This is a genomic window from Arthrobacter sp. R3-55 (assembly GCF_054161505.1).
The window spans coordinates 1,940,244-2,055,586 of the sequence record NZ_CP096423.1 but is presented as its reverse complement, the minus strand read 5'-3'; the positions used below and the strand labels follow the sequence as shown (position 1 = coordinate 2,055,586).

The window sequence follows — 115,343 nt, the reverse complement described above, 5'->3', positions numbered from 1 at the left end:
CGAACGGCAGACCGAGTTGCAGCGCCAACTGCTGGCCGATGGCGGATTTGCCAACAGCCATGGGCCCCACCAGAACAACGGGACGGCCGGGAAGACCATCCAGGATGACGCGGACCACTACCGGCCGACCGAGTCCAAGGTGGCCGGGATGTTGTCGAGGTAGCTCTGCAGGTTTCGCTGGGTTTCGGCGACGGAGTCGCCACCGAATTTCTCGGCGACGGCTTCAGCCAGGACAAGTGCAACCATTGCTTCAGCGACAACACCGGCCGCGGGCACCGCACAAACGTCCGACCGCTGGTGGTGGGCCTTTGCAGGCTCACCGGTGCTGACATCAATGGTCCGCAGGGCGCGCGGCACCGTGGCAATCGGCTTCATGGCCGCTCGGACGCGGAGGACTTCGCCGATGCTCATTCCGCCTTCAATGCCACCGGCCCGGTTGGTCTGACGAACGATCTTGCCGTTCCCGTCCTTGAGGATCTCGTCATGGGCAGCTGATCCACGGCGGGCCGCGGTCAGGAAGCCGTCACCAACTTCCACGCCCTTGATGGCTTGGATGCCCATCAGCGCGGCTGCGAGACGGGAATCAAGGCGGCGGTCCCAGTGCACGTAGCTGCCCAGACCAGGCGGAAGTCCGTAGGCCAGTACCTCGACGACACCGCCGAGGGTTTCGCCTTCCTTGTGAGCTGCGTCCACCTCAGCGACCATGGCATCCGAGATCTCACGATCAAAGCAGCGCAGGGGGTCGGCGTCGAGCGCCAGGACATCCTGGGGCAAGGGCAAGGGACGGCCCTCGGGAACAGTCACGCTGGCTATGGAAACCGTGTGGCTCACCAGCTCCACGCCCAACTGCTTGAGGAACTGCGCCGCGACGGTTCCAAGGGCCACGCGCGTAGCCGTCTCCCGGGCACTGGCGCGCTCAAGAACCGGCCGTGCTTCATCGAAGCCGTACTTCTGCATGCCGGTGAAATCTGCGTGCCCCGGACGCGGCCGGGTCAAAGGTGCGTTGCGGGCTTGGTCGGCAAGGACCTCGGGGTCCACGGGGTCGGCAGACATGATCTGCTCCCACTTTGGCCACTCAGTGTTACCCACCTGGATGGCCACAGGCCCACCCTGGGTCAGGCCGTGCCGCACGCCACCCATGATGGTGACCTCGTCCTGCTCGAACTTCATGCGGGCACCACGTCCATAGCCAAGGCGACGACGCGCCAGGGCATCGCGGATCTGCGCGCTGGTGAGCTCAACACCGGCGGGCACGCCTTCAATAATTCCGATCAGGGCCGGACCATGGGATTCACCGGCAGTCAACCAACGCAACATATAACCAATCCTGCCATGTAAGGCTTCTAGAACACTCGCCGGGGAAGCCCGACTGAGTCGCACATCACATCTATGACGGCGGCGTCCACGTCACAACCGCTGAAGCGCCTGATCTGCTCGGCCGCCTGGTACATCAGCATCTCAAGCCCGGGAACCACAGCCCCTCCGTGGCCCTGCCACACCTCGGCGAGCCGACTCGGCCAAGGATCGTAGGCGACGTCCAACAGGACGCCGGCCCCTGTTCCCGGCAATCCTGCAAGCTCGTCCGCCAAGGCATCTGCTGCCCGCGGTGGAAAGGTGGAGATAACCAGGTCCGTACCTGCCACAGCGGCGGCCGCTTCGGCCAGCGGCCGGACGCTGAGGGAAATCCCGACGGCGGCAGCGGCGGCTTCCGCGTCCCCGGCGCGCCCTGCGTCCCGTACAAAGACGTCCACGTGGCGTCCACCGAGTTCTTTGACCGCTGCGACGGCAGCAGCCGAAGTACCCCCGCCACCGAGGATGGCGGCATGGGGCGTGGAGGCGACCCCTGCATACCGGACCGCTTCAACAATCCCGGCAACATCGGTGTTGTACCCCACGAGGCGGGCCGATCCGGCGTCGTGCTCGAAAACCACCGTGTTGATGACACCCAGGTGGGCACCCGCTCCGCGGACTTCGTCGACTTCCTTCACCATGGCCGATTTCAGCGGCATGGTGACCGAAAGTCCGCACCACGAGTCGTCTCCGCGGAGCGAAGCCATGAAGGGTGGAAGCCCCTCTACCGTGACGTCGATTGCCGAGTATTCAATGTCCGCGCCGAGCTTGGCGTACGCCGCAGTGTGCAAGGCCGGGGACTTCGAATGCGAGATGGGGTGCCCCAGTACTGCGGCACGACGACTCACACACACCGTCCCGGGTTGGCCTGGCACCATGCGTTGTACTGCTCAACGTAAGTGTTGTGTTCGGCCAGCGTCTTGGAGAACTTGGTTTCCTTGCTGTCCAAGTTGATGGTGACCCAGTACATGTAGTCGTTCTGCGTCGGCTTGGCCGCTGCATCGATGGCGGTCTTGCCGGGTGAGCCGATGGGGCCGGCAGGCAGCCCTACATTGGCGTACGTGTTGTACGTGTTGGACTTGTCCGCCTTCTCTTCCTCAGTGAGGTGGAAGGATTTCTTGCCAAGTCCGTACGTCACGGTGGCATCTGACTGGATCAGGCCACTGGTCTCCACATTGTTTGGCTTGAGCCTGTTGTAGATGGCACCGGCCACGTTGCCATAGTCAGCCTGCCCGCCTTCAGCCTGGACAATGCTGGCGATGGTCACAGTGTCATACTGCTTTGCCGGTTCAGTGATTCCCTGGGACTTGAGTTCGTCCAATGTGGTGGTGACCAGCTTCTGGACGATCTCCTTGGCGGGCGTGCCCAACGGAAAGCGGTACTCCCCAGGTGCCAGGAAGCCCTCGAGGTTCTTGGCCTTGGAGGGAACGCCGAACTGTGCCGGAGCCTGGTTCAACGCGTTGAGTTCCTGCAGGGAAATAGCCGAACCCTTGGAAATGGCTTCGAGCGATTCGTTGATCCGGAGGCCGGCACTCAGTGCAAAATACATGACCTTCGATGAGTCTTTGTTGACCAGCACATCCACGGCATCGGAGTTCTTCATCTCGGTCCTGAAGGTGAACTCGCCCGGGGACAATTCACCGCCGTCGTTGAGGAATTCCTTGACAAAGGCATCGGCATCGGCCACCACCTTGTTCTCGACAAGCGCGACAGCCACAGCCTTAGGCCCGGAGCCCTCGGGCACGGTGATATTGACTGACCCGGACCCCGGCCCCGGATAGTCCGTCACCTTGTCCATGCCCAACAGCGGCTTAAGGAATTGTGCCCCAATGGCGATGGCGGCCACGAACACTCCCAGCGTGATCAGCAGCGCAAGGACACGACGACGACGCCGCGCCTTCTTGGCCGCGGCCTTCGCTGAAGCTGTTTGCTCGAGCGGTGCGATGAGGTCGTGGGGGTGCTCATCATGATGAAGCTCCTCGCCATGGTGTTCATCGCCATGATGCTCCTCGATGTGGTGTTCATCGTGATGGTACCCGTCGTGGTGAAGCTCATCGGCGTGGTGAAGCTCGTCGGCATGGTGCTCATCACCGGGGTGCACCTCATGGAGACCGGCATGGCCCGCGAGTTCTCCGTGGGCCGCTGCGCCGTCCTCCTGAGTCCGGACGTTCTCAGGTTCAACAGCGTGCTCGGGTTCAGCAACGTGCTCCTGTTCACCAGCATGCTCCGGTTCAACAGCGCTCGTCTCCCCCGGTGTTTTAGCGGGCGAACCCTCACTGACCGGCTGGTCAGCCGGAATCGGCTTGGCAGAGACCGGTTGTGCGGCGGGAATGGGAGGAGTCGCCGGTTTTGCTGCAGGAACGGGTGGAGCAGCCGGAGCAGCCGAAACAGGCGGCGTAACTGGTGCGGGGGTCACTGCGGGGACAGGACGTGGCAGTTCCGGCTCGCCGTCCGTGGACTCAGCGGCCTCTCCCGGTGTCGCTTCGGGAACGGGTACGACGTTGTGGTTCTGCGTGGCGAGGAATCGTTCCCGCGCCCGCAGCTCTTTGCGGGTCAGCGGCATGCCGCCGCCGGCGGTACCGCTGGAGGGGTCGTTGTTGACCGGGCTCACAGTTGCAGTCCCCTCGTAGAAGAATCGGGTTCACTGCCGGAGGCAGCCTGCAGCGTTGGGGCACTGCCGGGCTTCTCGGATTGCGTCGGCGCCTGTACGCGGCGGCCAACGTCCGTTCCTCTAGCTTTTTGCATGTCGATTGCGTGCTGCAGTATTCCAGCAGCGGCAACCTGATCAACCACTTTACGGTGGTTCTTGCTGCTCATGCCAGCTTCGTGCAGGTTGCGGTGTGCCGTAACGGTTGAAAGCCGCTCATCGACAAGGCTCACCGGGATGTCCAAACCTGTCCGCAGCAGCTCGCTGGCGAGGAGTTCGGCGTACGCGGTGGCCATATCAGCAGACGCCCGTTCTTCACCCTTCATGGTGCGGGGAAGGCCCACAAAGATCTGCACGGCGGGCAGTTCCGCGGCGTGTTTGACCACCACGCGCACGTCCGAGTTTTTCTTGGCGTCCCGTGCAACTGTCTTGAACGGTGTAGCCAATATTCCGTCGGGATCGCAGATGGCCACGCCCACTCGGACGGTACCGACGTCTACCCCCAGCTTGATGCCCCGGGGGTAGACGCCGCCGCTAGTACTTTCAGCCACCGTCAGCGCTTGGCTATCGCATCCACCACCGCTGTGAGGGCCTCAGAGACCTTCCCAGCGTCGGCGCCGCCGCCTTGGGCGACGTCATCCTTGCCGCCTCCGCCACCGCCAAGAATGCCGGCAGCCAGGCGAACCAGCGCACCGGCCTTCACTCCGGCTTCGCGGGCGGCCTCATTAGTGGCAATAAGGATCACCGGGCGATCATTGCTGACACCGGCTACGGCCACTGTGGCTGCTTCCGAACCGAGACGGCTGCGGAGGTCCAACGCAAGGTTCCGGAGATCGTCCGCTCCGCCAACCTGACCGGCGTCGTGGGCTACAACCCGCACTCCTGCAGCGTCCTTGGCGGTCCCCACCAGGTTAGCGGCCGCAGCGGCCAACTGCTCCTTGCGGAGGCGGTCGAGTTCCTTCTCCGTGGCCTTCAACTTGCTCAGCGTGCTGGAGATGCGGTCCGCGAGTTGCCCGGAGGGGACCTTAAGCAGCTCGGTGAGCTCCGTTACCAAAGCGCGTTCAGCGGCCAAGTGGCGGAACGCGTCCAGGCCAACAAAGGCCTCCACGCGACGGTTTCCGGAGCCAACGGACTGTTCGCCCAGCAGCGAAAGGCTGCCGATGAGGGAGGTGTTGGACACGTGCGTGCCACCACACAGCTCCCGGGACCAGGCGCCGTCGATCTCCACCACTCGTACTTCGCTGCCGTAATTCTCGCCGAACAGTGCCATGGCACCCAACGCCTTGGCTTCAGCGAGGCCCATGACCTTGGTGTCCACCCGGAAATTGTTCCGGATGGCGATGTTGGAAACCTCTTCGATTTCTGACCGCGTTGCAGGGCTCAAGCCCTCTCCCCAGGCAAAGTCGAAGCGCAGGTAGCCGGCTTTATTGTAAGAACCGCGCTGGGTAGCTTCAGGGCCCAGGATCTGGTGCAGGGCGGCATGGACGATGTGCGTGCCGGTGTGGGCCTGCTCCGCTGCGTGGCGGCGTTCACGGTCGACGGCGGCGCGAACCAAGGCATCCGAGGCAATCTCGCCTTCGCGGACAATCGCTTTGTGCACGCTCAAGCCCTTGATGGGCCGCTGGACGTCCAGCACCTCCACCACGAAGCCATCGCCGGTAATGAGGCCGGTGTCAGCGGACTGTCCGCCGGCTTCGGCGTAGAACGGGGTTTCGTTGAGGACCAACTCGATCTCATCGCCGGTGGAGGCGTGCGCAACCGGCCGCCCGCCGCTGACGATTCCACGGACGGTGGATTGGCCCTCAAGTTCGTCGTAGCCAGTGAAGACGGTCTCGCCCTTGCCCAGGAGCTCCTGGTAAGCGCTGAGATCGGCATGGCCGCCCTTTTTGCCCTTGGCATCAGCCTGTGCACGCTGACGCTGCTCGAGCATAAGTGCACGGAAACCTGCCTCGTCCACCTTGAGCCCGGCCTCCTCAGCCATTTCCAGCGTCAGGTCGATCGGGAAGCCATAGGTGTCATGCAGGGCGAAGGCGTCGGCACCGGAGAGCGGAACACCGGCAGCCTTCGATTCGGTCACGGCATCCTCAAGGCGGGCGGTGCCCGAAGCGATGGTGCGCAGGAATGCCTTTTCTTCGGCGTAGGCAATCCGGCTGATCCTGGCAAAATCTGTCTCCACTACGGGGTAGACGCCCTTCATGGCGTCGCGCGAAGCAGGGAGCAAGTCAGGAAGGCAGGCCTTTTCGACGCCGAGCAGGCGCATGGCGCGAACGGCGCGGCGAATGAGGCGGCGCAGAACGTAGCCACGGCCTTCATTGGAGGGCGAAACGCCATCAGCGATCAGCATCAGGGCCGAACGGATGTGATCACCAACGACGCGCATGCGGACATCGTCGGTGTGGTGCGGGTCTTCCGGCGATTCAGCAGAGGTGTACTCGCGGCCTGACAGTTCAGCGGCTTTGTCGATGACCGGGCGGACCTGGTCGGTTTCGTACATGTTCTCGACGCCTTGGAGGATCATTGCAAGGCGTTCCATGCCCAGGCCGGTGTCGATGTTCTTCTGCGGGAGTTCGCCGACGATGTCGAAGTCAACCTTGGAGCGGACATTCTCGATCTGGTACTGCATGAACACAAGGTTCCAGATCTCGATGTAGCGGGTCTCATCGGCCAGCGGGCCGCCTTCGATGCCGTAGGCGGGGCCACGGTCATAGTAGATCTCCGAGCAGGGCCCTGCCGGTCCGGGCTGGCCCGTGGACCAGTAGTTATCGGCCTTACCCATGCGCTGGATGCGCTCAGCGGGAATGCCGGTGTTCTTGAGCCACAGCTCTTTGGCTTCGTCGTCTTCTTCGTAGACGGTCACCCACAGGCGCTCAGCAGGCAGTCCGTAGCCGCCGTCCTCGACGCTCGTGGTGAGCAGCTCGAAGGCGAACTTGATGGCGTCCTCTTTGAAGTAGTCGCCAAAGGAGAAGTTGCCGCACATCTGGAAGAACGTGCCATGGCGGGCCGTCTTTCCCACTTCCTCGATGTCCCCGGTGCGGATGCACTTTTGCACGCTCGTGGCGCGGCTGTACGGGGGCTCTTCGCGGGCAGTCAGGTATGGAATGAACGGCACCATTCCGGCCACGGTGAAGAGAAGGGACGGGTCGCTGGAAACGAGCGACGCGGAGGGAACGGCGGTGTGGCCCTTACTGACAAAAAAGTCCACCCAGCGCTTGGTGATCTCCTGCGACTTCATTAGCTGATTACTTACCCTTCTCAATTCACTGCACGTAAGGTGCGCGGTACCGGCTGGTGCCGTTCCGCAGTTTTCCATTCTGCCCTGTTGCGGGCGCGGGAGCGAACCGCTCCGCTAGCGGCGGCCCACTCCGGCCTCGTCAATGCCCAAGGCCGCCCGAAGGTCTTCTTCCCGCTGGTGCATGCCGGTCCGGACCGCATCGGCGAAATCGAACAAGCCGTCAGCCATCCGGCCGACGGCTCGGTTCAGGCCCTCGGGACCAATGTTCGCCTGGGCCTCGGTGACCTTACGGAAGGCAATGACGCCGATGGCGACGCCTATGCCCATCCACACAATTCTTTTCATGAGGTTTTGGTCTCCCTATAGTTTTGCGGCTGCCTGCTTCAGCAACACATCAGATCAGCGGCTGCGGCGGCCGGAGGAAGGGGCTCGTCGTCCGGCGAATGCCGAGCGTACGCCGTAGCTGAACGCTGCCACCTTGATCAGGGGCGAACCCACCGTGGCAGCTACAAGCGATGACAACGCGGAGATGTTGGCTGAGGCATCGGAGACGTTGGAGGCGATGCCGTCAACCTTCTTCAGCTGCTGGTTGGTGGTGGAGACCGTAGCGGTTACTTCATCCATCAAGGGTGTGGCGCCGTCGCTAATGGACCGGATGGAGGTGCGTACCTCGTCAAAAACGCCACCAAGCTTCAAGATAGGCACAGCCAACAACAACACAAGGAGCGCGAAGACTCCTGCTGCGATGAGGCCGGCGATGTCGCCACCAGACATAGAACTCTTCTCCTAGGGTTGTTGCACTGCCCTGCACCAGCCGCATCACGGCGTTGGACAAGGCCTCCCCAGTACCTTACCCACTTTGGACCGCTACCTGACATACAAAGAAGCCCGCGGCAGGTGCCACGGGCTTCTTTGTATGCGCTGTACGAATTTAGCGAGCGTAGAATTCGACGACGAGCTGCTCTTCGCAGATCACGGGGACCTCGGAGCGCTTGGGGCGACGAACCAGGCGTGCCTGCAGGGCGTCGATCTTGACGTCCAGGTACGGCGGTACGTTGTTCAGAACGTGTGCGCCTGCAGCTGCCACCTGGAACGGGGGCATGACCTCGGAGCGGCTGTGAACGTGGATGAGCTGGCCTTCGCCAACGCGGAAGGACGGGCGGTCCACGCGGATGCCGTCAACCATGATGTGGCGGTGCACAACCAGCTGGCGGGCCTGCGCGATGGTGCGGGCGAAGCCTGCACGGAGCACGAGGGCGTCCAGACGCATTTCGAGCAGCTCAACCAGGTTTTCACCGGTTAGGCCCTTGGTGCGGCGTGCTTCTTCGAAGGCACGGGTCATCTGGGCTTCGCGGATGCCGTACTGGGCGCGCAGACGCTGCTTTTCGCGCAGACGTACGGCGTAGTCGGAGTCCTGCTTCTTGCGGGCACGGCCATGCTCACCGGGGCCGTACGGGCGGCGCTCCATGTACTTGGCGGCCTTGGGGGTCAGAGCAATGCCGAGTGCACGCGAAAGGCGTGCGGTACGGCGAGCACGAGTGTTGTTAGCCACTTGTGTCCTTCCAATTACTGCGGTGTGTCAGTGTTACTGGCCTCCATCAGGGAGAGCATCGGCCAACCGCTGCCTCTTGCTACTAGCCCGGGCGCACAGCACTCATCAAGGAATCTTCAGAGGGATTGTGCGTCGGGCCATGCCAGACAAAGATCCATACTACCACGCACTATGGAGTCGACGCCCTGCGGCTCCTCTACGGCAAGGGTTCGCCGCCCTACTCACCGCGCACGATCTTGCGGAGCCGTTCCAACCTCGCCGCAATATCCCGTTCGGCACCGTTATTGGTGGGCTGGTAGTAATCCCTACCCACCAAATCATCCGGCGGATACTGCTGGGTTGCCACGCCGTGTGGTTCGTCGTGCGCGTACTTGTAGCTCTTCCCATGACCCAGTTGCTTTGCGCCCGGATAGTGCGCATCACGCAAGTGCATGGGAATACCGCCGCCGAATCCGGCGCGGACATCAGCCACCGCCTTGTTCAAGCCCATGTAGGCAGCATTGGACTTGGGCGCAGTGGCCAGGTGCACTACAGCTTCTGCCAGAACGATCCTGCCCTCCGGCATACCGATCAATTGCACTGCCTGCGCCGCAGCCACTGCCGTTTGCAAGGCTGTGGGATCGGCCATTCCGACGTCCTCGGCCGCTGAGATCACGATCCGCCGCGCTACGAACCTCGGGTCCTCCCCCGCTTCGAGCATGCGTGCCAGGTAGTGCAAGGCAGCATCGACGTCCGACCCCCTGATGGACTTGATGAAGGCACTGGCGACGTCGTAATGCTGGTCGCCGGCGCGGTCATAGCGCACCGCGGCTGCGTCCAGGGCACGCTCCGTATGGCGCAATTCCACCAGTACTGGAGCGTCCGGGGCGCCGTCGCCTGGAAGTCCGGGTTCGTCGTCGGCGACGGCGGTGTTGTCGCCGAAAGCGACCCCGGCGGCGGCTTCCAGTGCAGTCAGCGCCCTCCGGGCATCACCCCCGGAGAGGCGAACGAGGTGGTCCAACGCCTCGGGACTGAGTTCCACACGGCCGGCAAGGCCCCGGCCGTCAGCCACGGCCCGCTGCAGCAAACCGGAAATGTCGTCATCGGTGAGCGGTTTCAACGTCAACAGCAGCGAGCGGGACAGGAGCGGAGACACCACGGAGAAGGAGGGATTTTCCGTGGTGGCGGCCACCAGCACCACCCACCGGTTTTCGACACCAGGCAGCAGTGCGTCCTGCTGGGCCTTGTTGAAGCGATGGATTTCGTCCAGGAAAAGGACGGTGGTTTTCTTGTAGAGATCGCGGGCGGTCAAGGCCTCGTCCATGACACGCCGCACGTCCTTGACTCCGGCGGTGATGGCGGAAAGTTCAACGAACTTACGTCCTGGCCCACGGGCGATGACATGCGCGAGCGTAGTCTTGCCGGTTCCGGGCGGGCCCCAAAGGATCACTGAGCTGGGTCCCGCGGGCCCGGCAGCCTCGGCACCTGCTGCCAATTGCCGCAGTGGCGAACCCTGGCCCAGCAGATGCTGCTGTCCCACGACGTCGTCCAGGGTACGGGGGCGCATCCGCACTGCCAGTGGACTGCGCTGCGACGCCATCCAATGCGCATCGGACGGCCCTCCGGGGGAATGCGGCGTGGCGGGCAGATCCTCCGACTCGTCGTCGTTATCAGCACCGGCACCAAAGAGATCTTCCACATGGATAGGCTACTCATAGTTCCAGCAAAGGAGACATCGGCCATGGACCGCCAAGCATCAGCCCCGCGCCGGCAGGCCAAACGGACAGCCTTGGTGTCCGCCGCCAGGCTCCCCGGCTGGGCTGACCGGTTTGCTGCCGCCCACGGCCCCGTGGTGGAAGACTTCGACGACGCCGGCTTGCTTCTTCGCGCCGCAGACGGCGTAACTGCGCTGTTGAGGGCTCCTTGGCCCGCGGACGGTCGCCCGGGCAGGGGACAGAACGAGCTTCAACGCCTTGCCTCGCTGGCAGCCCAGGAACGCGGGCTGGGCATGGTGCTGGTCCGCCGTGGCGGATACGTTGTGGCTGCGGCCACCGGCACCACCGTCCTTGCCTCGAAGAGCGGCAACCGTTTTATTGACGCCAGGTCAACGGCGGAGCATGGCGCCAGGATCTTCGCGGCACATGTAGTGGAATACATCGTTCCCGGCGGCGACAGGGCGCTGGTGGATCAGGTGCTCGCACAACCTGCCCTTAAAGCGTTCACGGGCCGAACTCGCTTGCCATTCCTGGACATCCAGGACATCAAAGCGGCGGCCTTGCAGAAAGCGGCAGCAGACGCCTGCTCGGTTCGGATCACCGTGACGGACCCCATGGGCTAACAGCCGCCGGGAGCCCGTTTCAGGGGAGCCTGCCGGTAAAGATAGCTGCCGGAATCAGTGAATCCGGCCTGCGAATACAGCGACTGCGCCCCATGGTTCGCGGCAGTGACCAATAGCCAGAACCCCTTCAGGTTCCGCTCGGCGCCGGCACTTAACAAGGCCGCCAGCACCTCGGTCCCATATCCGCGCCTGCGGTGCGGCGCTGACGTCGCCATGCTGTAGATACCGCCCCAACCATCCACCAAGGCGAGGCGTCCGACGGCGGCGGGAACGTCGTCGTCGTTCCTCACCATGGCGTAAAGAGCCGGACAAGCGGTGAGTATCTTGTGGGCGACCGACAGTTCGGCGTCACCGCCGCGGCCATCGACCGACCACCATAAGCGAAGCCATTCGGCGGAGGGAAGATCGAGGATTTCCACTGTTGATGCTCCCAGCGGCACGTCCTCCACGCCGCGGACCATGATCCTGGTCTCGGACTGCCTGGTAAAGCGCTGCCGGTCCAGGACACCGTTGAGGGCAGCATTGCGGGGATCGTCAAAGACTTGGAAAATCAAGGGAAGCCGGCGGCGCCTGTACCACTGGGAAGCAGCACGGACCGAGCCCTCGATGCCGGCGGCAGCCTCAAGGCCAACGGCGGCAACGCTACTGCCTTCGCTATCTGCCGGGGCGGCCGGCCACACGGAATTAGCCCGCTGCGTCACCCCGTTCGAAGCGCGGAGCACCCATTTTGCCGTGTTTCCGCACACAAGGTCTTCACGCTCAAGGGCCGGCCAGGCCTTATCCATGAGCATCTCCAGGAATGCCTGCTCCACGATCCAGCACAACCTTTCGTTGACAGAACTCGTTGGCGAAAAAACCAAAGGCCCTCCACCGGAGTGGAGAGCCTTTGGCAACCGTTTATTCGGACGCGGTGTCCGGTTTGGCTGCGGGCTTGGATTCAGGCTTGAAATCGACGCCTGCTTCCTTGCGCTGCTGCGGAGTGATCGGTGCAGGAGCGGCCGTCAGGGGATCGTAACCGTTGCCCGACTTCGGGAAGGCAATGACATCGCGAATCGACTCGACGCCGGCGAGCAAAGCCACCACACGGTCCCAACCCAGGGCCATTCCGCCGTGGGGAGGTGCGCCGTACTTGAAGCCCTCCAGCAGGAAGCCGAATTTGGTTTCGGCGTCTTCCTTGTCCAGGCCCATGAGCTGGAATACGCGTTCCTGCACTTCGCGCTCATGGATACGAATGGAACCGCCACCGATTTCGTTGCCGTTGCACACGATGTCGTAGGCGTAAGACAGAGCCGACTCCGGGTCTTTGTCGAACGTGTCCAGGAACTCAGGCTTGGGCGAGGTGAAGGCGTGGTGCACGGCCGTCCACTGGCCTCCGCCAACAGCTACGTCGCCGGAAGCGACGGCCGCGGCGGCGGGCTCGAACATGGGAGCGTCCACGATCCAGACGAATGCCCAGTCTTTGGGGTCGATCAGGCCGGTGCGGTGACCGATTTCAACGCGGGCAGCCCCGAGCAGGGCACGGGCTGCGGACTTCTCTCCGGCAGCGAAGAAGATGCAGTCGCCGGGCTTGGCACCCACTGCCTCGGCCAGGCCTTCGCGCTCGGTCTCCGTAAGGTTCTTGGCCACGGGGCCGGCCAGTTCGCCATCTTCCTTGAAGAGGACATATGCCAGGCCCTTGTGGCCGCGCTGCTTGGCAAATTCCTGCCAGCCGTCCAAGGTGCGGCGCGGCTGGGAAGCGCCGCCCGGCATTACCACTGCGCCGACATACGGCGCTTTGAAGACACCGAAGTTGGTGTCCTTGAAGAACTCCGTAAGTTCGGTCAACTCCACGCCGAATCGGAGGTCCGGCTTGTCCGAGCCGTACCTGGCCATGGCGTCGAGGTACGTCATACGGCGGATCGGCGTGGGGATCTCGACGTCGATCAATTGCCAGAGTGCCTTGACGATTGCCTCGCCAAGCTCAATGACGTCGTCCTGGTCCACGAAACTCGCTTCGATGTCCAGCTGGGTAAATTCCGGCTGGCGGTCTGCGCGGAAGTCTTCGTCGCGGTAGCAACGGGCAATCTGGTAGTACTTCTCAAAGCCACCCACCTGGAGCAGCTGCTTGAAAAGCTGCGGCGACTGCGGCAGGGCGTACCAGGAACCCGGGGCGAGGCGTGCCGGAACAACGAAGTCGCGGGCGCCTTCCGGCGTCGAACGCGTCAACGTGGGCGTTTCGATCTCTACGTAGCCACGCTGGTGCAGCAGCTCACGGGCCACGCGGTTGGCCTCCGAACGAAGGCGCATGTTGCGGGCGGGACCGGGACGGCGAAGGTCCAGGTAGCGGTGCTTGAGGCGGGCTTCCTCACCAACTTCAACGTGCTCGTCGATCTGGAACGGAAGCGGCTCGGAGGTGTTGAGGATAACCACCTTGTCAGCGATGACCTCGATATCACCGGTGGCCAAAGCCGGATTTTCGTTGCCTTCCGGACGCTTGTTGACTGTGCCCGTCACCTGCAGGACGTACTCGTTCCGCAGGCCATGGAAGACCTCTTCCTCACGGACAACCACCTGGGCGACACCGGACGCGTCACGCAGGTCAACGAATGCAACGCCACCGTGATCACGGCGGCGGCCCACCCAGCCGGCCAGGGTAACGGTTTGTCCAATGTGCTCGGAGCGAAGTGATCCGAGGTCATGTGTGCGCAGCACAGCATTCCTTTCAGCATGAAATTTATAGGGACCGCAGCAATGACGGTCCCGTCCGAGTTTACCCGCCCCGGCCGCGGCTCCCGCCAAACGGCGGAACAAGCTCTGTCTGCGTCAGGCAGTGGTGACGCGCACGGACAAATCCTCTTCGGACGGCATCCATACTGCGGGATCGGCGTCCACCTGCTCACCGGTGCGAATGTCCTTGACCTGGTGTTTGCCGTCGTCGTCGGTAAACCACACGAACGGGATCCCCCGCCGGTCGGCGAACTTGATCTGCTTCCCGAATTTCTCGGCCTTGGCGGCAACTTCGGTGGCAATGCCCCTGGCCCGCAGTTGCGCGGCGATATCCTGCGCCGCAGACCAGCTGTCATCAGTATTCAAGGCAACCAAAACGGCCGTGGGCACGGAACGCGAGGCCATCGCCAATTCCTGGCTGAGGATTCGCGAAACAAGCCGCGTGACGCCGATGGACAGGCCGACGCCGGGGAACTTGCGGTTGCCTTTGCTGGCCAGGGCGTCGTACCGGCCACCGGAGCAAATGGAACCCAGCTGCTCGTGGCCAACCAACACGGTTTCGACCACCGTACCGGTGTAGTAATCCAAGCCACGGGCGATGCTCAAATCGGCAACCACCTTGCCGGGCGCACGTTGCACTGCCGCCTGAATGACCTGCTCCAGCTCGTTCAGGCCTTCCTCAAGGAGGTCATCGGTGACTCCCAATGCCCGTACCTGCTGGACAAACGACGTATCTTCCGTGCGGATGCTTGCCAGTTGGAGGGCCAGCCCCGCTTGCTCATCCGTGGCACCGAGCTCGCTCTTCAACAGTCCGGCCACCTTGGCTGCGCCGATCTTTTCCAACTTATCGATGCTGCGCAGGACTCCTGCTGTGTCCGTCAGGCCGATGCCACGGTAGAAACCTTCAGCCAGCTTCCGGTTATTGATGCGGAGCCGGAAATCCGGGATGGGCAGAGCACTCAGTGCCTCGGCGATCACCAGGGCAATCTCGACGTCATAACGGAACGGCAGTTCACCATCACCCACCACATCAATGTCCGCCTGGGTGAATTCGCGGGCCCGGCCCTCCTGCGGCCGCTCTCCACGCCACACCTTCTGAATCTGGTAGCGGCGGAAGGGGAATGCCAGGTATCCGGCGTTCTCCACCACGTAGCGGGCGAACGGAACAGTCAGGTCGAAATGCAGTGCCAGAGCATTGGGGTCCGCTTTATCTGACTTCGCAGCCTCGCCCTCGTCATCCTGCAGCCGGCTCAGCCCGTAGACCTCTTTGTCGATCTCGCCTTTGCGGAGCAGCTGTCCCACTGTTTCAACCGCGCGGGTCTCGATGGAGGAAAATCCGTGCAACTCGAACGTCTTGCGGAGCGTGTCCAGGACATGGAGCTCCACCAACCGCTCCTGGGGAAGCCACTCGGGGAATCCGGACAGGGAGGCGGTACGTGCCATGGTGGAAAAGTCTCCTCGAAGAAAGCTGACGCTGGCACGGGACCCGCAGCTTTAAAACGCCCGTTCGGCGTTTACAGGGCGGGCGTCCAGCCGGTCATGCATAAACTATGTGCGGCAGCCAGTTTATGCTTTCCGGGCGTGCACATCTAATGCAGCAAGCCCGGGTTCCTGTCGGCGGCCTCGGAAAGTGGACACAATCAGGAGGACTCTTGGCAACAAGGTCGCGGGATGACCGCGAAGCGAAACGGCGCATCAGGCAGATGGAAGCCAAGCGTGCCCTGCGGCAGGAACAGGGCAAGCGGCGCAAACGCGACAACACCATCGCCATCGGTGCGGGTACAGCGGCTGTGATCCTCGCCGTCGTGCTTCAACTGACGGTCTTCAGCTCCAACCCCACCGAGGCAGAGTTTGCTGCTGCCGAAGCGGGACTTAGCTCTCCGTCTGCATCCCCGTCTGCGCCGGCATCGAACAGTCCCGACGTTCCCAGTCCGGATACCGCTGCGGGCAAGACCTTCACCGGCGAGTTGGCCCTGAACAGCGGCGTAGTCGGTATTGAGCTCAACGGGACAGCGGCCCCCCAGGCCGCAGCGGTCTTCAAGTCCTTGAGCGATGCCAATTACTACAACGGGAAGTTCTGCCACCGCCTGACGACCTCCGAAACATTCGGGGTCCTGCAGTGCGGGGCAGCCTCTGAAGATGGCGCAGACGACGCCAATTACAAATGGGGCCCTCTCGAAAACACTCCGGCAGACAACAAGTACCCGGCCGGAACCATCGCCGTGGCCCGTACCGGCAACGACGCCTACGGCAACGGACGCCAGTTCTTCATTGTCTATAAGGACACCACTATCCCGGCCGACACGGCAGGCGGATACTCCATCGTGGGCAAGGTCACCAGCGGGTTGGATGTTGTCACGAACATCGCAGCCGCAGGCCTGAAAAGCGGCGAAAGCACAAGCGACGGCGCCCCTGTGGCACCTGTCACGATAGACTCGTTTTCTCTGAAGTAACCAGCCCCGGGCCCCGGCCCGGGGTGCATTACCTTAGCAGTCCCTCCAAGCGAAAGACTTTTAGCGGTGACAGACAGTCAGAAATCCGACGAAACAGCAGTAGTGGCCAACGAAGAAGAAGCGGTCGAGGCAAACATCCCCGAAACTGCGGAATCCTCCGTGGAGCAGTCAGCTGCGCAGGAACCAACCCCTGGTGAGGAGGCAGGCTCCGTGGAGCAATCAGCTGCACAGGATCCAGCGGTCGCCGACGAAGAGGCGCCCGCGGAAGTTGCGGTCCCCGCGGCCACGGCAGAGCCCGAAGCCGTAGCAACCGAGCCGGCAGCACCCCGCCCGGCCCCCTCCGCCGCTCCCACACCTGCAGCCTTCGCGGCCCGCCCCAAGGCACCTGCCGCCGTCGTTCCTGCCGCTCCTGCGGTATCCGCCGCGTCGCTTGCCGAGGCAGCCAAATGGGGCCGCGCTGAAGGTGATGGCCACGTGTTCCTGACCCTGGACGGCGAGGAAATCCCGGTCGGCCAGTATCCGGGTGTCAGCTCCGATGAAGCACTTGGCTACTTCGCCCGGAAGTTCGATGACATCATTGCCCAGGTTGTCCTCCTGGAGCACCGTGTGGAATCCAAGGCTCCGGCCACGGATATGCAAAAGACGGTCACCCATCTTCGCGAGCAACTTGCAGAGCGCACCATGGTGGGAGACATTCGATCTGCCGAAGCACGCCTGGACGCCCTTTCCACCCAGATCGTGGAGCTGGAAAAGTCAGAGAAGGCAGCACACGAGGCAGTACGTGCCGGCGAGCTCGCTGCACGTGAAGCAATCGTGGCTGAGGCAGAGTCCATTGCCGGACAGGATCCCGCGCAGATCCAGTGGAAGACCTCCAGCGCACGCATGAACGAGTTGTTTGAAACCTGGAAAGTGGCGCAGAAGAGCGGCGTACGTTTGGGTCGAAGCAATGAGGACGCGCTGTGGAAGCGGTTCCGTTCGGCGCGCACTGTCTTTGACCGCCACCGCCGCGCCTACTTCTCCCAGCTGGACAGCAACAACTCAGCGGCCAAGTCTGCCAAGGAAGCGCTGATCGCGGAGGCAGAAGCCCTCTCATCATCCACCGACTGGGGATTCGCGGCCGGTGAATACCGCAGGCTGATGGACCAGTGGAAGGCCACTCCGCGCGCAAGCCGCAAGGATGACGACGCTTTGTGGGGCCGCTTCCGCGCCGCACAGGATGTCTTCTTCAGCAACCGTCAGGCAGCCAACGACCAAATCGACCAGGAGTACACCGCCAACCTGGTGGTCAAGGAACAGCTCGTAGCCGAGGCACAGGCACTGCTGCCCATCAAGGATCTCAACGCAACCAAGAAGGCCCTGCAGTCCATCAGGGACCGCTGGGAAGATGCCGGGAAGGTACCGCGCGGGGACATGGGACGCATCGAAGCCGGGCTCCGCAAGGTCGAAGACGCTGTCAAGGAAGCCGAAGAAGAGAAGTGGCGCCGGAGCAACCCTGAAACCAAGGCCCGCACCAACAGTGCGCTCTCCCAACTCGAAGCCGCCATCGCGGGGCTGAAGGACGATTTGGAGAAGGCCGAGAAGGCCGGTGACCAGCGCCGGATCAAGGCTGCCCGCGAGGCACTGGAAGCCCGCCAGGCGTGGTTGGACCAGATTCAGCGCTCGGCAAGCGATCTCGCCTAGCGTTTTTTCGAATATTGCAGTACCGCAGGCTTCGTTCCGGTTATCCACATAACTGGAACGGAGCCTGTACTGCTTGTGCGGGTGCACGGAATGATCAGTGGATGGACCCCGTTGTCGCCGCTCCGCTGTTATCGGAGCCGGTTATCCCAGAGCTGTACTCCCCCAACCGGATCTTTACCTGGAACGAACTCCAGAGCATGGCCTTTGACGGTATCCTGCTACCGCTCTACGGGAAGAGTTATGCCTCGCCGGGCACCGCAGTCACCCATCGTTTACGGGCCCGTGCAGCCGCCCTTTCAGTCCCCGAACGGATCCGGACGAAAGTCGTTGCCGGCCGCCTTACCGCCGCGTGGATCTACGGTTGCGCCAAACCTCCGGAGCACTTGTCGCTCCTGGTGGATGCAAAGCACCGCATTTCCAGTTTGCGCGGAAGCACAGCCTGCAGCCTTCATGAAGTCCGGCTGGGACAGATGGACGTCGTAAGCCTCGGCGGAATGCTGGTCAGCAGTCCGCTCCGCACCGCAGCGGACATCGCTTTACACGTCGAAAGTGACCGCGCTTTGCCTGCTCTGAGGCGCCTTCTTGCCAAGGAGGACCTCGGCATCCGGCTGCGACTCCTCACACTGGCTGTGGAGGCAGCACCCCGTGTTCCCCACAAGCGTCGTGCGCTGGCCACCCTCTCCGAACTTTCGTCCGTTTAGCTGCGGCGCCTGTTACCCGTGGTGCGGTAGACATCAAAGACGCCATCGATGCGCCGGACGGCGTTCAGTACGTGGTGCAGGTACTTGGGATCACCCATCTCGAAAGCGAACTTCGAGATTGCCACCCTGTCGCTCGAAGTGTGGACAGAGGCAGCAAGGATGTTCACGTGATTCTCGGACAAAATCCGCGTCACATCTGACAACAGGGACTTGCGGTCCAATGCCTCCACCTGGATTTCCACCAGGAAGACACTCGACTGGGTAGGGGCCCATTCAACTTCCACGATTCTGTCCGGCTGGTCCCGGAGCCCTGAGACGTTGGTGCAATCGGTACGGTGAACCGAAACGCCCGAGCCACGCGTCACGAATCCAAGAATGGGGTCAGGCGGAACAGGAGTACAACAGCGGGCCAGTTTGACCCAGACGTCGCCAACACCGCGGACGATGACGCCGGAGTCCGAGAACTTGGACTTCGCAACTTGTGTGGGGATGCTGACTTCATCGAGGTCCTCATCCGGCGTCTCGTGGCCGCCCAGGTGCTCAACGAGTTTTTCCATCACCGACTGTGCAGAGGTGTGACCATCACCAACGCCTGCGTAGAGCCCGGAAATGTCAACGTAGTGGAAGTCCTCGGCCACCGCGGACAAGGCGTCGTGCGTCATCAGGCGCTGCAGGGGAAGGTTCTGCTTCCGCATAGCCCGTGTGAGCATGTCCTTGCCGCGATCGATGGCCTCTTCGCGGCGTTCCTTGGTGAACCATTGCCGGATCTTGTTGCGCGCCCGCGCAGACTTGACGAAGTGCTGCCAGTCCTGGCTGGGCCCGGCGCCTTCGGCCTTGGAGGTGAAGATCTCCACCCAGTCGCCATGGTTCAGCTCGCTGTTGAGCGGGACCAGCTTGCCGTTGACGCGGGCACCAATAGTCCTGTGACCGACTTCGGTATGCACGGCGTAGGCGAAATCGACCGGAGTCGATCCCGCGGGCAGGGCCATGACCTCACCCTTGGGGGTGAAGACAAAAACTTCACGGGCGTTGATCTCATACCGCAATGAGTCCAGGAACTCGCCGGGGTCGGACGTTTCCTGCTGCCAGTCCACCAGGGACCTCAGCCAGCCCATATCGCCGTCGCGCGGGCTGCCGGGACCTTGCGCTGTACGGTTCGGCTGGTCCTTGTACTTCCAGTGTGCTGCCACACCGTACTCAGCCCGGCGATGCATTTCATGGGTACGGATCTGGATCTCCACGGGCTTGCCGCCCGGGCCAATCACAGTGGTGTGCAGCGATTGGTACATATTGAACTTGGGCATGGCGATGTAGTCCTTGAACCTGCCCGGCAGGGGGTTCCATCGCGAATGCAAGGTACCCAGTGCGGCGTAACAGTCGCGGACCGAGTCCACCAGGACACGTACGCCCATGAGGTCGTTGATGTCGTCGAAGTCTTTATCCCGGACGATCATCTTCTGGTAAATGGAGTAGTAGTGCTTTGGACGACCGGTGATGGTCGCCTTGATCCTGGCGGTGCGGAGGTCATCGGCTATCTGGTTGCGAATGACACTGAGGCTCTTCTCGCGCTCCGGTGTACGGTCCCCCACCATGCGCACGATTTCCTCATACACCTTGGGATAGAGGGCAGCGAAGGAAAGGTCTTCGAGCTCCCACTTGATGGTATTCATGCCCAGGCGGTGAGCCAGCGGGGCGAAGATCTCCAGCGTCTCGCGAGCCTTGCGGGAGGATGACTCAGCAGAGACAAAACGCCAAGTACGTGCGTTGTGCAAGCGGTCGGCCAGCTTGATCATCAGGACCCGGATGTCCTTGGCCATGGCCACGACCATCTTGCGGACGGTCTCCGATTGGGCGGCTTCGCCGAAACTGACCTTGTCCAGCTTGGTCACGCCGTCCACCAGCATGGCAACCTCAGGACCAAAGTCCCGTGTCAGGTCAGCAAGTGTGTACGGGGTGTCCTCCACGGTGTCGTGAAGCAATGCAGCTGCCAGCGTGGTGCCTGTCATACCCAGCTCGGCAAGGATGGTGGCCACCGCCACGGGATGGGTGATGTAGGGGTCGCCACTCTTGCGTTTCTGGCCCTGATGGCTCCGCTCTGCAACGGTGAAGGCCCGCTGGATCAGGTCGAAATCTTCTTTGGGGTTATTGGCCCGTACCGTTCGCAGCAGCGGTTCCAGGATTGGAGAGTAAGGAGCCACACCCCTGCCGGTCAGGCGGGCGAGCCGGGAACGGGTCCGCTCCCGCCGTCCCGGGAACGTGGGACGCACGCCAGGGGTATCCACCGGAACAGCTCCCGCAGTCCGTCCAGCCATGCTTGTTGCCGGAACCGCCACAGTCTTGTGGCCGTCTTCCCCGCCCGCCGGTGGTGCCGACGTCGCACGTTCTTCCACAGAAGTACCCCTCACAACCGATTTAATTCTCCCAGTCTATTCCCGCAGGTGAATGCTTCTGCAAATGGGCAGCACATGACGACCGGACGGGCAAGTCAAAGAGCCGGTCTCCACACATGTGCGGAGACCGGCTCTTCGGTGTAACCAAGGCGTTGCAAGGAACTTATACGGTGACTTCAGCCCTGCGGTGGGCTACCTTCTTTGCCTGCTTCACGAGGTCCGGCTCACCCTGCCGCAGCCAAGCATAGAGGGGAGCCGCGATGAAGATGGTCGCTGCCGTGCCGATCAGGATCCCGACGAACAGGGCCAGCGAAAGGTCGCGCAGCGTGCCCGCACCGAGGAGCCCGGCACCAATGAAGAGGATAGCGGCAACCGGCAACACAGCAACCATCATGGTGTTGATGGAGCGGACCAGCGTTTGGTTGACGGCCAGGTTGACCTCTTCGCCGAAGGTGCGGCGGGTGGAAGTGGAAATGTCCGCTGTGTTCTCACGGATTTTGTCGAACACCACCACGGTGTCGTACAGCGAGTAACTCAAGACGGTCAGGAAGCCGATGATGGCCGACGGCGTCACTTCGAAGTCACTCAAGGCGTAGACACCGGCCGTGATGAACATCGTGACCAGCATGCCCACGAGGGCGGACAACGACATTTTCCAGGTCCGGAAGTACAAGGCCATCAGGACAGCCGCCAAGGCAACGAAGACCACCAGTCCGATCAGTGCCTGCCTGGTGACGTCCTGCCCCCAGGTGGGTCCGACGAAGTTTGACGTCACCTCATTTTCAGTGACCCCGTAAGCGCTGGTCAGACCCTCCTTGATGCGGTTGGTCTCGTCATCGGTCAGTTGGTCCGTTTGGATCCGCATGGTGTCGCCGGCAACGTTCGCGACGCGCGGAATGGCGCCGGGAACGACGTCGTGGACCGCTTTCTCGCCGAGGCTCGCGTCCGTGCTGCTGACATTGGAGACAGTGAACTCCGAGCCGCCACGGAATTCGATGCCCAGGTTAAAACCGCCCTTGGCCACCGGAATAAGGATTGACAGGGCCACTGCAACGGCCGCGATGATGAACCAGATCTTCTTCGAATTGACGAAGTTGTACGAGCGCTTGCCCGTGTACAGCTCATGGCCGAAGGTTGCGAAGCTCGTAGTCATTACTTCTCCTCCTTGGTTGCCTTGGACGAGCCGGTCAGCTGGCCCTTCTCGGCAAGGCGCCGTTCGGCGATGGTCATGCGGCGTTCAGCCTCGGCAACGGCTCCAGTGTTGCGCGCACGCACCGGCGATGGTTTTTCATCAGGGGTGCGGAGCCGGCCGGCGCCACGGTACAGGGGAACTGCGCCAAGACGGTCCGGGGAAAGGCCGGAGAAACGGTGCCCTTCGCCGAAGAACTTGGTGCGCGCCAGAACCTGCAGCATGGGATGCGTGAACATAAACACGACCAGGAGGTCGGCCAGTGCTGTCAGGCCCAAGGTGAAGGCGAAGCCGCGGACGTTGCCGACGGCCACGAAGTACAGGACCAAGGCGGCGAGGAGGTTGACGGCCTTGGAGGCCAGTACGGTGCGCTTGGCGCGCTTCCAGCCGTTTTCGACGGCGGATACCAGCCCACGTCCGTCGCGCAACTCATCACGGATGCGCTCGAAGTAGACGATGAAGGAGTCCGCGGTCTGTCCGATGGCCACGATCAAGCCAGCCACACCGGCAAGGGAGAGCCGATAGTTCTCGGTCCACCCAAGGATCGCAATGGCAAGATACGTCAGCACACCAGCCACCACCAGGGACGCAATGGTGACAAGGCCAAGGGCCCGGTATTGGAAGAGTGAGTAGACAACCACCAGCAGCAAGCCGATCATGCCTGCCAGCAGCCCGAGGCGAAGCTGGTCTCCACCAAGGGTGGCCGAGATCTGCTCCTGCGATTGGATCTCGAAGCTGATGGGCAGGGCACCGTAACGGAGCTGATCGGACAATGCCTTGGCAGTAGCCTGCGTGAAGTTGCCGGTGATCTGGGGGCGACCGTCAGTAATCACGGCCAGGGAACGCGGCGCGGAGATGACTTTGTCGTCCAGCACGATCGCGAACTGGGACTTGGGATCGTCCGATCCCTGGGCCTGTGCCGCTACGTAGTACTGGTTGAGCCGCTCCGTAACGGCCTTGAACTTCTCTGTGGCATCGCCGTTGAAGACGATGTTCACACCCCAGGAGTTGGTGACGGACCCTTGGGCGCCCTGCACCTGGGAGAAAGTGGAATCGCTGATGTCCTGGCCTCGGACCTCTACCGGGCCAAGGATGTACTTGATAGCCGGAGTGGTGGCCGTAGCAGCTTCGCAGGTGACAAGAGGTTTGGCCGGATCGGAGCGTTCGCGCCTTTCAGTCGAAGGATTGACGCAATCGAGTGCTTCAAATTCCTTCTGGACTTCCGGGGTAATCCAATTGGTATCACTCGCGTTGGCCGGCTCCGCCGTCGGCTTGTTCAGCTGGTCATCCGGGGTGCGTGATTCCGCGGGAACGGCAGCGGGATCGCCATAGGTAATGACTGGCCTGAAGTTCATGTCGGCCGAGGCCTGGATCAGATCGCGGGTTTCCTTGGAAGGTGTTCCCGGGAGGCTGACCACCACATTGCGGCCGGACTGGGTGCTGATCTCTGCTTCAGCAACGCCCGAGCCGTCAACACGCTGACGGATGATGGCAACTGCCTGATTGAGCTGCTCTTCGTTGATCTCGCTGGATCCTTCGACCCTGGGGGCCAGGATCATCTGGGTACCGCCTTCAAGGTCCAAGGCAAGCTTGGGAGCCCAGCTGGCGTTGCCAGTCAAGACTCCGCCACCCAGGACAGCGGTGAGTACAACGAATATTGCTCCAAGCCAGGTCAGCACCCTGCGGGCTGAATTTTTGGGGCCGGTCCGTGCCATTATCGATCTTCCTGTTATCGCCGGACAGCCGCCGGCCAACGCGGGTAAGCGTCTGCCGGCGGCTCTCAGCTGCCGTAGAAGTTGCCTTGCGCGGGGGTGCCGCGCCTGACGATCCTAGTTGTCCTTCTTGTCCTCTTTGTTGAGGCGCGCAATGGTTTCTTCGGGCGTCTCCACTACGGCAGGAGCTTCAGTATCTGCGGTAGTCAGGGAAGAAGCGTCGTCCGGGACAACCGGGGCTTCTTCAGCGGGCGCTTCGACTACCTTGGTGACGGCCTGGCGGTGAACCGTGGCCTCGTTGCCCGGGGAAAGTTCGATGACGACCTTGTTCTCGGCTTCATCGATGGAGACGATGCGGCCAAAGAGACCAAAACTGGTCATGACGTCGACGCCCGGAGCGAACTTGGACTGCATCTCAGCCTGCTGCTGCTGGGTCTTCTTGTTGCGGCGGAACATCATGAAGACAAAGAGTCCAAGCATGACGAACAGCAATATGGTCATTGGATCCACAGGGAAGTTCCGTTCTGTACTTACGTTTTGGTTCACGGCAACGTCCCTGGCACATCCGCAGTGCGGGTGCATGGATCAAGGACTCGAACGTGCCGAGCGTCATACCAGTCTAGAGGGAAAAGCTGAACACGGCGTGTTAACCGATGGTATCTACGCTTTCGGCGTGGTTTTCATCGTCGCCGAAGAGCGCCAGGGCCTCCTGGCCGAAGACCCCGGCCGGCACGGCATAGCCTAGGTGCGTCCATGCGGATGCCATGGCGATGCGGCCCCGCGGGGTACGCCCCAAAAGTCCTTCACGTACCAGGAACGGCTCGGCCACCGTTTCCACCGTTTCAGGCTCCTCCCCCACGGCGATTGCCAGCGTGGACAACCCCACAGGGCCGCCGTTGAACTTGGTAATGAGTGCTTCCAGCACTGAACGGTCCAGCCGGTCCAGACCCCGCGCATCCACTTCATACATATCCAAGGCCGCTGAGGCCGACCGCGCATCGATTTGCTCAATGCCGTGAACCAGAGCCCAGTCACGGACGCGGCGAAGGAGCCGGTTGGCAATTCGCGGAGTACCCCGGGACCGTCCGGCGATCTCGGTAAAGCCGGCTGAATTTACCTTAAGGTCCAGCAGCCCGGCAGATCGTCGAAGCACAAGCTCCAATTCAGCAACCGAGTAGAACTCGAGGTGACCGGTAAAGCCAAAGCGGTCACGCAATGGACCCGGCAGGAGGCCGGCACGGGTAGTGGCTCCTACCAACGTGAACGGAGGCAGCTCCAGGGGTATGGCCGTAGCACCAGCTCCCTTGCCCACCACAATGTCTACCCGGAAGTCCTCCATGGCCATGTAGAGCATTTCCTCTGCGGGCCGGGACATCCGGTGGATCTCGTCCAGGAACAGGACCTCCCCTTCAGACAGGGAAGAGAGAATGGCTGCGAGGTCGCCTGCGTGCTGGATGGCGGGACCACTGCTGATCCGCAAGGGTGCGTTCATTTCGGCCGCGATGATCATGGCCAAGGTTGTTTTGCCAAGGCCCGGGGGCCCGGACATCAACACGTGGTCGGCACTGCGGCCCCGCATTTTTGACGCTTCGAGGACAAGGGCCAGCTGCTTGCGGACACGGTGCTGGCCGACGAAATCATGCAGGTTTTTTGGGCGGAGTGCGGCCTCAATGACCCGCTCTTCCGGCTCCTCTCCCCCGTTGACGAGTGACTGCTCAGCCACGGCTGCCTACGCGGTTGCCGGCGCGGGCGCCGTCCTGACCCAGCCACCGCAGGGTGGCGCGGAGGATCTGAGCAACATTTCCGGCCTCCACGAGGTCCGGAGAGTCGGCCATGGCTTTGTCGATGCTCCCGGTGGCGTCCTTCTCGGACCAGCCCAGGCTTGTCATCGCGGCCACTACCTGCGGTTTCCAGTCGGCGCTGGTGGCAACCTGGGCAGCAGCAGTTGCTGAGCCGGTGCCGTGCGGAACCAGCTTGCCAGCGAGTTCGAGCACAATCCGCCCGGCCACCTTCGGCCCGATGCCGGGGACTTTGGTAAAAGCCTTGCCGTCTCCGGTGTGCGCTGCTACCCGAATGGCTTCGGGTTCATGCACGGCCAGAACCGCCAGTGCCAGTCTCGGCCCCACGCCGCTGACGCTGAGCAGGACGTCGAAAACTTCGCGTTCGTCATCATCGGCAAAACCGAACAGCGTGAGGGAATCTTCACGGACGATCATGGAAGTGAAAAGCTTGGCTTCTGTTCCGACCTTGAGGTGGCTCAGGGTCTGTGGGGTGGCGAACACGCTCATACCCGCACCGTTGAGGTCAATGACGGCGGTGGACAAACCCACGTGGGCTACGGTTCCACGGAGAAAACTGATCAAGACCCGGCTCCTGAATGATTGCGGCCCAAGCGGACTATCCGAACATATCTACGAATACCCTAACAAGAGCGGTGGGAAATCACCGTGCGCGGCGCGCTTTTGCTTCGGCATCGGCCCACGCCTTTTGGGCCGGAGTCAGCGAACCGGCCCCCGTGGAGCCACCAGCTGCGCCCATTCCGCTTCCCGCCCTCCACGCATGGGTCAGGGCAAGGGCCAAGGCGTCCGCAGCATCTGCGGGCTTCGGCGGCGCATCCAGGCGCAGTATTTTAGTCACGAGCTTTGTGACAGCGTCTTTATTCGCGGTGCCGCTACCGGTCACTGCGGCTTTGACCTCAGAGGGTGTATGCAGGGCAACCGGAATGCCGCGACGAGCCGCCGCAGCGATGACTACGCCGGACGCCTGGGCGACTCCCATCACGGTGCTGACGTTCATCTGCGAAAAAACGCGTTCGACGGCGACCACGTCGGGCTCGTGCCGGTCCAGCCACTCATCGATCGCTTCAGCGATGACCAGCAGGCGTTTGTCCAGGGTCAGTTCCGCAGAGGTACCTACTACTCCGACAGCCACCATGGTGGCCCTGCGGTTCCGCTCAATGTCCACTACGCCTATGCCGCAACGGGTGAGGCCCGGATCGACTCCTAATACGCGAAGAGTCAAGTCCGGGCCTTCCTGTTTTTTATCACTATTGTTTGCTGCCCCGCCTACTCGGCGTCGAGGGCAGCCTGCACTTCCTCGCTGAAGTCCGCGTTGCTGTACACGTTCTGGACGTCGTCCAGATCTTCCAGGGCATCGACGAGCTTCATGAACTTCTTGGCGCCATCAACATCAAGTTCCACCTGCATTGACGGAACGAACTCGGCCTCATCGGTTTCGTAATCGATGCCGGCCTCCTTGAGTGCGTCACGGATGGCCTGGAGGTCGGAGGGCTCGGAATGGATTTCCCAGTTTTCGCCACTGTCCTTCACTTCCTCGGCGCCGGCTTCCAAGACAGCCATCAGGATGTCGTCTTCGCTGAGGCCGTTCTTCGGCAGGACCACAACACCCTTGCGGGCAAAGAGGTAGCTGACCGATCCGGGGTCGGCTATGGTGCCGCCGTTGCGCGAAATGGCGAGGCGGACTTCCGAAGCCGCCCGGTTCTTGTTATCGGTCAAACATTCGATCAGCAATGCAGAGCCCTGCGGACCGCGGGCTTCGTACATGATCTCGGTGTAGTCGACTACCTCGCCCGTGAGGCCGGCTCCACGCTTGATGGCCCGATCGATGTTGTCGTTGGGTACCGAAGTCTTCTTGGCCTTGGTGACCGCGAGTTCCAATCCGGGGTTTCCGGCGAGGTCCGGGCCGCCCATCCGGGCTGCTACTTCGATGTTCTTGATCAGTTTTGCGAACGACTTTGCACGCCGGCTGTCAATGATGGCTTTTTTGTGCTTGGTGGTCGCCCATTTGGAGTGGCCTGACATGCTTTACGCTTCTCCTCTGATCATTCGAATAAAGAGTTCATGCACACGCTTCTCCCCAGTCACTTCCGGATGGAAGGAGGTGGCCAGCAGGTGGCCGGAGCGCACTGCAACAATTCTAGCCACTCCATGCAAAGCTGCCGTGTGGCTGGCGTGTTCGGGATCAACCTGCGCCAGGATTTCGACGTCGGCGCCGACGCGTTCCACCCACGGCCCGCGGATGAAAACAGCATGGACGGGATCCACGCCGGATTCTCCGGCGCTGAAGTCGAGCCCCTTGAAATCAAGGTCCGTCTCGAACGATTCGCGTTGGCGCCCAAAGGCGTTTCGCCGGACGGTGATGTCCAGGCCCCCGAAAGTCTGCTGCGGATTACCGCTGAGATCTTTGGCGGGGTCGGCGATCTCATCGGCCAGCAGGATCATTCCGGCACAGGATCCGTAGGCCGGAAGTCCGTCTGCTATTCGCTTCCGGATCGGCTCGCGGAGATCGAAAATGCGCGACAATTTGTCAATGGCGGTGGATTCGCCGCCGGGAATGATCAGGCCGTCAATATCGTCCAGCTCGGACGGCCGGCGGATGCCCACACCGGTGGCTCCAGCGGCCTCCACTGCGTGGATATGCTCGCGGAAGTCGCCCTGGAGTGCCAGTACGCCGATCCTGAGTCCTGAACCCACGCGCGATGAAGCGTCGGAAAGGGGGTTGGTCATTGATCCATCATAGTGCGCTGCGCCAGGGGCAGGGTCTTCAGCGACCTTCGGGGTCTGGCCTGAAACCAGGTTCCATGCCCTGACTGGGATATATTACAGAGCATGCTTTCCTTCAGCGTCCCCCTCGGCAAGCTGGTCCGCACACTGTCCCGGCTTCGGGGCGGAGGATCGGCTTTTCCCGGCTTGGTGGTCGAGAAAATCGACCCCGGCTTCATGCAGCGAACGCTGGCTTCACTTCCCCACGGCGTGGCCGTGGTCAGCGGCACCAACGGCAAGACCACCACCACCAAAATGGTGGTGGAACTGCTCGAAAGCCAAGGCCTGAAAGTCTTCACCAACCGCTCCGGAAGCAACTTCACCCGCGGCGTCGCTGCCTCCCTCCTGGGCGAGGTGGACTGGCGCGGACGGCTTGATGCAGACATCGCCATCCTGGAACTTGACGAAGCCCATGCAGTGCATTTCGTCAACAAGGTCCAGCCCCGCTTCAGCCTCCTTTTGAATGTTCTTCGCGACCAATTGGACCGCTTCGGCGAAATCGATAAGACGGCCCGACTTTTGGAACACATCGCGTCCAGGACAACGGACACCGTGGTACTGAACCGCGAGGACCCCCGCGTTGCCCGTATTTCGGAGGTCATCAACGTCGTTGATGCGCCATACCATCCGGAAATCCGTTACTTCGGACTCGATGAATCCCTGCGCAGCACCTTTCCGAATGACGATGAAATGCGCACCTCCGGCTCCGGCCCGTCGCCGTCCGGAACGTCCGTTGCTGCCTCGACCGGTGAGTCAGTAGACCTGCCGGCTGCCGACGTCGTACTCCGACGGGTAGGTGCGCAGGACGCAGACTTTGAGTTCGACGGCGAAACCGTAAGTACCTCCATGAAGCTTCGCGGCGTCTACAACATTTTCAACGCAGCTGCCGCACTGTCCCTGGCACGCGCCGTCCTCGGTACCGGGCCTGTCGACACCCCCAGGCTTGTCAAAGCCCTGGGCGAAGTAGCCCCCGCTTTTGGTCGCGGTGAAAGCCTCACCGTGGATGGTCAGCCACTGGAACTTGTCCTGGTGAAGAACCCCAGCGGATTCCGGCTCGGCCTGAAGTCCTTCCCTGCCGGCGGGTACGCCACGATGATTGCCATTAACGACAACTACGCGGACGGCAGGGACATGTCCTGGCTCTGGGACGTGGAGTTCGAATCATTGCGCGAGGACGGCGTGGAGGTCCTCACCGGAGTCCGCGCTTACGACATGGCGTTGCGGTTGCAGTACGACGAAGTGCCTTTCGGTGTGGTGGAACCAGACATCACCGCCGCTTTGCGCACCTTCATCAACGGTTCGCGAGGCAAGCCCAAACGAATTTTCTGCACGTACACCTCCATGCTCGCCATCCGCCGCGAACTAGCCAAAATCACCATAGTTGAGGTGGTCTCATGACCTTGGAATCACAGGCCGGCCCCGCACACCCCGAATCCCCGCAGCCCGGCAAGGGAACCCTTCGCGTCCTCCAGCTCTACCCCCGGGAGATGAACATCTACGGAGACTGGGGCAACGCGCTTGTCCTCCAAAAAAGGATCAAGTGGCACGGATACACTCCGGAATTGCTGGAGTACAACGTGGGTGACGAGTTCCCCGAGGACATCGATATTGTGGTCGGTGGAGGCGGTCAGGACAGTGGCCAGCTGGTCATCCAGGACGACCTCCAAGCCCGCGCGGACCACCTGCGGGGTATGGCCGAAGATGGGGCTCCCATGCTGGTGATTTGTGGTCTCTACCAGCTTTTCGGGAAGTTCTTCAAGACCAGCGCCGGGCCGGTCATTCCCGGGATCGGGATCCTGGACGTCGAAACCCACGGTACGGATGAGCGGCTGATCGGAAACGTCATCATGAAGTCCTCCGAGTTCGGAGACATCATGGGTTACGAGAACCACAGCGGGCAGACCACCCTTGGTCCCGGCGTCGAGCCTCTTGGAACCGTCACCAAAGGTGCGGGAAACAACAGCAAGGACGGGCACGAGGGCGCGCGCTACAACAATGTGGTGGCCAGCTACCTCCACGGATCGTTGCTGCCGAAGAATCCGGCGATTGCCGACTTCCTCATCCGGACAGCAGCTGAGCGCAAGTACGGCACCTTTGTTCCGGGAACGCCCGACGACGACTACGCCCGCCTCGCGCGCGAACACGCCGCGCGCCGGCCGCGATAGGCGCTATTTCTCCTTGGTGATCAACAGTTCGTGGGCGCCTGCAGCCGCTGCGCCCATGGACTCGACCACCGTTTTGGTTCGTTGGTGGGTAGCTGCGTCGGCTCCCGGTGATGCGCAGACTCCCTGTGGAGCATCGCTGGCCACCGAGCACCATCGGTAGGGATCCCGGACAATCACCGACGGCGCCCAGGCAAGGTCCGAGGCTGTCCATGCTCCTGCCGCGTTCTGGCTGAACTGGGCCCTCACCAGCAATCCTTCATTGTTGAGCACGTACCACGGCGACAACTCCGTGACACCGTTGCCCAATCCGTAAACAATCCACGTGCCCTTGTAATTCTCGATCGGCAGCACGGAATGCGTGTGGTGTCCATAAATCATGGTGAACTGGCCGCTGTCCACCAGGGCGTGCGCAACGTCCTGCTGCTGGACGTTGGCTTCGCTGGCGTACTCATCCCCTGCATGCATCACTCCCAGGACGATGTCCGCTCCGAGGGCCCTGGCCTGCGTTGCCTTGGCAATCATGACAGCAGGATCAAGCTCGTCCACCAGCCAGGGGTACTCAGGGATTTGACCGTTGTGGCCGTATGTCCCGATGATGAGAGCTACCTTGGCCGCATCCGATTCCAGCATGAGGATTTCCTTGGAAGCGGCCTCGGTCCGGTAGGAGCCGGTGTGCTTAAGCCCGGCCGCGTCCAGGGCATCAAGTGTCCGTAGAAGGCCCTCAGTCCCCCGGTCGATGGTGTGGTTGCTGGCCGTGGTGCACGCCTGATAGCCGACGTCCTTGGAAGCCGTAATGATCTGCGGCGGAACGTTGAAGGACGGATAGGCCGAGAAAGGCCCCTCGGGCGTCGCCACGGGTGTTTCCTGGTGGCAGATGGCGAGATCGCTGTTCCGGATATAGCGCCGCTGGCCTTCGAGGAGTGGGACGAACGTGTATCCCGGAAGGCCGGCTGCCGCGGCGTCGGCCCTTGCCTGTTGCCATAGCTGGGTGTGGACCAGCATGTCACCGGTTACGGTGATGGAGGTGCATCGAAGCTCGGGGCAGGCCGGCCCCTTGCCGGGCGTAGGGTTCGGCGCGGGGGTACGCGTCGGTGTTGGCGACTCGGAAGCCGGAGCCGAGGCCGCAGCGCTGCGGTTCTGGTCATCGGATTCGGCAATGACCCCACAGGCCCCCAACGAAAACGCAGCCGCCGCTGTCACCATGGCAAACAGTGGCCGTGAAAGACGGACGCGTCGGGCAGCGGATGTGATATTCCCCATGGCTTTCATCCTACGGCTGAAGACCCGTTCCACCCGGGCGTGCCGCCCTTGAGGACCGGATTCTTACGTGAAAGAGTCACTTCATGACCAATCCCCTGCTGAGCCCCAGCCCCCTGCCGTATGGCCTTCCGCCCTTCGCCGGCATGAACCCCGGGCACTACGCCGAAGCTATTGATGCCGGACTGACCGTGCACTTGCGGGAAATCGATGCCATCACCAACACCTCCGATCCGGTGACCTTCCAGAACACGGCCCTGGCCATGGAACAATCCGGCCGCCTTCTGCAAAGGGCGGGTGCAGCATTCTTCACTCTGGTTTCGGCGGATGCATCAGAGGAAATCAAGGCGCTCGAAACGGAATTGTCGCCCAAGTTTTCAGCGCACCAGGACGCGGTGTACATGAATCGCGCCCTGTATGAACGCTTCGCCGCGATCGACGTCTCGGATCTTGACCCGGAATCCTCGCGTCTGGTGGAGGAATACCTGAAGGAATTCCGCCAGTCCGGTATCCAACTCGATGCCGTTGGACAACAACGCTTGCGGGATGTCAATGCAGAACTCTCGCGCTTGGGCACCGAATTCGGCCAGCGTGTCAAGGAAGGCATGAAGTCGGCAGCTCTCCTCCTCGACGACGCCGCAGACCTGGCCGGTTTACCTGCTGAGGATGTTGCGGGGGCCGCCGAGGCAGCCAAAGCAGCCGGACACGACGGCAAGTACTTGCTGACCCTGATCCAACCCAGCAACCAGCCGGCCATAGCGTCGCTGGAAAACCGAGGCATCCGGCGTCGTTTGTATGAGGCATCCCTCGCACGTGGCACCAGCGGCGGGACCTTGGATGTGCGGGACCTCGTAAGAGCTACTGTCCGGTTGCGGGCGGAGAAGGCCCGGCTCCTGGGCTTTGCCAACTATGCAGAACTGGTGGTGGACCAACAGACCGCACCGGACTTCGGGGAGGTCAAGGCCATGCTTGGACGACTGGCTCCCGCCGCAGTGCGGAACGCCCAATCCGAGGCTGAGGCGTTGGCGGCATCCGCCGGACATGACCTGGAGCCGTGGGATTGGGCTTTCTACTCTGCACGGGTCCGCAAGGAGAAGTACGAGGTTGACGAGCAAGCGCTGCGTCCGTATTTCAGCTTGGACACGGTGCTCGCAGACGGCGTTTTCCATGCTGCAACCCAGTTGTACGGCGTCACCTTCCACGAGCGGTCCGACCTTGCTGGATACCACCCTGACGTGCGCGTCTGGGAGGTGCGCGACGAGGATGGCCAAGGAATCGGGTTGTTCCTGGGGGATTACTACACCCGTGCTTCAAAGCGTGGTGGGGCCTGGATGAATTCCTTGGTGGAACAGTCCGGCCTGCTGGAAACACGCCCCGTGGTGATCAACAACCTCAACATCACCAAGCCGGCTCCCGGCGAACCCACATTGCTTTCCCTGGACGAGGTCCGCACTGTTTTTCACGAGTTCGGACATGCACTGCACGGCCTGTTCTCGAACGTCACGTACCCACGCTTCTCTGGAACCTCTGTTCCGCGTGACTTTGTGGAATACCCTTCGCAGGTCAACGAGATGTGGATCATGTGGCCGGAAATCCTGGCCAACTATGCCCGCCACTACTCCACGGGCGAACCCCTGCCCCAAGCCACCGTGGACAAGCTCAATGATTCACTGCTGTGGGGCGAAGGCTTCGCCACCACCGAGTATCTTGGGGCTGCGCTCCTGGACCTTGCATGGCACGTCCTTTCGGAATCCGATGTGCCCGATCACGTTATCGACTTCGAGGCCAAAGCCCTTGCCGACGCCGGTATTGCGCACCCGCTCATTCCGCCGCGATACAGGACGGGCTACTTCCAGCACATCTTTGCCGGCGCTGGATACGCGGCAGGCTATTACTCCTACATCTGGAGCGAGGTACTTGATGCCGATACCGTGGAGTGGTTCAAGGAGAACGGCGGACTGACCCGTTCCAACGGAGAGCGATTCCGCGCCGAGCTGCTCTCACGCGGCAACAGCCGCGATCCCTTGGAATCCTTCCAAGCCTTCCGGGGCAGGGACGCCAAGCTGGAACCCCTTCTTAAGCGCCGGGGACTGAACTAACCCATACAGCTAAAAAACGGAACGGTGGGCGCTGATCCGGCAGTGTGCGTAAAAGGGCCCCCGCCCCGGCCACCTACAAACTTGCGGCAGCGAGAGCGGGGATAGCACACAGAGGATCAGCGCCCACCGGGCGCAAGTGAGACCTACCAGCCGCGCTCTGCGAGGCGGTGGGGCTGGGGAATCTCGTCAACGTTGATGCCCACCATGGCTTCGCCGAGGCCGCGGGAGACCTTGGCGATGACATCGGGATCATCATGGAACGTGGTGGCCTTCACGACGGCGGCGGCGCGCTCTGCCGGGTTGCCGGACTTGAAGATACCCGAACCAACGAACACACCATCGGCGCCGAGCTGCATCATCATCGCAGCGTCAGCCGGAGTCGCAATACCGCCGGCGGTGAACAGCACGACGGGGAGCTTGCCGGTAGCGGCAACTTCCTTGACCAGTTCGTACGGGGCCTGCAGTTCCTTGGCCGCAACGTACAGCTCGTCCTCGGGGAGGGCTGCGAGCTTGGCGATTTCCGAGCGGATCTTGCGCATGTGCCCGGTGGCGTTGGAAACATCGCCGGTGCCGGCCTCGCCCTTGGAACGGATCATCGCCGCGCCCTCGTTGATGCGGCGCAGCGCCTCACCAAGGTTCGTGGCACCGCAGACGAAGGGAACGGTGAAGTTCCACTTGTCGATGTGGTTGATGTAGTCGGCCGGGGTCAGGACCTCGGACTCGTCGATGTAGTCAACACCGAGGGACTGCAGGACCTGGGCTTCGACGAAGTGGCCGATCCGGGCCTTGGCCATCACCGGGATGGACACGGCCGCGATGATCGCATCGATCATGTCGGGATCGGACATGCGGGACACGCCGCCCTGGGCACGGATATCGGCCGGAACGCGCTCGAGCGCCATGACAGCCACAGCACCGGCATCCTCGGCGATGCGGGCCTGCTCGACGTTAACGACGTCCATAATGACGCCGCCCTTGAGCATCTCCGCCATGCCCCGCTTTACGCGGCTGCTGCCCGTGACGCTGTTCGCGGACGAACCGGCTTCGTTGCTTACATCTGGTGTAGACACAAAAACCCCTATGGGTAGATAAACGACCTTTTTGCCGGAGGCACGCGCAGCCACACGACCGCAATCAGCGCACACCGGGTTTCAGGTCAAGGTGACCAAGTACTAGTAATAGTAGTCGCACGTTCCATGGTGGCAGTACATTCATTACCCTCTTGACGGGCAACAAACGGGGCTGTGGTAGGACAGGTGCACAACAGCCAAGGGACGGGTTTGGCCGTTTGCCAGTTCCCTGCGAACGGGTGGGAGGTTAGTCGCTAGCCGGCAGCAGCTTCGTCAGTCTCGGCCAGGGCCTGCCGGTGCACTGCGGACATCCGCTGGATGATGGTCACGACGCTCGCCAATGCCAGCAGGACCAGTGTCCCGAACAGCACCACGGGCGGGAGGCCCAAACCGGTCAGGCCCGTAATGAGCAGTACGGATGCCAAACGCTCAGCCCGTTCCGCGATGCCCACACTGGCCTGATAGCCCAGTGATTCAGCTTTTGCCCTGGCGTAGGAGACAACCATGCCCAGGACAAGGCAGACGACGGCGGCAGTTCCGATCGCGGGATCCTCACCGTGGGTGAAGAACCAGATGGTAATGCCCGCAAAGATCGCTCCGTCGGCCAAACGGTCCAGGGTGGAATCCAGGAAATTGCCCCAGCCTCCGCTCCTGCCTTGAAGCCGTGCCATGATGCCATCAACAACGTCGGAGAAGGCGAAGAAAGCCACCACCACGGAACCCCACCAGAGGTGCCCCAGCGGGTACAGTACAAGGCCGCCCAGCCGGCCGTGCCCGCCATGGTCACCGCGTCAGGGGACACGCCGATCTTGAGGAGCCAACGCGCAAGTGGTGTGAAAAGTGATGTGAAGAAGCCGCGCGCATGCCTATTGAGCATTCGACTCCCCCGGCCAGGCTTCGGCCACGAGCTTGCGGACTTCGTCCAATGTCTGCGTGATGGCCTTGGTCTGGGCGATGATGGGGAAGAAGTTGCCGTCCCCACCCCAGCGCGGAACCACGTGCTGGTGGAGATGTGCTGCGATTCCCGCGCCACCGGTGACGCCTTGGTTCATCCCAAGGTTGAAGCCACTGGGGTTGGACACTTTCCGCAGTACCCGCATGGCGGTTTGGGTGAGGTCGGCGAACTCTGCCGTCTCCTCCACCGTGATGTCCGTGTAGTCGGGGACATGGCGGTAGGGGCATATCAGCAAGTGCCCCGGGTTGTACGGGAAAAGGTTCAAGACCACATAGCAGGTCCTTCCCCGGTACACGATCAGGGATTCCTCGTCCGAGCGTGTGGGCCCTACACAGAACGGGCAGTCGTCCTTGTTCTTGAACTGATCCTGCCCGCCCTTGATGTAGGCCATGCGGTGCGGAGTCCACAGGCGCTGAAACGCGTCCGGCACGCCCGCCAATCCGAAGTCATCGGTTACCTCGGCGTCGCCCGGAATCCCGGCCGCCGCGCCTGTGTTCTCCTGCACCGTCTCTGTGTCCGTTCCGTCAGCTCTCGCGGTTCTTGACGGCGTCCACAATCCTGCGGACCGCCTCTGCCACCGGCACGCCGTTGTCCTGGCTGCCGTCGCGGAAGCGGAACGAGACCGCACCGGCCTCGGCGTCCTCACCGCCTGCAATCAGGACGAAGGGAATCTTGTCCTTGCTTGCCGTGCGGATCTTCTTGGGGAACCGGTCTGAGGAGATGTCCACTTCGGCCCGGATGCCTGCCGCCTTAAGCTGCCCAACGACGTCGAACATGTAGTCGTTGAAGGTCTCGGCCACCGGGATACCCACAACCTGGACGGGAGCGAGCCATGCGGGGAACGCACCTGCGTAGTGCTCCGTGAGGACGCCCATGAAGCGTTCCACGGATCCGAAGAGTGCCCGGTGAATCATGACAGGACGTTGCCGGGTTCCATCCGCAGCCTGGTACTCGAGCTCGAAGCGCTCCGGCAAGTTGAAGTCCAGCTGGATGGTGGACATCTGCCAGGTCCTGCCGAGGGCGTCCTTGGCCTGCACCGAGATCTTAGGGCCGTAGAAGGCAGCTCCACCCGGATCCGGCACCAGTTCCAGGCCGGAGGCAGCGGCAACCTCGGACAACGTGCGGGTAGCTTCCTCCCAAGCAGCGTCGTCACCAACGAACTTTTCTTCGTTCTTGGTGGAGAGCTCCAGGTAGAAGTCGTCCAGGCCGTAGTCCTTGAGGAGGCCCAGGACAAAGTTCAACGTGGTGGTGAGCTCGTCCTTCATCTGCTCGCGGGTGCAGTAGATGTGGGCGTCATCCTGTGTCATGCCACGGACGCGGGTCAGGCCGTGGACAACGCCGGACTTTTCGTAGCGGTACACCGATCCGAATTCGAACAGGCGCAGCGGAAGCTCGCGGTAGGACCGGCCGCGTGAGCGGAAGATCAGGTTGTGCATGGGGCAGTTCATCGGCTTCAGGTAGTAGTCCTGGGCCGGCTTGCGCACGCTGCCGTCTTCGTTGAATTCGGCGTCCACCTGCATCGCGGGGAACATGCCGTCCTTGTACCAGTCAAGGTGTCCGGAAACCTCGTAGAGGTGGCCCTTGGTGATGTGCGGGGTGTAGACGAACTCGTAGCCTGCATCCACGTGGCGCTGACGGGAGTAGTCCTCCATGGCCTTGCGGATGATGCCGCCCTTGGGGTGGAAGACCGGAAGGCCCGAGCCGAGCTCGTCAGGGAAGGAGAAGAGGTCAAGCTCCACGCCAAGCTTGCGGTGGTCGCGGCGCTCAGCTTCGGCAATCCGCTCCTGGTAGGCCTTGAGTGCTTCCTTGGTGGGCCAGGCGGTTCCGTAGATGCGCTGGAGCTGCTGGTTGTTCTGGTTGCCCAGCCAGTAGGCAGCGGAAGAACGCGTCAATGCGAAGGCGTTGGAGATGATTTTGGTGTTCTGCAGGTGGGGACCGCGGCAAAGGTCGCACCAGATGCTTTCGCCGCTCTTGCGATCCACATTGTCGTAGATAGTGATGTCGCCGGCACCGACCTCAACGTTGACGCCTTCAGCGGCGTCGGTTGAGTCGTTCTTCTTGCCCAACAGCTCCAGTTTGTAGGGCTCGTTGGACATTGCTTCGCGGGCTTCTTCTTCAGTAACCACACGGCGGACGAACTTCTGGTTCTGGTTGATGATTTTCTGCATCATCTTTTCCAGGGTGCGGAGGTCTTCCGGGGTGAAGGGCTCAGCGACGTCGAAGTCGAAGTAGAAGCCGTCCGTGATGTAAGGGCCAATGCCAAGCTTGGCGTCGGGGCGCAGCTGCTGCACAGCCTGGGCCATGACGTGGGCGGTGGAGTGGCGAAGGACATTGAGGCCGTCGGGCGATTCAATGGTGACGCCTTCGATGTTGGCGCCCTCGGCGAGGACCTGGTCAAGGTCCGTCAGCACTCCGTTGACTCGGGCTACAACGACGTCGCGGCGCTCGAAGAAGAGTTCCGCGCCGGTAGTCCCTTCCGTCACCTTGGTCTCTTCGCCATCGACGATGAGGGTGATCTGTTGGGCATCTGACACGGGTGTCTCCTATTCATGGTTAAGGCTTCATAGCTTGTGGCGTACGGGGACCACAGCCAGCCACCGTCAATCGTATCTGCTTCCACGGGGGCGGCCAAAGCAGCGCGCCGAAGCCCTCAGCAGCTCACTGTTCAGCTGCCCAGACCAGTGATGGCGAGGTTCCTGGAGATGCCGTGCAGTGCACCTCTGTGGGTGTATTCATCCGGCGGAGCACCGCCGGAAGGAAGGAGTTCGGCAAAGGGCAACGTTTCCGGCCGGCTCAAGTCCCAGGCTTTGGTGGCGCTGAGGCTGATGCCCTTGGGACCTGTCCGTCTGGTGGTTCCCCGGATCAGCAACAAACGGGTGCCAAACAGCAGGGGTCCGGATTCTTCCTGGGCTTCATGGAAAAAGACGGAGTCCACGCAACCAGTACCGTCATCGATGCTGATGAAGACCACCCGCCTGCCACCGCGCATGGGCGGGGTTTGGGTTGCAACCCTCACTCCCGCTACCAGCACCTCTGTCCCGTTGCGAAGTCCAAGGAGCTTATCTGCCGTGGTAACGCCGAGCTTGTCCAGCAGAGGGCGATGGCTGTCCATGAGGTGCCCGCTGACATCTACCGCCATCAAGTCAAGCTCTGCCCGGACGTTATCCACCATGGAGGGCTCCGGAAGTTCCGGCGCCAGGTTCCGCAGCTCAATATCACCCAATGCAAAGGACAGTTGTCCTTCAATGACGTCGGACGTTTTCTTGGTGGGACTGCTTTGTAGGGCCTGGAGGTGGTGCACCAGGTCAGCCCGGTTGGCCTTGCCACCGGAATCCTTATGGAGGACATCAAAAGCCCCAAGCTGGGCGAGCCTTTTGATGTTGGGCTTGCTCACCCTTGCCCGGGCACGTAAGTCCGCCAGGGAATCATAGGGTTGGCCTGCCACGATCCTCTTCAGTTCAGCCCCCGAAAGCCCATAGATTCCCGTGAGACTCAGGCGGATGCCAAGTTTGCCCTGCTGCGGACCGTCCTGGATTTTTTCCACCCGGTATTCCGCTTGGCTGCGGTTGATGTCCAACGGCAGGATGGGGATGCCGAGTCGGCGCGCTTCGGCCACCAGGAGGCGCTTGGGGTACATCCCGGGGTCGTGTTCCCATAGTCCCGCCAGGAAGGCTTCCGGATGGTGGGCTTTCAGCCATGCAGATTGATAGGTGGGTACGGCAAAGGCTGCTCCATGGGCCTTGCAGAAGCCAAAACTGCCAAAGGCTTTCAACGTTCCCCACACTGCGTCCACCACCTCGGGTGAGTAATTCTTGATGGCTTCCCGTCGAAAGTAACTCTCCACTCCTGGCTCAAGGACTTCATTGCCCAATGCGCGGCGGAACTCGTCAGCCCTGTCCAAGCCGCATCCGGTCATGACATGGAAGGTCTTGAGGATTTGTTCATGGAAGACGGTCACTCCATGCGTTTCCTGCAAAGCAGGTTTGAGGTCAGGGTGGGGATACTTTTCAGGAGCGAACCCATGCCTGTGTTCAAGGAAGGGCCGAACCATGTCAGATTTCATGGGCCCGGGCCTGAAGAGTGAAATATCGATAATGAGGTCATTGAATTCCCGGGGCGCCATCTTTCCAATGAGCTCCCGCTGCCCCGGGGACTCAATCTGGAAACAACCCAGTGTGTGGGTGCTGCGTATCAGCTCGAAAGTGGGTTCGTCGTCAAAGGGGACTGCATTGAGATCGATCCTGCCGTCCTCGGCGATAAAGTCCGGACCTTTCCCTCCCGGTTTCACAGGATGCCGTCCGGCAGCTACTACTTCAGCTTTGGAAGGATGGAGGCGAATGACTTCCCGGACAGCAAAAGCCATGGCACTTTGCATGCGAACGCCCAGGACATCGAGCTTGAGCATTCCCATGGGATCCATGTCGTGCTTGTCGAACTGGCTCATGGGCAGACCCAACCCGCTGGGCTGGACAGGGGTGCGGTCCAAGAGGGTCGCATCTCCCAAAATCACACCACATGGATGCATGGAGATATGCCGGGGAAGTCGGTCCAACCTTTCGGTAAGGTCCACCAGGAGATCGAGTTGCTGGTTTTCGCCCAGGCCTCCTTGCTCCACCCGTTCTGCAAAGGAGCGCAGTTCTGGTTTCTCAACCAGCGCCTCACGGAATTTGCGCGCTGAGAACCTCCACAGCTGCTTGGCAATTTCGCCGACTTCGCCGTCATCCATTCCCAGTGCGAGGCCTGCGTCCCTAACAGCTCCCCTGGCCCTGTACCCGTTTTGCATGCTCATCAGGGTGACCCGCTCAGCACCAAAGCGATCGAAGATCTTTCGGTAGACGTTGTGCCTTTCGGCGCTTTCGACGTCGATATCGATGTCTGGGAGGGTTGACCGGCGGCCGGACAGGAAGCGTTCAAAAATGAGGTCGTGGCGGATCGGGTCCACTTGGCTGATATCAATCAGGTAGTTCACCAAGCTGGATGCACCGGATCCCCTTGCGGCAACCCTGACGCCCATTTCAAGGATCATTCTTGATACCTCGGCAACGGTGAGGAAGTAGGAAGCAAAGCCAAGCCGTGCGATGATGCCAAGCTCATGCTCCAACCGCGAGCGCACCTGCTTTTCTGCTTCTCCCGTGATGCCCGGGAATCGTTTGGTGATCCCGGCATGGCACCGCTGTGTCAGTTCCACCATGGGGTCGTTCTCGATGCCGATAATGGATGCTTCTGGAACCACAGGTTTTTTCCATCCCATGTCCAGGACGGGGTCGATGCGGCATTTGTCGGCGAGCGCTTCGGTGTTGGCGAGGAGTTTGTGGAGGTCTGCTTTTCCTTGCCCTGCCGCGGTCATGATTTCTTTGCCGAGTTGGATCATGTGATGGGCATTTTTGAGCCAACCTTGTCCTGTTGGTTGGAGCATGGGGGCTGCTGAAAGTTCCGGGAGTGATTTGAGGGTGCGTGCGGAGTCCAGGACGTCTGCGGTGGCGGCGCCGTCCTGGGCGCAATAGCGCACGGCGTTGGTGAGGACTGCTGGGATGTTGTATTCGAGGGCCAGTTTGAGCATCCGCACGGCATGGGCGGTGCTGAGTGGAACTCCGGGGGCGCTGAGGTGCGTGACGACTTCTGCGACCACCGTGCCGGGAGGCATGGCGTCGATCCATTGTTTGAAGAGTGTTCTTGGCCGGAGGTACTTCCGGCCTCCCATGGCTTGTCCTACATCTGAGTCGGGTCCGATCAGGACTGTCAGCACGGGTTTGAGGGTTTGGGGATCCAATGTCCTTGATGCCAGTTCACCGCGGGTGACTGCTACCGGTATCACTCCCCCTGCCTTGCCTGAGGTGCGTACGTGGGCGTCGGAGATGAGCCGGCAGAGTGCACGGTATCCGGCACCGTTGTTGTTGCCATGGGCGAGTACGACGACGCGGCCCGCGACTTGGGTGCGGTGGTCGCCGTCGTCGTCGAAGACTGCCAGGTCCACCCCGACGATGGGATCGATGCCGGCGTCCATGCAGGCTTTGAGGTGTTTGATGGTGCCGTACAGGCCGTCGCGGTCCGTGCAGGCCAGTGCGGTGGCGCCGTCTGCTGCGGCTGTTTGGGCGAGTTCATCGGGCCAGGAGACACCGTAGTGTGCGCTGAAGGCAGTAGAGACGTGCAGGTGGGTAAAGCTCAAGGGTTCACGCTGCTTCGTCTGGCTCTACTGCGCGTGCCGGCGCAGCGGAATGGATCCGAAGGAGCCGCCATCTGCCGCTGTTGACATGGCGCACCAGGTCAAGGGTGATGGGGCCGGCAGCGGGGGCTGGGGCATCTGTTTGCGAGGGTTGGAGTTGGACGCGCCATATTTCGTGGTCCACCAGTCCTGCTCCGGTTCCCAAGGGTGCACGGCTTTCTTCCAGCCACCATTGGCGTCGCTCGTACCACCGGTCGGGTTCACTGGAGACTGTGTACTGCGTCCCTTTCCACTGGACGGTGTGTGGCTGGCCGGTTTCCGTGCAGCCGACTTCCACGGATTCGCTGAACAGCCCCATTTTCCTCACCTCATTTGCACTGGTTCCCGACGATAAGTTCATTCGAAGATATGTTCGAATAGATCCAGTTTACGCCGGGGCCAGGACAAAACCTACTTCGAAGTTTCAGCCTTCCTCCTGGACCTCGCCACCTGCTTTCCCGCTTGCTTCAGGAGGGCATCGCGCCAGGGTTGCATTCCCTGGGCGAGGGCGATGCTTCCCATGAGGGATGAGGCCAGGCGAAGTTGCTGGGTGCGCAACAGCCGCTTCCTGCCGTAGGCGGCGAGCGCCGCCTCAAGGGACATTTCGTTGAGGAGCTTCCCCAAGGTCACGGCATCTATCAATGCTTCGCAAGCGCCCCTGCCCAGGTTGGGCGTCATGGCATGCGCCGCGTCCCCGAGCAATACAACGTTTCCCCGTACATAGCGCCCCATGGGCGGGGTGGTCCATATCTGTTGGGCCAGTGAGTTCTCCGGCGATGCAAGGGACAAGACCTTAAGCACTGCTGGTGAGTAGTGGGCATACCGGCGTCGTGTCATTTCAAGGGCCGTTGCGACGTCCACTTTGTCCATGCCGGCGCCTGAGCGGAAGGAGGCGTACCAGTTGGTTCCTGTTCCGGCAGGTGCAAGTCCAAAGATTTCACCGCGGCCCCAGTACTCCCCTATGTCCGACGTGGAGGGAGTCCCTGGAATGACTCCGCGGACTGCGAGGAACGGCGTGGGCCGGGCCGCACTTCGCTTTCCCCAGTAGTCACGCCGCACAACGCTGTTGACTCCGTCGGCCCCCACGGTCAGTCCTGCCCCAGCGGGGAGTTTGTCTACTCGGCCGATTATCCTGCGGACAGTTTCCGGCACGGCGGAATCGAGCAGTGCCAGCAGTTCAGGGCGGGAAATCCCCATGAGCCCTTCCCCCTCCATGGAGAGCATGGGTTCTCCCGTGGGGCTGCGGAGCGCCCCGGTTTTGATGGTGGCTCCCCGGCTCCGCGCGGCCCCCAGTATTCCCAGCTCAGACAATGCTTGCTGGGCTTCCCCCCACATGGCCAAGGTTGTTCCCACCGTTGGCAGTTCGGGGCGCTGCTCGTAGACCGTGACGGCGAATCGGCCGGGATCGAGCCGTCCTGCGAGCGCCAGGCCGGCAATACCGCCACCAATGATGTCCACTTTTTCCATGGCCACACTGTACTACTACATTTGTAGTAGCGATAGGAGTTGAAGCTAGACTTTCGCCATGCCGGACCGACGAACAGAACTTGCCGACGCCGCCCTCGCGGTCGTGGCGGACAAGGGCCTCAAGGGCCTCACCCATCGGGCTGTCGACGCCCAAGCCGGCGTGGCCGTCGGAACTACCTCAAACTATTTCCGCAGCCGCGCCGCCCTGGTCAGTGCCGCCGTCGACCGCGTTGAAGAACTGGACACCCTCCTTCTCCAACAAGGTGGGCGGGAAACGCCGACGTCGGTAGCAGCTTTAGCTGAACAACTCACCGGCGCGCTCATGGGACTGGCGCTGGAAAACGCGGAACTGACCCGGGCCAGGTTCACCTTTGCCCTGGACCAGCCCGGTGTGGTCGCCGCCGGCCACGAACGAATGATTTCCGGGCTGGTCCGGATTCTGGGGCACCTCAACGTACCCGATGCCAGGGCCCGGGCAGAGTCGGTAGCCGACTATGGTGATGGCCTTGCCTTGCATCTGCTGACCGCCCGCCAAGGCCAGGTCATTGACAGGGCTTCCATAGAGGAGAACATCCGCCGCCTGTTGGAAGGATGAAGTCAAGGGGTGGACGGCAGCGGGTCCACAGAGCAGGATTGTGCCATGAGTACCAATGACGCACTCCTGAAGCAGGTCAACATCACCGCATCGGACGAGAACCTGGTGGCACGGTTCGAAATCGATGGGAACATACCAGGCTCCGGCGCTTACGTCGTGGGCCTCGTTGCTGCCAGTGAGGATTACTCCTCCCAACGAAGGCTGGGCATCGAATTCATGAACGGCGAGGCAATCTCGTTCTACTCCTTCAACCACTCCCTAAGCGCCGAGGAAAACTACGACATCAAGGGCGTGGAGCACTCCGGAAACGTCATCACCGGGAACTTCCCCATGTCGGCCATCCACGGGCTGAGCAAAGGCCACGTCATGACGGGCTTCAGCGAAGCCGACGGCCGGGAATTCCAATCCGGCGTACCGGTGAACGAAGCTCTCTAAGCTCAGAAGAGTCCTTCGACCGGCTCAATAAGTTCCGGTGAGTTGTTGCGGACGTTTCCTACGGCACTGCCCACAGGATCCAGCGTCCACCCGGCGGCAGCGTCGTGCGCCCGTGACCGGACCATCTCCACCAGCCCCGCAGCGTCCTTCTCCCGCGGATTAAGCCAAGCCTCCATGGTCTCTTTGTCCATGGGCAGCGGAACGCGGTCGTGGAGGGCAGTGAGCTCGTCAAACACCGACGCACTGCGCCTGGTCCGGGCAGACTCAGCAGTTGGAGTGTCCGCCGTCAGGATGGACATGGACAGCAACCAGCGCCCTGGATCGTCATCCGCCGCCGACTGGTCCCGCCACCATTCATACAACCCGGCGAAAACCAGGCCCTGGCCATCACCCGGATGGACGTAGTAGGGCTGCTTGTTCTTACCCTCGCCCTTTTTCCACTCGTAATAGCCATCGGCCGGAACAGCGCACCGCCGGGCAACAGCGGCTTTCTTGAAGGAAGGCTTCTCCAGGAGCGTTTCACTGCGGGCATTGATCAGCCGCGCACCGGCTTTGGGGTCCTTGGCCCACGATGGCACCAGCCCCCATTTGGCAACATGGAGCTGCCTCTTCAGGTCTTCGTCCACCAACCGCTCCAGGACAATCGGAACAGCATCGGTGGGTGCCACATTCCAGGACTTCTCAAGGGCAATCTCGTTTTCAAGTTCGGCGTCGAAATCGGCAAGCAGGTCCCCCACCGCACGGGCCATCACATAACGTCCACACATGTGCAACAGTCTGCCTTCTCCCGGCAGAACGCACCAGCGCAGGATGTGACGTAACCCGGCTTCGCCCCAAAAGGGAATTATTCGGCCACGCGTTACCGTTGATAACAACGAACCATCCCGTGCAAACGACCAAATACTCAGGAGAGCTCTGTGGACTTCACCCCCAACTCCGGCACCATCACCATGTTCTCAACCACCTGGTGCGGCTACTGCAACCGACTGAAGAAGCAGCTGGACGCAAAGGGCATCGGCTACACCGAGATCAACATCGAAGAAGTAGATGGCACGGCCGAACTCGTCGAGCAGCTCAACGGCGGCAACCGCACCGTCCCCACCGTCCTCTTCCCCGACGGAACCGCTGCCACCAACCCTTCAGCCGCGGAAGTTGAAAAGCGCCTGGTCACTGTCTAACCCACCGGCTCCAAGCGTCACCGCACCAGGGCCCGCACGGAACAATCCACACACTGTCTGCCACCTGTGATAGACAGATTGGGAATCCGCAGCGGGCCCTGCTGCTTTAAACGGGGCCTGCTTTCCGCGAGCCCCGAAGGGAACAACTCCATGGTCCACGCAGTCAAAGGTGTCGTCGTCCGCTCCAAAGGCGCACCCGCAACCCTCGAAACCATCCTGGTTCCCGAGCCCGGTCCCGGCGAAGCCTTGGTGGACATCCTCACCAGCGGCGTCTGCCACACCGACCTCCACTACAAACTCGGTGGCATCAGCGACGACTTCCCGTTCCTGCTCGGCCACGAAGCCACCGGAGTCGTCAGTGCAGTAGGCCCTGACGTCACCGACGTAGCCCCCGGGGACCGCGTGGTCCTGAACTGGCGTGCAGTATGCGGCAATTGCCGGGCCTGCAACCGCGGCCAAGCCCAGTACTGCTTCAACACCCACAACGCCACCCAGAAAATGACCCTCGAAGACGGCACGGAACTCTCCCCCGCCCTCGGCATCGGCGCATTCATCGAAAAGACCCTCGTTGCCGCCGGGCAATGCACCAAAGTAGACCCCGACGCCGATGCCGCCGCCGTCGGGCTGCTCGGCTGCGGCGTCATGGCAGGTTTGGGCGCAGCGCTCAACACCGGTGGCGTCAAGCGGGGCGACTCGGTTGCCGTTATTGGCTGCGGCGGCGTAGGCGTAGCAGCCATCGCAGGCGCCGCGCTCGCAGGCGCCACCACCATCATCGCCGTGGACATCGACGCCAAAAAGCTCGAGCGCGCCAAGGACCTCGGCGCAACCCACACCGTGGATTCCTCCAAGGGCGACCCCATCGAGGAAATCCGGGCCCTCACGGGAGGTTTCGGCGCTGACGTGGTGATTGACGCCGTCGGACGTCCGGAAACCTACAAGCAGGCCTTCTACGCCCGCGACCTCGCAGGGACAGTAGTCCTGGTAGGCGTCCCCACCCCGGAAATGACCCTGGAACTGCCGCTGCTGGACGTCTTTGGCCGCGGCGGATCGCTCAAGTCATCCTGGTACGGCGACTGCCTCCCCTCCAGGGACTTCCCCATGCTGGTGGACCTCTACAAGCAGGGCAAGCTGGACCTGGACGCGTTCGTGACCGAGCGCATCACCATCGACCAAGTGGAAGAGGCCTTCGACAAGATGCACCACGGCGCCGTCCTGCGATCGGTGGTTGAGCTGTGAGCGCGCTGACCATCGATCATGTCGTTACCTCAGGAACGTTCTCGCTCGACGGCGGAACCTGGGATGTGGACAACAACGTCTGGATCATCGGGGACAACTCCGAATGCATCGTCATCGACCCCGCCCACAACCCCGAGGCAATTCACCAGGCCGTGGGCGGCCGGACGGTCAAAGGCATTTTGTTGACGCACGGCCATGACGACCATATCCGCTCGGCCGGTCAATACGCGGAGCTCGCCAAAGCTCCCACTCATCTCCACCAGGATGACTGGATGCTCTGGAGTGCGGTGTTCCCCGAAACTGATCCGGACGCCACGATCAAGGACGGCGACGAGTTCCTCGTGGCCGGCGCATCCCTGAAGGCGATCCACACTCCCGGGCACTCTCCGGGATCAGTGTCCTTCCACCTGCCCGGCGAAGGGACGCTCTTCAGCGGAGATACCCTTTTCCAGGGCGGCCCGGGCGCTACGGGACGCTCGTACAGCGACTTCCCCACCATCATCGAATCCATCCGGACCAAGCTCCTGACCTTGCCGGAAGAGACAGTGGTCCACACCGGCCACGGGGACTCCACCACCATCGGGGCAGAAAAGCCGCATCTGAATGAATGGATCGCCCGGGGTCACTGAGCCAGGCGAGGCAACTTCCGGGGCTTGGAGGGCAAGGGTTCCCGCCCTTACCCCACCAGGCTCCGGAAGTCGCCGTCGACGACTTCCGCGTACCCGCGGTAAGCCTCGATCACGGCATCTTCAACGGTATGGACATCCAGGTGCGGCAGAAGGTCATTGGCGGCGCCGGCGGTGGCCGGGTCCCATTCAAGGCCCAAGGCGGCGTAACTGGCCTTGAGGACCTCGCGGATGGGCTTGGAATCTTCCACCACAATGACCGAGCTGAAAAGCCAACCGCCGGACACAACGCGCTGGGCAGTACCAATAAGTTTGATGCGGTGGGAGGGAAAATCAGGGTCTTCACCGTGAACACTGAACTCCCCCGGACAGTACTCCCCGGGAATTTCCCCGACGGCGGCGTGAACGCCAACGCTGCGAAGCGCACCGGCCAGTAATTCACCGAACTCCGAAAAACGGGCTTTGGCGCGAACGATCGCATCGGGGTGCGGCTCAAGGTGGTCTATCACCAGCGTCCCCTGGTGGTAAGCCGCCGCGCGGCCACCGGCCTTTCGTATCAATGGCTCGAAACCCAGTTCCCGGCACGCCTCCTCCGCGGCCTGAAAGCCAGGCAGGTTTGCGTCCCGCTGCCCGAAAGCAACGGTCGGCAGCGGACGGTACAGGCGAAGCGAAGGGCCAAGCTTGCCGCTGCGGGCACGCTGAAGAAGTTCCAAGGCGAAGTCGAGGTCTTCCGCTGCGCCCATCGACTCGGCCTGCCGATAAACCGTGAGCTTGCGGCCCCCTGTTTCCGAGCCGGCCATCAGCTCTTCCTCAACGTCAGGATCTGCTCGGCCCGGCCGAAGGGTCCGTCAACATCGTGGAGCACGGTGGACGTCAGGCCAATCCCGTCGGAGCCGAAAGAAACCTTGTTATCAAGCCCCAGCCATTCACCCGACGGAGCCCGGTACATGTGGATCTGAAGATCGACGTTGGGAAAAATGTAGCTGTTTTCGCCCGGTGGAACCCGGGCCGCTATGCCATTCGCGGTATCCACCAGGCCCATGAGGCGGGCAAGGTCGGTACTGTCGTTGTGGTCTGTCAGCGGATGGGACGTACGGATCCACACTTTGCCTGATCCGGGCCGGTGTCCCTCGGCAATGCGCATCTCAAGGGACCGGATGTACCCTCCGGGCCATACGCTGGCGCCATCCCACGGCTTGCATTCATCCGGGGCCGGCATCGGCTGGTCTTCCACTGCGGCTACAGCGCTGGTGTCGCTGGTGACCATGCGCCAGGCGGTGGCCCGAATGGCCACACGGCCTCCCGCGGAGAGCTCGGCCTGGATCAGTTCGATGGTCCGGCCCGGCCTCAACGTCGAGGTGGTGACCTTGAACTCGCCGCCGGGAATCAGCCCGAGGATTTCATAGCTGATCCGTGCCAGGCGGACATCGTCCCGTGGCTCGTGACGGACCAGGGCATCGGCGATGATGCCCGAGGCCGGAGCCATGTGTTGTTCATGGGGATTCCAGGCACCTTGGGCGTGAATGGTGGACCGGTAGCGGCCCTCGCCCAGTGTTTCGTAGTAAAAATCGCCGTCCGCCAGTTCCGGTAATGCAGTAGTCAACCCAGGCCTTTCGCCGATCCAGCTGTAGAACTCAGACCACTGTATCCGCTGATTTGGCCCTCGCCCGACGTCGACGGACCACCACAACCCAGACGACGACCACCGCCAGGGCAACGATCCCCACCGCCGCACCAACAGGTGACGCTGCTGCAACAGCCAACCACGCCTCCAAAGCAGCAAGACCAATGGTGGCGTAGAGGAACGCCCAGATGACAGAACCCGCTACGGCGGCCGGCACATACCGTCGCAGTGGCATGCGGGCAGCGCCGGCTGCGAGGTTGATGGCCGTTTGGAGGCCGATGGTCAGGAAGGAAAGTACGACGGCGTACGGGCCCCAACGCTGGATCAGGGCCTGGGCGCGGGCTGCTTTGGGCCGCTCCAAAGAAGCGCCGAAACGAGTGTGGGCGAGTCCGGCAACAGCTCCCCGCCCTATCCAGTAGGTAACGTTGACGCGGATCATGACAATCGCAAAGAGCGCCGCGAGGGCGACGCCGAATGGCAAACTCAAGATCTGATCCACTTGACTTAGGCTACCCTAAGCATCGAGTGGTTGAAGATTCGACCCCAGGCCATGCGGCTCAATCGACGGCACGAGCACATGCACCCGAATCATTGCTGAACCGGGATGAGCCATTGCTGACCCTAGGATGAGTGCATGGACCTCCGCGATGCCGCCCAGGAGCTTTATGCCGTGACACCTCGGAATTTCACGGCTGAGAGAACGGCGCTGGCCCGTCAGGCGAAGGATGCCGGCAACAAGGATCTGGCCAAGGCGATCAGCAGCCTTCCCAAACCAGCTGCAGGCGCCTGGGCCATCAACATGCTGGCCATTCACCAGCCCGAGGTGATTGACGGCGTCGTACGCTTTGGCGTTTCGCTGAGAACCGCCCAAGAGGAGGGCGATGCCGAAGCGTTCCGCGAACTCGGACAGCAACGGCAAAGCCAGCTGACAACAGCTGTCCATTCGGCCAAGGATCTCGCTGCCGAATTGGGCGCTCCACTCAGCGCTGCCGCAGCGGCCGATGTTGAACAGACCTTCAGGGCGGCAATGGCCGACGCCGGGGCCGGCGCCGCGGTGACGACGGGCCGGCTGGTCCGGGGCCTTAGTGGCAGTGGCTTCGAGGCTGTGGACCTGACAGGTGCCATCGCTGCAGCAGGGCCGGACGACGAGGATGTGAAGGTCTCAGCTGAAAGAAGCCCGGCGAAGCGCGCAGCCGGGAAGGAAACAGCAGCACGTTCCAAGAGCGCTCCGCCTTCCCACGACGTGCCGTCCAAGGAGAAGGAACCCAGCCGCAAATCCGCCAAGGACGAAGCGACATCCCTGGCCGAGCGGCGTGCCGCCAAGCAACAGGCAGCGCTTGATGAGGCCCGCAAAGAGTTCGAGGCCGCCGACCAAGCAGCCAAGGAGGCAGAATCGGCAGCTTCCGACGCATGGGAAACCGTCAACGAACTGGCCGGGCGCCGAACGGACCTCAAGTCCGGGATTGAAGACGCCAAGAAGCGTCTGGCCGCCCTTGAAGCTGAACTCATTGGAATCACCCGTGATGCGGAATCCGCGGAATCGGAGAAGAAACGAGCCGTCAGGACCGCAACACAGCAACGACGCGCCGCGGACCAAGCCCGGCGGCGCGTCGATCGGCTGAGCTAGTCCTTCTTCTTTCCCGTCGACTTGATCGGAGACTCTTGCAAATTGCGAGTTGCCGGGCCTTCGAGGTACTTGCCCTCCGGGGTGAATCGCGAACCGTGGAGGGGGCAGTCCCATGATTTCTCGGCGTCGTTCCAGCTCACGATGCCGCCCAGGTGCGAACAGCTGGCCGAAACCATGCAGACGTTGCCATCCACAGTGGACACAGCCGCAGGCTCGCCCTTGTACAAGCCCACCACACCTGTTCCTTCGGCGGGACGGGTCTGATCGGTGATCTCAGGATTGGCCTTGATTTTTGCCCTGTCCTCCACCATCCGTTTGGTGGTGCCCGCATTGAGCCGGACGGCCTGGAGAGCGCCTTGGGGCGAGGTTACCCTGTGATGGATGACGCTCGCCCAATCGGACTGGCCACCGAGGATGTCCGACGTAATGGACAGTGCGGCTGCCACCCCGTTGCTCATCCCCCATTTGTTGTAACCCGTTCCGAAGAAGATCCGTCCATGGCCGCGGGGAAGCTTGCCGAAAAACGGCATCAAGTTGGTGGCTTGGTAGTCCTGCGCTGACCACGTGTGGGTGACCTCTGCTCCCGGGTAATGTTGCGTTGCCCACCCGAGCAAGTCGTCCAGGTGTGCTTTAGGCGACTTCGCCCTGCCCCCGGTGTGGCCATAACCGCCTACCAGGAGCAGCTCCCCCTCGGGAGTAGGTTGCGTGCGCTGGGAGCGCGTGGGCGAATCGATGGACAGGTACATTCCCTTCGGAATGTCCCCGGGCACCTTCAGGGCGGCCGCATAGGACCGGTTGGGCTCGAGCTTGGCGAAGTACAGGCCGCGGTCCAGGATGGGGATGCCCGTAGCCAGGACCACTGTGTCCGCGGTGAACGTTCCCTTGTGCGTGGAGACCTCCATGGGCTGCTCCGATCCCACGTTGTGCACCTGCATATCCTCAATAATGAGGCCGCCGTGTTCGCGGATGTCCCTGGCGAGGGTTTCCAACACCTCCATGGGATGAATCTGGGCCTGGTCCTCCAGTTCCAGCGCCTCCACCACCGGGAACGGCAGCCCGGGGTCCCTGCTGAAGTGGACGTCCAGACCTGCGTCCCGCGAAACCGCAGCCTCCTTCCGGAGCCGTTGGCCGCCGTCGTCCGTGGTTGCGAACGTAACCGCCGTCCGGCGCTGAAACGGGATACCCTGCTGCTCCATGTACTGCCTCAGCCAGGCCTGCCCGGTCTTGTTGGCTTCCACGTAAGCCTGCACTACCTTCAGGGAGTACTGGCTGCGCAAGGCCGACAGCGCTCCGCCTTGGAGGAGACTCAGCTTGGCTGTGGTGTTGCCGGTGGTCACCGCACCTAGTGTTCGGGCTTCGAAAACGGCCACGCGTTGCCCTGATCTGGACAACAGCAGGGCGGTCACCATTCCTGTGAGCCCGGCGCCCACCACTATGGTGTCAAAGTGCTTTTCCTCGGGGATTGAGTCGGACATGAAGCGGGATTCCCGGTCCAACCACAGCGATTTCATCGATTAGCCTGCCTCTCAATTCACTGGCATGTGGTGAGTGAAACGCTAGGCGGGTAACTGGTCCATATCAAGGGCTGCCGTGGTCTGTTGCCAAAGCCGCTGCCCGCCGTAGTTCGGGATCCGGGTCTGCGGCCCACCGTTCCAGTACGCGTTCGGCGCGTTCCTTCGCGAGTCCCTCCAACCGCGCCACCAACGGGTTGACGACGTCTACGGCCAGGGGATCCACCAGTTCGCGCGTCCCTGCCCTCCTGATGAAACCTTCAATGCGCGTGAGGTCGGTGTTGACCAGGAGACTGACCCTGGTCTGCAGCAGAACCACTGCTGCGAGGCGCCGTTCAAACACAGGTTCGGCCCAGAGTTCCGAACTCAAGGCAGTGATGTCGTCATGGTCCAGGTTCTTGTACCGCTTGAGCGTGTCCCTCACGGTTCCCCGCACGGCACCCACGGATGCGCCATACACCTTCAGCGCACCACCCAGACGTTCACTGACCTCATCAGCTTTCTCCCACGTGGACTCCATTTGCAGGGTGTAGTCCACGAATTCACCGGCTTCACTCACCCGCCTATTTTGTCAGTGCCTCGGCCTAGCGTGATCACAACAGCAATCGACAGGAGCACCATGACGTCCCAAGAGCTCGCCACCGAGGCATCATTTCCGGGTGTCCCGGCTGCTTCGTCCATGCCCGACTGGTACCCCACGCTGCTGAAAACTGTTGCCCAGGAGGTCCGGGCCGGCAGGACCCGGGCGATGGCAGCGGCCAACAGTGAGTTATTGAATTCGTACTGGAGCATTGGCCGGCAGCTCGCCGAACGCGAATCCGAGCAAGGCTGGGGCGCCAAGGTGGTCACCCGTTTGTCTGCCGACATCCGTACCCGGTTCCCGGAAGCCAAAGGCTTCTCCCCCAGGAACTTGAGGTACATGAAGAGCTTCGCGCAGGCCTGGCCGGACTTCCCAAAGTTGCAAGCGCCGCTTGCAACATTGCCCTGGTACCACCAGATCGCACTGATGGAAAAGCTCGACGACGCCGCCACGCGCCTTTGGTACGCCGCGGCAGCTGCCCAACACGGGTGGTCCCGCAACGTGCTGACGCACCAGATTTCAACCCGCTTGCACGAGCGTTCTGGGCAAGCCATCACCAACTTTGCCTCCACCATGGTTCCTGCCGATTCAGACCTCGCGCAGCAGGCAACCAAGGACCCCTACGTCTTTGACTTTCTGTCCATGAGTGATCGGCATACCGAACGGGACCTGGAGCTGCAGTTGGTGAAACACGTGGAGAAATTCCTGTTGGAGCTGGGCCAGGGGTTTGCCTTCGTGGGCGAGCAGGTCCGGTTGGAGATTGCCGGCGAAGAGTTCTTCGCTGACCTGCTCTTCTACCACCTGAAATTGCGTTGCTACATGGTGATCGAGCTGAAGGCCGTGAAGTTCGAGCCCGGATTCCTGGGCCAGCTTGGGATGTACATGGCGGCGGTGGATGACCTCATGGCGCATCCAGACGACAAGCCGACCATCGGCCTGCTGTTGTGCAAGGAGAAGAACAGCGTGGTGGCCGAGTACGCACTGCGCGGGTTCAACGCTCCCGTGGGCATTGCGGAGTGGAAAACTTCCCTTGCTGACTCCTTGCCGGATGAGCTGGTGGCGAGCCTGCCGAGCATCGAGACGTTGGAGGCCGAGTTGGCCACTGAGGCTGCGAGGTTGCAGGGCTGAGTTCTCGGGTAGGGCGGCTTAGACGTTGTCCTTGAACCACGCCAGGGTGTCATTCCAGGCTGCCGTCGCTTGCGCCTCCACGTAGCGCTCACTGGTGTCGTTGTGGAAGGCGTGGTCCACTCCGGGGTACATCTTGAGCTGGTGCTTCACGCTGGTCTTGTCCAACGCTTCCTGGAATTGCGGCATGGCCCCGGTGATTCGTGCGTCGTTCTCCGCGTAGACGCCGAAGACCGCCGGCTTAATGGTGGGCACCTTGGCCAGGTCCGGAGCTGGACCGTAGAAGGCGGATGTTGCTTTGAGTCCTTGGATCTCGGTGCTTGCCTGCCAGGTGATGCCACCGCCGAAGCAGAACCCGATCATGGCGATTCGGCCATCCTCCACAAAGTCCTGGCCGTTGAGGTACTCGAAGGCGGCTTTGAAGTCGCCCACGTGCCTTTGCGCACCAGCCTGCGTCAGTGCACCCGGGACGGCATCCGGGTCCATAGTCGCTGTGCCGCCCTCCCTGCTGAGGAGGTCCAGCGCCAACGCTGCGTAGCCTTCCTTGGCGAAGCGCCGGGCGACGTCCTGGATGTGCGGGGTGAGCCCACGGTTTTCGTGGCAGATCAACACACCGCGGCCTTTCTTCCCGCCCTCGGGCCTGGCAAGGTACGCGCTGATTTCCGTTCCGCCGGAGTCGAACTTCACTGTCGCCGTCGTCAGGCCTGCAGCACCTTCTGGGACGGACAACGGGCTCTTTGCGTTGGGAACGGCCCTAGTAGCGGTCTCTGCAGATCCTGGCGACGATGCCGACGACGTTGCGGGCGAAGGCGTTGGCATCGGATCGGTGGTTCTGGGAACCTCGTCCTGCGTACAGCCCATCAGGGTCATGGCCGCCGCAGCAGCGGTCATGCTCCCCATGATGAACGCGACCCGTCTGGTGAATGTCTTATGCGACATCTCGCCCGAGCGGTAGTCATCGTAGAACTCTTCGATCAAGTACTTTTCGAACTTCTCCAGTTGCACCATGGCGAACCTCCCGACGATGTGGATTATCCTCCCCTGATGAGAAGACGCGGGCAAGGGTGAGACGGTTCCATGGCCAGCGTCTTGGGGAGCAGGTGGTTATGGGTCGGTATCCAACGCTGGATCGCTATTGGCCTTAATCGCCCTATAACGGTCGAATACTGCTTGCGCCTTTTCGTTGTCAAGCAGACCATCTATCATGCTCAAGGCAACCGGATCGAGTTCCACGAAAAGGTCGGCATTTTGCTCTGCTGACAGATCGTTCGTGAACCTTGGATCCGACAAGAAAGACAAATCAACTAGCTGGTTCGACCCGCCCACTTCCTCCTGGAATCTATTAATCTCCAAACGAACACCCGACGTCGTCACCACAATAGATACACCTTTGATATGGCGATTGAAGATTTCGGAACCATGTCTAGTTAGCAGCCTTAAGAATATGTCGACGCGCCCCTCACTAACGCACGGGTCAGGCAGCCGAAAAGGTGCGGCCTCATCAATTAGCGCGACGATGGCATCCTGCGGCGAAATACTAAAGAATTCTCTGGAATTGGAGATTCGCGCGGCGGCAAAACGATCGTGCATCCGCAGTTCCAACTCCTGCGGGTTATCCACGAATACACTCCATAGTTGCACCAAAGGCCTTGAACGCCCGGTCGTGAAGAGTTCTGTCACTCGTCTTTGAACTGGGCCGCAAGTATAACCAATTTTAACTTCCACAGCATTCGCAGGTTCTAAAAGGACATACACATATCCAGGCTGGCTAGGCACTACACTTTCGCCAATCTCTTCAGGAGTTTAGAATATTCTAAGATGAAATAGTCAGGTTCGCGTCCATCTGAGTAAAACTGCTCGGAATCCACCCCGTGTTCTTGGTCCAGCTCGAGTTCCTGACGAATACGCTTTACTATTGTTCGAGGCACTTCGCGACCGTCCCCCGTATTAGTAAAATAGGCATTTAGTTTATGCGTTTTCAAAAAGCCCAGAATGCGGCTTCGACGAGTTACCGTTCTGGTGATCTCCAATTTCTCACCCCGATGCTGAGAGATTTCACAACCTTTGGACTTGAGTAACCTTGATAGGTTTCGCCAAGTGATTGATCGCTCCTCTTTGCTTACAGGCCTAGACCGTTTGATTATCCAATCAGCAATTTCAGATGTTTCACGATCAGCCCGCTGATCGTATGTGAAGCCCGTCGGCAACAGTTGGTGGGAAGCTACAAGAATCATCCACTTAAACAACTCATCCTCGTTGGATTCGAGGACGAAATTATTACGGTCAAGAAAAACAAGTAGTGCCACCAGAGCCGTACGCTTGTTTCCGTTGTGAAAGGCATGGTTCTGAACCAAAGAGTGCAGTAGAGCCGCTCCCGCTGATTCAACTGTGCAGTACTTGTATTGGCCTCCAAGGCTCGTCGCCGGTCGTGAGACCGCACTTTCTAGTAGCGCTATGCTACGAACCCCGGACGGACTAATCGGGTCCTCGGCTTCGGCGAAGTCGCGCTCAAGTTCTTCGTGAATGCCTTTGACTTCCTCGGTTGTCAGAAGCTGGCTGCCGCGAAGCACTCCTTTCGGGACCCATTCAAAAGGCGCGGCAGGAACTTTAGCTTCGACTTTAAGATCTTCACGACGCTGTTCCAACGTGCGGGCCTTGGTCTCAGTCGTTGACTTCAAATATGTGTTGATGCGCCGGACTGAGCCTTTCGGCATGCTGATGGCTTCAGGCCTTAGATGGAATCCCAGTTCAGCTAGGAGTTCCCCAAACTCGGTCCTCGAAACACCATATTCCGTCAGCCAGTATGACACCTTGCGCTGCTGCGCTCCAGGAATACCAATAACACGCTCAGCTGTCCGAATATCTTTCGCCTCAATTACCGAACCAGGACTTTTGACGTACTCAATCCCTCCGCCCCAGAGCGCAACTAATGTCTGTTCGTGGTCTAAATTGGCACGAGCGGCCAACGCGCCAACAGTTGTCTTTGTCAAAAATCCCCAATCAAAGGTCGTGCTGTCAGAGTAGTTCCCGCAAGTTCATCTACGCTCCGAGAAAGCTCCCCGACATTACAGAAGCGGCCTCTGGACCGGCCTATGAGTCACCACATGGTGCCGATTCGTAGTTAGAACTCCCAGTCCTCATCCTCCGTGTTGACAGCCTTGCCAATCACGTAGGAGGAGCCCGAGCCCGAGAAGAAGTCGTGGTTCTCGTCGGCGTTCGGGGACAGCGCCGACAGGATGGCCGGGTTCACGTCGGTGACGGAAGCCGGGAACATGGCCTCATAGCCGAGGTTCATGAGGGCCTTGTTGGCGTTGTAGTGCAGGAACTTCTTGACGTCCTCGGCCAGGCCGACACCGTCGTAGAGGTCGTGCGTGTACTGGACTTCGTTTTCGTACAGCTCGAAGAGGAGCTCGAACGTGTAGTCCTTGATTTCCTGCTTGCGGGCTTCGGAAACCTTCTCCAGGCCCTTCTGGAACTTGTAGCCGATGTAGTAACCGTGCACGGCCTCGTCGCGGATGATGAGGCGGATGAGGTCGGCCGTGTTCGTGAGCTTGGCGCGCGAGGACCAGTACATGGGCAGGTAGAAGCCCGAGTAGAACAGGAAGCTCTCCAGCAGAGTGGAGGCAACCTTGCGCTTCAGGGGATCGTCGCCCTGGTAGTAGTCCATGACGATCTGGGCCTTCTTCTGCAGGTTCTCGTTTTCGAGCGACCAGCGGAAGGCGTCGTCAATCTCCTTGGTGGAGCACAGGGTGGAGAAGATGGACGAGTAGGACTTGGCGTGCACCGACTCCATGAAGGCGATGTTGGTGTACACGGCTTCTTCGTGCGGGGTGATCGCGTCAGGAATCAACGAAACAGCACCGACCGTGCCCTGGATCGTGTCCAGTAGCGTCAGGCCGGTGAAAACGCGCATGGTGAGCTGCTGCTCATCCGGCGTCAGGGTATGCCACGACTGGACGTCGTTGGACAGCGGCACCTTCTCCGGGAGCCAGAAGTTGTTGACCAGCCGGTTCCAGACTTCCACGTCCTTGTCGTCCTGGATCTTGTTCCAGTTGATGGCCTCGACGTGCGTCAGCAGCTTGACCTTTTCGGTCATTTCATCCCCTTTAAGCGATGGTTTTTCTTGAGATAAGCCTACGACGGCGGGTGGTGGCCCGCCGTCGTAATCTTTAGTTTTGGGTGCAGCCGAGGCCGCTGATAGTCAGCCGATAACGGTTGACTAGAGCATGCACGAAACGCAGCCCTCCACCTCAGTCCCTTCCAGCGCGAGCTGGCGGAGACGGATGTAGTAGAGGGTCTTGATGCCCTTGCGCCATGCGTAGATCTGCGCCTTGTTGATGTCGCGCGTGGTGGCGGTGTCCTTGAAGAACAGCGTCAGGGACAGGCCCTGGTCCACGTGCTGCGTGGCAGCGGCGTAGGTGTCGATGATCTTCTCGTAGCCGATTTCGTAGGCATCCTGGTAGTACTCCAGGTTGTCGTTGGTCAGGTACGGAGCCGGATAGTAGACGCGCCCGATCTTGCCTTCCTTGCGGATTTCGATCTTGGCGGCCACCGGGTGGATGGAGGACGTGGAGTTGTTGATGTAGCTGATGGAACCGGTAGGCGGCACGGCCTGGAGGTTCTGGTTGTAGATGCCGTGCTCCATGACCGAAGCCTTCAGTTCGCGCCAGTCGTCCTGGGTGGGGATGTGGTGGCCGGCAAAGAGTTCCTTGACGCGGTCCGTTTCCGGAGCCCATTCCTGCTCGGTGTACTTGTCGAAGAACTCACCGGATGCATAGGTGGACTTCTCGAAGCCGCCGAACTTCTGGCCGGTCTCGATGGCCAGGCGGTTGGAAGCGCGCAGGGCGTGGAACAGCACTGTGTAGAAGTAGATGTTGGTGAAGTCCAGGCCCTCTTCGGAACCGTAGTGGACGTGCTCGCGGGCAAGGTAGCCGTGGAGGTTCATCTGGCCGAGGCCGATCGCATGGCTCTGGGCGTTGCCCTGGGCGATGGAAGGAACGGAGTTGATGTAGGACATGTCGGACACAGCGCTGAGGGCGCGGATGGAAGTCTCAATGGAGAGTCCGAAGTCCGGCGAGTCCATGGTCTTGGCGATGTTCATGGAACCGAGGTTGCAGGAAATGTCCTTGCCGACGGTCTCGTAGCTGAGGTCCTCGGCGTAGATGGACGGCGAGGAAACCTGCAGGATCTCCGAGCACAGGTTGCTCATGGTGATCTTGCCGTCGATCGGGTTGGCCCGGTTCACGGTGTCCTCGAACATGATGTACGGGTAGCCGGACTCGAACTGGATCTCCGCGAGGGTCTGGAAGAACTCGCGGGCGCTGATCTTGGTCTTCTTGATCCGGGAATCGTCAACCATCTCGTAGTACTTCTCGGTCACCGAAATATCGGAGAACGGAACACCGTAGACCTTCTCCACGTCGTACGGGGAGAAGAGGTACATGTCCTCGTTCTTCTTGGCGAGCTCGAACGTGATGTCCGGAACCACAACACCCAAGGAGAGGGTCTTGATGCGGATCTTCTCATCAGCGTTCTCGCGCTTGGTGTCCAGGAAGCGGTGGATGTCCGGGTGGTGGGCGTGCAGGTACACGGCACCTGCACCCTGGCGGGCACCGAGCTGGTTGGCGTAGGAGAAGCTGTCTTCGAGGAGCTTCATCACGGGGATGACGCCGGAGGACTGGTTTTCGATCTGCTTGATCGGGGCGCCGTGCTCGCGGATGTTGGTGAGCGAGAGCGCTACACCGCCGCCACGCTTGGAGAGCTGGAGCGCGGAGTTGATGGCACGGGCGATCGACTCCATGTTGTCTTCGATGCGGAGCAGGAAGCAGGAGACGAGCTCGCCGCGCTGTGCCTTGCCGGCGTTGAGGAACGTGGGGGTTGCCGGCTGGAAACGGCCGTCAATGATTTCATCGACGAGGCGGTTGGCCAGCTCTTCGTCGCCGCGTGCCAGGTGCAGGGCAACCATGCAGACGCGGTCTTCGTAGCGCTCCAGGAAACGCTTGCCGTCAAAGGTCTTCAGTGTGTAGGACGTGTAGAACTTGAAGGCGCCCAGGAAGGTCTCAAAGCGGAACTTCTTCTTGTACGCGCGGTTGAAGAGGTCGCGGATGAAGTTCATCGTGTACTGGTCGAGGGTTTCGCGCTCGTAGTACTGGTTCTTCACCAAGTAGTCGAGCTTCTCTTCCAGGTCGTGGAAGAACACCGTGTTGTTGTTTACGTGCTGCAGGAAGTACTGGTGCGCAGCTTCACGGTCGGCTTCGAACTGGATCTCGCCGTTGGGGCCATACAGGTTCAGCATGGCGTTGAGCTCGTGATAGCCCAAGCCCTTGAAAGCCTCAGGCAGCGGCTTCTTGACCGTGTCCACAGCGCCCCCGGTTACTTCTGTTTCTGCGACAGTTGTGTCCAAAACTTTTCCAGCCCTTCGTTGACCCGCTGAACGTCTTCCGGCGTTCCCATGAGTTCAAATTTGTAAAGATGCGGCACCTTGCACTTGACGGAGATGATGTCCCCCGCCGCGCAGTAATTGTCCGCGAAATTGGTGTTCCCTGCTCCAATAACACCGCGGATCAGTTCCCTGTTCCTGGGATCGTTAAGAAATCTGATGACCTGCTTCGGCACGGAACCTTCGCCGTTCGTTCCGCCGTAGGTGGGCAGAACAAGGACGAAGGGTTCAAGGGCTCTCAGCGGAGCATCCTGGGCATATAGCGGGATGCGCGCAGCATCCGTGCCCAATTTTTGGACGAATCGTTTGGTGTTCTCGGAGGTCGAGGAAAAGTAGATGAGGTGACTCCTCGTGGTCACAGCTTCCGCAGCATCGCGTACGGGTGCCGCTGCCAGCGGTGCCATGGGAGTCACCTCGACTACATAGGAATTCTGAGTGTGCTGTGGTGGCGAAGTTTGAATGAAACTTAGGCCACGGAGGAAACGGCCTGTGCCAGTTCCTCAATCTTGTCCGGGCGGAAACCAGACCAGTGGTCCTGCTCGGTTACGACAACCGGCGCCTGCATGTAACCCAGTGCCTTGAGGCGCTCAAGGGCCTCGGCATCCTGGGAGATATCCACGCTCTGGTAGGCAATGCCCTTTTTGTCCAGTGCCCGGTAGGTTGCGTTGCACTGAACACAGGCCGGCTTCGTGTAAACCGTTACGGTCATGATCCCTGTCCCCTTAATTGAAGTCTGTCGCTCTTCGTATCTGGCGGGCTCAACCGGAACTAACTACTGAATCCGATACCGGCCCGCGGGCTGCCGTGACAGCCAACACGCTCTGATTTTGTCTTGCGCTGGTTTCCCGCTCAATCCGTAAATCGATACTACATGTAGTGCAAGCGTCGAACTGGAACCCCAAGATGATGTATTACAAGTATGTCATTCAATCCACCGGTCGTCCACAGGCAAGGGCCCTCAAAATGTCCGTGATTCCGCCAAATTGAGAGATGTCATCCACACCCTGTGGACTACTTAGCCACATTTAATCTCCAGCGTGTCGCCGGGATACGGCGTGTCGTGACACTTTGAAAATGTGGCGTGGCGAACAGCTAAAATCTGCTGATGGTCAATCTCCTCCACCTCCGGACGCTGATGGAAGTAACCCGTTTGGGTTCCTTTGCCGCTGCCGCCGCCCAGCTTGGCTACACAGCCTCGGCAGTCTCCCAGCAGATGGCCGCGCTGGAACGCGATACCGGCGTCGAGCTTTTCCAGCGGTCAGCGCGCAGCGTTGTCCCCACGGAAGCGGCCATGACCATGACCCGGCACGCCTCGAAAGTACTGACCGACGTCGAGGCCCTCATGGCGGCGGCCTCAAGGACCAACGACTCCCCCGCCCAGGAACTGAGGCTGGGCATCTTCCCAAGCCTTGCCACCTATGTGCTGCCTGAGATCCTTCGGAACGAACGCTGGAATGGGTTGGGCATTGAGCTCCGGGTCTCCGTGGCCGAACCCGCCCAAACCATCCAGGGCCTGCGCAGCGGCGGCGAATTGGATGTGGCCTTGGTCTACCAGGTGGGGCAGTCCGGCCTGGCTTGGCCGCACTCGCTGGAGCGGCAGTGGATCGGGGACGATGATTTCCGGGTGGTGCTGCCTGCGTCCTGGAAGATTCGCGAGGACGCCGAGATCGAAGCAGCGCATCTGTCCGACATGCCGTGGATCATCCACCACCCCGGCACCAGTGACGCCCTGGTGATTGAGCGGCTCTTCGCCAGCTGCAACCTTCACCCCCGCGTGGTGGCCTACAGCGACGACTTCCACGCCAGCCTGGAAATGACCGCCGCCGGACTGGGCGCATCACTGGTACCGGAACTGGCGCTGCGGAACCGGCCATCCGGCGTCGTGGTCCTTGACGTACCGGACATCCGATTGGCACGAAACGTCTTCGCCCTGCTCATCAACGAAAAGCGGACCGCCCAAGTGCAGTTGTTCACACAGCTGCTGGCCGATACCCTCCGGGACACCTCCGGCAAGAGCGGACTTCACCCCCTGAAAACCGCGCCTGTCAAGGGTCCGCAACGGCGTAGGTGAAATATTGCCAAGTGCTGGAACCCGCAGGTTGATGGGGTTAGATTGATCACATGGGCAAGGTAGCGAGCAAACATTTTGGGGAGATCGAGCTCAACCACGGGCGTGAACATTGTTTCGTCGCCAGACACGAGCTCGCCGGCAACCAGCTGGAACTGGACCTCAATGTCACCGCGCACGATCACTTTGACGAGGCGGCCATGCGCAAGGTGGATTACCGACTGCGCTTCCTCCCCGAACTGGTGGACCAAGTCAGGGAAATGATCGCCGACGAACTCGACCAGGACGGCACCAATCCCCAACAGTTCCTGCATTTCCATAGCTCACAGCTCAAGGATGAGCAGTTGGAATCGGTCTTCGGCGTCCGGGACAAGGGCCAGCTGACCAACGATGTGTTCCTCAAGGCCCTCAAGCTCGGCCACGTCGCCATCTACCCGGGACAGCCGGAACGGTACTTCGTCCTGGACTTCACGCTCGGATCACACTTCACGGACGAGCTCCTGGTGGTCGCGGCCGATGAAGACGGCGTGGTGGACGACGAAATCCTCTGGGAGTAGCAAACAACTCCAACAACGTACGACGACGGCCGGTCACCTTCTTGGTGACCGGCCGCCGTCGTTGTTGTCCGATGTGGGTCCAAGAATTGGTGAACTTTGTTGGATAAAAGGTTCACCAGGGCCTGTCGACGCGCGGACCATCGTCAGGGCTTCTCAGATACTCCCCGCGCTCCTGCCCTTCCGAACGCTCCCGCTGGGCTTGTTTCGCACTTTCCTCCAGCTGTTTAAGTTGTTCCTGTGCAGGGGCGGTCGGCGATTCCTTGGAAGGCTGCTGGGGTCCACCATTTTGCGGCTGGCCCTCAGCGATTTTTGAGCTGAGCCGCTCTTCTGCTTCATCAAGGGCGGCACCCTCACCGGCGGCATTGGCGGGACCAACAGCATGGCACTGTGGCGGTGACGCCTCCGCGGCAGCAAGCCCTTCGGCAAACAGGCGGGCCGCAGCATCGCCCTCGCCGGCGGCGTCTCCCAATTTCTCGATGCTGAGCACCAGGTTGACCCGGACCTTGCATTCGTCATCGCCCGGCCCCGCGCGCAACGCAGCCTCAAAATCAGCCCTGGCAGCGGCAAAGTCACCGGCCAACACCTGGGCGCCCCCTGAAGCGAACAAGGCCTTATGCGGCTCCACAATGTTTGCAAGGCCAAGCCACGTTGCCGCTCTTTCTACATCACTCCCCTGGCCGGCGGCATACGACTCCGCCGCTGCACCGCCAAGGAAGCCGACGCTCAACAGCTTCGCGGACACTGCGAGCGCCAAAAGGGCCGGTGGTGCGGACCATAGCGCAAGCCGGCGCCGTCGTCGTAGGTTCTGGTTCACGGGCTGCGTTCCTTCGATGTAGGCCGGAGGTTCAGGAGCGCGGCGAGGTGGCGCAGGGGCTCGTGCAGTGCCAGCAGGAAGGCGGCCAGGGCGAGCAGCCAGTAGAGCTCAATGCGTCCGGGCGTGTCTGCATCGCTAATGGTGAGGGCACCTGGCTTGGCTTTGCTGAACATCGCTGTTGGAGGCTCTGTGCCTGTTCGGTGTACGTACGGGACGTTGAGCTGGCCGGCGATGGCGCGGAGCCGCTCTTCGTCGATGCGCGAAACGGCGTCTTGTGCGGTGTCGTGGCTTCGGTCCTTGAGGTAGCCGGCGTCAGGTTCCGGGCTTTCCTTCATCCGCCCGCCTTGGCTGGTGCCGTAGCCGAGGACTGCTCCCCCGGCGACGTTATCGGCGTTCATGGTTGCCGGGCGTTCGGCGCTGGTGTTTTCGCCGTCGCCGGCGTAGAAGACCAGCGCGGGTCGCCCCGGATGTTGCTCCTTGGCTGCAGCGAGCCTGTCTTCGAGCAGCTGTGCTGCACCGGTGACGCTGCTGCCTTTGGCGTAGCGGAAGATTTGGGGTTGGAGCGTGGTCATGGCCGTCTGCAGGGCTGTGGTGTCGCGGGTGAGGGGCATGCGGACGGTGGCTTTGTTGTCGAAAGTGATGAGTGAGAATTTGGCACCGGCGAGCTCCTTGGCTATCGCCATGACGTCGCTTTGGGCGCCCGTCAGACGGGTGGCGGAACCGTTGTAGTCTTCGGCTGCCATGCTGGTGCTGGTGTCCACCACAAAGAACACGTCCATCTCCGCGGCGGCGGTGTTGGCCTGCCCACCGGGCCAGCCCGGCCGGAGCATGGCAAGGAGCAGAAGCACGACGGCGGCGGACCGCATCACTGCGGGCCGCAGGTTCGGCCGTGGTTGGTTGCGCGCCGGAGGCCCTGGTGTCCACAGTTTCCAAGGTTCCCACTGCAGCGCGGTGAGTATCACCACGACTGCGAGCGCCAGCACCAGCAGGGGCCACGGAAGGATGGGGGCGAAGGTCATGGTTCCAGCCGCCAACCGAGCACCAGCATGCCCGTTCCGGCAACCAGGGCGATCCCAAGCGGCCAGGCGGGAGCATCTGTCACCACCGCCCGGGGTGCTGCCCGGTAGCTTGTTGCCTCTGATTCCTGCACTTTCCCCACAATGCCTTGCACAGCCTCAGAGCTGTCCACAGTGAAGTACGCACCCCCTGTACGCTCAGCGGCAGCCCTGAGTTGGGAGCCCGGCTCGCCGGGTTGGTTGCCGTAGTCCATGTCGCTGGGGTTCAGTGCGTAGACCTTCACGTTTTTTGCGGCGGCCAATGTTGCTGCTTCTTCCAGGCTGAAGATCGGTTCCCCGGAGAGGAAGTTGTCAGTGGCCAGCACCACTGAGCGTGAGCGCTGGGGCCCTGAAGCTGCCGTGTCATCGGGGAAGCTCTGCACGCAGGATGCCAGGCCGTCCCCGATCAGCGAGGAACCCGCGCCGTTCCACGTGCCGTCGAAGAAGGATCCTGCCCCGCTGTCCAGGGCTTCCCTGGCTTCGGCCAACTGTTCGGCGGCGTAGTAGTAATCATCCGTGAGCGGAAAGAGCTGCACGCTGCTGCTGTCGAAGATGACCATGCCGATTCTTTCGCCGTCGAATTCCTTGGCGAGGTCTTCGAATACCGCGGCGATGGCTGCGTCGGTGCTGGTCATGGATCCAGAGACGTCCAGGCAAAGCACAATGTCCCTGTTCCGGATTTCCGGCTCCTCCGTGGTGCGCATGACGGGCCTTGCGGCGGCGGTGGCGGTGGCGGCGAGGAATACGGCGCCTAGGACCACAGCACAGGCCAGCCGCAGCTTGTGCCTGCGGAGTGCGTGCTGATATTCCGGAAGGTCTGTCAGGCGGGCACCGTGTGCAATGGGCCGGGTGCTGGGAGAACGACGACGACGGTACAGCCAGGCGCTGAGAGCCACCGCTGCGGCGGCAAGGGGAAGCATCCACCAGTAGCTCAGTTCCATCCGATCACCACCTGCCTTGCAGCCTCCGCCGAGTGCTGCACGGGGTGGACGGGCACTCTGGCGAATTCGTTGGGGTATATACCTGCGATTCCTTCCGCGAGACCAGCAAGTCCTTGTTCGCGGAGCTCCTCCAGCGTCATGGACGTGACCGGCAGCCCGGTGGCTGACCCGGCAAACTCCCGCACGAGGAAGCTGAGTCTTTGGTGGGCATCGCGCACTGGGATGCGTCCGGCGTCGGCGTCCTCTGCTGTTGCATTGATCGCCGTGAGGCACGCCGAGCGCAATGCATCCAGGTCCGGCAGCGTCCTCCCCGGGGTTGGGGTATGTTTCCGGCGCGCGGGCCGGAAGATCCAGGCATACCAGGCACACACCAGCAGCAGCGCCAGCAGCCCGACCCAGAACCACAACTGCTGGTACAAGAGCGGTGCGTAGAATCCCGCGTCATCGCGCACGGTTGCCACCCCCGGCGGCAGCCTTGGCCGGGACGGCACCGGATCGGTGCTTTTCCAGGAGGGCAAAAACAGCAGAAAGGACATCATCGCTGCCGGAGGTTTGTTCCTCGGCTATGCCCACGCGGCGGAAGATCGAGCTGCGGCGCTCTTCGCGTTCGGCCATGGCACTTTCATACGCCGCCCGGATCTTGCGGTCCCCGGCCAGGATCGACGGGATACCCTGTCCCGTCCGCACATCCGTACTCTGCGGGGAGTTGCGGCCAGCCAGGGGTGTCAGGTCCGCGTCCCGCACGGTAAGCCACAGGACTTCATGCCGGGCTCGAAGCCTGCGCATCAAGCCCTCAGTACGGGAATCGGGCATGAACTCGTCCGCTATGGCGACAATGAGCAGACGTCCCTTCAGATACCTCAGGACGTAATCCAACTGCTCCGCGAGCGAACTGGCCGGGCCGTCCACGGCGACGCTCGCATCAACCTCCTGCAGCAACCGTTCCAAGTGCTCCTCGCCGTTGCGGGGCGGGAGGTACCGGGTTGCGGCCTCGTTCCCATGGAGAAGGCCGACGTCGTCCCCGTGGCGGCACGCCACATATCCCAGGACTCCCGCGGCATGCACAGCGAGGTCTTTCTTCGACTCACCGGACAACGCCTGGGCAGCCATGGTCCGTCCGGTGTCCACCAACAACAGCACTGAGTGCCGCCGGACTGCCACATACCGCTTGACCAGGGGCGATCCGTGCCGGGCGGTGGCTTTCCAATCGATATCCCTGACTTCATCGCCGGGGACGTAGGCCCGTAGCTCATCAAAGTCCAGGCTGCGGCCTTTGAAGACCGAGCCGTATTCGCCATCGAGCAGGGTAAGTGTCCTCCGGTGGGCGAAGATGAACATCTTCGACTTAACCCGGCGAAGCAAGCTGGGCACTCGTTGTCCCCGCTACGGCGTCTGGACAGACGCCACGACAGCATCAATAACGGCTTCCACCGGGACACCTTCAACCACGGCATCGAAGCCAAGGATGATGCGATGCCGCAGGATGCGGTGGGCAAGGCTCTTAACGTCCTCGGGAATGACGTGGTCCCGGCCGTTCAGCAAGGCCAATGCCCGGGCTGCCTGGCTGAAGGCAATGCTGGCCCTGGGGCTGGCCCCGAACTCCACCAGGTTCGCCAGGCGGGGTTCCAGGTACTGGGAAGCATTTCGGGTGACGTAGGCGAGGCCGACGATATACCTGACGATGGCGGGGTCGATGTAGACCCTCTTCACCAGTTCCTGGACCTGGACCACAGCGTCCAGGGAAGCAGCAGCCGGCGGCGTCCTGTCGGCGTCGAAAACCCCGGCGTCGATCCTGCGGATGACCTCGGCTTCCTCAGCGGGGCTCGGATAGTCCAGGACGTCCTTGAGCATGAAGCGATCCATCTGGGCTTCGGGGAGCCTGTAGGTGCCCTCCTGCTCGATCGGGTTCTGCGTAGCCAGCACCAGGAATGGCTGCGGCAAAGGATAGGACTCGCCACCGATGGACGTCTGGCGTTCCTGCATGGCCTCCAACATGGCGCTCTGGGTCTTGGCGCTGGATCTGTTGATCTCATCCAGCAGCACGATGTTGGCATGGACCGGACCCAGCTGAGTGACGAACGTACCCTTGGCGGCATCGAAAATCTGGGTGCCCGCAATATCGCTCGGCAGCAAGTCCGGGGTGCACTGGATCCGGCGGAACTCTGCGCTGACGGACTCCGCTATGGCCTGGGCGGCAGTGGTCTTGGCAAGGCCAGGGACACTTTCCAGCAAAACGTGACCCCCGGTCAACAAGCCGATAACCAGGGTCTCGCGAAGCCGCGACTGGCCCACCACCTTGTTTTCAAAACTCCGGATAATGCTGCCCACGAGTTGTTGGGCCCGGGCCATGTCCGGTGCGTCGATTCCGGCCGTGGCTGTGGTCTGTTGCACTCGTGGTCCCCTCGCTGGCGTCCGGCATCTCCTTGCAGGTGCCGGCGCCCGATTCCGGGCACTGGATAGTTCCACCTGCATGGCCACTCTATCCAAGCCCTCCCCGTTCAGGGCCGCAATGGGGACCCCTCCCCATGCAGCCTTTCGAGGTCTATCCTTTTGCCATGCATCAGCTACCAGCCGCCTACCAGAACTACCTTGCCGCCCAGGACCAGCACGTCATCGACGCCGTCCGGCCCGTCCTCCTTCAATCAGCCGCTGACCAACGCCACGGGGTCCGGATCACCTACAACACGGGCTCCACCGGGCATCAAGCCCACCTGGATGAGTCCATACCGTACGGCCAGATCATCGAGGACATCGACTGAGCCACCCCCTGCACGGCGCCAGCTATCCCTTCACGGCGCCAGACAGGGCAAAGGAGTTCCCCATGCCCCGTGACACCAGCGTGTACAGCAGAAGCACCGGGACCGAATACAGGATCGAGAACGCAGCCAACTGGCCATAGGCGATCGCCCCATGCTGGCCAAAGAAACTGAAGATCGACACAGCCGCCGGTTGCTTATCCGGCGACAACAACAGGATGAAAGGAACAAAGAAGTTCCCCCAGGCCTGAATAAACACGAAGATGAACACCACTCCAAGCCCCTGCCTCATCAACGGCAGGACAATGGTCCGCAACGCAGCCATGGCCGAGGCTCCGTCCATCCAGGCCGCCTCCTCCAGCTCCACAGGAACAGAATCCATGAAGTTCTTGGTCATCCAGATCGCCATGGGAAGGGTAGTGGTAGCCATGAAGAAAATGGTCGCCGCCATGGAATCCAACAGTTGCAGTTGGACGAACAACCCATACACGGGAACCATGATGGCTGTTACCGGCAACGAGGTACCGAACAGCACCGTGTACATGAACGGCTTGTTGAACCGGGACTGGTACCGGGATAAGGGATACGCGGCCAGCACGGCAGCAAGAAGATTCACCACAGCCGTCCCGGCAGACAACCAAAAACTGTTGGCCAACGGCCGGAACAACAACTCAGGGTTCAGCACGGCGGCGAAATTGGCAATGGACGGCGACGACGGCACCTGGGTCTGGTAACCCGCTTGGGGATCTACCGCGGCCAGGAGCAACCACAGCAACGGCGCCACAAAGCACACCCCAACCACCGCCAAGGCGATGTTCGCCCACAGTCGCGCCCGGGAGCGGGAGCTGCCGCCCGACGTCGTACTTGTCTTCCGTAGCTGCGCTCGCAGCGCCCTGGTGGTCACGGGCGCCGCTCCCTCAGAAGCCGTACATAGATGGCCCCAAAGATCATGCCCAACAGGATCAGCACCGATGCCACCGCTGTGCCGTATCCGATGTCACCGAACTTGAAGGCCTCCTGGTAAGCCAGGACAGGCAAGGTGGTGCTGGCGTTGGCCGGACCGCCCGCCGTCATGACCCAGATGAGGGTGAAAACCGCCAGAGTCTGGAGGGTGATCAGCATCAGGTTGGTGGTGATGCTGCCCCGGATCAACGGCAACGTGATGAAGGTGAGTCTTTGCCATCCCCGGGCACCGTCCATGAGCGCGGCCTCGGAAATGTCCCGCGGCACGTCCGCCAACGCCGCCCGGTACACCAGCATGGAGAACGCCGTGCCCCGCCACGTGTTAGCCAGGATGATCGCCACCAAGGGGAAGGAGTACAGCCAGTCCGGCCCCTCGATACCGACCATGCCCACCATTTGGTTCAGGGTTCCGTCCCGGTTGAAGTAGGCATAAGCAGCAAACGCAGCAACGATTTCCGGGAGCACCCAGGCTGCAACCACTGCCGTGCCCACCAAGGAAGAAACCACCGTTCCGGATCGTGTCATCAGCAGGGCAATCAGCAACCCCAGGATGTTCTGGCCCAGCACTGCTGACGCGGCGACGAACACCAAGGTCAGCCAGGCAGAAAGCGGAAACGAGTCATCGCTGAACATTCGGAGGTAGTTCTCAGCGCCCACCCATTGCGGGTCCTTCGCCGCTTTTCCCGTCAACGCCGCGTCGGTGAAAGACGCGTAAAAAGACCACGCCACCGGTGCCAGCAGGAACAGCAGGAGCAGCAAAATAGACGGAATTACCGGCAGGAGCCGCATGGCGCGGCGGATGGTCATTTCTCCAGGACCTTGTCCTCACCCACCAGCTTCCGGACGGTGGCATCGTATTCCGCTGCGGCGTCCTCGGGACTTTGCTTCCCCGTAATCACTGACTCCGTGGCTACCTGGACGGCAGTGGAAATCCTCGGATAGTCAGCTGTGGCGGGCCGGTAATGAGTCACTGCCACCAGGTCGGAGACGTCTTTGACGAACGGGTTGGCTGCCAAGTAGTCAGCGTCCGCGGCAACATCGGTACGGACTGCAATCTGTGAATTGTTGATGTCGTAAGCTAGCGCGTTCTTTTTGTTCAGTGCGGTGGTGAGGAACTGGAAGGCAAGGTCCGGGTTTTTGCTCTTCGCGCCCACCGCAAGCGTCCAGCCCCCGGACATGCTGACTCCCCCGGGCTCCTGGCCGTTCCGGGTGGGGAACATCGCGACGCCCATGTCCTGTTCATATCCGGGCCACTCATAGGTGCCGCCTTTTTGCCAGAACGACGGCGTGTAGGAACCCTCCACGGTGGCCGCCAGTTTGCCTTGCGGGAACCACTCGCCAAAGACCTTCTTCCAGACGTTGGCATCCAATGCCTCGGCGGGGCTCACTGCAAGTTTTTCATCGTAGAGGGTTTTCAGGAACGCCAGCGAATCAGTGAATCCCTGTGATCCGACCACCCACTTCTTGGAGTCCTCGTCATACAAGGTGCTGTCAGTCCCGTAGAGAAGCTCGTAAAAGCCCTGCATGACTGTGCCCTCGCCGGTTCCCTTGCCCGCGTACATATTGAAGGCGATCACGTTGGGATCCGATGCCTTCACAGCACGGGCAGTGGTCAGGATCTCTTCCCAGGACTTCGGCTGCCAGGGCAGGGAAATGCCCGCCTTTTGGAGGACTTTTTTGTTGTACCAGATAGCCCTGGTGTCAGTGCCCAGCGGCACCGCATAAATGCTGCCGTCATCTGCCCGGCCGGCTGCCTTGGCCGCTTCGTTGAACTGAGACCAGTCAGCCCATTTTTCCAGGTGGTCATCCAGCTTAAGGAGATAGCCGGCGTCGACGTCCGAACGGACTTTAAACGTGTCCTCGTAGAAAACATCCGGCGCTGTGTCTCCGGATCGCTGCGCCAACGCCAGCTTGGTCCCGTAATCGTCATCGTTGGCCTGAATGGGCTGAAGTTCAACGGCCACACCGGAGTTGGCTGCCTCGAATTCCTTCTTGGCATCCTGCATGACGGCATCCAGAGCGGTGAAGGCATCCGTTTTTTGATAGACAACCTTCAACGTCTTGTTGCCGGCATCAGGGGTGGGCGAACAGGAACTGGCTGCCACAACCACAGCTGCAAGTGAAGCGATTGCGGCAAACTTCGCCGCCACCCGATTCAATCCGGCTAACTTCATTGGGCGGCCCATGGTGCTCCAATCCGTCAAACGTGGTGCTGATTCAGCCTTCCAAGAGGAGCCGCTGGGCACGCGGTGCCAGCATATGCTCCAGAACGAGGCAAGCGGCACCGATCGCACCAACGTCCTCGCCCACTCCGGTTCCTACAACTTCGAGGTCATGGATCATGCGGGCAGCATTGTTCTTATCCAGCAACTCCGGAACCCGCTCCAGGAAGTAGGGTGACATCCGGCCCCAGAAGGGACCGCCGAAGACCACACGCTCCACATCCAAGGTATTGGTCACCACCGATACCGCACGTGCCACGAGCGTGGCCGACTTGTCCAGAATGGCAATGGCTTTTTGGTTCCCGGCATCTGCTTTGTCGCACAGCTCGGCAAAGCGTTCCTGGACCTCGGGGCCGTCCGCACCTTCACGGTGACCGTCCAGGATACCGGCTGCCTCGGCCTCGGCCACCAAGACCTGCGGGATGCAGGAGGACTTGACGCATCCGTGGAGCCCGCAATCACACAAGGGACCGGCAGGATCGACCATGATGTGCCCGATTTCGCCGGCGTTGCCGGAGGTTCCACGGACAACTTCGTCGTTGAGCACGATGCCACAACCGATGCCCGTTCCCATATACATGAAGACAAAGCTGCCGGCCCCGCTTGCACCACCTGCCCATGTCTCGGCAACGGCCGCGCTGGTGACGTCCTTGTCAACGAGGGTCTCCAGCCCCGTGGCTTCGCTCAGGGCCTCACGGATGCGTACCCTGTTCCACCTCGTCAACAGAGGCGGCTCCACCACTGAGCCTTCATTGAGGTCTATGGGTCCGGGGACAGCAACGCCAAGACCAGCGATCTTGGACGCGTCCACTCCCGACTCTTCGACCAGCACTTTGATTTGCTCCGCGATGCTGGTGATCACACCGGCGGGGTCACCGCCCGGGGTGGACATCCGGGAATGCCGGACCACGTCACCCAAGAGGTCAAGGACAACAAAGGTGATAACGGCGGGGTCCAAATGGACACCAATGGCGTACATCCCGGCGGGATTCAAGCGCAGGATGGTTCGCGGTTTGCCCGGCCCCGATCCTTCCTTGCCGGCTTCAACAATCAGCTGCTGGTCCAGCAAGCGCCGGGAGATATTTGAAATGGTTTGGGGGGAAAGCCCAACAATCTGTGCCAGCTCCACGCGGCTGAGTCCCTGCGCTGACCGCCGGATCGCCTCCAGAATGACGGTCAGATTGAAGTCCCCCATACGGGGTAGATTCGTTCCGCGCCTCGGTGTCGGCTGCCGGATCTCAGTCACTGATGCCCCTCGTCATTCGGAAAAACTTCGTCGAATTTAGTCTGTGTCTGCATCGTACGGTACCCACGGCTCCACAGATACGAGCACACGCTGGCGCCGGAGTCAGGGCTTGATAACAATGCCACTGAATTGTATGCGACAGCCTCCCTGACCGTGCCTTGATGACGGCGGCTCACGATTTGAGGCTGCGCGTCACCGTGAACTTCGGATTGCGCCCTTCTTCCGACGTTGGCCCAATGAGCCGTTCCAATGCCCCCCGGTACTGCAAATGACTGTTGTAGACGGTCCACAGCTCTCCGCCCGGCGTCAGTACCCGCGCGGCAGCCTCGAACATTTTGAGCGCCGCGCCGGCATGTACGCTCGCTCCAACGTGGAAGGGCGGGTTCAGCAGGATCAGGTCAGCGCTACCGGCCTCAAGCGTGGACATCGCATCATCGTGTAGGACCAGCACCCGCTCCCCCACCCCATTGGCCTCAGCGGTACCCCGGGCCGAGTCAACAGCAGCCGCGGATTGGTCCGTTGCAACCACAAGGGCTTCCTTGTGGCGCTGCGCATACATGGTGGCAAGGATTCCAGTGCCGCATCCCAGATCCACAACGCGACGGGCGGCCGTCATTCTGTCCAGGAAAGTCAGCAGGTAACGCGTCCCGATGTCCAGGCGGGCGCCGGAGAAGACGGCACCATGGGCACACACCGTGATTCCCAGTTCCGGCACCGGTTCCACCACGGGAAAGGGGGGTTCGTCCGGAGCAGCCTTAGGGGTCCGGGCAATGATCACCCTGGACTTCTGCCGGCCAAGCTGGGGTTGTACCGAGGAGAAGTACTTCTCCAGAACCAAGTTCATGCCGGTAGACATATGCTTGACCCGGCCACCGGCCAACACCACTGCCTCCGGGGCGGCGAAGCGCGCTACGGCGTCCGCGATTTCCTCCAGTTCGGCCAACGACTTGGGCAATTGAATGAGGATCAGCCCGGCATTGTCCAGCAGTTCCGCGTCCAAGCCATGCTGTGTGAAACGGTTTTCCAGGCCTGTTGTGGCTGCGTTGCGCTCCAACGCCAGCCTTCCAGTGAACAGGTCCTGGTGGACGCGGACATGCCCGACGCCGAGTCCCGTCAAGGCACCCAGGGTCAGGGCGCCGTAGCGGTCGCCAATGACCACTACGTTGGTACCCGCGCCAACAATTCCGGCAGCTGATTCCAGGAGAAGCCGATCCGTGGCGTCGTATGCCTGCAGGTTGTCCGCTACGACGTCCGGGAACCTGCTCAACGAACCGAAAAGAGTATCCAGTTCCAATGCCGTCACGATGAAGGTTCTCACTTTCGTTGCGTTTTTGTCTCGACTTTGTCAGTGCTTGGGAGGAACCTGAGAGTGCAGCACGCAAACACCTGGTTGTCCCGTCAGCTGGTGAATCATCAGAGCGGCGGCAGGCACGCGTCGCGGTGGCCATGGAGCCAGGCACCGGGACCATCCGTTATCCGGCTCCCCCTCCCCTGCGAGAAGCCATGAGTGTCAATGTTGTCACGAATCTCGAAGTAAAGTCCCACAACTCCCCCGACGAAGCACGCCGTCCGGACAAGACCGTCCTGGATCTCGTTACGGTGGGAGATTACACAATCGGCCGTATGACCTTTGAACCAGGTTGGACCTGGGCCGACTGCATCAAACCCGTAGTAGGTACCGATACCTGCCAGTTGAGCCACGTTGGATTCTGCGTTTCGGGCAAGCTGGACGTCGAAACCGACGACGGCGGCCGGATCAGTATTTCCGCCGGTGACTCCTACACGATCCCGCCAGGGCACAACGCCCGAGTGGTTGGCGATCAGCCATTCCAGGGCGTCGAGTTCGTCAGCGGCGCCGAATTCGCCAAACCACCTGAATAGGGTCGCGGCATCAAGGAAAAGCAAAAGACCCCGCTCCCATGAGCGGGGTCTTTTTCCGAAGTGGAGCTGAGGGGACTCGAACCCCTGACCCCCTGCATGCCATGCAGGTGCGCTACCAGCTGCGCCACAGCCCCGGATTTGTTGAATCCCAGGAGAAGATTTTCTCTTCCCGTCGAAGCAACTCGTCAATACTAACCACATTCCTTCGAGAAGCGAAATCGCCCGGACGTGAACTATGTCACTCGAAAGAAACGGCCTTCAGATGGTGTCAGGCAGCCAAGGCGCGCTGGATCATATCCACCGCGCCTCCCCCCAAACGGGCTGCCGTCGGGCGTGCCGTAGACCAGCCCGCCCCCAAGAAGTCTAAGTTCGAAGCTTCTAGAAACCAAACCGTACAGTCGGTTTAATTAGTTCAGTGGTACAAGGCCGGTGATAGCGTTATGGAGGTTCCCGCAGGGTCTTGCGCGCGAATCCCCGGGGATCCTCGTGTCCCACGCCATCACTGGAAAGGTCAGTCACCGCCGATGCAGCAACGTGCGCAGGACACCCGGCTGGCAGTCATCCAAGGCGCAGCCCTTGTCTTTGCAGAGATCGGCTATGGAAACGCGAGCCTTGCCGACATCACCAAGAGAGCGGGCGTGACCAAAGGCGCGCTCTACTTTCACTTCACGTCCAAGCGGGAACTTGCCTTGGCAGTCATCGACGAGCAACACGCCTTGGTACAGGCAGCCGGCGCTGACATCGCATCCTCCCAGAGCCCCGCTCTGGAAAAAATCATCGGACTATGCAGGATGTTCGGGCAGCAACTATTGGAGGAGCCGATCGTCCAAGGGGGTATCCGGCTCACATTCGAGGCCTCCGCCTTCCAAGCTGACGTTTCCGGGCCCTACCAAGACTGGATCACCACCGTTGAGCAGTTGCTGGCCCAAGCCCGGAATGAGGGTGATGTCCGCGCCGACCTGGATTCCGCTGCGTTTGCCCGCTACTTGATCGCATCCTTCACCGGGGTTCAAATGGTCTCCGAAGTCCTCACCAAGCGGGAGGATGTCATGGCCAGGATTGAAGAGATGTGGGAATTCATGCTGCCGGCCCTGACTACGGCTGCGGCCAAATAGTCACCGGGGACAGCAAAGGGTCCTGCCTTCCATAAGGAAAGCAGGACCCTTGGTGGTGGAGCTGAGGGGACTCGAACCCCTGACCCCCTGCATGCCATGCAGGTGCGCTACCAGCTGCGCCACAGCCCCATATCCTTGCTGCTTCACGTCCGGCCTTTCAGCCATCTGCGCCGAAGCAACTCAAATATCTTAGAACAGCGTTTCCGAAAATTCCAAATCGGGCATATTCGGAAAACGCAGCTTCCTAGTGCTCTGAGTCCTCCGCGGGAACAGCCTTGGCGGAGGCATCGTCACCGAGCTCCAGATCCACCACCGGGCAGTCCTTCCACAGGCGTTCCAGTGCATAGAACACGCGATCTTCGGCGTGCTGGACGTGGATTACGATGTCGGCATAATCCAGCAAAACCCAGCGGCCTTCGGAGCGGCCTTCACGGCGTACCGGACGCAGATCCTGCTTGAGCAGTTCTTCCTCAATGCCATCGACGATCGCGTTGACCTGGCGCTCTGTGGGAGCAGAAGCGATCAGGAAGATGTCAGTGAGCGCCAGCCGCTCGCTGACGTCAAGGGCAACGATGTCTTCGGCGAGCTTATCGGCCGCTGCACGAGCGGCGTGACGAGCGAGGGTGATGGATTGTTCATGTGCAGACACGGGGACTCCTTGTTGTGGCCTGTGGCCTTGGTTTGGCGTATGCCGAGATGAAGCGGAACTAGCCGCTGGTGATCATGATGATGCCGACGATGAGCGCAACCAAGCCCAAAGCCAAAACACCGTACTGCAGCAGCCTGTTGCGCTGCGCCCTGGCCAGACCTGCAGTATTGACGTCCAACGGATCAAGTCCGTAAGCCGTGCTGGCAGAAATTGGTGGTCGCTGCGTCTCTTCGGCCGACTCTGCTGCTGCGACAGGCTTTTTCCTGGCTGACCTGGCAACAGCTTCCGCACGGGCAAGAACGCCCGCGCGGCCCCGGGAAACCGGCTTCTTGACCTGCGAGGCGTCCAATGCGGGACCTGCCGAGGTGATCAACGGAACAAACGTGGTGCTGGGACGCTTCATGACAGGACGCTCAACACCAGGAACCTTCACGAACTCCAATGGAGTCACCATGGCGAGGTTGTTGGCCGTGGAAGGACCCGACGTGGCGGCCGGAGATTTGGCCTGCTCCGCCTTGTTCTGCTCAGCCTTGTTCTGTTCAGCGAGCTTCTGCTTGGCTGCAGCGCGTTTGTTCAATACTGCTGCACGCTCGGCCAAGGCGATCTGCTCCGCCAACACTGCCGGATCCACGGCCAACGGATCCTGCTCGGCAATATGCTCCAGTTTGGACGTCTGATTCTGGACCTGCGCCGCAATCAACTCACGGACAGCCAGCGCCTGCTCAACGGACATTCCGGTTTCCGCAGCAGCATCAGGAACGATGTTGTTGGACGGGTTGTCCTCAGGGGCGGTCTTGCCGGCCGCGGTCTTGCCGCCGTCCGGCTTACCGCCCGCGGGCTTGTACAAGCCAGGCTTGGAAGCCTCGGGCGTTGCCGGGCCGGGCTTGGAGATCCCGGACTTTGCGCTACCGGGCTTTGCTGCATCAGGTTCAACGGCGACGGTCTTGGCGTCGACGGGGGCCGAAGCTTCGGGGGTTTCGACGCCATCCGTTGCAGAACCAGGCTTTGCCGTCACCTGCGTTGAGCCCGCCGCCGGAACGATCGGATTCATGGAGGTGGCTACTTCGGCCTGGAGTTGCTGAAGTCGAAGCTGGCGCCGCGTGGGGGGCCCACCTCCGGAAAGCTGCTCTTCCTTATCCGCAAGTTCCTTGATAGTCCGTAGAGCCGCGCGGTCACGCGCCCGGACCTGCGAGGATCGCTCCTGCGCAGCCGTTCCCACAGCATCCACCGGCCCATCGGCGGCACGGCGATTACGCGCAAGGGGACGATCCGCACCGCCACCAGCATCAGCTTTAGCGCCAACCGTGACACCCGCATCGGCTTTCGCCGGGACCTTCGGCTGCGCAGTGTCATTAGGCTTCGCAGTGTCATTAGGCTGCGCAGTATCAACGGGCTGCGCGCCGGCGTTCGGCATAGCAGTGCCCTCTGGCTGCGCTGCGGGGTTTGCCTGCGACGTCGTCTCCGACTGCTCTTCCCGGGCGCGGCGAAGCTCACGCCTGCTACGGATGGGTCGCTGTTCCTGGCTGCTCATTCAAAACTCATTCAGTACGTGCTTGGTCGTCTGATCCGGACAGTACGGGCGTCAGCTCCCCTGCCACGGGCTGGGGCGCGTACAGTCCATATTTTGCGATGTACTGCACCACGCCGTCCGGCACCAAGTACCAGACGGGGTTGCCTGCACCTACCCGGATCCGGCAATCCGTGGAGGAGATCGCCATAGCGGGAACTTCGAGCAAGCTGACATCGTCAGTCCGTCCGAGGTCGTTCAGTTCATGTCCGGGACGGGTCACCCCGACGAAATGCGCCAGAGACCACAACTCATCCACATCTTTCCAGGACAGGATCTGGGCCAAGGCATCCGCGCCGGTAATGAAGAACAGGTCTGCGTCAGGACGCTGGGCCCTCAGATCACGCAGGGTATCTATGGTGAACGTGGGTCCGGGACGGTCAACATCCACCCGGCTCACCGTGAACCGGGGGTTGGATGCTGTCGCAATCACTGTCATCAGGTACCGGTGTTCCGGCTCGCTGACAAGTTTGTGCGACTTCTGCCACGGTTGTCCCGTGGGCACGAAAACCACTTCGTCGAGTCCAAACTTGGCTGCTACTTCGCTGGCAGCCACAAGGTGGCCGTGATGGATCGGATCAAATGTTCCACCCATCACGCCCAGCCGAAGCCTGCGCCCCGACTCCCCACGTGGTGTTGCGGCAATAATGTTAGTGGCCCTGCCCGTGGGTGTGCTTGTTCGGGTGCTGGCGGTGCGGGTCGGAGTGCTCTTCAACAGCCTCGTGGCGGTTGCCCAGGTTGGTGTAGGACAGCGTTACGAACAGGAGGACCAGCATGAGGGCGAACATCACGATGCCGAAGACCCACGGCTCTGCCCACAAGGGTGCGAGTTCCTCGTGGCCGCCGCCTTCTGTTTGGGCGGCAATGGACGTGGCGATCTGCTGAAACAGCATCTTCTCCCCTAGTTGGTTCTCAAATGTTTGCACGGCGGGGCTTCCCGACGTTCCGGACTTCTGTTCTATGTTACAGCGTTGCTAGCTGCGGACTTGGCCTTCACCCTGGACGATCCACTTGGTGGTGGTCAGCTCCGTGAGACCCATGGGACCCCGGGCGTGCAGCTTCTGTGTTGAAATACCCACCTCCGCGCCGAGGCCCAGTTCGCCGCCGTCGGTAAAGCGCGTGGAGGCGTTGACGATCACGGCAGCGGAGTCGATCTCTGCAATGAACTTCTCGGCATTGGCCAGGTTGTTGGTGAGGATCGCTTCCGTGTGTCCGGTAGTCCACTTGCGGATGTGGTTGACCGCTTCATCCAGGTTGTCCACCATGGCCACGGCGAGGTCAAGGTCCATGTATTCGGTGGCCCAATCGTCGTCGTCAGCGGGAACGGTTTCAACGTCCCCGCCCAGGGCAGCGGCAATCCTCTCATCCACATGCAGCGTCACCCCTTGTGACCGCAGCGCCTTGGCAACGGCAGGGAGCACTGTTGCCCCGGAGTGCACCAGCAGGGTTTCCACCGTGTTGCAGACGCTGGGACGCTGGGTTTTGGCGTTGAGGAGGATCTCCACTGCCATTTCCTCATTGGCGGACTCGTCGATGAAGATGTGGACGTTGCCTTCGCCGGTCTCAATGACGGGTACGGCGGAGTTGGTCACCACTGTCTGGATGAGGTCCCGTCCACCTCGCGGAATGAGGACGTCCACGCGTCCGCGGGCGCGCATCAGCACGTTGGCACCTTCGCGACCGTACTGATCCACAGTCTGGACAGCATCGGCAGGCAGGCCCACTGAGTCCAGGGCTTCGCGAAGGATCCGCACCAAGGCCTCGTTGGTGTTTGCGGCGGCGGACCCGCCACGCAGGATCACGGCGTTGCCGCTCTTCAGTGCCAATCCTGCGATATCCACGGTGACGTTCGGACGTGCCTCATAAATCGCTGCCACAACACCCATGGGGACGTTGACTTGGCGAAGCCGCAACCCGTTGGGGAGCGTCTGTCCGCGGACAACGTTGCCCACGGGATCGGGCAAGCCTGCCAGGTTCTCCAAGGCGGAAACAAGCCCGTCAATCCGGGCAGGGGTGAGGGTCAACCGGTCCAGGAGTGCTGCAGAAGTGCCACTGGCGCGGCCTGCTGCGATGTCCTTGGCGTTGGCTTCCAAAACATGCTTCCGGTTCTCCACCAGGGCTGTACCGATGGCGCGGAGCGCACGGTCCTTCCAGGCACGGTTCGCCTGGCCTATGCGGCGGGCGGCCTTGCGGGAACGGTCGGCTATGGCATGGACAGCAGCCTGGACATCCTCCGGAGAGAGCGGAGCGCCGCCTGCCACGGGGCTCTCCGGCGTTTGTCCGGCAGTACCGGCAACGTCGGAAATCACGGGGGCATCAGGGGTCAGCGCTTCAGTCATGCTCCAAGTTTAGATGAGCGGGAGGTCCGCAGGAGCACCAGATCGTCAACATGAACAACTTCGCGGTCGTAACCGCGCCCCATCGCCTGGCCGAGCTCCTGGGTAGTGCGGCCGAGCATGCGCGGGAGTTCATCCGAGGAGTAGTTCACCAAACCACGCGCCACGACGGTTCCGTCATGGGAAACCATCTCCACAGGATCGCCGGCTTCGAAATCCCCGCTGACCTCTGAGATCCCCGCCGGCAGGAGCGACCTGTGCCGTTCACGCACGGCTTTCACCGCGCCGTCGTCGAGCATTAAGCGACCGTGAACTGTCGCCAGATGCGCCAACCACAACAGACGTACCGGCTTGCGGTTGCCGTTGACGGCGAACCAGGTCCCCACGTCCTCCCCCGCCAAGGCGGCAGCAGCGTTGGCGGTGGACGTGACCAGGGCATGGATCCCGGAGCCGGCCGCGATCGAGGCCGCCTCAACTTTGGTGGTCATTCCGCCGGTTCCCACGCCTGCCTTGCCGGCCTTGCCGATGGTGACATCCTCCAGGTCCCGAGGACCCCGAACCAACGGAATACGCTTGGCGCCCTGGGACGGCGGACCGTCGTAGAGGGCGTCGACGTCGGACAACAACACCAGCGCATCGGCGCGGACCAAGTGGGCCACCAAAGCGGCCAGCCGGTCGTTGTCCCCGAAGCGGATCTCGTGCGTTGCCACGGTGTCGTTCTCGTTGACCACAGGCACCACGCCGAGGTTGAGCAAACGGTCCAACGCCCTGAAAGCATTGGTGTGCTGGGTGCGACGCATCAGGTCATCGGCAGTCAGCAGTACCTGGCTGACTGTCACGCCATGGGCACTAAAAGCCTGGGTGTAACGGGCCATCAGCAGCCCTTGGCCCACACTCGCTGCAGCCTGCTGAGTTGCCAGGTCCTTGGGCCTTTTGGCCAGGCCCAAGGGAGCCAGTCCCGCAGCGATGGCACCGGACGAGACGAGGATGATCTCGGTGCCGGCATTGCGCTTCTCTGCCAGCGCATCCACCAACCCGGCAAGGGACTTCTCGGAAATGCCGCCCTTGATGCTCGTCAGGGAAGAGGAACCGACCTTGACTACAATGCGCTTGGCGGTGGCGAGGGCCTGGCGCTCAAGGCCCTCGGCCGTGCCAGGAGCGTCGAACGTCCTAGTCGTCATCACCGGAGTCCAGGGTACTCTCCCTCACGGTCTGTGCCCGGCGGCCGCTGACGGACTCAGTCCAGATGCCGGCCTTGCGTTCGGCTTCAAGTTCGGCGCGGGCGGCAGCCTTGGCTTCGCGGCGCTCAATCTGCTCATCACGCTTCTGCGAACGCGTAGGACGATCACCAATGTCCGCAACGCGGATATCAGTGCCACGGGGGGTTGCCAGGAGTTCAGCACCGGCCATCATGGTGGGCTCCCAATCGAACACCACTCCATCGTCCTCACCGATAACCACGGTATCGCCGGGCTTGGCACCGACCTTGAAGAGTTCCGTCTCGACTCCCAGCTTGGCCAGGCGGTCGGCGAGGTAGCCGATTGCTTCCTCATTGGTGAAGTCGGTCTGCTTGACCCACCGCACGGGCTTTTCGCCCAGGACGCGGAACAGCGGCTCAAGGTTCTTTTCTTCGCGGCGGATCTTGAAGCCGGATTCGTTGACTGCACGCGGACGGAGCACGGGCGGGGCCACCTTGGGCGGTGCCACAGCCACAGCATCACGAGCGGCCTTGACGATCTCCGCCATGGCAAATCCGAGCTGGCGCAGCCCCTCATGGCTGGTCGCCGATACTTCGAAGACACGGTAGCCCCGTGCTTCCAGGTCCGGACGAACAAACTCAGCCATATCCTTGCCATCCGGAAGGTCAACCTTGTTCAAGACAACAAGCTTGGGGCGCTCGTTCAGGGGAACTACTTCGCCGTCAACACCGGCATAGCTCATATCAACCGCGTACTTCTCCAGCTCCGCCTCAATGATGGCGAGGTCGGACAAGGGATCGCGATCCGATTCAAGGGTTCCGCAGTCGAGAACGTGCACCAGTGCGGCGCAGCGCTCAACGTGGCGCAGGAAGTTATGCCCAAGCCCCTTGCCCTCACTGGCGCCCTCGATCAGACCGGGGACATCGGCAATGGTGAAGCGGACCTCGCCGGCCTGCACCACGCCAAGGTTGGGGATAAGGGTAGTGAAGGGGTAATCGGCGATCTTCGGCCGGGCCGCAGACATGGCAGCGATCAGGCTGGACTTGCCGGCAGACGGGAAGCCAACCAACGCGATGTCCGCGATGGACTTCAGCTCCAGGACAATGTCACTGGATTCACCTTCGATGCCGAGCAGCGCGAAACCGGGAGCCCGGCGCTTTTGCGAGGACAGGGAGGCATTGCCCAGGCCGCCTTGGCCACCTGCAGCAGCAATATATTCAGTACCTTCGCCCACGAGGTCAGCCAGGACTTCGCCGTCCTTGGTCTTGACCACGGTGCCATCAGGGACCGGAAGAATCAGGGTCTCGCCGTTCTTGCCGCCTCGCCAGTCACCCATGCCCGGGCCACCATTGGTGGCGTGGCGGTGGGGTGCGTGGTGGTAGTCAAGCAGGGTGGTGGTCTGGGCGGACACGCGAAGGATGACATCGCCACCGTTACCGCCGTTGCCGCCGTCAGGGCCACCGAGCGGCTTGAACTTCTCCCGCTTGACAGAGACACAGCCGTGGCCGCCGGTTCCGCCGGATACGTGCAGTACTACCCGGTCTACAAAGCTCGCCACGTGAATCTCCTCATTTGCTGCCTTACAGCGTTTGTTGCTGTTGCCAGCGTTGTTGCAAAAACCAGTGCGCCCAAAGCGCCCTAGTCGATTGTAATGCGGTTAAAAGAACGGTGGAGCGGGCCATTTTTGGCCCGCTCCACCGGTTCAGAACTTGTTGTTACTCTGCAGCTGCAGCAGCAACGATGTTCACTACGCGACGGCCGCGGCGAGTACCAAACTCAACCGCACCTGCCTGCAGGGCGAACAGGGTGTCGTCGCCACCGCGACCGACGCCTGCACCGGGGTGGAAGTGCGTGCCACGCTGGCGAACGATGATCTCGCCTGCGGAGACTACCTGACCACCGAAGCGCTTGACGCCCAGGTACTGTGCGTTGGAGTCACGACCGTTGCGAGTGGAACTCGCGCCTTTTTTGTGTGCCATGTGAAATGCCTGCCTCTAAATTTCTGGGGAAACTGAAAAACCTGAACAGCGGGTAACGAGAGTTACGCGATGCTGGTGATCTTGATCTTGGTCAGTTCCTGACGGTGACCCTGACGCTTCCGGTAGCCGGTCTTGTTCTTGAACTTCTGGATGACGATCTTCGGACCACGGAGGTCCTCAAGGATCTCAGCCGTCACCTTGACGTTGGCCAGTTCCGCAGCTGCGGAGGTGACCTTCTCGCCGTCAACCAGGAGCAAGGCGGGCAGCTCAAGCGTGCTGCCGGCTCCACCGGGGACGCGGTTAAGCGTTACGTAGTCTCCAACGGAAACTTTTTCTTGGCGGCCGCCTGCGCGGACAATCGCGTACACCACTTGGGTACTCACTTCTCTCGACGTTTATAACTAAATTTGCGTGCGGAACCTGAACCGGAATCGGGCTTGGTTCGCGCTGTGCCTCAACGCCGTGGACTTCTGATCGAAGTCCGCGAGTCATCCCATGAACAATTCCAAGGGGCATAACCCAAGTGTTGGCGTAAGCACCGAAGATCAAGATTACGCTAGTTTGACCTTCAGCTGCAAATGAGGCCGGGTCCGGAGGCTACCACGTGACTTGCATCACCCGTTGTAACGGACTCTCCCGGCACCGTGCCCATACAGCCTACAGGGTTTGGGCCCAATTAACGCGATTTTGCCCGCGACGCGCTGTGACAGCGCTGATATCCGGCAATCAGTGCCCCTCGTCAGGACAGTCCGGCGAAGAGCCTTGGAGCATCGAAGAACGCAGTTTCGTACCGGCAGGACCACGTAAAAGCCTCCACCATGGCTGCCCGCTCTGCCTCCGAAGCTGCCGCGGCAGCGCCATCCGTGAAATTGATCGCATTCCTTGTGGCAGCGGCAAAGTCTTCGTCAGCGTAGGTCCTGAGCCAGTCGGCGTAGGGGTGCCCTGCCGGGGCCCCTGCCTCCAGGAACGCCCCATGAAGCTGTTGGCCGACCTCCGCGTACAGCCAGTAGCACGGCAGGATGGCCGCGAGCAGCACGGCGTAACTGCCGGTGGCAGAGGACGCCAGCAAATGGTCCACATAGGACTTCGTGACCGGTCCGGTCACCGATGACGCCTCCCGGGTGCTGAGCCAGTTCCTGTGCAGTTCGGACTCTACTTCGAGGCACTGCTGCGACGCTTTGGCCCAGAACAGCTGCTCCTTCTCGGTAGGAGCAAGGGCTCCAGCACGCGCCAGGACCCTGGAGTATCCATTGAGGTAGATGGCGTCCTGGGCTAAGTAGTAATTAAATGCTTCTTCGGGGAGGTCTCCCGTTTTCAGGCCGTCGATGAAGCTGAGCTTGTAGATTGCCTCGAGCTCCGGCGTGGCCTCTTTCCAGAGCGCAGCAGCGAAATCCCCCGGCCTGAGCACCTTTTGGTGGTGGAAGTGGTGAACCGGCCCGCTTCCGCGGCCGACGTCCAGACTGTCCGAATGCAGCAAGGCCCTGAGCAGCCACGGCTTGACCTCACGCAAGGAAGACTCCCAATCGCCGGTGCGCGCCTGGACAGTAGCCAGGGCCGAGGACAACGAACACCCTGTTCCGTGGCTGTTCTTCGTCTCCACGCGGGGTCCAAAGACCTCAATAACGTCCTGACGCAGGAGTCCACTGGTGTTGACCAATGCATCCGGGCATTCTGCCCCCGCCAAGTGCCCGCCCTTGACCAGGACCGTATTGCCGCACTCAGCAGCGAGGCGTTTGCCCTGGTTCAGGGCCGAAGCCCAGTCAACTGCCTCGGGCTCCCCCAACAGCATGGCGAGTTCGGGCAGGTTGGGGGTGATCAGGTCGGCCAAGGGAAGGAGGGCACGCAGTGCCGTCTCGGCGGAGGCGCGCAGGAGTCGGTCGCCACTGGTGGCCACCATCACCGGGTCCAGGACCACGACGGCGGGACGAACCTCCTCGAGCCAGCTGCGGACCTCGTCAATAACCGCTGCATCGCCGAGCATCCCGATCTTGACGGCATCGATGGCGATGTCCGTACTGATGGCTTCCAATTGCCTGCGCAGGAAATCCACCGGGGGAACATGGACAGCACTGACGCCCAGGGTGTTCTGGGCGGTCAGTGCGGTGATGGCCGCCATGCCGTAGCCGCCGTGGGCAGCGATACTTTTCAGGTCAGCCTGGATACCGGCACCACCGGAGGGGTCGGAGCCCGCGATGCTCAGTACACGGGGCGTCTCCGGTCCGGAAACAGCCAGCGGATACACAGGAGGATACGACGATACCGTCATGGGGACATCCCTTCGCCGGTGCTAACCGGACAGGTTCAACGGGTCTGGATCTCAGCCTGGCCCAATGCCCGGCACCCCGTGTCAGTCCACCAGCGTAGCCGGGCAGCAGCCTGGCCCGGCAACTGCGCCACGCTGAAGACCGGATATGACCGTTGAGAGCGCACAGCAAAGGGCCCCGCAATACCCGCCTGTGACGGTTACTGCAGGGCCCTTGCGGATCAGGTGCTAGAGCTCCGAAGCTGGTACGCCGACGCCCAGGATGATGGGCTCCGCGGACGGAGCCTTCTTGGCCGGCTCGGAAGGTGCTTTGGCCTCGTGTGCCGTTCCACTCGCTGCCGAAGCAGTGACCTCGTGGTGTTCAACGCTGGTTTCATTGGCCGCACCCTGGGCCCGGCTCGCACTGCGGTTACGACGTCCTCGGCGGGACTTTGAGGCCGCAGCAGCTTCCGGATCCACTTCGGCAGGCTTCGACGCGCCGGTTTGCGGAGCTTCGGCCGCCTTGGGAGCGAGGACCTCTTCGGGGTTCCCGGCAGGAGCCGCACCGAGGTGGGAAAAGGCTTCGGCCAGAAGGTCCAGGCTCATCACCGGTTTGGCTGCCGGTGGTTCCTCATGGTGTTCCCCGAACGGCAACGCAACCTCTTCGCCACCAAAACGCAGGACCGGCGTCGACCGTGAATCCCGGCCGGCGTCCTGGTCTGCTTCGCGGGCGCCCTGCCCGCCGGACTCGCTCCGGGCTGCAGAATCACCCGGTGCCTGGTGCTGACCGGCCTCCCGTGCCTGCTCTTCGGCGCGGTGAACTTCGTCGTCATGCAGGTGGGCGGCATGGGCGGCAGCGGCAATCGTAGCCAGTGCAGCCCGGGTTGCCTCAGCCTTGGCCTGCCGGGCCGGATCCTGCGGTTCGGTGGAGGCAGGAGGCGCGGCCGGTGCGGTGTGGACCGGAGCCGGGGCTTCCGCGATGGCCTGTCCCCCGCCCTTTCCACGGCGGCGCTTGCGCTCAGTCCGGGCTGTGGGCTGCTGCGTTTCAGTATGGGGACGGTGGTGCTCAGCGGCCACGACGTTGGCCCGGCGGTGCTCCACGGGTTCGTCGTGGGTCACCACGCCGCGGCCGGCGCAGTGCTCGCACTGCTCCCCGAAGACCTCCAGGAGGCCGGTACCCATGCGCTTACGGGTCATCTGAACCAGGCCCAAGGAGGTCACTTCGGCCACCTGGTGCTTGGTACGGTCACGACCCAGGCACTCAACCATGCGGCGGAGGACGAGGTCGCGGTTGGATTCAAGGACCATGTCAATGAAGTCGATGACAATGATGCCGCCGATGTCACGCAGGCGGAGCTGGCGAACAACTTCCTCGGCAGCTTCAAGGTTGTTCTTGGTGACGGTTTCCTCGAGGTTTCCGCCGCTGCCGGTGAATTTGCCGGTGTTGACGTCCACCACGGTCATGGCTTCTGTGCGGTCAATGACCAGCGAACCGCCGGACGGGAGGAACACCTTGCGTTCCAGCGCCTTGTGGATCTGCTCGTCAATGCGCCAGGCAGCGAAGATGTCCTGGTCCTTGGTCCACTTCTCGAGCCGGCCCACCAGGTCAGGGGCAACGTACGTTACGTAGGCCTCGATGGTGTCCCAGGCGTCATCGCCGGAAACGATCAGTTTGGAGAAGTCCTCATTGAAGACGTCACGGACCACCTTGATGGTCAGGTCCGGTTCGCCGTAGAGAAGTTCAGGAGCCAGGACCTTGGTGGAAGACGCTTGCCCTTCGATGCCTTCCCACTGTGCACGCAGACGGTTGATGTCATGGGTCAGTTCTTCTTCGGATGCACCCTCGGCAGCAGTGCGGACAATGACACCGGCGTTTTCGGGCAAGCGGTCCTTCAGGATGCGCTTGAGACGGTTGCGTTCGACGTCGGGAAGCTTGCGGGAGATGCCGGTCATGGAACCACCGGGAACGTACACCAGGTACCGGCCGGGGAGGGAGATCTGGCTGGTGAGGCGGGCACCCTTGTGGCCCACGGGATCCTTGGTGACCTGGACCAGCACAGAGTCGCCGGACTTCAAGGCGTTCTCGATCCGGCGCGGCTGGCCTTCGAGGTTGACGGCATCCCAGTTGACTTCACCGGCGTACAAGACGGCGTTGCGGCCGCGTCCGATGTCCACAAAGGCAGCTTCCATGGACGGCAGGACATTCTGGACCTTGCCCAGGTATACGTTGCCGATCAGGGAATCCTGCTGGGTCTTGGAAACGAAGTGCTCAGCAAGCACACCGTCTTCCAGGACACCGATCTGAATTCTGTCGTCGCGCTGGCGGACAATCATCTGGCGGTCCACCGACTCGCGGCGGGCCAGGAACTCGGCCTCGGTGATGACCTGGCGGCGGCGTCCGGTCTCGCGGGATTCGCGGCGGCGCTGCTTCTTGGCTTCAAGCCTGGTGGAGCCTTTGACGCTGGTAACGCGGTTGGAAGGCGCAGTTTCCGTGATCGGGCGGGGCGCACGGACACGGGTCACCGTGTTGGGCGGATCGTCGTCCGATCCGCCGGTCAGTTCGAGATCCTGGTCGCCACGGCGGCGGCGACGGCGGCGGCGCGAGGTCACACCTTCTTCGGAAGATTCAGCAGCGGGGGCTTCCTCGTCCTCAGGCTCGGCGTTGTCCCCGGCTTCATTCTCTTCGCGTTCGGTTCCCCGGCGGCCGCGGCGGCCACGGCTGCGACGGCGACGACGACTCCCGGCATCTTCCAGCTCATCCTCGGCGCCGGACTCGGCCTCTTCCCCGGGCTCCTCTTCCTTCTCCTCTACCGCGGCAACGCGGGGAACAGTGGTGAGGTCCGGAGCCTGGAAGATCATGGACGTGATGGAGACAGGCTCCATGAACAGGGAGGTGGACGCAGCCGGAGCAGCTTCTTCGGCAGGCTCTTCCGTGGCGGCTTCAGCTGCAGGTTCTTCAGCTGCTACCTCGGCGGCCGGCGCCTCCGGCTGGGAGTTGTGCTCCGGCGTCGTGTTTTCGCCGACGACTTCCTCAACAGCCGGCTCCTCAACGGCCTCAACCTTGGGCTTGGCAGTACGACGACGACGGACCGGCTTTTCGGGGGCGGGTTCCGCAACGGCTTCGGGCTGGGTCTCTACTGCAGCTTCCGCGCTGGCAGCGGCGTCGTCACCCAAGCCGGGCAGGGGCTCGGCGGGCTCTGCCTTCTTGCGTGTGCGGGTGCGGCGTACCGGTGCAGCGGGCGCTTCGACTGCTTCCGGCGCTTCCGCCGCTTCAACGACAGCCGCTTCGGCCGCCTGTGCCTCTACCTCGGCAGTAACTTTGGGCGCAGCCTTGCGCCGGGTCCGGGTGGTTTTCTTTGGCGCTTCCGCAGTTTCCGCGGGAGCTGCCTCGTCATTAACGGCTACAACCTGGTCATTATCCATATGTGGCAACACTCCTGCCCCAGCGACACCGCCACATCCGGCGCCCAGTGGGGCAAATATTGTCAAAACCCGCAGGCGTTGACAGAAGTCGGCAGTATGCCTTCCGGTTCGCACCATCATTGGGGTGCGGCAGCCCTGGAAGGCCGGCGCCAATGTTCTGAAACCCGTTGTTCTGCTGCCACAACCAGGTGCCGTCCATTGTCATGGCGGGCCTACCATGGATCACGTGATCCAGGCATGCCCAGCTCATACTGGCGGTCTTGGGAACAAAGTCACCGGACCGGATTCCGAATGTGGATCGGGCTCCGGCCATGTTTATTCTCTCACACCCATTCACTTTCCCACCGCAGGCTGTTGTGTCGTCAGCTCCAAGGAACGGGTGCCAGCCGGAAGCTGGGGGCACTGTCCAGCCTCCGGAGTTACAATCCTCCCAAGAGCCCATACCGGCGAGGCCGGACCGTACGTTGAAAAGGACCAGATCCGCGATGCCGAGCACAGCCAGGGGAAACCTGGCCAACCAGTCCAGTCCTACCGTTGAGGATTTATCCGCGCAGGCAGACCCGCAGCAGGATGCGCTTCCCCGATCTGTCCGTGACAAGCCCTTTGCCTGGCTGCTGCTGATCACCGGAGTGATCGGATGGGTAGCCTCGGGGGCCTTGGTCCTGGAGAAGCTGGAAGTGCTCAAGGACCCCAACCACGTGACCGTTTGCGATGTGAATCCCTGGGTTTCCTGTGGCGCCGTCATGCAGACACCGCAGAGCTCGGTGTTCGGGTTCCCCAATATGTTCATTGGCATCGTTGCCTTTGCCGTCATCATCACCACTGCCATGGGCATGCTCGCCGGAGCCAGGTTCTCACGCGGCTACTGGCTGGGCCTTCAGGCGGGGGTAACCCTTGGCTTTGCCTTCGTTGTCTGGCTGTGGTCCCAGGCCCTTTACGCCATCCACGTGCTCTGCCCGTTCTGCATGGTGGTGTGGGCGGCCATGATTCCGTTGTTCGTGTGGGTGACCATCCGCAATGTCAGCCACGGTGTCATCAAAGCGCCACCTGCCATGGCAAAGCTGCTGGGCGAGTCCGGCTGGATCATCGTCGCGCTGCTCTACGTTGCCGTCGCCGCCACCATCTTCTTCTCCTTCATCCACATCTTCGTGGGGTCCTCCGCTTAGGTAACACCCTTGCGAAGTGACAGATAAGGCCAATGTTCACGAAGAACATTGGCCTTATCTGTAGTCTCGGTGCGGCGTTATCAGCCTTGGAACCAGATCTTGATCTCGCGTTCTGCAGAATCGACCGAGTCCGAGCCGTGAACGAGGTTCTGCTGGACTGCCAGTCCCCAGTCGCGGCCGAAGTCACCACGGATGGTGCCCGGGGCTGCGGTGGTGGGATCCGTGGTTCCAGCCAGGGAGCGGAAGCCCTCGATCACGCGGTGGCCCTCGAAGACCGCCGCGATAACCGGTCCACTCAGCATGAACTCAACCAGTGGCTCGTAGAACGGCTTGCCCACGTGCTCCTCGTAGTGCTGCTCCAGCAGCTCGCGGGTGGCGTTGACCTTCTTCAGCTCCGCAAGGGTGTAACCCTTGGCTTCGATCCGGGCGAGGATGGTCCCGCCCAGATTGCGGGCGACGCCGTCGGGCTTGACCAGGACAAGGGTCCGTTCAATGCTCACAGTTGCTCCAATGTGATTGTTCAGTGGCTTATGTTCGGTGGTTTTCCCAGCCAGTTTACGGGGTTTGCGGGTCTGCTTTGTCACCGTGGGCGGCATCCCATTCCGCCTGCTCACGGTCCCGCTGGGCTACCTCACGGTCTATCCTCATGCCGGCCCTGATCCCGTACCACCAGCAAATGGCAAACAAGATGCCCACAATGAACATCATGGGTTCGGCAATGCCCGTCAGGATGAGCACCACTTGCAGTGCCCAACCCACGGCGATTCCCCAAGGCTTGGACAGCACTGCACAGGCGAGCACCAGGATCACGCTCAAGGCGATTCCCACACCCAGGATGATGCCGGGAGCCACTTCCCCCCGCCTCAACCCAAAGACCGCCAGCGTACCGAAGAACGCGACGAAGGCTTCGAGAAGCAGCACGGTGGATGCGAACATCACCTTGGTGGAGCGGCGCTTCTTGGGCATGCCGGGCCGCCATTCACGCTGCGCCTTGGTCATTTTTGCCATGCTCAGGCACCGGCCTTTCCGAGCAGGATCCGGGCTTCGGCCACCACCGTGATGGAGCCGGTCACCAGGACGCCGCCTGCGAGGTCATCGTTGGATTCCGCGCGCTCCACGGCCCATTCGAGGGCGTCGTCGAGCTTCTCGGCGATGTGGACGTTGTCCTCGCCAAAACCGAGGTCGACGGCGAGTTCGGCCAGTTCCGCCGCCGGAACGGCACGCGCAGAGTTGGACTGGGTGAAGCAAAATTCGCCGGCCAGGCCGCCCAGGGATTCCTTGAGTGTCTTCAGGATTTCCTCGGCGTCTTTCTCCCGGAGAACGCCAACCACCACCACCAGCTTGCTGAAGCTGAAGGCCTCCTGGATGGCTTCGGCGGAAACACGGATCCCGTCCGGGTTGTGCGCAGCATCCACCACCACAGTGGGGGCAGTCCGGACAACTTCGAGCCGGCCCGGTGAGGTTACTGTGCCAAAGGCTTCCTTGAGGACGTCGGCGTCGAGTTCCTTCTCTCCCCCACCGAAGAACGCTTCCAAGGCAGCCACTGCGACGGCCGCATTTTCGGCTTGGTGGGCGCCGTGCAACGGCAGCAACAGGTCCTCGTAACGTCCGGCGAGCCCTTGAATGGTCAGGACTTGCCCGCCCACAGCAACGCTGCGGGACTCCACACCGAACTCCACGCCTTCGAAGCGGAACGGCACGTCCACTTCACGGGCCTTCTCCAACAGGACCTGGGCTGCATCCACTGGTTGAGCGGCGCTGACCAGGAAACCGCCCGGCTTGATGATGCCGGACTTTTCGTAGGCGATGTCCTCGGTGGTGTCACCCAGGAGGTCCGTGTGGTCCAGCGAAATCGGTGTGATGACTGAAACCTGGCCGTCGCCGACGTTGGTGGCATCGGTGATGCCCCCCAGGCCAACTTCCATGACTGCTACATCAACAGGCTGATCGGCGAACACCGCGAACCCAAGAATGGTGAGGCATTCGAAGTAGGTCAGCCGCGGCTGGTTGTCGGCCACGAGCTCGCTGTCCACGATTTCCAGGTACGGGCGGATCTCATCCCAGATACGCACGAACGTTGCGTCCGGAACCGGCTCGCCGTCAATGCTGATGCGCTCAGTGACCTTGGACAGATGCGGGCTGGTGTAGCGGCCTGTGCTCAGGCCGTGGGCACGCAGCCCGGCCTCGATCATGCGGGCAGTGGACGTCTTGCCGTTGGTACCGGTGATGTGGATGATCGGGTAGGCCTTGTTCGGCTCCCCCAGCACGTCCATGGCACGGAACAAAGGGGCAAGGCGCGGCTCCATCTTGTTTTCCGGTGCACGGCCCAGAAGTTCGGCGTAGACGCTTTCAACCGAGAATTCGTCAGTCATGGATCAGGCCCCTGCCTTCACGACGGTGACCTGCGGCTCGTCGACACTGGCCAACAGAACCTCCAGTTCCAACGTCAGCGTTTCGGTCTTGACCAGCTCAGCGTTGGCTTCCAGGGCAGCCACCACCTCCTGGGACGCCTCCACGGACGTGCGGATGCGGTCGCTCACGTTGAGTCCGGCGTCCTTGCGTGCCTGCTGGATGGCACGGACCATGTCGCGCGCCAATCCTTCTGCCGCAAGCTCCGGGGTGACCTCGGTATTCAAGACCACGAAGCCGCCGCCCGGCAGCACAGCGACAGCAGCGCTGCCGCCGTCGGCCGCTTCTGCCACGACAGTCTCAAGCGTGTATTCCTGCGGCTCGAGCTCAAGGCCACCGGCCACCACCACACCTGCCTCATTGACAGACCAATCGCCGGACTTGGATCCCTTGATGGCCTGCTGGACGTTCTTGCCCAGGCGCGGACCAGCTGCCCGAGCGTTCACCACGAGTTTCTGCTCGATGCCGAATTCCTCGGCCGAGGCAGTCGCAGCGTCCAGCAGGCGGACCGAACGCAGGTTCAATTCATCAGCGACGACGGCGGCAAAGCCTTCCAGCGCATCTGCACCGGGTGCCACCACAGTCAGCTCCTGCAAGGGCAAGCGGACGCGCAGGTTCGCGGCCTTACGCAGGCTGGAGCCGGTGGAGCAGATCTGCTGGACACGGTCCATCGCTTCAACCAAAGCCGGGTTGGACGGGAACAGCGAAGCGTCGGGCCAGTCAGCGAGGTGCACTGAACGGCCGCCGGTCAGGCCCCGCCAGATCTCCTCGGATACCAACGGCAGCAAGGAGGCCGAGACCCGGCAGACTGCCTCCAAGGCGGTGTAGAGCGCGTCAAAGGCATCGACGTTTTCGTCGAAGAAGCGCTGGCGGCTGCGGCGGACGTACCAGTTGGTGAGCATGTCCAGGTAGTTGCGCAGTTCATCGCAGGCTCCGGAGATGTCATAGCTGTCCAAGCTGGCCGTGATGTTCCGGACCAGGTCCCCGGTGTTGGCCAGGAGGTACTGGTCCAGTGTGTCGGCGTAGCCGTCGTAGCGCAGCTTCGCTTCGTAACCGGACGCTTTCCCATCCACTACGTTCGAAGCATTCGTGTACAGAGTGAAGAAGCTATAGACATTCCACAATGGCAGGATGACCTGGCGCACGCCGTCGCGGATGCCCTGCTCGGTGACAACAAGGTTGCCACCACGGAGGATGGGGCTGGACATGAGGAACCAGCGCATGGCGTCGGAGCCGTCGCGGTCCAGGACCTCTGAGACATCAGGGTAGTTGCGCAGGCTCTTGGACATCTTCTGGCCATCTGAGCCCAGCACGATGCCGTGGCTGATCACGTTGCGGAACGCCGGCCGGTCAAACAAAGCCGTGGACAGGATGTGCAGCATATAGAACCAGCCGCGGGTCTGTCCGATGTACTCCACGATGAAGTCGGCAGGGTTGTGGGTGTCGAACCATTCCTCGTTCTGGAACGGGTAGTGCACCTGGCCATACGGCATGGAACCGGAGTCGAACCAGACGTCCAGGACATCTTCCACCCGGCGCATGGTGGACTTGCCCGTGGGATCGTCCGGATTTGGACGGGTCAGCTCATCGATGAACGGCCTGTGCAGGTCAACCTGGCCCTCATTATTCATGGGGAGGCGGCCGAAGTCGGCTTCAAGATCGGCCAAGGATCCGTAGACGTCCGTGCGCGGGTACTCGGGGTCATCGGACTGCCAAACGGGGATGGGCGAGCCCCAGTAGCGGTTGCGGCTGATGGACCAATCGCGGGCGTTGTCCAGCCACTTGCCGAACTGTCCGTCCTTGACGTTGCCCGGGATCCAGTTGATTTCCTGGTTCAACTCGGACATGCGGTCCTTGAACTTGGTGACCTCCACGTACCAGGAGGATACGGCACGGTAGATCAAGGGATTCCGGCAACGCCAGCAGTGCGGGTAGCTGTGCTCGTAGCTGGCCTGGCGGACCAGGCGTCCGTCGGCGCGGAGCACCTGGGTGATGGGCTTGTTGGCGTCGAAGACCTGGAGGCCGACGATCGAGGCAAGCTCACCATGCGCAAACAGGGGCAGGAACTTGGCGCCCTCGTCAACTGACAGGACCACGGGGATACCTGCTTCTTCACAGACCTTCTGGTCATCCTCACCGTAGGCCGGGGCCTGGTGGACGATGCCCGTACCGTCCGTGGTGGTGACGTACTCTGCCACCAGGAAGCGCCAGGCGTTCTGCGTGCCGTACTTTTCGGTGTCGGCAAAGTCGTTCCACAGGGGCTCATATTCAAGGCCTGCCAACTCGGTGCCCGTGTGGGTGGAGACGACGGCGGCAGTCGCGGCAGCAGCGTCGTCGTACCCCAGGTCCTTGGCATAGGAGCCCAGCAGGTCAGAGGCGAGCAGGAAGCTGCCGGTGACTGGAGCCTCGGCCGATGCCGCCTTCACACCGTTGGGCCCTGCGGGCAGGACCGCATAGGAGATACCAGGCCCGACGGCGAGCGCCAGGTTGGTGGGCAACGTCCAGGGCGTGGTGGTCCAGGCGAGCGCCTGAACACCTTCAAGTGCCTTGGAGATTTCGGAGTCCCCGGCTTTGATGGGGAACGTGACCGTGACGGTCTGGTCCTGGCGGTTCTTGTAGACGTCATCGTCCATGCGGAGTTCGTGGTTGGACAGCGGCGTCTCGTCCTTCCAGCAGTACGGCAGGACGCGGTAGCCGTTGTACGTCAGGCCCTTCTCATGCAGCTGCTTGAAGGCCCAGAGCACAGATTCCATGTACTCGACGCTGAGGGTCTTGTAGTCGTTCTCGAAGTCCACCCAGCGGGCCTGGCGGGTAACGTAGGCCTTCCACTCGTTGGCGTACTTCATCACCGAGGCGCGGCAGGCGTCGTTGAATTTGTCGATGCCCATGGCTTCGATCTGGGTTTTGTCGGTCATGCCCAGTTGCTTCATGGCCTCGAGCTCTGCGGGCAGGCCGTGGGTGTCCCAGCCAAAGCGGCGCTCCACCCGCTTGCCGCGCTGGGTCTGGTAGCGGCCTACCAGGTCCTTGGCGTAACCGGTCAGGAGGTGGCCGTAGTGAGGGAGGCCGTTGGCGAAGGGAGGGCCGTCGTAGAAGACGAATTCGTTGCTGCCGTCTTTGCCGGCGTCGCGCTGGTCGATGCTGGCTTGGAAGGTGCCATCTTCTTCCCAGTATTTGAGGATGCGTTCTTCGATCTCCGGGAACTTCACGGAAGCGGACACGCCGTGCGTGCCGGACGAAGACGCTGAGGCCTTGGGGTAGTGGGTCATCTCATATCCTGTGCTAGCTGGTTGACTGTCAGGATGCGAGGACGGCTTCTGTGCTGCCTGTCGGCTGCGCAGGTACCGCGGTACCACCTCACTTACCGAAATACTGGATTCCGGCCTCTCATTACTGCTGTGACGGGCTTACCCGTCCGGCTCTACTGGGCGCTGTCCACGGGTAAAGGCGATCAGTGCTGTTCTTCCGGAAGCTCACCGGTGATGGCCGGGTCAAAGCTGGTCTTCCAAGTCTAGCGTCAGCGCACCGTCTTGCTCTACCCGGGAGTTCATCCCGTGGGCGGAGTCCGGCACTACGGCGGTTACATAGACTCGACCCCATGACCCTTCCCGCTCCTGCCCTTCCGGCAAGCCGGCCACCCCGGCGGCCGGCATCCACTGCCTGGTCAGTCCTGGCCATCGTGGTCTCGCTGCCCGTGGCCGCCGTGTCGATATTCCGGGCAGTGCCGATTGAGTGGCCTCTCCTGGTGGTCCAACTGCTGTCCTTTACCCCGTGGGTGGTACTGCCTGCGGCGCTTGCCTTGGTGCTTGCCGTGGTGGGACGTCGCCTGTGGGTGATCATCACGACGACGGCCTTGCTGGCCCTGCAATTGCTGTGGCTGTTTCCACTGGACGCGGGTAAAGCGGAAACGTTGCAGGAGGGAACAGCTACGGTTTCGCTGAAAGTCATGAGCCTCAATTCCGAGTACGGGGAAGCGGACGCGGGAACCATAGTGCAATTGGTCCGCGATCACGGCATCCAATTGCTGACACTTCAGGAGCATACGCAGCGGCTCGAAGACGCACTCAGTGCCGAAGGCATGGATGATGTGCTGCCGAACCGCCTCAGCCACCCCAACGATGACGCGTCCGGTGGTGCGGTGTATTCGGTGTTCCCCCTTGAGGCCGTGGGCCTTCTGCCCGACACTCCATTCCGAATGGACGTAACCCGGGTCCTGGTGTCCGGTTCCGGCGCAGCAGCTACGTTGAACCTGACCAATGTCCATGCCCTTCCACCTGTTGATGACAGGATCGGGCAGTGGCGCAGTGATCTGGAAAAGGTGGCCCGGCAGGCATCCAGGCCGGGCCACCACCTGCTGGTGGGCGATTACAACGCCACCTTCGATCACCATGAGTTCAGGGCAGTGCTCGATACCGCACCGGCGGGCCAGGACGGCAAAAAACTCGTCGACGTCGGCATAGCCTCAGGTGGGCGGCTCTCCCCCACGTGGCCAATGGAGGGGCTGCCTCTCCCGGGCATTGTCATCGACCACATGGTCACGACGCCCCGGATCAACAGCAGCGGTTACGCAGTCCATAAGGTTCCTGGCACCGACCATGCCGCCATCATGGCCACACTGGTCATCCCGGCAGGCTAGCTTTCCTTGCGGATCAACTTGTGGTTTGCGGCCTGCGCCACGGGCCGGATCACTATCTGATCGAGGTTGATGTGGTGGGGCAACGACACTGAATACGCCACCACGCCCGCCACGTCCTCGGCAGTCAGCGGCTTCTCCACTCCTGCATAAACCTTGGCAGCGGCGTCTTTGTCGCCCAGCCGGTTCAGTGCGAATTCCTCCGTGTGCACCAGCCCTGGAGCGATCTCGATGACCCGGACGTTGTTGCCCACCTCTTCCAACCGGAGGGCGTTGGTCATGGCGTGCTGGGCGAACTTGGCGGCGTTGTACCCGGCCCCGCCCTCATAGGCAGAGAGCCCGGCCGTCGACGTCAGGTTCAGGACCGTCCCCTCACCGTTCTCCCGCAGCATGGGCAGGAAGGCCCTGGTGATCTTCATGGTGCCCAGGACGTTGACCCGGTACATCCAGTCCCAATCCCCGGTGTCGGCGTTGGCGATGGTGTCCGCGCCCCGAGCCCCGCCGGCGATGTTGATGAGCGTGCCGGCACCCCCGGCGTCGGTGACGGCCGCGAGCAAGGCGGCGACGTCGTCGTCCTCGGTGATGTCAGCCGGGAAGGGCACGGCACCGGTCCCGGCAGCCAGGGCTTGGAGCCTGTCGGCCCGGCGGGCCACGGCAAAAACCGTCCAGCCTGCGGCAACAAGCGCCTTCACCGTGGCCTCACCGATGCCAGTGCTGGCACCAGTGACGACCGCCGTCTTGTTGTTTTCGGGATTCTGTCCTGAAGGAGTGCTCTGCGCTGCCAAAGTCATGGCACCACCTTATCCGGGGCGCCCCGCCCATCCGCGGCGGGCGGTAACGCCAGGCCATGAAACAATTGATCCATGGCTGAATCAACGCAGGGTACAGACACGCCCGCCACCGCCCCCATCAACGTTCCCGACAAGCCGGCCCTTGAAGGCCTCGAGGCTGCCCTCACGCAGCGCTGGCTTAGCGAAGGAACCTATAAGTTCAACCCGGACACCACCCGGGAGCAGGTCTACTCGATCGACACTCCCCCGCCCACGGCATCCGGCTCGCTGCACGTGGGCCACATGTTCTCCTTCACCCAGACTGACGTCCAGGCCCGCTACATGCGCATGACCGGCAAGAACGTCTTCTACCCCATGGGTTGGGATGACAACGGCCTGCCCACCGAGCGCCGGGTCCAGAACTACTACGGTGTGCGCTGCGATCCCGCCATCCCTTACCAGGCCGACTACACACCCCCGGCACAGCCTGCCAAGAACCAGCGCGATTTCGACGTCGTTTCGCGCCAGAACTTCATCGAACTGTGTGAAGAACTCGCCGTTGAGGACGAGAAAGTCTTCGAGAACCTGTTCCAGACCCTTGGCTTGTCCGTGGACTGGGACCTGACCTACCGCACCATCGATGACACCTCCCGGGCCGTGTCCCAGCGCGCCTTCCTGGCGAACCTCTCCGCCGGTGACGCCTACATGGCCGAAGCTCCGACGCTCTGGGACGTGACGTTCCGCACGGCTGTTGCGCAGGCTGAACTTGAAGACCGCGAGGTTGCCGGCGCTTACTACCGCTACCCCTTCTTCACTGAAAACGGCGAGAAGATCTACATCGAGACCACCCGCCCGGAACTGCTGGCTGCCTGCGCGGCCTTGGTGGCCAACCCCGACGACGAACGGTACCAGCCGCTGTTCGGCAAAACCGTGAAGTCCCCGCTGTTCGACGTGGAGCTCGAAGTCAAGGCACATCCCCTCGCCAAAGCGGATAAGGGCTCCGGCATTGCCATGGTGTGTACCTTCGGTGACCTGACCGACGTCACTTGGTGGCGCGAATTGCAGCTGCCAACCCGGGCCATCATGGGCCGCGACGGCCGCATCATTGCTGAGACGCCTGAGTGGATCACCACCGATGCCGGCAAGGAAGCCTACGCCGCGATCGCCGGCAAGACCGCGTTCTCCGCCAAGGAAGCCGTTGTTGAGTTGCTCAAGGCAGCAGACTTGCTGGACGGCGAACCGAAGAAGATCACCCACCCGGTGAACTTCTTCGAGAAGGGTGACAAGCCCCTTGAGGTTGTTACCTCCCGTCAGTGGTACATCCGTAACGGTGGCCGCGACGAGGAACGCCGCGAACGACTCATCGGCCGTGGACAGGAGATCACCTTCCACCCGGCCTTCATGCGCTCGCGTTACGAGAACTGGATTGCCGGCCTGAACGGTGACTGGCTCGTATCCCGCCAGCGCTTCTTCGGCGTGCCCATCCCCGTCTGGTACCCGCTGGATTCCCAGGGCAACCCTGACTACGACCACCCCATCCTGCCGTCGGACGGGATGCTGCCCGTGGACCCCGCCGCGGACGCTGCTCCCGGGTTCGAAGAAGCGCAGCGTGACCAGCCCAACGGCTTCACCGGTGACGCCGACGTCCTGGACACTTGGGCCACGTCCTCGCTCACGCCGCAGATTGTGGGTGGCTGGAGCCGCGACGAGGACCTGTTCGCCAAGGTCTACCCCTTCGACCTCCGTCCGCAGGGTCACGACATCATCCGCACCTGGCTGTTCTCCTCTGCCGTCCGGGCTGACGCCCTGCAGAAGAACGCCCCGTGGAAGCACGCGGCCATCTCCGGCTGGATCCTGGACCCGGACCGGAAAAAGATGTCCAAGTCCAAGGGCAACGTTGTGGTGCCCACGGATGTGCTGAAGGAGTTCGGTTCAGACGCCGTCCGCTACTGGGCAGCGTCAGCCAAGCTTGGTGCGGACACTGCCTACGAAATCGCGCAGATGAAGATCGGCCGCCGCTTGGCAATTAAGCTGCTGAACGCCTCAAAGTTTGTGCTGAACCTCGGTGCCACGGAGAATTCCGTGGTGTCCGGTGACCTCTCCGTGCTCACCAACCCGCTGGACCGTGCACTGCTGGCGCAGCTCTCGGACGTCGTTGCCCAGTCCACCAAGGCGTTCGAAAACTACGATTACGCCCGGGCACTCCAGATCACGGAGTCCTTCTTCTGGCAGTTCACGGACGATTACGTCGAGCTCATCAAGGACCGCGCCTACGGTGCCGCCGGTGAGACCGAGCAGGCTTCTGTGCTGGCAGCACTGGCGACAACCCTGGACTCGCTCCTGCGCCTCTTTGCTCCCTTCCTGCCTTTCGCCACCGAAGAAGTCTGGGGCTGGTGGCGCACAGGATCGGTCCACCGTGCCGAGTGGCCCGCCGCCCTTGAAATCACCGACGGCGACACCACCATGCTGGGTACTGTGGGCATCGCGCTCAGCGGCATCCGGAAGGCGAAGTCCGAGGCCAAGGTCAAGCAACGCACCGAGGTCCTCTCGGCATCCATCACCGCTTCCGAAGTCCTGGTAGCGCAGTTGAAGGCCGGCCTCGGTGACCTGAAGGCGGCAGCCAACGCACAGGAGATCACACTGCAGTCCGGCGAGGGCGATCTAACCGTCACCGACGTCGTCCTGGCGCAGGCCGAAGAGACATCCGCGTCATAACGATCAGCAGCCGCCCGTTTTTGGGCAAAGGGGAAGCCCCATCAGCGTTTTGCCGTTGGTGGGGCTTCGACTTTTCGGCTGTCTGGTGATGTCTTGACAGTCTGGCGGAATCCTTGGAATTTCAGGTCTTCCTACCTCATCACTGGTAGCCTGCTTCCAACTTTGCCAAAGGCTGCGTTGGTTGCAATCACTGAATCTTTGGTTTCCGTGTCCCTCTTCTTTCGAAGTGGGTAAGAACTATTGTTGTCCCGCTGAGAGCAATGCACAAGAGCCCTGGAAGAACTACAAACCTGTAGTTTTCCTGCACGTTAAGGGCTACCTGTGGCAGAGTATTGACCATGCCGGAACTCCCCGAAGTGCACGGCCTGTGCATGTATCTGGATACCCAACTCCGCGGTGCCGTGCTCGACGAGGTCCGCATCAATTCCTTCTCCGCACTGAAGACCGCTGATCCGCCATACAGCACCCTCGAAGGCCGGACCGTGCAAGGTGTGCAGCGTCTTGGGAAGTTTGTCTGCGTGGATGTTGATGGACTGTTCTTCGTCTTCCATCTGGCCAAGGCAGGCTGGGTCCGGTACACCGAACACCCCTCCTCCGCCGGGCTGCGCATGGGCAAAAGCAATATCTCTGCACGACTGTTGCTGCACCGCCCGGCAGACGAGGCCCATATAGGCGTTGATCTGACGGAAGCGGGTACCAAGAAGAGCCTGGCCATCTACGTGGTGAGGGATCCCCGCGACGTACCGGGAATAGCTTCCTTGGGGCCGGAACCGCTCAGCCCCGACTTCGACCTGGACGCCCTGGCCGAAATCCTTGGTTCCAGTTCCCAGCAGGTCAAGGGACTGCTTCGAAGCCAAAGCGTCATTGCCGGTATAGGCAACGCCTACAGCGACGAAATCCTTCACGCGGCGAAGATATCTCCGTTCGCTATTGCCAAGTCATTGGACCAAGCGACGGTGGAGCGGCTCTACCAGGCCATGCAGGAGATCCTGGTAGGAGCTGTTAATGCGGCGGCCGGGAAGCCCTCCAGCGAACTCAAGGACACCAAACGCAGCAACTTCAGGGTGCACGCACGCACCGGCCTTCCTTGCCCGGTGTGTGGGGATACAGTTCGGGAGGTGTCCTTTGCGGACACCTCCCTGCAGTACTGTGCTACCTGTCAGACCGGCGGAAAAATACTGGCTGACCGGCGTACTTCCCGTTTTCTGAAGTAACGCCTGTTCTTGAAGCAGCGCTTGGCCGGTTGATTCCAGCTAGTTGAATTCAGGGCTTTCCGTGCGGCTGCGCTTGAGCTCAAAGAAATGGGGGTATGCGGCCAAAGTAACGGTGGCGTCCCAGAGCTTTCCCGCGTCCTCGCCACGAGGGATCCGGGTAAGGACCGGACCGAAAAACGCCGTGCCGTTGACAGCTACGACGGGAGTTCCGACGTCTTGGCCCACCAGGGAAATGCCGGCCTCGTGGCTTGAACGCAGCTGGGCATCGTATTCATCTGAGGTGGCGAAGCGCGCCAGATCGGCCGGCAGTCCTACCTCGGCGAGGGCCTTCTGGATGACCGAAGCGCGGTCCTTATTGCCCTCGTGGTGGATTTGCTCCCCCATGGCGTCATACAACGGTTTGACGTAGCTGCTGCCGTGGAGTTCCTGGGCGGCGATGATCACCCGGACCGGGCCCCAGCTATCGTCCATCATGGCCCGGTAGTCCTCGGGAAGGTCCCGGCCCTCATTCAGTACTGAGAGGCTCATGACGTGCCATTCTGTCTCGATGCCACGAACCTCCTCCACCTCGCCGATCCAGCGCGATGTGATCCACGCGAACGGGCAGACAGGGTCAAACCAGAAGTCGGCCTTGTTGACGGTCTTTTCGGGCGCAGTCTTTTCAGACACGGGAAACTCCTCTGAAAGGTGTAAAAGTGGCATGACGACGGTCCCCTTGGAACCACGTCTTGTCTAGGCCAACAGGAGGCTAAGCCGACTTATTCCGGCGCTTGGCGACGACGTCGTGGGCAATCATGGTGGGCTGTGCTTTCTTTGCCACGACGTCGGCAGTGATTACTACGGTAGCGATGTCGTCCCGGCTGGGGAGATCGAACATCACAGGAAGCAGTACCTCTTCCATGATGGCCCGGAGACCACGGGCACCCGTGCCACGTTCCAGTGCCTGATCCGCAATGGAATCCAAGGCGTCGTCGTCGAACTGAAGTTCAACGCCATCCAACTGGAACATCTTCTGGTACTGCTTCACCAGTGCGTTCTTCGGTGTGGAGAGGATTTGGATCAGCGCCGGGCGATCCAGGTTCGAGACCGTGGTGATTACCGGGAGGCGTCCGATGAATTCCGGGATCAGACCGAACTTCAGCAGGTCCTCCGGCATGACCTCCCCATAGGTATCAACATTGTCCCGGGCCTCGTTCAGCGGAGCACCGAAACCAATACCCTTACGGCCCGACCGTGAACCAATGATGTCTTCAAGGCCCGCAAAGGCGCCTGCCACAATGAAGAGCACGTTGGTGGTATCGATCTGGATGAATTCCTGGTGGGGGTGCTTGCGGCCGCCCTGCGGGGGTACCGATGCCACCGTCCCCTCAAGAATCTTCAGGAGTGCCTGCTGCACGCCTTCACCGGAGACGTCGCGGGTGATGGACGGGTTCTCGCTCTTGCGGGAAATCTTGTCAATCTCATCAATGTAGATGATTCCCTGCTCGGCCTTCTTGACGTCATAATCCGCGGCCTGGATGAGCTTGAGGAGGATATTCTCCACGTCCTCACCCACGTAGCCGGCTTCCGTCAGCGCGGTGGCATCTGCTACGGCAAAGGGAACATTCAGCCGGCGGGCCAAGGTTTGGGCCAGGTACGTCTTGCCACAACCGGTGGGGCCGATGAGCAGGATGTTGGACTTGGCTATCTCCACATCCTCGTGATGCGATCCCTCACCAAGGCTGCCGGTCTTGGGTGCGTGGCCCGCCTGGATGCGCTTGTAGTGGTTGTACACAGCCACGGCCAACGACCGCTTGGCCGGTTCCTGACCGATGACGTATTCCTGCAGGAAGTCGAAGATCTCACGGGGCTTGGGCAGCTCAAAACTGCCGAGATCGGAAACTTCAGCCAGTTCCTCTTCAATGATCTCGTTGCACAGCTCGATGCATTCATCGCAGATGTAGACACCGGGCCCGGCAATCAGCTTCCGCACCTGCTTCTGGCTCTTTCCGCAGAAAGAACACTTCAGCAGATCCGTGCTCTCGCCAATCCGAGCCATGTGGGAATCCCTTCGTTGCAAGCGGGTGATGCGGCTCCGCGCCGTACTCAAGTGTGCGGCCAAGCCGCGGCCGGCACCACCGTGACAACATCCACTCTAGGTCACAATGGGCAGCTTGGGTGGAAACAGAACGCCGGTGCGGTCCATATTTCGCGAACCGCACCGGCGTCGAATTCCGTGTGCTACCGGGTGATTGCCTGCGGCTTGATCTTCCGGGAGTCAAGAACCTGATCGATCAGGCCGTAGCTCAAGGCATCAGCAGCCGTCAGGATCTTGTCACGCTCGATGTCATTGTTGACTTGCTCGGACGTTCGGCCGGAGTGGTGTGCCAGCGTGTCCTCAAGCCAGGTACGCATGCGCATGACTTCCGCAGCCTGGATTTCAAGGTCCGAAGCCTGTCCGCCCTGGCCACCGGAGAGAGCCGGCTGGTGGATCAGGACACGGGCATTGGGAAGTGCCAGTCGCTTGCCCGGGGTACCTGCAGCAAGCAGGACTGCAGCTGCACTGGCAGCCTGGCCCAGGCATACCGTCTGGATTTCCGGACGGATGTACTGCATGGTGTCGTAGATGGCCGTCATGGCCGTGAACGAACCACCCGGCGAGTTGATGTACAGGGTGATGTCGCGGTCCGGGTCCGTCGACTCGAGGACCAGCAGCTGGGCCATGATGTCGTCGGCGGAAGCGTCATCAACCTGGACGCCGAGGAAGATGATGCGGTCCTCGAACAGCTTGGTGTACGGGTCCTGGCGCTTGAAGCCGTAGGGCGTGCGCTCTTCGAACTGGGGCAGGACGTAACGGCTGGACGGGAGATTACCGGCAGACCATCCGAAGTTGTAGTTCATGTTCTTTACTCCTGGGGTTTTCAGTGGTTCTTTGTGCCGGTTAGTTTTCGGAGTTCGACTCGGCGCCCGACTGGTTGGCCGTTCCGCCGCCGCCGGCAACAGAACCGGCGTGAGCCGAGATCTTGTCGAAGAAGCCGTATTCCAGCGCCTCGGTGGCCGTGAACCACTTGTCGCGGTCGTTGTCCTTGAGGATGGTCTCCACGGACTGACCGGTCTGCTCCGCCGTGAGTTCCGCCATGACCTTCTTCATGTGCAGGATCAGTTCTGCCTGGATCTTGATGTCCGAGGCAGTGCCACCGATGCCGCCGGAAGGCTGGTGCATCAGGATGCGGGCATTGGGGGTTGCATAGCGCTTGCCCTTGGTGCCGGACGAAAGGAGGAACTGACCCATGGAGGCAGCCAGGCCCGTTGCGACGGTGACGACGTCGTTCGGGATGAACTGCATGGTGTCGTAGATGGCCATGCCGGCCGTCACCGAACCACCCGGGGAGTTGATGTAAAGGTAGATGTCCTTCTCCGGGTCTTCAGCCGAGAGGAGGAGGAGCTGGGAGCAGATGGCGTTGGCGTTCTCGTCACGGACTTCAGAGCCGAGCCAGATAATGCGCTCTTTCAGCAGGCGGTTGTAGATGTAGTTGTCCTGGGCTGCGGGATCGACAGTTGCCATCCGGGGAGCCTCTGATTGCTGTGACATAAGTACTTACCTCTCGCTGGTGCCAGTGACCTCACTGAACTTCACTACTTGGACACTAACCGTTTTCCGGGGCGATTTGTTCGCCGGAATCGCGCTGTTCGCTGACGGCGCACGTCTGCGAAGAGCGCCCATGTTCGGCCTTAAAGCAAACCGGCCCCGGATCAAGAGATCCGGGGCCGGTTGAAGCAGCTGCTAGAACTTCACTGCTGCTATTAGAACTTCACTGCTGCGGGGTCATCGCTTGCTGCAGCATCTGTTTCCTCAGGTGCCTCGACAGCGGCGGCCTCTTCGGCTGCTGCTTCACCGGCAGGACGAACGAAGTCGGTGAGGTCAACCTTGTTGCCCTCGGAGTCGACAACCTCTGCCTGGCCGAGCACAACTGCCAGCGCCTTGCGGCGGCGGACCTCGGAAACCATCATGGGAACCTGGCCGCTCTGATCAATGATCTGGGCGAACTGGTTGGGGTCCATGCCGTACTGGCTTGCGGTGGTGACGATGTAGTCGATCAGCTCGTTCTGGCTGACATCCACTTCTTCCTTGTCCGCGATGGCGTCAAGGATGATCTCGTTCTGGAACGCACGCTCGGTGTTGGCCTTGACCTCGGCGCGGTGCTCCTCGGTGTCATGGTCACCTTCGCCGTGGGCGTTCTCCGGGTTGAAGTGAGCTTCGATCTGCTCTTCGACCACGGAATCCGGAACGGGAACCTCTACGAGCTCAACGAGCTTGTCCAGGACCTTGTCGCGGGCTTCAACACCCTGCTCAACGACCTTGGAGTCGGCAGCCTGCTTGGCGAGGTCCTCACGGAGCTCAGCAAGGGTGTCGAACTCGGAGGCCAGCTGCGCAAAGTCATCGTTGGCCTCGGGGAGCTCGCGCTCCTTGACGGCCTTGACAACAACCTTCACCTGAGCGGACTCACCGGCGTGGTCACCGCCCACCAGGGTGGTGTCGAAGATTGCTTCCTCGTCCGCGGAGAGGCCTGTCACGGCTTCGTCGAGGCCTTCAAGCATGGTGCCGGCGCCAACCTGGTAGGAAAGGCCTGCTGCTGAGTCGATTTCTTCGCCGTCGATGGTGGCGGTGATGTCGATGGTAAGGAAGTCATCGTTCTTGGCGGGACGCTCAACGGACTTCAGCGTGCCGAAGCGGCCACGCAGTTCGTCGAGGGACTTCTCAACGTCAGCGTCGGAGGACTCTGCTGCAGCGACCTCGACCTTGATGCCGGCGTAGTCCGGGAGCTCGATCTCGGGGCGGACATCGATCTCCACCTGGAACTTGAGCTCACCATCGGTTGACGTGGGGTCCGGGACCTCGGTGATTTCAACCTCGGGACGGCTCAGGGGGCGAACGCCCGTTTCCTGAACTGCAGCCTGGTACCAGCCGTTGAGGCCATCGTTGATGGCCGTCTCCAGGACGTAGCCGCGGCCAACGCGCTGGTCGATCAGCTTGGTGGGAACCTTGCCCTTGCGGAATCCGGGGACCTGGATCTGCGAAGCAACGGTCTTGTACGCGGCATCGATGCTCGGCTTCAGTTCCTCAAAGGGAACCTCAACGTTGAGCTTGACCCGCGTTGCGGTGAGGTTCTCGACAGCGCTCTTCACAGTCTAAGTACTCCTGATTTTGTGGGTATGGGGTTCTGTCGCGTCCCTGAGGCGGACACAAAACACAGAGTCGGGGTGACAGGATTTGAACCTGCGACTTCCTGCTCCCAAAGCAGGCGCTCTAGCCAAGCTGAGCTACACCCCGAATGCACAGGACAGTCTACGGGCAAGCGGGCCAGGAATGCACATTTGACACCGCCGCCGGAATTAGGTTTAGTTGTACCCGGCTTGAACAGCCACCGGGAAGATGTCCTGAACATGGATATCCGTCCTGGGGACGTAGCTTAATGGTAAAGCCTCAGTCTTCCAAACTGATTACGCGGGTTCGATTCCCGTCGTCCCCTCCAAGGGAAAACGCCCCGATCCTCGGATCGGGGCGTTTTTTGTTGCTGCTACACCTGGCAGCCAGGACACCAATAGAGCTTGCGCGCTCCAATTTCCGTGGTGCCCACAAGAGTCCCGCAGGCCCGGCAGGGCAGCCCGTCCCGCTTGTAGACAAAGTGGGCATCGGCGTCGGGCGCTACGGGGCCGCCTCCTGTCCACAGCGTGGAGGGCGTCGTAACAATCCGTCCGTCGCGGACGCCGTCGGACATGGTACTGACGGTGTCATCCCAGAGACGACCCGCGGTTTCGGCATCAATACCGGTACCCGGCGTCCAGGGATCCACTGCCTGCCGGAACAGCACCTCCGCGCGATATATGTTGCCCACCCCTGCCAGGACCGACTGATCCATCAACAAAAGCGCCACCGCCGTTTTCCGGCGGCGCAGACGTCGAATGAACTCTTCGCGGTCACCCGGCCGGTTGTGCAGCGGGTCCGGCCCCAGGCGATCCATGACCACTGCTGCTTCTGCCGGCGTGATGGCAGCACAGGTCGTAGCGCCGCGGAGATCCGCCCAGCCGTGCTCCGAGACCAAACGGACACGGACTGCACCCACAGGAGCCGGCGGACCGGTGTAGGTGTCCTCGTCTGAAGATGGGCCCGTCTCCCGTTCGCCGATACGGCGCGGCGCGCCAATGCTGGAGGCGCCCGTAAAGGAACCGTCACCGCCAAAGCTCCAGGCACCGTAAAGACCCAGGTGCACGTGAAGGAAGAGCTCATGGTCGAACTTGAGGAAAAGCTGCTTGCCGTGAGCGTTTGCCTCAACCATGGTGTGCCCGTCCAGGAGCTCAGCGCCTGCGGCGAACCGGCCCTGCGGGCTGGATACGCCCAGGCGCCTGCCCCCAAAAACATCCTGGAATTGGCGGGCAAGCCTATGGACCGAATGCCCTTCCGGCACTACTCGACGATTTCGCCGGTGTTTTCGTACACCGCGATTTTTCCGATGCGACGCACATGGCGCTCGTCATTGCTGAACGGTTCCTGCAAGAAGGCCTCAATCAGTTCGGTGGCTTCTTCGACCGAGTGCTGACGACCGCCCACTGCCACGACGTTGGCGTCGTTGTGTTCGCGGGCCAGCTTGGCCGTGGACAGGTTCCAGGCAAGCGCAGCGCGCACGCCGTTAACCTTGTTCGCGGCGATTTGCTCCCCGTTACCCGAGCCGCCCAGCACTATCCCCAGTGCATGGACCCCGGCCTTCTGGTCCGCCACAACGGCCAGGCCTGCATTGATGCAGAACGAGGGATAGTCATCCAGGGCGTCGTACTCCTTGGGTCCGTGATCCACCACTTCATAACCCTTGGCCGTGAGGTGGCTGACCAGGTGGGCACTCAGTTCCATGCCGGCATGGTCAGTAGCGATGTGGACGCGGGGTGTAGTCACAGGAAGTCCGTTCTTTCTGGAGCGCGGGACGGCGACGGGCCGGGCGCGGCGATGAGGGATGCGCTACCTAGGGTACCGCTACCGGGACTGGTTGGGCTGTCCGTCATCACGGGCACGGCGGGCGGCCCGGTTGAGGATGCCCGCGAGTTTGTCCGCGGAAGCCTGGGAGCCGGCGCTGAGCGCCACCTTGCCCCCATTCAGTTTCCTCACGACGACGGCGGGGCCGCTGCTGACCAGCATTGCGGTGGCGTCATCGTGGTGACGCCAGCCCCACCCGCCATAATCAGCGGCTTTGACGTCCATCGGGGCTGCTGCAGCGATCTCCACGGCGGGGACGGTCAGGACGCGCACGACGCCACCGGCGAACACCTGCAGGCCTCCCCTGTCAGCGCGCACGCGGGCAAACAGGAATCCCGCGCCCACCAGGGCAGCGACTGCCACCAGGGCTCCGAGCCAGGGAACGGCCACCGCTATCAAGGCTGCCGGGAACACAGCAGAAACAATGATCATGATGAAGACCGAACTCCGGGCATGCACCCACAGGCGGAGCGTATCGCGGGCCAAATCAGGGTCAGCGAGAAGGGTGAGCTCTTCCTGGAGCGCAACATCGTCCTCACGGGTCCAGCGCGGATCGGGTTTAAAGGCGAACATCATGACAACGCCCAGGGCCACGGCCGCGCCGCTGCCCATGGCCAGCACGATCGGGTCCACATGGGATTCCCGCGCATCCGCCAGCCCCGATTGGCCCACCAGCCCGGCAGCCACCACGGTGGTGATGAAGAGGCTCACTGTCAGGCCAAGGCCCATCATGACGCGCCGCATGACAACGGGCCTGGTAATCGACACCGCTTGGAGGAAGACCGCCCACCCGCAGAGGGCGATGAGGGCTGCGCCGCCGGCCACATAGGCGCCGAAGGGCGCGAACGAACTGCCGCCGTCGGCGTTCCACATGACGGCCACCGGGTTGGGGAGGTCGTTGCGGAGCATTTGGGCGCACACCACAAAACCCACCGAGAGGAGCAGCGGAAAGGCAATCGCAAACCTCAAAGCGCGGAAATCGAGAGTGTCCCGGAACGATCCCATAATCCAACGCTACTCCGTGGGACGACACTGTGGTGTACCGTCCTTGCCTTCCAGCAATGGAGTGAAAGAATAACTTCACACCATCGTCCGGCCGCGATTGGCCGGTCACCCCAAATACTTCCGGAGGCACCACTTGCCAGGCCTGAACCTCACGCGCGACGAAGCCGCGATCCGCGCCCGACTGCTCAACGTCGAGTCGTATAACGTCACCCTGGACCTGACCAGGGGGCCGGAAACCTTCGGTTCAACCACCGAAGTCAAGTTTTCTGCGACACCGGGATCGTCCACCTTCATCGACGCGGTTACCTCGGCGGTCCACAGCGTGACCTTGAACGGCATTGAACTGGATCCTGCGGACGTCTCGGATGGCGTCCGCATCCAGCTTCCGGACCTGGCCGCCCGGAACGAACTCGTGGTTGTCGCCGACGCTCCGTACATGAACACGGGCGAGGGACTTCACCGCTTTGTTGACCCCGTGGACGGCGAGGTGTATCTCTACACGCAGTTCGAAGTTCCGGACTCGCGGCGCATGTTCGCAGTTTTCGAGCAGCCCGACCTCAAAGCAAGCTTCTCGTTTACGGTCACGGCGCCCTCGCACTGGGATGTCATCTCCAACTCCCCTACGCCGGTTCCTGTTCAGGCACCCGCCGGGGAAGACGGCGACGCCCGCTCTGTGTGGGAATTCGCGCCCACTCCCCGCCTGTCCTCCTATGTCACCGCATTGATCGCCGGACCGTACCAGTCCGTCCGCTCCGAGGTCACAAGTTCCGACGGACGCGTCATCCCGCTGGGAGTCTTTGCCCGCAAGTCCCTCATGCAATACCTCGATGCGGACAACATCTTCGACCTGACCCGTCAAGGATTTGAGTTCTTCGAAGCCCAGTTCGACTGCCCGTACCCGTTCGAAAAGTACGATCAACTGTTTGTCCCGGAGTTCAACGCCGGGGCAATGGAAAACGCCGGAGCCGTAACCATCCTGGAAGGCTACGTCTTCCGTGGGAAGGTCACCGGCGCCCAGATAGAACGGCGTGCCATCACAGTCCTGCACGAGCTGGCGCACATGTGGTTCGGGGACTTGGTGACCATGCGCTGGTGGAACGACCTCTGGCTTAACGAATCCTTTGCCGAATACATGTCCCACCTGGCAGCCGTGGAGAATACGGAATTTGACCGGGCCTGGACCACTTTCGCGTCCGTGGAAAAGTCCTGGGCCTACAAGCAGGACCAGCTGCCCACCACGCACCCGATCTTTGCCGAGATCAACAACCTCGAAGACGTGGAAGTTAACTTCGACGGCATCACCTACGCCAAGGGCGCTTCGGTGCTCCGGCAGTTGGTGGCCTGGGTTGGTCCTGAGCAGTTCATGGCCGGGGTCCGCACCTACTTCGCCAAGCACTCCTGGAAAAACACGGAGCTCGCGGACCTCATGGTGGAGCTCGAGGCCGCCAGCGGCCGCGACCTGGACGTGTGGGGCAAGCTCTGGCTCGAGACTGCCGGGGTCAACACCCTCGCCCCGGAACTGAGGGTTGATAATGACGGAACAATTACCGGATTCGCCATCCTGCAGACCGCGATCGAGGAACAGCCCACCCTCCGTCCGCACCGCCTGGCCGTTGGCTTCTACTCACTCGCCGGTGACGGGAAGCTCGAACGCACCCACCGTGAAGAGCTCGACGTCGATGGTCCGCGGACCGAAGTCCCTGCCCTGGTTGGCAAGGCACGGCCGGACCTGATTTTGCTCAATGACGACGACCTCGCTTACGCAAAGGTCCGCCTGGACGATCACTCGTTGGCCACAGCGAAGGCGCACCTGAAGGACTTCGCAGCCAGCCTGCCGCGGACCCTGGTGTGGGGTTCAGCCTGGGATGCGGCGCGGGACGGCGAAACCCCGGCACGCGGCTACGTGGACTTGGTCCTTGCCAACATTGCCCACGAAACAGACTCCTCGGTCATCCTGGTCCAGCTTCGCCAGCTCGCCACCACCTTGACCTATTACGTGGCCGCTGAACACAAGGCCGAGGCCACCATCGCAGCAGCTGACACGCTCTGGGATCTCGCCTCCTCGGTGGAGGCAGGCTCAGACGCCCAGCTCCAATTTGCCAAATCCTTCACCCAGCTCGCGCGCAGCGCCGGCCAGTTGGACCGCATCCAAGCCCTTTTGGACGGAACCGAAACACTGGAAGGCCTCACGGTGGACCAGGATATGCGCTGGGAACTGCTGACCGCACTGGTGGCCGGCGGACGCCAGGGCCAGGAACGCATCGACGCCGAACTCGACCGGGACAACACCTCCAACGGCCAGAATGCCGCCGCCCAGGCGAAGGCAGCCATCCCCACCCCTGAAGCCAAGGCGGCAGCGTGGGAAGCGATCGTGGAAACCGGTGAACTCTCCAACGCGCTCCAGGCTTCGGCGGTGGCCGGGTTCATGCGCGTCCCGGACACTGCCCTGCTGGAGCCTTTCGCTGAAAAATACTTTGACGCCGTGCCCGGGATCGTCAAGGAACGCACCCATGCTTTGGCACAGCAGATCGTGGTGGGACTTTACCCCGCACAACTGACCACCGAGGCCACGGTGGCCCGCACGGATACGTTCCTGGCGGAGCTTCCAGAGGATAGCGCGGCCCTGCGCAGGATGATGCTGGAAAACCGTGACGGTGTGGCGCGCGCATTGCGTGCCCGGGCAGCCGACGTCTAGGCCAGTCACCTCATGATGCCCCTGCGGACAGTTGATGCCCCTTGGCTAGACTGTCCGCATGGGCCTGAATGAACACCGCTATGCGCTGACCGTCCGCTGGACCGGAAACCTGGGCGAGGGCACGGCAAGCTATCGCGGTTATTCACGGGACCATGACATAGAAATTCCGGGCCTGCCCACCCTTCAGGGGTCCGCGGATCCCACTTTCCATGGCGACCGCACACGTTACAACCCCGAGCAATTGCTGCTTGCCGCGCTCTCGCAGTGCCACATGCTTTCTTTCCTGCACGTCGCCGTGAAGCACGGTGTGGTGGTTACCGCTTATGAGGACAGCGCGGAGGGCCTGATGAAACTCAACCGCGATGGCAGTGGACAATTTCAAAGCGTGACGCTCAAACCACACGTCACCATTGCTGATCCCGGGCACGCCGATGTGATGGACCAGTTACATCACGAGGCCAACCAGGTCTGCTTCATCGCCCGCAGCGTCAACTTCCCCGTGCTGCACGAGCCAAGCACGACGACGGCCGCCGCCTAGCGCTGCCGGGCCCGCCATAGTGCCACGAGCCGTTGTTCGGTATCGCGGCTAAGGCCGGCTTTGCGGTCCCTGTCCAGACCCTTGTGCCGCTCATCCTCAAGCGTGGCCGCAAGGGTCTCCTGCCAGGGCCTCAGGACCATGCCACGCTCTTGTGCAGCGCTGTTGGTCCGCGATTGAAAGCCATCGTGGCCCGGCGGTAGCCACAAGGGCAGCGAGTCCGGGCCGGCCCAGTATTCGATGCCCTGCCCCACGAGCCACTCTGGGTCAGCGAACACAACATCCCGGGTTGCGCCATCATCTCCTGCGCTGCCAGCCGCCCGCTGTGACTCGGCGATGTATTCGCCAAACCGGACCACGTCGCCCAACGCGTTGTACGTTCCGGTCAATCCTTCCCCGGCGGATTGCAGGATCCACGCTGCAAGGTCGCGGACGTCAATGATCTGAGTTGCGGCATCCGGGATGTCAGGAACCAGAACCGGGCCAGGGCCAGCAGCGAATCGGGCAGGCCAATATCCGTATCTGTCAGTGCCATCTCCAGGGCCACTGATGAGCCCCGACCGCACGATGTGCGCCTTCTCCCCCACCGCACCCAGAGTCATCTGCTCAATAGCGGATTTGGATTGGCCGTAAGTCTCCGGGGTACCGGACTGTCCGGCGGGCAACGGCTCCAGCAACTCCGCGCCTTCATCGGCGCCGGGCACCGAATGGTCCGCGTAAACAGAGCAACTCGAAACAAAGGTCCAGTGACCGGCAGCCCGGCCCAGCATGTCCAACGCCTGGCCTGCCTGCACAGGATCCCGGGACACCTCCACCACAGCGTCCCACCGGCCATCGATCCCCGCGTAGGCCGCCGCACCCAAGGCGCGGTCGCCCCTGACCCAGGTGGCGTCGTCGGGCGGGTTCGTTGACGTGCCACGGGCAAAACAGGTGACATCATGTCCGGCAGCAATCGCTTGACGGGCGATTTCTGCAGACAGGAAGGCGGTACCGCCGAGGACCAGGATGCGCATACCGTCACGCTACGGCGCTAGGGTTGTAGGTGGACAGAGTGTTCCGCGCCCGGCGAACACGGGCCGACCACAAGGAGAAATTCACCCTTGACCTCCATCCCCTTGGCAGAAATTGTCACTTTGGAACCTGAAAAAATCGACCTCGTTTCCATCCTCATCACACTGGGCGTCGGCCTGGGCGTATGGATCGTTGCGCGGTTCGTTATTCTGCGCATCACACGGCGGGTATCGGCTGGAAGCTCCTTCTTCAAGAAAGCGCACTTCAAGTGGGTGCAACCAGCCATCCGCGCATTGGACCACGAGCGCCGCTCCCAACGCGCAGAGACCATCGGCACGCTGCTGACCAGCCTGGTGAGCGTCGTGGTAGTAGTGATCGTCATTATCTACGTCCTCAAATACATGAACGTGGACGTGGCGCCGCTGCTGACCAGTGTGGGCATCCTGGGTGTCGCCATCGGCTTTGGCGCCCAGCAATTGATCCGCGATTTCC

Annotated in this window: 104 protein-coding genes, 4 tRNA genes, 1 pseudogene and 1 riboswitch (2 of these 110 cut by a window edge); of the genes and pseudogenes, 27 read left to right on the top strand and 82 right to left on the bottom strand. The window is 61.8% G+C overall.

All coding sequences use genetic code 11. The features are described from left to right. The 10 genes from M1D51_RS09635 to M1D51_RS09590 all read right to left on the bottom strand — a co-directional run. Positions 1-61, bottom strand: the start of a protein-coding gene (locus tag M1D51_RS09635; RefSeq protein ID WP_458109322.1) for a shikimate kinase. Its footprint begins 449 nt before the window's first position; 61 of the gene's 510 nt are visible here — the first part of the coding sequence; it begins with the start codon at positions 59-61; the stop codon falls past the left edge of the window. A gap of 56 nt (positions 62-117) precedes the next feature. Continuing rightward, positions 118-1,317: a chorismate synthase gene (gene aroC, locus M1D51_RS09630; protein WP_458109321.1), complete on the bottom strand. Its 1,200-nt coding sequence runs from the start codon at positions 1,315-1,317 to the stop codon at positions 118-120. Between the two features lie 26 nt (positions 1,318-1,343). Continuing rightward, complete coding sequence (locus M1D51_RS09625; RefSeq protein ID WP_172324002.1) at positions 1,344-2,198, bottom strand: shikimate dehydrogenase family protein; 855 nt, start codon at positions 2,196-2,198, stop codon at positions 1,344-1,346. Further along, complete coding sequence (gene mltG / locus M1D51_RS09620) at positions 2,195-3,961, bottom strand: endolytic transglycosylase MltG (protein WP_458109320.1); 1,767 nt, start codon at positions 3,959-3,961, stop codon at positions 2,195-2,197. Before mltG ends, M1D51_RS09625 begins: the two co-directional genes overlap by 4 nt. Next, positions 3,958-4,548: a Holliday junction resolvase RuvX gene (gene ruvX / locus M1D51_RS09615; protein WP_172324000.1), complete on the bottom strand. Its 591-nt coding sequence runs from the start codon at positions 4,546-4,548 to the stop codon at positions 3,958-3,960. Before ruvX ends, mltG begins: the two co-directional genes overlap by 4 nt. Positions 4,549-4,550: 2 nt before the next feature. Then, positions 4,551-7,229 (bottom strand): alanine--tRNA ligase, encoded by a 2,679-nt coding sequence (alaS, locus tag M1D51_RS09610; RefSeq protein ID WP_458109319.1) that lies wholly within the window; start codon positions 7,227-7,229, stop codon positions 4,551-4,553. 114 nt (positions 7,230-7,343) lie between these two features. After that, positions 7,344-7,574: a hypothetical protein gene (locus M1D51_RS09605; protein ID WP_458109318.1), complete on the bottom strand. Its 231-nt coding sequence runs from the start codon at positions 7,572-7,574 to the stop codon at positions 7,344-7,346. Positions 7,575-7,628: 54 nt separating this feature from the next. Continuing rightward, a complete protein-coding gene (locus M1D51_RS09600; RefSeq protein ID WP_026540818.1) occupies positions 7,629-8,003 on the bottom strand; it encodes a DUF948 domain-containing protein in 375 nt (124 codons plus the stop codon). A gap of 157 nt (positions 8,004-8,160) precedes the next feature. Beyond that, the gene (gene rpsD, locus M1D51_RS09595; protein ID WP_026540819.1) at positions 8,161-8,781 is read right to left on the bottom strand and encodes a 30S ribosomal protein S4; all 621 of its coding nucleotides are present in this window, start codon (positions 8,779-8,781) and stop codon (positions 8,161-8,163) included. Between the two features lie 217 nt (positions 8,782-8,998). Continuing rightward, the gene (locus M1D51_RS09590) at positions 8,999-10,459 is read right to left on the bottom strand and encodes a replication-associated recombination protein A (RefSeq protein WP_172324886.1); all 1,461 of its coding nucleotides are present in this window, start codon (positions 10,457-10,459) and stop codon (positions 8,999-9,001) included. A 42-nt stretch (positions 10,460-10,501) separates the two neighbouring features. On the opposite strand from M1D51_RS09590, the gene M1D51_RS09585 reads away from it, so the two are divergent. Further along, complete coding sequence (locus M1D51_RS09585; RefSeq protein WP_458109317.1) at positions 10,502-11,098, top strand: Vms1/Ankzf1 family peptidyl-tRNA hydrolase; 597 nt, start codon at positions 10,502-10,504, stop codon at positions 11,096-11,098. On the opposite strand, the gene M1D51_RS09580 is transcribed toward M1D51_RS09585, so the two are convergent. From M1D51_RS09580 to hisS, 3 genes are all read right to left on the bottom strand, one after another. After that, positions 11,095-11,913, bottom strand: a complete 819-nt coding sequence (locus tag M1D51_RS09580) for a GNAT family N-acetyltransferase (protein ID WP_172324887.1) — start codon at positions 11,911-11,913, stop codon at positions 11,095-11,097. The genes M1D51_RS09585 and M1D51_RS09580 overlap by 4 nt on opposite strands. A gap of 82 nt (positions 11,914-11,995) precedes the next feature. Beyond that, positions 11,996-13,789 carry an aspartate--tRNA ligase gene (gene aspS / locus M1D51_RS09575; protein WP_172324882.1) on the bottom strand — a complete coding sequence of 598 codons (1,794 nt, stop codon included), beginning with the start codon at positions 13,787-13,789 and terminating at the stop codon, positions 11,996-11,998. A gap of 111 nt (positions 13,790-13,900) precedes the next feature. Beyond that, positions 13,901-15,247, bottom strand: coding sequence for a histidine--tRNA ligase (gene hisS, locus M1D51_RS09570; protein ID WP_172324880.1), 1,347 nt, complete (start codon positions 15,245-15,247; stop codon positions 13,901-13,903). A 209-nt stretch (positions 15,248-15,456) separates the two neighbouring features. Here hisS and M1D51_RS09565 point away from each other — a divergent pair, with 209 nt between their 5' ends. The 3 genes from M1D51_RS09565 (at position 15,457) to M1D51_RS09555 (ending at position 18,638) form a co-directional block, all read left to right on the top strand. Further along, positions 15,457-16,257, top strand: coding sequence for a peptidylprolyl isomerase (locus tag M1D51_RS09565; RefSeq protein ID WP_172324878.1), 801 nt, complete (start codon positions 15,457-15,459; stop codon positions 16,255-16,257). Between the two features lie 66 nt (positions 16,258-16,323). Continuing rightward, positions 16,324-17,937, top strand: coding sequence for a DUF349 domain-containing protein (locus tag M1D51_RS09560; RefSeq protein ID WP_458109316.1), 1,614 nt, complete (start codon positions 16,324-16,326; stop codon positions 17,935-17,937). 101 nt (positions 17,938-18,038) lie between these two features. Continuing rightward, positions 18,039-18,638, top strand: a complete 600-nt coding sequence (locus M1D51_RS09555; protein ID WP_172324875.1) for a hypothetical protein — start codon at positions 18,039-18,041, stop codon at positions 18,636-18,638. Here the strand turns inward: M1D51_RS09555 and M1D51_RS09550 are convergent. The 9 genes from M1D51_RS09550 to pdxT form a co-directional block, all read right to left on the bottom strand. After that, the gene (locus M1D51_RS09550) at positions 18,635-21,028 is read right to left on the bottom strand and encodes a RelA/SpoT family protein (RefSeq protein WP_458109315.1); all 2,394 of its coding nucleotides are present in this window, start codon (positions 21,026-21,028) and stop codon (positions 18,635-18,637) included. The two genes, M1D51_RS09555 and M1D51_RS09550, sit on opposite strands and share 4 nt — an antisense overlap. Before the next feature lie 163 nt (positions 21,029-21,191). Further along, positions 21,192-22,181 (bottom strand): protein translocase subunit SecF, encoded by a 990-nt coding sequence (gene secF / locus M1D51_RS09545; RefSeq protein ID WP_458109314.1) that lies wholly within the window; start codon positions 22,179-22,181, stop codon positions 21,192-21,194. Beyond that, positions 22,181-23,932, bottom strand: a complete 1,752-nt coding sequence (secD, locus tag M1D51_RS09540; protein ID WP_458109313.1) for a protein translocase subunit SecD — start codon at positions 23,930-23,932, stop codon at positions 22,181-22,183. Before secD ends, secF begins: the two co-directional genes overlap by 1 nt. A gap of 114 nt (positions 23,933-24,046) precedes the next feature. After that, complete coding sequence (gene yajC, locus M1D51_RS09535) at positions 24,047-24,430, bottom strand: preprotein translocase subunit YajC (protein ID WP_458109575.1); 384 nt, start codon at positions 24,428-24,430, stop codon at positions 24,047-24,049. Positions 24,431-24,575: 145 nt separating this feature from the next. Then, positions 24,576-25,652, bottom strand: coding sequence for a Holliday junction branch migration DNA helicase RuvB (ruvB, locus tag M1D51_RS09530; protein WP_172324673.1), 1,077 nt, complete (start codon positions 25,650-25,652; stop codon positions 24,576-24,578). Next, positions 25,645-26,292 (bottom strand): Holliday junction branch migration protein RuvA, encoded by a 648-nt coding sequence (ruvA, locus tag M1D51_RS09525; RefSeq protein ID WP_172324675.1) that lies wholly within the window; start codon positions 26,290-26,292, stop codon positions 25,645-25,647. The genes ruvB and ruvA overlap by 8 nt, the downstream gene beginning before the upstream one ends. A 79-nt stretch (positions 26,293-26,371) precedes the next feature. Next, positions 26,372-26,950 carry a crossover junction endodeoxyribonuclease RuvC gene (ruvC, locus tag M1D51_RS09520; protein WP_458109312.1) on the bottom strand — a complete coding sequence of 193 codons (579 nt, stop codon included), beginning with the start codon at positions 26,948-26,950 and terminating at the stop codon, positions 26,372-26,374. A gap of 44 nt (positions 26,951-26,994) precedes the next feature. After that, a complete protein-coding gene (locus M1D51_RS09515) occupies positions 26,995-27,750 on the bottom strand; it encodes a YebC/PmpR family DNA-binding transcriptional regulator (RefSeq protein ID WP_172324679.1) in 756 nt (251 codons plus the stop codon). Positions 27,751-27,753: 3 nt separating this feature from the next. Then, positions 27,754-28,455: a pyridoxal 5'-phosphate synthase glutaminase subunit PdxT gene (gene pdxT, locus M1D51_RS09510; RefSeq protein ID WP_458109311.1), complete on the bottom strand. Its 702-nt coding sequence runs from the start codon at positions 28,453-28,455 to the stop codon at positions 27,754-27,756. Positions 28,456-28,557: 102 nt separating this feature from the next. On the opposite strand from pdxT, the gene M1D51_RS09505 reads away from it, so the two are divergent. After that, the gene (locus tag M1D51_RS09505) at positions 28,558-29,889 is read left to right on the top strand and encodes a MurT ligase domain-containing protein (RefSeq protein ID WP_458109310.1); all 1,332 of its coding nucleotides are present in this window, start codon (positions 28,558-28,560) and stop codon (positions 29,887-29,889) included. Further along, positions 29,886-30,656, top strand: coding sequence for a type 1 glutamine amidotransferase (locus M1D51_RS09500; RefSeq protein ID WP_458109309.1), 771 nt, complete (start codon positions 29,886-29,888; stop codon positions 30,654-30,656). The genes M1D51_RS09505 and M1D51_RS09500 overlap by 4 nt, the downstream gene beginning before the upstream one ends. Positions 30,657-30,659: 3 nt before the next feature. Here M1D51_RS09500 and M1D51_RS09495 read toward each other — a convergent pair whose 3' ends face one another. Next, positions 30,660-31,925 (bottom strand): CapA family protein, encoded by a 1,266-nt coding sequence (locus M1D51_RS09495; protein ID WP_458109308.1) that lies wholly within the window; start codon positions 31,923-31,925, stop codon positions 30,660-30,662. A 74-nt stretch (positions 31,926-31,999) separates the two neighbouring features. Here M1D51_RS09495 and M1D51_RS09490 point away from each other — a divergent pair, with 74 nt between their 5' ends. Further along, positions 32,000-34,012 (top strand): M3 family metallopeptidase, encoded by a 2,013-nt coding sequence (locus M1D51_RS09490; RefSeq protein ID WP_458109307.1) that lies wholly within the window; start codon positions 32,000-32,002, stop codon positions 34,010-34,012. A gap of 143 nt (positions 34,013-34,155) precedes the next feature. Here M1D51_RS09490 and pdxS read toward each other — a convergent pair whose 3' ends face one another. The 7 genes and pseudogenes from pdxS to M1D51_RS09455 all read right to left on the bottom strand — a co-directional run bounded on the left by pdxS (position 34,156) and on the right by M1D51_RS09455 (position 43,712). After that, complete coding sequence (gene pdxS, locus M1D51_RS09485) at positions 34,156-35,082, bottom strand: pyridoxal 5'-phosphate synthase lyase subunit PdxS (protein ID WP_105693961.1); 927 nt, start codon at positions 35,080-35,082, stop codon at positions 34,156-34,158. Between the two features lie 254 nt (positions 35,083-35,336). Next, positions 35,337-35,959 (bottom strand): annotated as a pseudogene (gene pgsA, locus M1D51_RS09480) (phosphatidylinositol phosphate synthase). Continuing rightward, complete coding sequence (locus M1D51_RS09475) at positions 35,949-36,542, bottom strand: HIT family protein (RefSeq protein ID WP_172322996.1); 594 nt, start codon at positions 36,540-36,542, stop codon at positions 35,949-35,951. Before M1D51_RS09475 ends, pgsA begins: the two are co-directional and overlap by 11 nt. A 19-nt stretch (positions 36,543-36,561) precedes the next feature. Further along, a complete protein-coding gene (gene thrS / locus M1D51_RS09470; protein ID WP_172322995.1) occupies positions 36,562-38,571 on the bottom strand; it encodes a threonine--tRNA ligase in 2,010 nt (669 codons plus the stop codon). 131 nt (positions 38,572-38,702) lie between these two features. Next, on the bottom strand, positions 38,703-42,203 hold the full coding sequence (locus M1D51_RS09465) for a DNA polymerase III subunit alpha (protein ID WP_458109306.1): 3,501 nt from the start codon (positions 42,201-42,203) through the stop codon (positions 38,703-38,705). 4 nt (positions 42,204-42,207) lie between these two features. Next, positions 42,208-42,558: a DUF6504 family protein gene (locus tag M1D51_RS09460; protein WP_458109305.1), complete on the bottom strand. Its 351-nt coding sequence runs from the start codon at positions 42,556-42,558 to the stop codon at positions 42,208-42,210. A 92-nt stretch (positions 42,559-42,650) separates the two neighbouring features. Then, a complete protein-coding gene (locus M1D51_RS09455) occupies positions 42,651-43,712 on the bottom strand; it encodes an FAD-dependent monooxygenase (RefSeq protein ID WP_458109304.1) in 1,062 nt (353 codons plus the stop codon). A gap of 52 nt (positions 43,713-43,764) precedes the next feature. Between M1D51_RS09455 and M1D51_RS09450 the strand changes: the two genes are divergently transcribed. Further along, entirely contained in the window at positions 43,765-44,301 is a 537-nt protein-coding gene (locus M1D51_RS09450; RefSeq protein WP_458109303.1) for a TetR/AcrR family transcriptional regulator, read from the top strand. A 45-nt stretch (positions 44,302-44,346) separates the two neighbouring features. Then, the gene (locus M1D51_RS09445) at positions 44,347-44,736 is read left to right on the top strand and encodes a hypothetical protein (RefSeq protein WP_172322990.1); all 390 of its coding nucleotides are present in this window, start codon (positions 44,347-44,349) and stop codon (positions 44,734-44,736) included. Between the two features lie 2 nt (positions 44,737-44,738). On the opposite strand, the gene M1D51_RS09440 is transcribed toward M1D51_RS09445, so the two are convergent. Then, positions 44,739-45,485: an SOS response-associated peptidase gene (locus tag M1D51_RS09440; protein ID WP_253951431.1), complete on the bottom strand. Its 747-nt coding sequence runs from the start codon at positions 45,483-45,485 to the stop codon at positions 44,739-44,741. A 168-nt stretch (positions 45,486-45,653) separates the two neighbouring features. Between M1D51_RS09440 and M1D51_RS09435 the strand changes: the two genes are divergently transcribed. From M1D51_RS09435 to M1D51_RS09425, 3 genes are all read left to right on the top strand, one after another. Further along, positions 45,654-45,914 (top strand): mycoredoxin, encoded by a 261-nt coding sequence (locus M1D51_RS09435; RefSeq protein WP_458109302.1) that lies wholly within the window; start codon positions 45,654-45,656, stop codon positions 45,912-45,914. A 150-nt stretch (positions 45,915-46,064) separates the two neighbouring features. After that, positions 46,065-47,150: an S-(hydroxymethyl)mycothiol dehydrogenase gene (locus M1D51_RS09430; RefSeq protein ID WP_026542440.1), complete on the top strand. Its 1,086-nt coding sequence runs from the start codon at positions 46,065-46,067 to the stop codon at positions 47,148-47,150. Then, positions 47,147-47,779 carry an MBL fold metallo-hydrolase gene (locus M1D51_RS09425; protein WP_458109301.1) on the top strand — a complete coding sequence of 211 codons (633 nt, stop codon included), beginning with the start codon at positions 47,147-47,149 and terminating at the stop codon, positions 47,777-47,779. Before M1D51_RS09430 ends, M1D51_RS09425 begins: the two co-directional genes overlap by 4 nt. A 47-nt stretch (positions 47,780-47,826) precedes the next feature. On the opposite strand, the gene M1D51_RS09420 is transcribed toward M1D51_RS09425, so the two are convergent. Genes M1D51_RS09420 through M1D51_RS09410 form a run of 3 tightly spaced genes read right to left on the bottom strand, consistent with a single transcriptional unit; the run spans position 47,827 to position 49,899 of the window. Beyond that, positions 47,827-48,576, bottom strand: coding sequence for a lipoate--protein ligase family protein (locus M1D51_RS09420; protein WP_458109300.1), 750 nt, complete (start codon positions 48,574-48,576; stop codon positions 47,827-47,829). Then, the gene (locus M1D51_RS09415; protein WP_458109299.1) at positions 48,576-49,379 is read right to left on the bottom strand and encodes a thioesterase family protein; all 804 of its coding nucleotides are present in this window, start codon (positions 49,377-49,379) and stop codon (positions 48,576-48,578) included. Before M1D51_RS09415 ends, M1D51_RS09420 begins: the two co-directional genes overlap by 1 nt. Positions 49,380-49,410: 31 nt before the next feature. Beyond that, a complete protein-coding gene (locus M1D51_RS09410; protein WP_458109298.1) occupies positions 49,411-49,899 on the bottom strand; it encodes a DedA family protein in 489 nt (162 codons plus the stop codon). Between the two features lie 135 nt (positions 49,900-50,034). Here M1D51_RS09410 and M1D51_RS09405 point away from each other — a divergent pair, with 135 nt between their 5' ends. Then, positions 50,035-51,027 carry a hypothetical protein gene (locus M1D51_RS09405; RefSeq protein ID WP_458109297.1) on the top strand — a complete coding sequence of 331 codons (993 nt, stop codon included), beginning with the start codon at positions 50,035-50,037 and terminating at the stop codon, positions 51,025-51,027. Here M1D51_RS09405 and M1D51_RS09400 read toward each other — a convergent pair. Both M1D51_RS09400 and M1D51_RS09395 read right to left on the bottom strand, forming a co-directional pair. Beyond that, on the bottom strand, positions 51,024-52,538 hold the full coding sequence (locus M1D51_RS09400; protein ID WP_458109296.1) for an FAD-dependent oxidoreductase: 1,515 nt from the start codon (positions 52,536-52,538) through the stop codon (positions 51,024-51,026). The two genes, M1D51_RS09405 and M1D51_RS09400, sit on opposite strands and share 4 nt — an antisense overlap. Before the next feature lie 67 nt (positions 52,539-52,605). Continuing rightward, entirely contained in the window at positions 52,606-53,097 is a 492-nt protein-coding gene (locus M1D51_RS09395; RefSeq protein ID WP_458109295.1) for a DNA alkylation repair protein, read from the bottom strand. Between the two features lie 60 nt (positions 53,098-53,157). Here M1D51_RS09395 and M1D51_RS09390 point away from each other — a divergent pair, with 60 nt between their 5' ends. Next, complete coding sequence (locus tag M1D51_RS09390) at positions 53,158-54,246, top strand: PDDEXK nuclease domain-containing protein (protein WP_458109294.1); 1,089 nt, start codon at positions 53,158-53,160, stop codon at positions 54,244-54,246. 18 nt (positions 54,247-54,264) lie between these two features. Here M1D51_RS09390 and M1D51_RS09385 read toward each other — a convergent pair whose 3' ends face one another. From M1D51_RS09385 to nrdH, 7 genes are all read right to left on the bottom strand, one after another. After that, entirely contained in the window at positions 54,265-55,251 is a 987-nt protein-coding gene (locus M1D51_RS09385; RefSeq protein WP_458109293.1) for a dienelactone hydrolase family protein, read from the bottom strand. A gap of 96 nt (positions 55,252-55,347) precedes the next feature. After that, a complete protein-coding gene (locus M1D51_RS09380; protein ID WP_458109292.1) occupies positions 55,348-55,968 on the bottom strand; it encodes a GIY-YIG nuclease family protein in 621 nt (206 codons plus the stop codon). A 50-nt stretch (positions 55,969-56,018) separates the two neighbouring features. Continuing rightward, complete coding sequence (locus M1D51_RS09375) at positions 56,019-57,233, bottom strand: type II toxin-antitoxin system death-on-curing family toxin (RefSeq protein WP_458109291.1); 1,215 nt, start codon at positions 57,231-57,233, stop codon at positions 56,019-56,021. 131 nt (positions 57,234-57,364) lie between these two features. Beyond that, positions 57,365-58,339 carry a class 1b ribonucleoside-diphosphate reductase subunit beta gene (gene nrdF, locus M1D51_RS09370; RefSeq protein WP_011775019.1) on the bottom strand — a complete coding sequence of 325 codons (975 nt, stop codon included), beginning with the start codon at positions 58,337-58,339 and terminating at the stop codon, positions 57,365-57,367. A gap of 123 nt (positions 58,340-58,462) precedes the next feature. Then, entirely contained in the window at positions 58,463-60,583 is a 2,121-nt protein-coding gene (gene nrdE, locus M1D51_RS09365) for a class 1b ribonucleoside-diphosphate reductase subunit alpha (protein WP_172325528.1), read from the bottom strand. Between the two features lie 32 nt (positions 60,584-60,615). Next, on the bottom strand, positions 60,616-61,086 hold the full coding sequence (gene nrdI, locus M1D51_RS09360; protein ID WP_159734007.1) for a class Ib ribonucleoside-diphosphate reductase assembly flavoprotein NrdI: 471 nt from the start codon (positions 61,084-61,086) through the stop codon (positions 60,616-60,618). A 62-nt stretch (positions 61,087-61,148) separates the two neighbouring features. After that, positions 61,149-61,391 carry a glutaredoxin-like protein NrdH gene (gene nrdH, locus M1D51_RS09355; RefSeq protein WP_011775022.1) on the bottom strand — a complete coding sequence of 81 codons (243 nt, stop codon included), beginning with the start codon at positions 61,389-61,391 and terminating at the stop codon, positions 61,149-61,151. 396 nt (positions 61,392-61,787) lie between these two features. Here nrdH and M1D51_RS09350 point away from each other — a divergent pair, with 396 nt between their 5' ends. Further along, positions 61,788-62,753, top strand: coding sequence for a LysR family transcriptional regulator (locus M1D51_RS09350; protein WP_172325526.1), 966 nt, complete (start codon positions 61,788-61,790; stop codon positions 62,751-62,753). Between the two features lie 50 nt (positions 62,754-62,803). Further along, on the top strand, positions 62,804-63,307 hold the full coding sequence (locus M1D51_RS09345; RefSeq protein ID WP_172325525.1) for a DUF2004 domain-containing protein: 504 nt from the start codon (positions 62,804-62,806) through the stop codon (positions 63,305-63,307). A 112-nt stretch (positions 63,308-63,419) separates the two neighbouring features. On the opposite strand, the gene M1D51_RS09340 is transcribed toward M1D51_RS09345, so the two are convergent. Genes M1D51_RS09340 through M1D51_RS09315 form a run of 6 tightly spaced genes read right to left on the bottom strand, consistent with a single transcriptional unit; the run spans position 63,420 to position 68,508 of the window. Beyond that, positions 63,420-64,121 carry a hypothetical protein gene (locus tag M1D51_RS09340; RefSeq protein WP_458109290.1) on the bottom strand — a complete coding sequence of 234 codons (702 nt, stop codon included), beginning with the start codon at positions 64,119-64,121 and terminating at the stop codon, positions 63,420-63,422. Beyond that, entirely contained in the window at positions 64,118-65,140 is a 1,023-nt protein-coding gene (locus M1D51_RS09335; protein ID WP_458109289.1) for a vWA domain-containing protein, read from the bottom strand. The genes M1D51_RS09340 and M1D51_RS09335 overlap by 4 nt, the downstream gene beginning before the upstream one ends. After that, positions 65,137-66,117: a vWA domain-containing protein gene (locus M1D51_RS09330; protein WP_458109288.1), complete on the bottom strand. Its 981-nt coding sequence runs from the start codon at positions 66,115-66,117 to the stop codon at positions 65,137-65,139. Before M1D51_RS09330 ends, M1D51_RS09335 begins: the two co-directional genes overlap by 4 nt. Then, positions 66,108-66,578, bottom strand: a complete 471-nt coding sequence (locus tag M1D51_RS09325; RefSeq protein ID WP_458109287.1) for a hypothetical protein — start codon at positions 66,576-66,578, stop codon at positions 66,108-66,110. The genes M1D51_RS09330 and M1D51_RS09325 overlap by 10 nt, the downstream gene beginning before the upstream one ends. Further along, positions 66,559-67,488: a DUF58 domain-containing protein gene (locus tag M1D51_RS09320; protein ID WP_458109286.1), complete on the bottom strand. Its 930-nt coding sequence runs from the start codon at positions 67,486-67,488 to the stop codon at positions 66,559-66,561. Before M1D51_RS09320 ends, M1D51_RS09325 begins: the two co-directional genes overlap by 20 nt. Positions 67,489-67,500: 12 nt before the next feature. Next, positions 67,501-68,508, bottom strand: a complete 1,008-nt coding sequence (locus M1D51_RS09315) for an AAA family ATPase (RefSeq protein ID WP_309138424.1) — start codon at positions 68,506-68,508, stop codon at positions 67,501-67,503. A gap of 164 nt (positions 68,509-68,672) precedes the next feature. Between M1D51_RS09315 and M1D51_RS09310 the strand changes: the two genes are divergently transcribed. After that, complete coding sequence (locus M1D51_RS09310; RefSeq protein WP_253951685.1) at positions 68,673-68,876, top strand: hypothetical protein; 204 nt, start codon at positions 68,673-68,675, stop codon at positions 68,874-68,876. Positions 68,877-68,898: 22 nt separating this feature from the next. Here M1D51_RS09310 and M1D51_RS09305 read toward each other — a convergent pair whose 3' ends face one another. The 5 genes from M1D51_RS09305 to M1D51_RS09285 form a co-directional block, all read right to left on the bottom strand. Beyond that, on the bottom strand, positions 68,899-69,777 hold the full coding sequence (locus tag M1D51_RS09305; RefSeq protein WP_458109285.1) for a carbohydrate ABC transporter permease: 879 nt from the start codon (positions 69,775-69,777) through the stop codon (positions 68,899-68,901). After that, a complete protein-coding gene (locus M1D51_RS09300) occupies positions 69,774-70,643 on the bottom strand; it encodes a carbohydrate ABC transporter permease (protein WP_458109284.1) in 870 nt (289 codons plus the stop codon). The genes M1D51_RS09305 and M1D51_RS09300 overlap by 4 nt, the downstream gene beginning before the upstream one ends. Continuing rightward, positions 70,640-72,010: an extracellular solute-binding protein gene (locus tag M1D51_RS09295; RefSeq protein WP_458109283.1), complete on the bottom strand. Its 1,371-nt coding sequence runs from the start codon at positions 72,008-72,010 to the stop codon at positions 70,640-70,642. Before M1D51_RS09295 ends, M1D51_RS09300 begins: the two co-directional genes overlap by 4 nt. A gap of 43 nt (positions 72,011-72,053) precedes the next feature. Beyond that, positions 72,054-73,253, bottom strand: coding sequence for an ROK family protein (locus M1D51_RS09290; protein WP_458109282.1), 1,200 nt, complete (start codon positions 73,251-73,253; stop codon positions 72,054-72,056). A gap of 223 nt (positions 73,254-73,476) precedes the next feature. Continuing rightward, a complete protein-coding gene (locus M1D51_RS09285; protein WP_458109574.1) occupies positions 73,477-74,607 on the bottom strand; it encodes a class I SAM-dependent methyltransferase in 1,131 nt (376 codons plus the stop codon). 200 nt (positions 74,608-74,807) lie between these two features. Here M1D51_RS09285 and M1D51_RS09280 point away from each other — a divergent pair, with 200 nt between their 5' ends. Next, positions 74,808-75,185 carry a cupin domain-containing protein gene (locus tag M1D51_RS09280; RefSeq protein WP_172326255.1) on the top strand — a complete coding sequence of 126 codons (378 nt, stop codon included), beginning with the start codon at positions 74,808-74,810 and terminating at the stop codon, positions 75,183-75,185. 61 nt (positions 75,186-75,246) lie between these two features. Here the strand turns inward: M1D51_RS09280 and M1D51_RS09275 are convergent. Next, a tRNA-Ala gene (locus M1D51_RS09275) sits at positions 75,247-75,319 on the bottom strand. Positions 75,320-75,709: 390 nt separating this feature from the next. On the opposite strand from M1D51_RS09275, the gene M1D51_RS09270 reads away from it, so the two are divergent. Next, a complete protein-coding gene (locus M1D51_RS09270; protein ID WP_458109281.1) occupies positions 75,710-76,300 on the top strand; it encodes a ScbR family autoregulator-binding transcription factor in 591 nt (196 codons plus the stop codon). 53 nt (positions 76,301-76,353) lie between these two features. Here M1D51_RS09270 and M1D51_RS09265 read toward each other — a convergent pair. The 12 genes from M1D51_RS09265 to M1D51_RS09210 form a co-directional block, all read right to left on the bottom strand. Next, positions 76,354-76,429 (bottom strand) — tRNA-Ala (locus M1D51_RS09265). A 115-nt stretch (positions 76,430-76,544) separates the two neighbouring features. Continuing rightward, on the bottom strand, positions 76,545-76,949 hold the full coding sequence (rsfS, locus tag M1D51_RS09260) for a ribosome silencing factor (protein WP_172322648.1): 405 nt from the start codon (positions 76,947-76,949) through the stop codon (positions 76,545-76,547). A gap of 58 nt (positions 76,950-77,007) precedes the next feature. Further along, entirely contained in the window at positions 77,008-78,480 is a 1,473-nt protein-coding gene (locus M1D51_RS09255) for a hypothetical protein (RefSeq protein ID WP_458109280.1), read from the bottom strand. Between the two features lie 7 nt (positions 78,481-78,487). Next, positions 78,488-79,111: a nicotinate-nucleotide adenylyltransferase gene (gene nadD, locus M1D51_RS09250; RefSeq protein ID WP_216659717.1), complete on the bottom strand. Its 624-nt coding sequence runs from the start codon at positions 79,109-79,111 to the stop codon at positions 78,488-78,490. Positions 79,112-79,166: 55 nt separating this feature from the next. Continuing rightward, positions 79,167-79,409: a hypothetical protein gene (locus M1D51_RS09245; protein WP_172322645.1), complete on the bottom strand. Its 243-nt coding sequence runs from the start codon at positions 79,407-79,409 to the stop codon at positions 79,167-79,169. Positions 79,410-79,490: 81 nt separating this feature from the next. Continuing rightward, positions 79,491-80,855, bottom strand: coding sequence for a glutamate-5-semialdehyde dehydrogenase (locus M1D51_RS09240; RefSeq protein WP_458109279.1), 1,365 nt, complete (start codon positions 80,853-80,855; stop codon positions 79,491-79,493). After that, the gene (gene proB / locus M1D51_RS09235; protein ID WP_458109278.1) at positions 80,852-82,033 is read right to left on the bottom strand and encodes a glutamate 5-kinase; all 1,182 of its coding nucleotides are present in this window, start codon (positions 82,031-82,033) and stop codon (positions 80,852-80,854) included. The genes M1D51_RS09240 and proB overlap by 4 nt, the downstream gene beginning before the upstream one ends. Continuing rightward, positions 82,023-83,609: a GTPase ObgE gene (obgE, locus tag M1D51_RS09230; protein ID WP_172322642.1), complete on the bottom strand. Its 1,587-nt coding sequence runs from the start codon at positions 83,607-83,609 to the stop codon at positions 82,023-82,025. Before obgE ends, proB begins: the two co-directional genes overlap by 11 nt. A gap of 157 nt (positions 83,610-83,766) precedes the next feature. Then, a complete protein-coding gene (gene rpmA / locus M1D51_RS09225) occupies positions 83,767-84,030 on the bottom strand; it encodes a 50S ribosomal protein L27 (RefSeq protein WP_003803426.1) in 264 nt (87 codons plus the stop codon). 62 nt (positions 84,031-84,092) lie between these two features. Beyond that, on the bottom strand, positions 84,093-84,401 hold the full coding sequence (gene rplU / locus M1D51_RS09220) for a 50S ribosomal protein L21 (protein WP_024816904.1): 309 nt from the start codon (positions 84,399-84,401) through the stop codon (positions 84,093-84,095). Between the two features lie 368 nt (positions 84,402-84,769). After that, positions 84,770-86,296 (bottom strand): bifunctional hydroxymethylpyrimidine kinase/phosphomethylpyrimidine kinase, encoded by a 1,527-nt coding sequence (locus M1D51_RS09215; protein WP_458109277.1) that lies wholly within the window; start codon positions 86,294-86,296, stop codon positions 84,770-84,772. Beyond that, positions 86,287-86,385, bottom strand: a riboswitch (TPP riboswitch). Its footprint overlaps the gene before it by 10 nt. Before the next feature lie 136 nt (positions 86,386-86,521). Further along, positions 86,522-89,695: an Rne/Rng family ribonuclease gene (locus M1D51_RS09210; RefSeq protein WP_458109276.1), complete on the bottom strand. Its 3,174-nt coding sequence runs from the start codon at positions 89,693-89,695 to the stop codon at positions 86,522-86,524. Positions 89,696-90,180: 485 nt separating this feature from the next. On the opposite strand from M1D51_RS09210, the gene M1D51_RS09205 reads away from it, so the two are divergent. Further along, on the top strand, positions 90,181-90,861 hold the full coding sequence (locus M1D51_RS09205) for a vitamin K epoxide reductase family protein (RefSeq protein WP_458109275.1): 681 nt from the start codon (positions 90,181-90,183) through the stop codon (positions 90,859-90,861). Between the two features lie 80 nt (positions 90,862-90,941). Here the strand turns inward: M1D51_RS09205 and ndk are convergent, their stop codons facing one another. From ndk to ileS, 4 genes are read right to left on the bottom strand one after another with little or no spacing between them, the layout of a single operon-like run. Next, on the bottom strand, positions 90,942-91,361 hold the full coding sequence (gene ndk, locus M1D51_RS09200; RefSeq protein ID WP_024816908.1) for a nucleoside-diphosphate kinase: 420 nt from the start codon (positions 91,359-91,361) through the stop codon (positions 90,942-90,944). Between the two features lie 55 nt (positions 91,362-91,416). Next, on the bottom strand, positions 91,417-91,869 hold the full coding sequence (locus M1D51_RS09195; RefSeq protein ID WP_172322638.1) for a DUF4233 domain-containing protein: 453 nt from the start codon (positions 91,867-91,869) through the stop codon (positions 91,417-91,419). A 2-nt stretch (positions 91,870-91,871) separates the two neighbouring features. Next, positions 91,872-93,233, bottom strand: coding sequence for a bifunctional folylpolyglutamate synthase/dihydrofolate synthase (locus tag M1D51_RS09190; protein WP_458109274.1), 1,362 nt, complete (start codon positions 93,231-93,233; stop codon positions 91,872-91,874). 3 nt (positions 93,234-93,236) lie between these two features. After that, entirely contained in the window at positions 93,237-96,536 is a 3,300-nt protein-coding gene (gene ileS / locus M1D51_RS09185; protein ID WP_458109273.1) for an isoleucine--tRNA ligase, read from the bottom strand. Between the two features lie 329 nt (positions 96,537-96,865). Here ileS and M1D51_RS09180 point away from each other — a divergent pair, with 329 nt between their 5' ends. Next, entirely contained in the window at positions 96,866-97,903 is a 1,038-nt protein-coding gene (locus M1D51_RS09180; RefSeq protein ID WP_458109272.1) for an endonuclease/exonuclease/phosphatase family protein, read from the top strand. Here the strand turns inward: M1D51_RS09180 and M1D51_RS09175 are convergent. Then, positions 97,900-98,691: an SDR family oxidoreductase gene (locus M1D51_RS09175; RefSeq protein ID WP_172322634.1), complete on the bottom strand. Its 792-nt coding sequence runs from the start codon at positions 98,689-98,691 to the stop codon at positions 97,900-97,902. The two genes, M1D51_RS09180 and M1D51_RS09175, sit on opposite strands and share 4 nt — an antisense overlap. Before the next feature lie 72 nt (positions 98,692-98,763). On the opposite strand from M1D51_RS09175, the gene valS reads away from it, so the two are divergent. Next, positions 98,764-101,385, top strand: coding sequence for a valine--tRNA ligase (gene valS / locus M1D51_RS09170; protein WP_458109271.1), 2,622 nt, complete (start codon positions 98,764-98,766; stop codon positions 101,383-101,385). A gap of 338 nt (positions 101,386-101,723) precedes the next feature. Then, the gene (locus tag M1D51_RS09165) at positions 101,724-102,599 is read left to right on the top strand and encodes an Fpg/Nei family DNA glycosylase (protein ID WP_458109270.1); all 876 of its coding nucleotides are present in this window, start codon (positions 101,724-101,726) and stop codon (positions 102,597-102,599) included. A gap of 39 nt (positions 102,600-102,638) precedes the next feature. On the opposite strand, the gene M1D51_RS09160 is transcribed toward M1D51_RS09165, so the two are convergent. From M1D51_RS09160 to M1D51_RS09135, 6 genes are all read right to left on the bottom strand, one after another. Further along, complete coding sequence (locus M1D51_RS09160; protein WP_458109269.1) at positions 102,639-103,268, bottom strand: mycothiol-dependent nitroreductase Rv2466c family protein; 630 nt, start codon at positions 103,266-103,268, stop codon at positions 102,639-102,641. A gap of 79 nt (positions 103,269-103,347) precedes the next feature. Continuing rightward, entirely contained in the window at positions 103,348-104,637 is a 1,290-nt protein-coding gene (gene clpX, locus M1D51_RS09155) for an ATP-dependent Clp protease ATP-binding subunit ClpX (protein WP_172326167.1), read from the bottom strand. A 182-nt stretch (positions 104,638-104,819) separates the two neighbouring features. After that, a complete protein-coding gene (locus M1D51_RS09150) occupies positions 104,820-105,479 on the bottom strand; it encodes an ATP-dependent Clp protease proteolytic subunit (RefSeq protein WP_024816918.1) in 660 nt (219 codons plus the stop codon). Positions 105,480-105,519: 40 nt separating this feature from the next. Further along, positions 105,520-106,143: an ATP-dependent Clp protease proteolytic subunit gene (locus tag M1D51_RS09145; protein WP_458109573.1), complete on the bottom strand. Its 624-nt coding sequence runs from the start codon at positions 106,141-106,143 to the stop codon at positions 105,520-105,522. 239 nt (positions 106,144-106,382) lie between these two features. Then, positions 106,383-107,765: a trigger factor gene (tig, locus tag M1D51_RS09140; protein WP_458109268.1), complete on the bottom strand. Its 1,383-nt coding sequence runs from the start codon at positions 107,763-107,765 to the stop codon at positions 106,383-106,385. A 70-nt stretch (positions 107,766-107,835) separates the two neighbouring features. Then, a tRNA-Pro gene (locus tag M1D51_RS09135) sits at positions 107,836-107,910 on the bottom strand. A gap of 128 nt (positions 107,911-108,038) precedes the next feature. Between M1D51_RS09135 and M1D51_RS09130 the strand changes: the two genes are divergently transcribed. Beyond that, positions 108,039-108,112 (top strand) — tRNA-Gly (locus M1D51_RS09130). 45 nt (positions 108,113-108,157) lie between these two features. Here M1D51_RS09130 and M1D51_RS09125 read toward each other — a convergent pair. The 3 genes from M1D51_RS09125 to M1D51_RS09115 form a co-directional block, all read right to left on the bottom strand. Beyond that, complete coding sequence (locus M1D51_RS09125) at positions 108,158-109,045, bottom strand: Fpg/Nei family DNA glycosylase (RefSeq protein WP_458109267.1); 888 nt, start codon at positions 109,043-109,045, stop codon at positions 108,158-108,160. Then, positions 109,045-109,485: a ribose-5-phosphate isomerase gene (locus M1D51_RS09120; protein ID WP_216660184.1), complete on the bottom strand. Its 441-nt coding sequence runs from the start codon at positions 109,483-109,485 to the stop codon at positions 109,045-109,047. The genes M1D51_RS09125 and M1D51_RS09120 overlap by 1 nt, the downstream gene beginning before the upstream one ends. A 120-nt stretch (positions 109,486-109,605) precedes the next feature. Then, complete coding sequence (locus tag M1D51_RS09115; RefSeq protein WP_172325845.1) at positions 109,606-110,610, bottom strand: hypothetical protein; 1,005 nt, start codon at positions 110,608-110,610, stop codon at positions 109,606-109,608. 133 nt (positions 110,611-110,743) lie between these two features. Between M1D51_RS09115 and pepN the strand changes: the two genes are divergently transcribed. Further along, complete coding sequence (gene pepN, locus M1D51_RS09110) at positions 110,744-113,305, top strand: aminopeptidase N (protein WP_458109266.1); 2,562 nt, start codon at positions 110,744-110,746, stop codon at positions 113,303-113,305. Positions 113,306-113,363: 58 nt separating this feature from the next. Then, complete coding sequence (locus tag M1D51_RS09105; RefSeq protein WP_172325820.1) at positions 113,364-113,843, top strand: OsmC family protein; 480 nt, start codon at positions 113,364-113,366, stop codon at positions 113,841-113,843. Here M1D51_RS09105 and M1D51_RS09100 read toward each other — a convergent pair. After that, on the bottom strand, positions 113,840-114,853 hold the full coding sequence (locus tag M1D51_RS09100) for an NAD-dependent epimerase/dehydratase family protein (RefSeq protein ID WP_458109265.1): 1,014 nt from the start codon (positions 114,851-114,853) through the stop codon (positions 113,840-113,842). The two genes, M1D51_RS09105 and M1D51_RS09100, sit on opposite strands and share 4 nt — an antisense overlap. Positions 114,854-114,940: 87 nt before the next feature. On the opposite strand from M1D51_RS09100, the gene M1D51_RS09095 reads away from it, so the two are divergent. Continuing rightward, a protein-coding gene (locus M1D51_RS09095; RefSeq protein WP_172325822.1) for a mechanosensitive ion channel family protein crosses the window boundary here: on the top strand, positions 114,941-115,343 show its 5' portion. Its footprint extends 296 nt past the window's final position; the window shows 403 of its 699 coding nt (coding positions 1-403); the start codon lies at positions 114,941-114,943; its stop codon lies off the right edge, out of view.

What these genes read in the sequence shown, in the direction of transcription:
- aroC (WP_458109321.1), bottom strand. Translation starts at nt 1,317, where the DNA reads ATGTTGCGTTGGTTGACTGCCGGTGAATCCCATGGTCCGGCCCTGATC.
- alaS (WP_458109319.1), bottom strand. Translation starts at nt 7,229, where the DNA reads ATGAAGTCGCAGGAGATCACCAAGCGCTGGGTGGACTTTTTTGTCAGT.
- M1D51_RS09605 (WP_458109318.1), bottom strand. Translation starts at nt 7,574, where the DNA reads ATGAAAAGAATTGTGTGGATGGGCATAGGCGTCGCCATCGGCGTCATT.
- M1D51_RS09600 (WP_026540818.1), bottom strand. Translation starts at nt 8,003, where the DNA reads ATGTCTGGTGGCGACATCGCCGGCCTCATCGCAGCAGGAGTCTTCGCG.
- M1D51_RS09585 (WP_458109317.1), top strand. Translation starts at nt 10,502, where the DNA reads ATGGACCGCCAAGCATCAGCCCCGCGCCGGCAGGCCAAACGGACAGCC.
- hisS (WP_172324880.1), bottom strand. Translation starts at nt 15,247, where the DNA reads ATGGCACGTACCGCCTCCCTGTCCGGATTCCCCGAGTGGCTTCCCCAG.
- M1D51_RS09555 (WP_172324875.1), top strand. Translation starts at nt 18,039, where the DNA reads ATGGACCCCGTTGTCGCCGCTCCGCTGTTATCGGAGCCGGTTATCCCA.
- secF (WP_458109314.1), bottom strand. Translation starts at nt 22,181, where the DNA reads ATGACTACGAGCTTCGCAACCTTCGGCCATGAGCTGTACACGGGCAAG.
- secD (WP_458109313.1), bottom strand. Translation starts at nt 23,932, where the DNA reads ATGGCACGGACCGGCCCCAAAAATTCAGCCCGCAGGGTGCTGACCTGG.
- yajC (WP_458109575.1), bottom strand. Translation starts at nt 24,430, where the DNA reads ATGACCATATTGCTGTTCGTCATGCTTGGACTCTTTGTCTTCATGATG.
- M1D51_RS09515 (WP_172324679.1), bottom strand. Translation starts at nt 27,750, where the DNA reads ATGTCAGGCCACTCCAAATGGGCGACCACCAAGCACAAAAAAGCCATC.
- pdxT (WP_458109311.1), bottom strand. Translation starts at nt 28,455, where the DNA reads ATGACCAACCCCCTTTCCGACGCTTCATCGCGCGTGGGTTCAGGACTC.
- M1D51_RS09505 (WP_458109310.1), top strand. Translation starts at nt 28,558, where the DNA reads ATGCTTTCCTTCAGCGTCCCCCTCGGCAAGCTGGTCCGCACACTGTCC.
- M1D51_RS09500 (WP_458109309.1), top strand. Translation starts at nt 29,886, where the DNA reads ATGACCTTGGAATCACAGGCCGGCCCCGCACACCCCGAATCCCCGCAG.
- M1D51_RS09495 (WP_458109308.1), bottom strand. Translation starts at nt 31,925, where the DNA reads ATGAAAGCCATGGGGAATATCACATCCGCTGCCCGACGCGTCCGTCTT.
- M1D51_RS09490 (WP_458109307.1), top strand. Translation starts at nt 32,000, where the DNA reads ATGACCAATCCCCTGCTGAGCCCCAGCCCCCTGCCGTATGGCCTTCCG.
- M1D51_RS09460 (WP_458109305.1), bottom strand. Translation starts at nt 42,558, where the DNA reads ATGGGGCTGTTCAGCGAATCCGTGGAAGTCGGCTGCACGGAAACCGGC.
- M1D51_RS09450 (WP_458109303.1), top strand. Translation starts at nt 43,765, where the DNA reads ATGCCGGACCGACGAACAGAACTTGCCGACGCCGCCCTCGCGGTCGTG.
- M1D51_RS09445 (WP_172322990.1), top strand. Translation starts at nt 44,347, where the DNA reads ATGAGTACCAATGACGCACTCCTGAAGCAGGTCAACATCACCGCATCG.
- M1D51_RS09440 (WP_253951431.1), bottom strand. Translation starts at nt 45,485, where the DNA reads ATGGCCCGTGCGGTGGGGGACCTGCTTGCCGATTTCGACGCCGAACTT.
- M1D51_RS09430 (WP_026542440.1), top strand. Translation starts at nt 46,065, where the DNA reads ATGGTCCACGCAGTCAAAGGTGTCGTCGTCCGCTCCAAAGGCGCACCC.
- M1D51_RS09420 (WP_458109300.1), bottom strand. Translation starts at nt 48,576, where the DNA reads ATGGCCGGCTCGGAAACAGGGGGCCGCAAGCTCACGGTTTATCGGCAG.
- M1D51_RS09405 (WP_458109297.1), top strand. Translation starts at nt 50,035, where the DNA reads ATGGACCTCCGCGATGCCGCCCAGGAGCTTTATGCCGTGACACCTCGG.
- M1D51_RS09400 (WP_458109296.1), bottom strand. Translation starts at nt 52,538, where the DNA reads ATGAAATCGCTGTGGTTGGACCGGGAATCCCGCTTCATGTCCGACTCA.
- M1D51_RS09390 (WP_458109294.1), top strand. Translation starts at nt 53,158, where the DNA reads ATGACGTCCCAAGAGCTCGCCACCGAGGCATCATTTCCGGGTGTCCCG.
- M1D51_RS09385 (WP_458109293.1), bottom strand. Translation starts at nt 55,251, where the DNA reads ATGGTGCAACTGGAGAAGTTCGAAAAGTACTTGATCGAAGAGTTCTAC.
- nrdF (WP_011775019.1), bottom strand. Translation starts at nt 58,339, where the DNA reads ATGACCGAAAAGGTCAAGCTGCTGACGCACGTCGAGGCCATCAACTGG.
- nrdI (WP_159734007.1), bottom strand. Translation starts at nt 61,086, where the DNA reads ATGGCACCGCTGGCAGCGGCACCCGTACGCGATGCTGCGGAAGCTGTG.
- nrdH (WP_011775022.1), bottom strand. Translation starts at nt 61,391, where the DNA reads ATGACCGTAACGGTTTACACGAAGCCGGCCTGTGTTCAGTGCAACGCA.
- M1D51_RS09350 (WP_172325526.1), top strand. Translation starts at nt 61,788, where the DNA reads ATGGTCAATCTCCTCCACCTCCGGACGCTGATGGAAGTAACCCGTTTG.
- M1D51_RS09345 (WP_172325525.1), top strand. Translation starts at nt 62,804, where the DNA reads ATGGGCAAGGTAGCGAGCAAACATTTTGGGGAGATCGAGCTCAACCAC.
- M1D51_RS09335 (WP_458109289.1), bottom strand. Translation starts at nt 65,140, where the DNA reads ATGACCTTCGCCCCCATCCTTCCGTGGCCCCTGCTGGTGCTGGCGCTC.
- M1D51_RS09330 (WP_458109288.1), bottom strand. Translation starts at nt 66,117, where the DNA reads ATGGAACTGAGCTACTGGTGGATGCTTCCCCTTGCCGCCGCAGCGGTG.
- M1D51_RS09310 (WP_253951685.1), top strand. Translation starts at nt 68,673, where the DNA reads ATGCATCAGCTACCAGCCGCCTACCAGAACTACCTTGCCGCCCAGGAC.
- M1D51_RS09300 (WP_458109284.1), bottom strand. Translation starts at nt 70,643, where the DNA reads ATGACCATCCGCCGCGCCATGCGGCTCCTGCCGGTAATTCCGTCTATT.
- M1D51_RS09295 (WP_458109283.1), bottom strand. Translation starts at nt 72,010, where the DNA reads ATGAAGTTAGCCGGATTGAATCGGGTGGCGGCGAAGTTTGCCGCAATC.
- M1D51_RS09290 (WP_458109282.1), bottom strand. Translation starts at nt 73,253, where the DNA reads ATGGGGGACTTCAATCTGACCGTCATTCTGGAGGCGATCCGGCGGTCA.
- M1D51_RS09280 (WP_172326255.1), top strand. Translation starts at nt 74,808, where the DNA reads ATGAGTGTCAATGTTGTCACGAATCTCGAAGTAAAGTCCCACAACTCC.
- M1D51_RS09270 (WP_458109281.1), top strand. Translation starts at nt 75,710, where the DNA reads ATGCAGCAACGTGCGCAGGACACCCGGCTGGCAGTCATCCAAGGCGCA.
- M1D51_RS09255 (WP_458109280.1), bottom strand. Translation starts at nt 78,480, where the DNA reads ATGAGCAGCCAGGAACAGCGACCCATCCGTAGCAGGCGTGAGCTTCGC.
- nadD (WP_216659717.1), bottom strand. Translation starts at nt 79,111, where the DNA reads ATGGGTGGAACATTTGATCCGATCCATCACGGCCACCTTGTGGCTGCC.
- M1D51_RS09245 (WP_172322645.1), bottom strand. Translation starts at nt 79,409, where the DNA reads ATGCTGTTTCAGCAGATCGCCACGTCCATTGCCGCCCAAACAGAAGGC.
- M1D51_RS09240 (WP_458109279.1), bottom strand. Translation starts at nt 80,855, where the DNA reads ATGACTGAAGCGCTGACCCCTGATGCCCCCGTGATTTCCGACGTTGCC.
- proB (WP_458109278.1), bottom strand. Translation starts at nt 82,033, where the DNA reads ATGACGACTAGGACGTTCGACGCTCCTGGCACGGCCGAGGGCCTTGAG.
- rpmA (WP_003803426.1), bottom strand. Translation starts at nt 84,030, where the DNA reads ATGGCACACAAAAAAGGCGCGAGTTCCACTCGCAACGGTCGTGACTCC.
- M1D51_RS09215 (WP_458109277.1), bottom strand. Translation starts at nt 86,296, where the DNA reads ATGACGGTATCGTCGTATCCTCCTGTGTATCCGCTGGCTGTTTCCGGA.
- M1D51_RS09210 (WP_458109276.1), bottom strand. Translation starts at nt 89,695, where the DNA reads ATGGATAATGACCAGGTTGTAGCCGTTAATGACGAGGCAGCTCCCGCG.
- M1D51_RS09205 (WP_458109275.1), top strand. Translation starts at nt 90,181, where the DNA reads ATGCCGAGCACAGCCAGGGGAAACCTGGCCAACCAGTCCAGTCCTACC.
- M1D51_RS09195 (WP_172322638.1), bottom strand. Translation starts at nt 91,869, where the DNA reads ATGGCAAAAATGACCAAGGCGCAGCGTGAATGGCGGCCCGGCATGCCC.
- M1D51_RS09190 (WP_458109274.1), bottom strand. Translation starts at nt 93,233, where the DNA reads ATGACTGACGAATTCTCGGTTGAAAGCGTCTACGCCGAACTTCTGGGC.
- ileS (WP_458109273.1), bottom strand. Translation starts at nt 96,536, where the DNA reads ATGACCCACTACCCCAAGGCCTCAGCGTCTTCGTCCGGCACGCACGGC.
- M1D51_RS09180 (WP_458109272.1), top strand. Translation starts at nt 96,866, where the DNA reads ATGACCCTTCCCGCTCCTGCCCTTCCGGCAAGCCGGCCACCCCGGCGG.
- M1D51_RS09175 (WP_172322634.1), bottom strand. Translation starts at nt 98,691, where the DNA reads ATGACTTTGGCAGCGCAGAGCACTCCTTCAGGACAGAATCCCGAAAAC.
- valS (WP_458109271.1), top strand. Translation starts at nt 98,764, where the DNA reads ATGGCTGAATCAACGCAGGGTACAGACACGCCCGCCACCGCCCCCATC.
- M1D51_RS09165 (WP_458109270.1), top strand. Translation starts at nt 101,724, where the DNA reads ATGCCGGAACTCCCCGAAGTGCACGGCCTGTGCATGTATCTGGATACC.
- clpX (WP_172326167.1), bottom strand. Translation starts at nt 104,637, where the DNA reads ATGGCTCGGATTGGCGAGAGCACGGATCTGCTGAAGTGTTCTTTCTGC.
- M1D51_RS09150 (WP_024816918.1), bottom strand. Translation starts at nt 105,479, where the DNA reads ATGAACTACAACTTCGGATGGTCTGCCGGTAATCTCCCGTCCAGCCGT.
- M1D51_RS09145 (WP_458109573.1), bottom strand. Translation starts at nt 106,143, where the DNA reads ATGGCAACTGTCGATCCCGCAGCCCAGGACAACTACATCTACAACCGC.
- M1D51_RS09120 (WP_216660184.1), bottom strand. Translation starts at nt 109,485, where the DNA reads ATGGAACTGAGTGCCCACCTGGTCAGCCACCTCACGGCCAAGGGTTAT.
- M1D51_RS09115 (WP_172325845.1), bottom strand. Translation starts at nt 110,610, where the DNA reads ATGGGATCGTTCCGGGACACTCTCGATTTCCGCGCTTTGAGGTTTGCG.
- M1D51_RS09105 (WP_172325820.1), top strand. Translation starts at nt 113,364, where the DNA reads ATGGGCCTGAATGAACACCGCTATGCGCTGACCGTCCGCTGGACCGGA.
- M1D51_RS09100 (WP_458109265.1), bottom strand. Translation starts at nt 114,853, where the DNA reads ATGCGCATCCTGGTCCTCGGCGGTACCGCCTTCCTGTCTGCAGAAATC.